Annotated in this window: 133 protein-coding genes and 2 pseudogenes (1 of these 135 only partly in view); 77 read left to right on the top strand and 58 right to left on the bottom strand. The window is 41.7% G+C overall.

Annotated elements, in window-relative coordinates; all coding sequences use genetic code 11:
• Positions 1-312, bottom strand: the 5' portion of a protein-coding gene (locus METLIM_RS11565) for a hypothetical protein (RefSeq protein WP_004078635.1). The gene continues 192 nt to the left of window position 1, outside the view; the window shows 312 of its 504 coding nt (coding positions 1-312); its start codon is at positions 310-312; its stop codon lies beyond the left edge, outside the window.
• 460 nt (positions 313-772) lie between these two features.
• On the opposite strand from METLIM_RS11565, the gene METLIM_RS17440 reads away from it, so the two are divergent.
• From METLIM_RS17440 to METLIM_RS11540, 5 genes are all read left to right on the top strand, one after another.
• Positions 773-1105: a hypothetical protein gene (locus METLIM_RS17440; RefSeq protein WP_245543530.1), complete on the top strand. Its 333-nt coding sequence runs from the start codon at positions 773-775 to the stop codon at positions 1103-1105.
• Positions 1106-1299: 194 nt separating this feature from the next.
• Positions 1300-2019, top strand: a complete 720-nt coding sequence (locus METLIM_RS15775; RefSeq protein ID WP_004078632.1) for a hypothetical protein — start codon at positions 1300-1302, stop codon at positions 2017-2019.
• A gap of 91 nt (positions 2020-2110) precedes the next feature.
• The gene (locus METLIM_RS11550) at positions 2111-2320 is read left to right on the top strand and encodes a hypothetical protein (RefSeq protein WP_048145963.1); all 210 of its coding nucleotides are present in this window, start codon (positions 2111-2113) and stop codon (positions 2318-2320) included.
• Between the two features lie 36 nt (positions 2321-2356).
• Positions 2357-2587 (top strand): antitoxin VapB family protein, encoded by a 231-nt coding sequence (locus tag METLIM_RS11545; protein ID WP_004078630.1) that lies wholly within the window; start codon positions 2357-2359, stop codon positions 2585-2587.
• Positions 2584-2955 carry a type II toxin-antitoxin system VapC family toxin gene (locus METLIM_RS11540; RefSeq protein ID WP_004078629.1) on the top strand — a complete coding sequence of 124 codons (372 nt, stop codon included), beginning with the start codon at positions 2584-2586 and terminating at the stop codon, positions 2953-2955. The genes METLIM_RS11545 and METLIM_RS11540 overlap by 4 nt, the downstream gene beginning before the upstream one ends.
• Before the next feature lie 237 nt (positions 2956-3192).
• On the opposite strand, the gene METLIM_RS17595 is transcribed toward METLIM_RS11540, so the two are convergent.
• Both METLIM_RS17595 and METLIM_RS17590 read right to left on the bottom strand, forming a co-directional pair.
• On the bottom strand, positions 3193-3534 hold the full coding sequence (locus METLIM_RS17595) for a hypothetical protein (protein ID WP_342633019.1): 342 nt from the start codon (positions 3532-3534) through the stop codon (positions 3193-3195).
• Positions 3535-3620: 86 nt separating this feature from the next.
• Positions 3621-4538 carry an IS4 family transposase gene (locus METLIM_RS17590; protein ID WP_048145960.1) on the bottom strand — a complete coding sequence of 306 codons (918 nt, stop codon included), beginning with the start codon at positions 4536-4538 and terminating at the stop codon, positions 3621-3623.
• Between the two features lie 358 nt (positions 4539-4896).
• On the opposite strand from METLIM_RS17590, the gene METLIM_RS11525 reads away from it, so the two are divergent.
• Entirely contained in the window at positions 4897-5520 is a 624-nt protein-coding gene (locus tag METLIM_RS11525; protein ID WP_004078627.1) for a LysE family transporter, read from the top strand.
• Between the two features lie 29 nt (positions 5521-5549).
• Here the strand turns inward: METLIM_RS11525 and METLIM_RS11520 are convergent, their stop codons facing one another.
• Positions 5550-5960: a type II toxin-antitoxin system VapC family toxin gene (locus METLIM_RS11520; RefSeq protein ID WP_004078626.1), complete on the bottom strand. Its 411-nt coding sequence runs from the start codon at positions 5958-5960 to the stop codon at positions 5550-5552.
• Entirely contained in the window at positions 5957-6163 is a 207-nt protein-coding gene (locus tag METLIM_RS11515) for an antitoxin VapB family protein (RefSeq protein WP_004078625.1), read from the bottom strand. The genes METLIM_RS11520 and METLIM_RS11515 overlap by 4 nt, the downstream gene beginning before the upstream one ends.
• A 92-nt stretch (positions 6164-6255) precedes the next feature.
• Between METLIM_RS11515 and METLIM_RS11510 the strand changes: the two are divergent.
• Together METLIM_RS11510 and METLIM_RS16975 are read left to right on the top strand one after the other, a co-directional pair.
• Positions 6256-6552, top strand: a pseudogene (locus tag METLIM_RS11510) (LysE family transporter); the annotation flags it as partial.
• Positions 6553-6693: 141 nt separating this feature from the next.
• Positions 6694-6870, top strand: coding sequence for a hypothetical protein (locus METLIM_RS16975; protein ID WP_004078624.1), 177 nt, complete (start codon positions 6694-6696; stop codon positions 6868-6870).
• 321 nt (positions 6871-7191) lie between these two features.
• On the opposite strand, the gene METLIM_RS11505 is transcribed toward METLIM_RS16975, so the two are convergent.
• The gene (locus METLIM_RS11505; protein WP_004078623.1) at positions 7192-8202 is read right to left on the bottom strand and encodes a hypothetical protein; all 1011 of its coding nucleotides are present in this window, start codon (positions 8200-8202) and stop codon (positions 7192-7194) included.
• Positions 8203-8532: 330 nt separating this feature from the next.
• On the opposite strand from METLIM_RS11505, the gene METLIM_RS11500 reads away from it, so the two are divergent.
• A complete protein-coding gene (locus tag METLIM_RS11500) occupies positions 8533-9660 on the top strand; it encodes an ABC transporter substrate-binding protein (RefSeq protein ID WP_245543528.1) in 1128 nt (375 codons plus the stop codon).
• 162 nt (positions 9661-9822) lie between these two features.
• On the opposite strand, the gene METLIM_RS11495 is transcribed toward METLIM_RS11500, so the two are convergent.
• Together METLIM_RS11495 and METLIM_RS11490 are read right to left on the bottom strand one after the other, a co-directional pair.
• Positions 9823-10284 (bottom strand): putative zinc-binding protein, encoded by a 462-nt coding sequence (locus METLIM_RS11495; protein ID WP_004078621.1) that lies wholly within the window; start codon positions 10282-10284, stop codon positions 9823-9825.
• 3 nt (positions 10285-10287) lie between these two features.
• Positions 10288-10524, bottom strand: a complete 237-nt coding sequence (locus tag METLIM_RS11490; protein WP_004078620.1) for a thioredoxin family protein — start codon at positions 10522-10524, stop codon at positions 10288-10290.
• Positions 10525-10626: 102 nt separating this feature from the next.
• On the opposite strand from METLIM_RS11490, the gene METLIM_RS11485 reads away from it, so the two are divergent.
• On the top strand, positions 10627-12261 hold the full coding sequence (locus tag METLIM_RS11485) for an IS1634 family transposase (RefSeq protein WP_004078619.1): 1635 nt from the start codon (positions 10627-10629) through the stop codon (positions 12259-12261).
• A gap of 86 nt (positions 12262-12347) precedes the next feature.
• Here the strand turns inward: METLIM_RS11485 and METLIM_RS11480 are convergent, their stop codons facing one another.
• From METLIM_RS11480 to METLIM_RS16705, 8 genes are all read right to left on the bottom strand, one after another.
• Positions 12348-13115, bottom strand: a complete 768-nt coding sequence (locus METLIM_RS11480) for a DUF169 domain-containing protein (RefSeq protein WP_004078618.1) — start codon at positions 13113-13115, stop codon at positions 12348-12350.
• Between the two features lie 223 nt (positions 13116-13338).
• The gene (locus METLIM_RS11475; protein WP_004078617.1) at positions 13339-13809 is read right to left on the bottom strand and encodes a putative zinc-binding protein; all 471 of its coding nucleotides are present in this window, start codon (positions 13807-13809) and stop codon (positions 13339-13341) included.
• A complete protein-coding gene (locus METLIM_RS11470; RefSeq protein WP_004078616.1) occupies positions 13810-14046 on the bottom strand; it encodes a thioredoxin family protein in 237 nt (78 codons plus the stop codon).
• A 16-nt stretch (positions 14047-14062) separates the two neighbouring features.
• Complete coding sequence (locus METLIM_RS11465) at positions 14063-14317, bottom strand: hypothetical protein (protein WP_004078615.1); 255 nt, start codon at positions 14315-14317, stop codon at positions 14063-14065.
• Between the two features lie 14 nt (positions 14318-14331).
• Entirely contained in the window at positions 14332-15405 is a 1074-nt protein-coding gene (locus METLIM_RS11460) for a permease (protein WP_004078614.1), read from the bottom strand.
• A gap of 63 nt (positions 15406-15468) precedes the next feature.
• The gene (locus tag METLIM_RS11455; protein ID WP_004078613.1) at positions 15469-16383 is read right to left on the bottom strand and encodes a permease; all 915 of its coding nucleotides are present in this window, start codon (positions 16381-16383) and stop codon (positions 15469-15471) included.
• A gap of 36 nt (positions 16384-16419) precedes the next feature.
• Positions 16420-16713 carry a ferredoxin-thioredoxin reductase catalytic domain-containing protein gene (locus tag METLIM_RS11450; RefSeq protein WP_004078612.1) on the bottom strand — a complete coding sequence of 98 codons (294 nt, stop codon included), beginning with the start codon at positions 16711-16713 and terminating at the stop codon, positions 16420-16422.
• A gap of 4 nt (positions 16714-16717) precedes the next feature.
• Positions 16718-16879 (bottom strand): hypothetical protein, encoded by a 162-nt coding sequence (locus tag METLIM_RS16705; protein WP_004078611.1) that lies wholly within the window; start codon positions 16877-16879, stop codon positions 16718-16720.
• A 286-nt stretch (positions 16880-17165) separates the two neighbouring features.
• On the opposite strand from METLIM_RS16705, the gene METLIM_RS11445 reads away from it, so the two are divergent.
• The 16 genes from METLIM_RS11445 to METLIM_RS11380 all read left to right on the top strand — a co-directional run bounded on the left by METLIM_RS11445 (position 17166) and on the right by METLIM_RS11380 (position 26838).
• Positions 17166-17525, top strand: a complete 360-nt coding sequence (locus METLIM_RS11445; RefSeq protein WP_004078610.1) for an ArsR/SmtB family transcription factor — start codon at positions 17166-17168, stop codon at positions 17523-17525.
• Positions 17526-17705: 180 nt separating this feature from the next.
• Complete coding sequence (locus tag METLIM_RS11440) at positions 17706-18536, top strand: sulfite exporter TauE/SafE family protein (protein WP_004078609.1); 831 nt, start codon at positions 17706-17708, stop codon at positions 18534-18536.
• A 282-nt stretch (positions 18537-18818) separates the two neighbouring features.
• On the top strand, positions 18819-19703 hold the full coding sequence (locus tag METLIM_RS11435) for a universal stress protein (protein ID WP_004078608.1): 885 nt from the start codon (positions 18819-18821) through the stop codon (positions 19701-19703).
• 52 nt (positions 19704-19755) lie between these two features.
• Complete coding sequence (locus METLIM_RS16700; RefSeq protein WP_245543527.1) at positions 19756-19872, top strand: MoaD/ThiS family protein; 117 nt, start codon at positions 19756-19758, stop codon at positions 19870-19872.
• Positions 19873-19906: 34 nt separating this feature from the next.
• Positions 19907-20830, top strand: a complete 924-nt coding sequence (locus METLIM_RS11430) for a cation diffusion facilitator family transporter (protein WP_004078606.1) — start codon at positions 19907-19909, stop codon at positions 20828-20830.
• A gap of 91 nt (positions 20831-20921) precedes the next feature.
• A complete protein-coding gene (locus METLIM_RS11425) occupies positions 20922-21311 on the top strand; it encodes an ArsR/SmtB family transcription factor (RefSeq protein WP_004078605.1) in 390 nt (129 codons plus the stop codon).
• Positions 21312-21418: 107 nt separating this feature from the next.
• A complete protein-coding gene (gene arsB / locus METLIM_RS11420) occupies positions 21419-22522 on the top strand; it encodes an ACR3 family arsenite efflux transporter (protein ID WP_004078604.1) in 1104 nt (367 codons plus the stop codon).
• Between the two features lie 97 nt (positions 22523-22619).
• Positions 22620-23036, top strand: a complete 417-nt coding sequence (locus METLIM_RS11415; RefSeq protein ID WP_157202303.1) for a nitrophenyl compound nitroreductase subunit ArsF family protein — start codon at positions 22620-22622, stop codon at positions 23034-23036.
• Positions 23033-23755, top strand: coding sequence for an aromatic aminobenezylarsenical efflux permease ArsG family transporter (locus METLIM_RS11410; protein WP_004078602.1), 723 nt, complete (start codon positions 23033-23035; stop codon positions 23753-23755). The genes METLIM_RS11415 and METLIM_RS11410 overlap by 4 nt, the downstream gene beginning before the upstream one ends.
• 87 nt (positions 23756-23842) lie before the next feature.
• Positions 23843-24259 carry an arsenate reductase ArsC gene (locus METLIM_RS11405; protein ID WP_004078601.1) on the top strand — a complete coding sequence of 139 codons (417 nt, stop codon included), beginning with the start codon at positions 23843-23845 and terminating at the stop codon, positions 24257-24259.
• Between the two features lie 56 nt (positions 24260-24315).
• On the top strand, positions 24316-24672 hold the full coding sequence (locus METLIM_RS11400) for a putative zinc-binding protein (RefSeq protein ID WP_048146366.1): 357 nt from the start codon (positions 24316-24318) through the stop codon (positions 24670-24672).
• Positions 24659-24817 (top strand): STAS domain-containing protein, encoded by a 159-nt coding sequence (locus METLIM_RS16695; protein ID WP_245543526.1) that lies wholly within the window; start codon positions 24659-24661, stop codon positions 24815-24817. The genes METLIM_RS11400 and METLIM_RS16695 overlap by 14 nt, the downstream gene beginning before the upstream one ends.
• 224 nt (positions 24818-25041) lie before the next feature.
• Positions 25042-25374 carry a transcriptional regulator gene (locus METLIM_RS11395; RefSeq protein WP_048145956.1) on the top strand — a complete coding sequence of 111 codons (333 nt, stop codon included), beginning with the start codon at positions 25042-25044 and terminating at the stop codon, positions 25372-25374.
• Positions 25375-25376: 2 nt separating this feature from the next.
• Complete coding sequence (locus METLIM_RS11390; protein ID WP_004078598.1) at positions 25377-25907, top strand: hypothetical protein; 531 nt, start codon at positions 25377-25379, stop codon at positions 25905-25907.
• A gap of 235 nt (positions 25908-26142) precedes the next feature.
• Positions 26143-26409, top strand: coding sequence for a hypothetical protein (locus METLIM_RS11385; protein WP_004078597.1), 267 nt, complete (start codon positions 26143-26145; stop codon positions 26407-26409).
• A gap of 48 nt (positions 26410-26457) precedes the next feature.
• Positions 26458-26838 carry a DUF2283 domain-containing protein gene (locus tag METLIM_RS11380; protein WP_004078596.1) on the top strand — a complete coding sequence of 127 codons (381 nt, stop codon included), beginning with the start codon at positions 26458-26460 and terminating at the stop codon, positions 26836-26838.
• A gap of 363 nt (positions 26839-27201) precedes the next feature.
• Here the strand turns inward: METLIM_RS11380 and METLIM_RS11375 are convergent, their stop codons facing one another.
• Both METLIM_RS11375 and METLIM_RS11370 read right to left on the bottom strand, forming a co-directional pair.
• A complete protein-coding gene (locus METLIM_RS11375; protein ID WP_004078595.1) occupies positions 27202-27585 on the bottom strand; it encodes a DUF3467 domain-containing protein in 384 nt (127 codons plus the stop codon).
• A 2-nt stretch (positions 27586-27587) separates the two neighbouring features.
• Positions 27588-28076, bottom strand: a complete 489-nt coding sequence (locus METLIM_RS11370) for a hypothetical protein (protein ID WP_004078594.1) — start codon at positions 28074-28076, stop codon at positions 27588-27590.
• A 172-nt stretch (positions 28077-28248) separates the two neighbouring features.
• Between METLIM_RS11370 and metX the strand changes: the two genes are divergently transcribed.
• On the top strand, positions 28249-29379 hold the full coding sequence (gene metX, locus METLIM_RS11365; protein ID WP_245543638.1) for a homoserine O-acetyltransferase MetX: 1131 nt from the start codon (positions 28249-28251) through the stop codon (positions 29377-29379).
• Between the two features lie 274 nt (positions 29380-29653).
• Here metX and METLIM_RS11360 read toward each other — a convergent pair whose 3' ends face one another.
• Positions 29654-30745, bottom strand: coding sequence for a permease (locus METLIM_RS11360; protein ID WP_004078592.1), 1092 nt, complete (start codon positions 30743-30745; stop codon positions 29654-29656).
• 141 nt (positions 30746-30886) lie between these two features.
• Here METLIM_RS11360 and METLIM_RS11355 point away from each other — a divergent pair, with 141 nt between their 5' ends.
• Together METLIM_RS11355 and METLIM_RS16690 are read left to right on the top strand one after the other, a co-directional pair.
• Entirely contained in the window at positions 30887-31258 is a 372-nt protein-coding gene (locus METLIM_RS11355) for a winged helix-turn-helix transcriptional regulator (protein WP_004078591.1), read from the top strand.
• A gap of 116 nt (positions 31259-31374) precedes the next feature.
• The gene (locus METLIM_RS16690) at positions 31375-31527 is read left to right on the top strand and encodes a hypothetical protein (protein WP_157202302.1); all 153 of its coding nucleotides are present in this window, start codon (positions 31375-31377) and stop codon (positions 31525-31527) included.
• 159 nt (positions 31528-31686) lie between these two features.
• Here the strand turns inward: METLIM_RS16690 and arsB (METLIM_RS11350) are convergent, their stop codons facing one another.
• From arsB (METLIM_RS11350) to METLIM_RS16970, 8 genes are read right to left on the bottom strand one after another with little or no spacing between them, the layout of a single operon-like run.
• Positions 31687-32763, bottom strand: coding sequence for an ACR3 family arsenite efflux transporter (arsB, locus tag METLIM_RS11350; protein WP_004078590.1), 1077 nt, complete (start codon positions 32761-32763; stop codon positions 31687-31689).
• Positions 32764-32783: 20 nt separating this feature from the next.
• Positions 32784-32984 (bottom strand): hypothetical protein, encoded by a 201-nt coding sequence (locus METLIM_RS11345; protein ID WP_004078589.1) that lies wholly within the window; start codon positions 32982-32984, stop codon positions 32784-32786.
• Position 32985: 1 nt separating this feature from the next.
• Positions 32986-33354, bottom strand: coding sequence for a YlbF family regulator (locus tag METLIM_RS11340; RefSeq protein ID WP_004078588.1), 369 nt, complete (start codon positions 33352-33354; stop codon positions 32986-32988).
• Positions 33355-33391: 37 nt separating this feature from the next.
• Positions 33392-35224 (bottom strand): arsenical pump-driving ATPase, encoded by a 1833-nt coding sequence (gene arsA / locus METLIM_RS11335; protein WP_004078587.1) that lies wholly within the window; start codon positions 35222-35224, stop codon positions 33392-33394.
• Positions 35224-35586: a carboxymuconolactone decarboxylase family protein gene (locus tag METLIM_RS15770; protein WP_004078586.1), complete on the bottom strand. Its 363-nt coding sequence runs from the start codon at positions 35584-35586 to the stop codon at positions 35224-35226. Before METLIM_RS15770 ends, arsA begins: the two co-directional genes overlap by 1 nt.
• Before the next feature lie 8 nt (positions 35587-35594).
• Entirely contained in the window at positions 35595-35912 is a 318-nt protein-coding gene (arsD, locus tag METLIM_RS11325; protein ID WP_004078585.1) for an arsenite efflux transporter metallochaperone ArsD, read from the bottom strand.
• Positions 35902-36291, bottom strand: coding sequence for an ArsR/SmtB family transcription factor (locus METLIM_RS11320; protein WP_083824962.1), 390 nt, complete (start codon positions 36289-36291; stop codon positions 35902-35904). The genes arsD and METLIM_RS11320 overlap by 11 nt, the downstream gene beginning before the upstream one ends.
• Positions 36288-36761, bottom strand: coding sequence for a hypothetical protein (locus METLIM_RS16970; protein ID WP_217178034.1), 474 nt, complete (start codon positions 36759-36761; stop codon positions 36288-36290). Before METLIM_RS16970 ends, METLIM_RS11320 begins: the two co-directional genes overlap by 4 nt.
• On the opposite strand from METLIM_RS16970, the gene METLIM_RS15760 reads away from it, so the two are divergent.
• Positions 36718-37125 carry a V-type ATP synthase subunit D gene (locus tag METLIM_RS15760; RefSeq protein WP_083824961.1) on the top strand — a complete coding sequence of 136 codons (408 nt, stop codon included), beginning with the start codon at positions 36718-36720 and terminating at the stop codon, positions 37123-37125. The two genes, METLIM_RS16970 and METLIM_RS15760, sit on opposite strands and share 44 nt — an antisense overlap.
• 415 nt (positions 37126-37540) lie before the next feature.
• Here the strand turns inward: METLIM_RS15760 and METLIM_RS11310 are convergent, their stop codons facing one another.
• Together METLIM_RS11310 and METLIM_RS11305 are read right to left on the bottom strand one after the other, a co-directional pair.
• Positions 37541-37960 carry a hypothetical protein gene (locus tag METLIM_RS11310; protein WP_004078582.1) on the bottom strand — a complete coding sequence of 140 codons (420 nt, stop codon included), beginning with the start codon at positions 37958-37960 and terminating at the stop codon, positions 37541-37543.
• Positions 37961-37986: 26 nt separating this feature from the next.
• Positions 37987-39078: a permease gene (locus METLIM_RS11305; protein ID WP_004078581.1), complete on the bottom strand. Its 1092-nt coding sequence runs from the start codon at positions 39076-39078 to the stop codon at positions 37987-37989.
• 141 nt (positions 39079-39219) lie between these two features.
• Here METLIM_RS11305 and METLIM_RS11300 point away from each other — a divergent pair, with 141 nt between their 5' ends.
• The 11 genes from METLIM_RS11300 (at position 39220) to METLIM_RS15755 (ending at position 47227) form a co-directional block, all read left to right on the top strand.
• On the top strand, positions 39220-39591 hold the full coding sequence (locus METLIM_RS11300) for a winged helix-turn-helix transcriptional regulator (protein ID WP_004078580.1): 372 nt from the start codon (positions 39220-39222) through the stop codon (positions 39589-39591).
• 116 nt (positions 39592-39707) lie between these two features.
• Complete coding sequence (locus METLIM_RS11295; protein ID WP_281034199.1) at positions 39708-41513, top strand: aldehyde ferredoxin oxidoreductase family protein; 1806 nt, start codon at positions 39708-39710, stop codon at positions 41511-41513.
• 181 nt (positions 41514-41694) lie between these two features.
• Complete coding sequence (locus METLIM_RS11290) at positions 41695-41973, top strand: ubiquitin-like small modifier protein 1 (RefSeq protein ID WP_004078578.1); 279 nt, start codon at positions 41695-41697, stop codon at positions 41971-41973.
• A gap of 303 nt (positions 41974-42276) precedes the next feature.
• The gene (arsB, locus tag METLIM_RS11285) at positions 42277-43374 is read left to right on the top strand and encodes an ACR3 family arsenite efflux transporter (protein WP_004078577.1); all 1098 of its coding nucleotides are present in this window, start codon (positions 42277-42279) and stop codon (positions 43372-43374) included.
• A gap of 70 nt (positions 43375-43444) precedes the next feature.
• Positions 43445-43906 carry a nitrophenyl compound nitroreductase subunit ArsF family protein gene (locus tag METLIM_RS11280; protein WP_004078576.1) on the top strand — a complete coding sequence of 154 codons (462 nt, stop codon included), beginning with the start codon at positions 43445-43447 and terminating at the stop codon, positions 43904-43906.
• An 8-nt stretch (positions 43907-43914) separates the two neighbouring features.
• Complete coding sequence (locus tag METLIM_RS11275) at positions 43915-44625, top strand: aromatic aminobenezylarsenical efflux permease ArsG family transporter (protein ID WP_004078575.1); 711 nt, start codon at positions 43915-43917, stop codon at positions 44623-44625.
• An 82-nt stretch (positions 44626-44707) separates the two neighbouring features.
• Positions 44708-45127, top strand: coding sequence for an arsenate reductase ArsC (locus METLIM_RS11270; RefSeq protein WP_004078574.1), 420 nt, complete (start codon positions 44708-44710; stop codon positions 45125-45127).
• Positions 45124-45465, top strand: coding sequence for a putative zinc-binding protein (locus METLIM_RS11265; RefSeq protein WP_004078573.1), 342 nt, complete (start codon positions 45124-45126; stop codon positions 45463-45465). The genes METLIM_RS11270 and METLIM_RS11265 overlap by 4 nt, the downstream gene beginning before the upstream one ends.
• 76 nt (positions 45466-45541) lie before the next feature.
• Positions 45542-46192, top strand: a complete 651-nt coding sequence (locus METLIM_RS11260) for a hypothetical protein (RefSeq protein ID WP_004078572.1) — start codon at positions 45542-45544, stop codon at positions 46190-46192.
• A gap of 112 nt (positions 46193-46304) precedes the next feature.
• Positions 46305-46604, top strand: a complete 300-nt coding sequence (locus METLIM_RS17205) for a hypothetical protein (protein WP_004078571.1) — start codon at positions 46305-46307, stop codon at positions 46602-46604.
• Between the two features lie 119 nt (positions 46605-46723).
• The gene (locus METLIM_RS15755) at positions 46724-47227 is read left to right on the top strand and encodes a winged helix-turn-helix domain-containing protein (protein ID WP_004078570.1); all 504 of its coding nucleotides are present in this window, start codon (positions 46724-46726) and stop codon (positions 47225-47227) included.
• 183 nt (positions 47228-47410) lie between these two features.
• On the opposite strand, the gene METLIM_RS11245 is transcribed toward METLIM_RS15755, so the two are convergent.
• Entirely contained in the window at positions 47411-48724 is a 1314-nt protein-coding gene (locus tag METLIM_RS11245) for an ATP-binding protein (RefSeq protein ID WP_004078569.1), read from the bottom strand.
• A gap of 311 nt (positions 48725-49035) precedes the next feature.
• Here METLIM_RS11245 and METLIM_RS11240 point away from each other — a divergent pair, with 311 nt between their 5' ends.
• Positions 49036-49467 carry a nucleotidyltransferase family protein gene (locus METLIM_RS11240; protein ID WP_004078568.1) on the top strand — a complete coding sequence of 144 codons (432 nt, stop codon included), beginning with the start codon at positions 49036-49038 and terminating at the stop codon, positions 49465-49467.
• Positions 49468-49570: 103 nt separating this feature from the next.
• On the opposite strand, the gene METLIM_RS11235 is transcribed toward METLIM_RS11240, so the two are convergent.
• The 4 genes from METLIM_RS11235 to METLIM_RS11225 all read right to left on the bottom strand — a co-directional run bounded on the left by METLIM_RS11235 (position 49571) and on the right by METLIM_RS11225 (position 55862).
• Positions 49571-49891, bottom strand: coding sequence for a hypothetical protein (locus METLIM_RS11235; protein WP_004078566.1), 321 nt, complete (start codon positions 49889-49891; stop codon positions 49571-49573).
• 6 nt (positions 49892-49897) lie between these two features.
• On the bottom strand, positions 49898-51808 hold the full coding sequence (locus tag METLIM_RS11230) for an AAA family ATPase (protein WP_004078565.1): 1911 nt from the start codon (positions 51806-51808) through the stop codon (positions 49898-49900).
• A gap of 32 nt (positions 51809-51840) precedes the next feature.
• Positions 51841-52134, bottom strand: coding sequence for a WYL domain-containing protein (locus METLIM_RS16685; protein WP_004078564.1), 294 nt, complete (start codon positions 52132-52134; stop codon positions 51841-51843).
• Between the two features lie 563 nt (positions 52135-52697).
• Positions 52698-55862, bottom strand: coding sequence for a DUF3427 domain-containing protein (locus METLIM_RS11225; RefSeq protein ID WP_004078563.1), 3165 nt, complete (start codon positions 55860-55862; stop codon positions 52698-52700).
• 147 nt (positions 55863-56009) lie between these two features.
• Between METLIM_RS11225 and METLIM_RS11220 the strand changes: the two genes are divergently transcribed.
• Complete coding sequence (locus METLIM_RS11220) at positions 56010-56360, top strand: hypothetical protein (protein WP_004078562.1); 351 nt, start codon at positions 56010-56012, stop codon at positions 56358-56360.
• Positions 56361-56697: 337 nt separating this feature from the next.
• Here the strand turns inward: METLIM_RS11220 and METLIM_RS15750 are convergent, their stop codons facing one another.
• Positions 56698-57516 (bottom strand): EFR1 family ferrodoxin, encoded by an 819-nt coding sequence (locus tag METLIM_RS15750; RefSeq protein WP_004078561.1) that lies wholly within the window; start codon positions 57514-57516, stop codon positions 56698-56700.
• A gap of 512 nt (positions 57517-58028) precedes the next feature.
• On the opposite strand from METLIM_RS15750, the gene METLIM_RS11210 reads away from it, so the two are divergent.
• Both METLIM_RS11210 and METLIM_RS17200 read left to right on the top strand, forming a co-directional pair.
• Positions 58029-58235 (top strand): hypothetical protein, encoded by a 207-nt coding sequence (locus METLIM_RS11210; RefSeq protein WP_004078560.1) that lies wholly within the window; start codon positions 58029-58031, stop codon positions 58233-58235.
• Between the two features lie 114 nt (positions 58236-58349).
• Positions 58350-58634 carry a type II toxin-antitoxin system VapC family toxin gene (locus METLIM_RS17200; RefSeq protein WP_004078559.1) on the top strand — a complete coding sequence of 95 codons (285 nt, stop codon included), beginning with the start codon at positions 58350-58352 and terminating at the stop codon, positions 58632-58634.
• A 105-nt stretch (positions 58635-58739) separates the two neighbouring features.
• On the opposite strand, the gene METLIM_RS11200 is transcribed toward METLIM_RS17200, so the two are convergent.
• A complete protein-coding gene (locus METLIM_RS11200) occupies positions 58740-59519 on the bottom strand; it encodes a hypothetical protein (protein ID WP_004078558.1) in 780 nt (259 codons plus the stop codon).
• Positions 59520-59704: 185 nt separating this feature from the next.
• Here METLIM_RS11200 and METLIM_RS11195 point away from each other — a divergent pair, with 185 nt between their 5' ends.
• On the top strand, positions 59705-61039 hold the full coding sequence (locus METLIM_RS11195) for an ATP-binding protein (RefSeq protein ID WP_004078557.1): 1335 nt from the start codon (positions 59705-59707) through the stop codon (positions 61037-61039).
• Between the two features lie 430 nt (positions 61040-61469).
• Here METLIM_RS11195 and METLIM_RS11190 read toward each other — a convergent pair whose 3' ends face one another.
• The 5 genes from METLIM_RS11190 to METLIM_RS11175 all read right to left on the bottom strand — a co-directional run bounded on the left by METLIM_RS11190 (position 61470) and on the right by METLIM_RS11175 (position 64115).
• Positions 61470-61814 carry a hypothetical protein gene (locus METLIM_RS11190; protein ID WP_048145950.1) on the bottom strand — a complete coding sequence of 115 codons (345 nt, stop codon included), beginning with the start codon at positions 61812-61814 and terminating at the stop codon, positions 61470-61472.
• A 12-nt stretch (positions 61815-61826) separates the two neighbouring features.
• Positions 61827-62240, bottom strand: coding sequence for a hypothetical protein (locus tag METLIM_RS11185; RefSeq protein WP_048145949.1), 414 nt, complete (start codon positions 62238-62240; stop codon positions 61827-61829).
• Between the two features lie 131 nt (positions 62241-62371).
• The gene (locus METLIM_RS15745; protein WP_157202300.1) at positions 62372-62827 is read right to left on the bottom strand and encodes a DUF3226 domain-containing protein; all 456 of its coding nucleotides are present in this window, start codon (positions 62825-62827) and stop codon (positions 62372-62374) included.
• On the bottom strand, positions 62775-63020 hold the full coding sequence (locus METLIM_RS15740) for a hypothetical protein (RefSeq protein WP_052300915.1): 246 nt from the start codon (positions 63018-63020) through the stop codon (positions 62775-62777). The genes METLIM_RS15745 and METLIM_RS15740 overlap by 53 nt, the downstream gene beginning before the upstream one ends.
• A gap of 3 nt (positions 63021-63023) precedes the next feature.
• Positions 63024-64115: an AAA family ATPase gene (locus tag METLIM_RS11175; RefSeq protein ID WP_004078556.1), complete on the bottom strand. Its 1092-nt coding sequence runs from the start codon at positions 64113-64115 to the stop codon at positions 63024-63026.
• Positions 64116-64330: 215 nt separating this feature from the next.
• Here METLIM_RS11175 and METLIM_RS11170 point away from each other — a divergent pair, with 215 nt between their 5' ends.
• The 3 genes from METLIM_RS11170 to METLIM_RS11160 all read left to right on the top strand — a co-directional run bounded on the left by METLIM_RS11170 (position 64331) and on the right by METLIM_RS11160 (position 66585).
• The gene (locus METLIM_RS11170) at positions 64331-65590 is read left to right on the top strand and encodes an AAA family ATPase (protein ID WP_004078555.1); all 1260 of its coding nucleotides are present in this window, start codon (positions 64331-64333) and stop codon (positions 65588-65590) included.
• A gap of 2 nt (positions 65591-65592) precedes the next feature.
• Positions 65593-66204 carry an RloB family protein gene (locus METLIM_RS11165; protein ID WP_004078554.1) on the top strand — a complete coding sequence of 204 codons (612 nt, stop codon included), beginning with the start codon at positions 65593-65595 and terminating at the stop codon, positions 66202-66204.
• A gap of 165 nt (positions 66205-66369) precedes the next feature.
• Positions 66370-66585 (top strand): hypothetical protein, encoded by a 216-nt coding sequence (locus tag METLIM_RS11160; RefSeq protein ID WP_004078553.1) that lies wholly within the window; start codon positions 66370-66372, stop codon positions 66583-66585.
• A gap of 74 nt (positions 66586-66659) precedes the next feature.
• On the opposite strand, the gene METLIM_RS17195 is transcribed toward METLIM_RS11160, so the two are convergent.
• Together METLIM_RS17195 and METLIM_RS17190 are read right to left on the bottom strand one after the other, a co-directional pair.
• Positions 66660-67541 carry a YecA family protein gene (locus METLIM_RS17195; RefSeq protein WP_004078552.1) on the bottom strand — a complete coding sequence of 294 codons (882 nt, stop codon included), beginning with the start codon at positions 67539-67541 and terminating at the stop codon, positions 66660-66662.
• An 18-nt stretch (positions 67542-67559) separates the two neighbouring features.
• Positions 67560-68375 (bottom strand): YecA family protein, encoded by an 816-nt coding sequence (locus METLIM_RS17190; RefSeq protein ID WP_004078551.1) that lies wholly within the window; start codon positions 68373-68375, stop codon positions 67560-67562.
• 299 nt (positions 68376-68674) lie between these two features.
• Between METLIM_RS17190 and METLIM_RS11145 the strand changes: the two genes are divergently transcribed.
• The 5 genes from METLIM_RS11145 to METLIM_RS11125 all read left to right on the top strand — a co-directional run bounded on the left by METLIM_RS11145 (position 68675) and on the right by METLIM_RS11125 (position 73535).
• Positions 68675-70606, top strand: coding sequence for an ATP-binding response regulator (locus METLIM_RS11145; protein ID WP_004078550.1), 1932 nt, complete (start codon positions 68675-68677; stop codon positions 70604-70606).
• Positions 70603-70962, top strand: a complete 360-nt coding sequence (locus tag METLIM_RS11140) for a response regulator (RefSeq protein WP_004078549.1) — start codon at positions 70603-70605, stop codon at positions 70960-70962. Before METLIM_RS11145 ends, METLIM_RS11140 begins: the two co-directional genes overlap by 4 nt.
• An 11-nt stretch (positions 70963-70973) precedes the next feature.
• Positions 70974-72128 (top strand): ATP-binding response regulator, encoded by a 1155-nt coding sequence (locus tag METLIM_RS11135; RefSeq protein WP_004078548.1) that lies wholly within the window; start codon positions 70974-70976, stop codon positions 72126-72128.
• Positions 72125-72802, top strand: coding sequence for a response regulator (locus tag METLIM_RS11130; protein WP_004078547.1), 678 nt, complete (start codon positions 72125-72127; stop codon positions 72800-72802). Before METLIM_RS11135 ends, METLIM_RS11130 begins: the two co-directional genes overlap by 4 nt.
• A 151-nt stretch (positions 72803-72953) precedes the next feature.
• Complete coding sequence (locus METLIM_RS11125; protein WP_004078546.1) at positions 72954-73535, top strand: hypothetical protein; 582 nt, start codon at positions 72954-72956, stop codon at positions 73533-73535.
• A 225-nt stretch (positions 73536-73760) separates the two neighbouring features.
• On the opposite strand, the gene METLIM_RS11120 is transcribed toward METLIM_RS11125, so the two are convergent.
• The gene (locus METLIM_RS11120) at positions 73761-74516 is read right to left on the bottom strand and encodes a hypothetical protein (protein ID WP_004078545.1); all 756 of its coding nucleotides are present in this window, start codon (positions 74514-74516) and stop codon (positions 73761-73763) included.
• Positions 74503-75597 carry an endonuclease NucS domain-containing protein gene (locus tag METLIM_RS11115; RefSeq protein WP_004078544.1) on the bottom strand — a complete coding sequence of 365 codons (1095 nt, stop codon included), beginning with the start codon at positions 75595-75597 and terminating at the stop codon, positions 74503-74505. Before METLIM_RS11115 ends, METLIM_RS11120 begins: the two co-directional genes overlap by 14 nt.
• Positions 75598-75976: 379 nt before the next feature.
• Between METLIM_RS11115 and METLIM_RS11110 the strand changes: the two genes are divergently transcribed.
• The 4 genes from METLIM_RS11110 (at position 75977) to METLIM_RS11095 (ending at position 78607) form a co-directional block, all read left to right on the top strand.
• The gene (locus tag METLIM_RS11110) at positions 75977-76954 is read left to right on the top strand and encodes a type II toxin-antitoxin system antitoxin SocA domain-containing protein (RefSeq protein ID WP_004078543.1); all 978 of its coding nucleotides are present in this window, start codon (positions 75977-75979) and stop codon (positions 76952-76954) included.
• A gap of 181 nt (positions 76955-77135) precedes the next feature.
• Complete coding sequence (locus METLIM_RS11105) at positions 77136-77906, top strand: hypothetical protein (RefSeq protein ID WP_004078542.1); 771 nt, start codon at positions 77136-77138, stop codon at positions 77904-77906.
• A gap of 243 nt (positions 77907-78149) precedes the next feature.
• On the top strand, positions 78150-78449 hold the full coding sequence (locus tag METLIM_RS11100; RefSeq protein WP_004078541.1) for a 30S ribosomal protein S24e: 300 nt from the start codon (positions 78150-78152) through the stop codon (positions 78447-78449).
• A gap of 5 nt (positions 78450-78454) precedes the next feature.
• Entirely contained in the window at positions 78455-78607 is a 153-nt protein-coding gene (locus tag METLIM_RS11095; RefSeq protein ID WP_004078540.1) for a 30S ribosomal protein S27ae, read from the top strand.
• Positions 78608-78842: 235 nt separating this feature from the next.
• Here METLIM_RS11095 and METLIM_RS11090 read toward each other — a convergent pair whose 3' ends face one another.
• Complete coding sequence (locus METLIM_RS11090; protein ID WP_004078539.1) at positions 78843-80036, bottom strand: DNA adenine methylase; 1194 nt, start codon at positions 80034-80036, stop codon at positions 78843-78845.
• A gap of 233 nt (positions 80037-80269) precedes the next feature.
• Between METLIM_RS11090 and METLIM_RS11085 the strand changes: the two genes are divergently transcribed.
• From METLIM_RS11085 to METLIM_RS17185, 3 genes are all read left to right on the top strand, one after another.
• The gene (locus METLIM_RS11085; protein WP_004078538.1) at positions 80270-80887 is read left to right on the top strand and encodes a hypothetical protein; all 618 of its coding nucleotides are present in this window, start codon (positions 80270-80272) and stop codon (positions 80885-80887) included.
• A 152-nt stretch (positions 80888-81039) separates the two neighbouring features.
• On the top strand, positions 81040-81900 hold the full coding sequence (locus METLIM_RS11080; protein WP_004078537.1) for a potassium channel family protein: 861 nt from the start codon (positions 81040-81042) through the stop codon (positions 81898-81900).
• 110 nt (positions 81901-82010) lie between these two features.
• On the top strand, positions 82011-83252 hold the full coding sequence (locus tag METLIM_RS17185) for a hypothetical protein (RefSeq protein ID WP_217177976.1): 1242 nt from the start codon (positions 82011-82013) through the stop codon (positions 83250-83252).
• Between the two features lie 15 nt (positions 83253-83267).
• Here the strand turns inward: METLIM_RS17185 and METLIM_RS11070 are convergent, their stop codons facing one another.
• Both METLIM_RS11070 and rsgA read right to left on the bottom strand, forming a co-directional pair.
• The gene (locus tag METLIM_RS11070) at positions 83268-83954 is read right to left on the bottom strand and encodes a GNAT family N-acetyltransferase (protein ID WP_004078535.1); all 687 of its coding nucleotides are present in this window, start codon (positions 83952-83954) and stop codon (positions 83268-83270) included.
• Positions 83929-85032, bottom strand: coding sequence for a ribosome small subunit-dependent GTPase A (rsgA, locus tag METLIM_RS11065; protein WP_004078534.1), 1104 nt, complete (start codon positions 85030-85032; stop codon positions 83929-83931). The genes METLIM_RS11070 and rsgA overlap by 26 nt, the downstream gene beginning before the upstream one ends.
• A 563-nt stretch (positions 85033-85595) precedes the next feature.
• Here rsgA and METLIM_RS17585 point away from each other — a divergent pair.
• The 7 genes and pseudogenes from METLIM_RS17585 to METLIM_RS16240 all read left to right on the top strand — a co-directional run.
• A pseudogene (locus METLIM_RS17585) lies at positions 85596-85883 on the top strand (ATP-binding protein); the annotation flags it as partial.
• A 12-nt stretch (positions 85884-85895) separates the two neighbouring features.
• On the top strand, positions 85896-86282 hold the full coding sequence (locus METLIM_RS17580; protein ID WP_342633018.1) for a winged helix-turn-helix domain-containing protein: 387 nt from the start codon (positions 85896-85898) through the stop codon (positions 86280-86282).
• A 575-nt stretch (positions 86283-86857) separates the two neighbouring features.
• Positions 86858-88360: a type I restriction-modification system subunit M gene (locus METLIM_RS11055; protein WP_004078533.1), complete on the top strand. Its 1503-nt coding sequence runs from the start codon at positions 86858-86860 to the stop codon at positions 88358-88360.
• Between the two features lie 3 nt (positions 88361-88363).
• Positions 88364-89512: a PDDEXK nuclease domain-containing protein gene (locus METLIM_RS11050; RefSeq protein ID WP_004078532.1), complete on the top strand. Its 1149-nt coding sequence runs from the start codon at positions 88364-88366 to the stop codon at positions 89510-89512.
• A 100-nt stretch (positions 89513-89612) separates the two neighbouring features.
• Positions 89613-89990, top strand: a complete 378-nt coding sequence (locus METLIM_RS11045; protein ID WP_004078531.1) for a DUF1016 N-terminal domain-containing protein — start codon at positions 89613-89615, stop codon at positions 89988-89990.
• A 105-nt stretch (positions 89991-90095) separates the two neighbouring features.
• The gene (locus tag METLIM_RS11040) at positions 90096-90494 is read left to right on the top strand and encodes a hypothetical protein (RefSeq protein WP_048145936.1); all 399 of its coding nucleotides are present in this window, start codon (positions 90096-90098) and stop codon (positions 90492-90494) included.
• 43 nt (positions 90495-90537) lie between these two features.
• Complete coding sequence (locus METLIM_RS16240) at positions 90538-91770, top strand: restriction endonuclease subunit S (RefSeq protein ID WP_004078529.1); 1233 nt, start codon at positions 90538-90540, stop codon at positions 91768-91770.
• A gap of 27 nt (positions 91771-91797) precedes the next feature.
• On the opposite strand, the gene METLIM_RS11030 is transcribed toward METLIM_RS16240, so the two are convergent.
• Positions 91798-92199: an ASCH domain-containing protein gene (locus METLIM_RS11030; protein ID WP_004078528.1), complete on the bottom strand. Its 402-nt coding sequence runs from the start codon at positions 92197-92199 to the stop codon at positions 91798-91800.
• Between the two features lie 205 nt (positions 92200-92404).
• Between METLIM_RS11030 and METLIM_RS11025 the strand changes: the two genes are divergently transcribed.
• Together METLIM_RS11025 and METLIM_RS11020 are read left to right on the top strand one after the other, a co-directional pair.
• Positions 92405-92983, top strand: a complete 579-nt coding sequence (locus METLIM_RS11025; protein ID WP_004078527.1) for a Fic family protein — start codon at positions 92405-92407, stop codon at positions 92981-92983.
• On the top strand, positions 92980-96048 hold the full coding sequence (locus METLIM_RS11020) for a type I restriction endonuclease subunit R (RefSeq protein ID WP_004078526.1): 3069 nt from the start codon (positions 92980-92982) through the stop codon (positions 96046-96048). The genes METLIM_RS11025 and METLIM_RS11020 overlap by 4 nt, the downstream gene beginning before the upstream one ends.
• Positions 96049-96271: 223 nt before the next feature.
• Here METLIM_RS11020 and METLIM_RS11015 read toward each other — a convergent pair whose 3' ends face one another.
• Positions 96272-97255: a hypothetical protein gene (locus tag METLIM_RS11015; RefSeq protein WP_004078525.1), complete on the bottom strand. Its 984-nt coding sequence runs from the start codon at positions 97253-97255 to the stop codon at positions 96272-96274.
• Between the two features lie 214 nt (positions 97256-97469).
• Here METLIM_RS11015 and METLIM_RS11010 point away from each other — a divergent pair, with 214 nt between their 5' ends.
• Both METLIM_RS11010 and METLIM_RS11005 read left to right on the top strand, forming a co-directional pair.
• The gene (locus METLIM_RS11010) at positions 97470-98300 is read left to right on the top strand and encodes an acyltransferase (RefSeq protein ID WP_157202298.1); all 831 of its coding nucleotides are present in this window, start codon (positions 97470-97472) and stop codon (positions 98298-98300) included.
• Positions 98301-98776: 476 nt separating this feature from the next.
• Entirely contained in the window at positions 98777-99427 is a 651-nt protein-coding gene (locus tag METLIM_RS11005) for an Rpn family recombination-promoting nuclease/putative transposase (protein ID WP_245543524.1), read from the top strand.
• A gap of 76 nt (positions 99428-99503) precedes the next feature.
• Here the strand turns inward: METLIM_RS11005 and METLIM_RS11000 are convergent, their stop codons facing one another.
• The 3 genes from METLIM_RS11000 to METLIM_RS10985 all read right to left on the bottom strand — a co-directional run bounded on the left by METLIM_RS11000 (position 99504) and on the right by METLIM_RS10985 (position 103645).
• Positions 99504-100454, bottom strand: coding sequence for a LamG-like jellyroll fold domain-containing protein (locus METLIM_RS11000; RefSeq protein WP_004078522.1), 951 nt, complete (start codon positions 100452-100454; stop codon positions 99504-99506).
• Positions 100455-100908: 454 nt separating this feature from the next.
• The gene (locus METLIM_RS10990; protein ID WP_004078521.1) at positions 100909-101907 is read right to left on the bottom strand and encodes a hypothetical protein; all 999 of its coding nucleotides are present in this window, start codon (positions 101905-101907) and stop codon (positions 100909-100911) included.
• A gap of 421 nt (positions 101908-102328) precedes the next feature.
• Positions 102329-103645 (bottom strand): ATP-binding protein, encoded by a 1317-nt coding sequence (locus tag METLIM_RS10985; RefSeq protein WP_048145926.1) that lies wholly within the window; start codon positions 103643-103645, stop codon positions 102329-102331.
• Between the two features lie 264 nt (positions 103646-103909).
• Between METLIM_RS10985 and METLIM_RS10980 the strand changes: the two genes are divergently transcribed.
• Positions 103910-104878, top strand: a complete 969-nt coding sequence (locus METLIM_RS10980; RefSeq protein WP_004078518.1) for an Rpn family recombination-promoting nuclease/putative transposase — start codon at positions 103910-103912, stop codon at positions 104876-104878.
• Between the two features lie 149 nt (positions 104879-105027).
• On the top strand, positions 105028-105405 hold the full coding sequence (locus METLIM_RS10975; protein ID WP_004078516.1) for a hypothetical protein: 378 nt from the start codon (positions 105028-105030) through the stop codon (positions 105403-105405).
• Positions 105406-105515: 110 nt separating this feature from the next.
• Here METLIM_RS10975 and METLIM_RS10970 read toward each other — a convergent pair whose 3' ends face one another.
• The 5 genes from METLIM_RS10970 to METLIM_RS10955 all read right to left on the bottom strand — a co-directional run bounded on the left by METLIM_RS10970 (position 105516) and on the right by METLIM_RS10955 (position 108337).
• A complete protein-coding gene (locus METLIM_RS10970; protein WP_004078513.1) occupies positions 105516-106496 on the bottom strand; it encodes a hypothetical protein in 981 nt (326 codons plus the stop codon).
• A gap of 222 nt (positions 106497-106718) precedes the next feature.
• Positions 106719-106853, bottom strand: a complete 135-nt coding sequence (locus METLIM_RS17725; RefSeq protein WP_394295896.1) for a hypothetical protein — start codon at positions 106851-106853, stop codon at positions 106719-106721.
• Between the two features lie 28 nt (positions 106854-106881).
• Positions 106882-107157: a HEPN domain-containing protein gene (locus METLIM_RS15730; RefSeq protein WP_052300913.1), complete on the bottom strand. Its 276-nt coding sequence runs from the start codon at positions 107155-107157 to the stop codon at positions 106882-106884.
• On the bottom strand, positions 107144-107716 hold the full coding sequence (locus METLIM_RS10960) for a nucleotidyltransferase domain-containing protein (RefSeq protein WP_004078511.1): 573 nt from the start codon (positions 107714-107716) through the stop codon (positions 107144-107146). The genes METLIM_RS15730 and METLIM_RS10960 overlap by 14 nt, the downstream gene beginning before the upstream one ends.
• 384 nt (positions 107717-108100) lie before the next feature.
• Positions 108101-108337, bottom strand: a complete 237-nt coding sequence (locus METLIM_RS10955) for a hypothetical protein (protein ID WP_048145924.1) — start codon at positions 108335-108337, stop codon at positions 108101-108103.
• Positions 108338-108562: 225 nt separating this feature from the next.
• Between METLIM_RS10955 and METLIM_RS15725 the strand changes: the two genes are divergently transcribed.
• The 3 genes from METLIM_RS15725 to METLIM_RS10940 form a co-directional block, all read left to right on the top strand.
• Positions 108563-110359: a PAS domain-containing sensor histidine kinase gene (locus METLIM_RS15725; RefSeq protein ID WP_004078510.1), complete on the top strand. Its 1797-nt coding sequence runs from the start codon at positions 108563-108565 to the stop codon at positions 110357-110359.
• Between the two features lie 148 nt (positions 110360-110507).
• Entirely contained in the window at positions 110508-111476 is a 969-nt protein-coding gene (locus tag METLIM_RS10945; protein WP_004078509.1) for an Rpn family recombination-promoting nuclease/putative transposase, read from the top strand.
• A gap of 319 nt (positions 111477-111795) precedes the next feature.
• On the top strand, positions 111796-112549 hold a 754-nt coding region (locus METLIM_RS10940; RefSeq protein ID WP_004078508.1), incomplete at its 3' end, for an Rpn family recombination-promoting nuclease/putative transposase.

Genomic DNA, 112549 nt, shown 5'->3' with positions numbered 1-112549 from the left:
TGCTGCAAGGTCGGTGTCGGCAAGTACTGCTGTCACGGCAGCGTTGTATGCTGCAACTGTCGGGCACTTTACTGATAATGTGCCGACCGTCTTTGCGTCATTGTCCTCAAAGATGAATTTCGCATTGTAATACTCCTTTGATTTTTCAATGCCGTCAGTTTCCACACCGGACTGGTAATAACTGGTGCACTCAAAGGGGTTGTCAGCGATGAGGCTTGTTATTACAGACTGAAAGACCGTGAGATCATTTATACTGTCTGTGAATTCTCTTGTCGATGCCTTTGTGTTGCTTGTCTCGATAAAATCTGCCATTTGTCTGATTCTCCTGACTTTATCGCCTGCAAAAGCACCAAAACCCGCCCGCTGAATTTAACCGGTGATCAGGCCGGCTTACAATCAGCCCGGGTTTTAGTGCCGGCAGAGACCTTTGCAGGTCTGTGCCTGATCTGTCCGGACATCTTACAGACAATACATTGTGGCACTTATGCACTGATAAATCTGGCTTTACTTTGGGGTTATTTTCCGAAAATGCGCTGGATATGCCGGTGTGGTGTTAGGTAACAGCTATATAATTCCGGGCGTGAAAGTTCAGGGTGGCGCCTTTTTGCATGGTAATCTGCACAGACCTGTGCGGCCCGGAGAAAGTGTTCAGGTCTTATGTTTACAGCCGGAATTCTGTAATGGAGCCGCTTTCCGTCGAGATTTCCGGCTGTAAAGCTAAGCATATATCACTCCCCGGCTATACAATACTAAACAGGCTGTTCTGTAATATATGAGTAAATCAATGAGAACCGGCAGGATTGTGACTGAAATGAGATATAATGAGAGATTTCCGGAGAGCAGAAGCAGAGATGATAACCGGAATTTTAATGGAAATGCCGCTGAGACCCTTTATGAAACTTCACGTGATGTCAAGTGGATATGTGAGGCACTGCGCCGGATGGAGAGGAGGGATGAGGATTTTGAGAAGAGGCTCCGGAGGCTTGAGAGCTTTAAGTCGGAAAATGCCGGGATGGATAAGAAGGATAGGCAGATTTCCGCCGGAATCGGGGCCGGTGCAGGCAGTCTTGCGGCAGTTCTTCTGAAGGTTATAGGCGGGGGTTGACTCTGCCGGCAGTGCCTTTTTTCTCAGGCTGAAACGGAACGGGTGCCCACTCCCTTCTTGTGAAATCCTGTTTTCCGGAAATGAATAAGTCTCATATCCTGCCTTTTTTTGCGGTTTAATTCTCTCAATGCTGTTTCTGATCAGGTATATATACTGTCATCCCTGATTATACAGAATAAGGAGACAGTAACAGAATGGAAATGAAGTGGTTTGTATTTATTGCGCTAATTATGGCTCTGATGATCACGGTATGTCCTGCATGTGCACAGCCGGACGGCAAAGGCGGCAGTCCGGAGAAGTTCAAAGCAGGTGCAGATGATACAGGCTCTGATAATTCCAAAGGACCAAAACCGTCTGAAACCGGATTTGATCCGGAAAGCAGCTCCGGAAAATACGATACTCCGGGCAATGTGAGCAGACCTTCTGAAGCACCGGGTGCCGGTAAACAGGTGAATAATTCCGCCGGGAAGTCCAATGCAGTGAACGCCCCGGCTCTGAAAGCTGAAAATCGCGAGAGGAATGAGTATACTGTCAGGGCCGCAGTTCATAACCTTCTCGCATATGGTAATGTATCAGGCGGAATCGGCAGTCAGATATCTGAGGTAGCATCCGGATTCAACAATTCTGTAAATGCTGCATATATGGCCGAAGAGAAGATCAGGAACAGAAATCAGCTTGTCAGGTTCCTATTTGGTGGCGATAAAACGGCCGCTGAAGCTATAAACCGGCAGGTTGAGGAGAACAGGGTACGGATAGAACAGCTTGAGGGCGAAATATCGTCATGCAACTGCAGCGAGGATACAAAGACAATGCTCAGTCAACAGGTAAGAATCCTTAACGAAGAGAATGCCAGACTGAACGCGACTGCCGGGCAGGAACTCTCGGATAAAGGTCTGTTTGGATTTATTTTATAATTTTTTTTTCAGACCGGACAGCAGAAGTACAGGTGGTAACCGGAATTTTAACGAAAGAGCAGTTGAGGTCCTTTATTAGACTTCAGGTGATGTGAAGTGGATATGTGAGGCTCTTCGCCGGATGGAGAGGAAGGATGAAGATTTTGAGAAGAGGCTTAGAAAACCTGAGACTTTCCGGTCGGAAACTACCGGCATGGATGAGAAGGAGAGGCAGATCTCAGCCGGAATCGCGGCCGGTGCAGGCAGCTTTGCTGCCATTCTTCTGAGGGTTATTGGTGGGGGTAATGCCTGTATGAAATAGCCAAATCTTCCGGCACAGAAATATTTATCAGATTATATGTACATAAACAGGTACATGAGAAGCATAAGCATATCTGATTCCACTTATGATGATCTCAAAAAGCTGAAGAAACCGGATATGAGTTTTTCAGATGCAATTGATATTCTCCTTGAAAAACAGAAGACAGGAACAGATCGGTTTTTTGGAGTGCTTGCCGGGAGTCCGGTACTTGATGAGATCCAGAAATTAACTGAGGAAAACCGGCACAATGCAAAATTTCGTATATGATATTACTGGATACATCCTGTCTTATTGATTTTTTCCGTGGTAGTCCGGAAGCATATTCCTGCATCAAAGGAAGAAGTTATGCAGTTACAGCAATTTCCTGCCATGAGATACTTGCAGGAGTAAAGAGAACAAAAGCTAAAAGGGAAGAAGAATTCTTCAGGGACTTTTTTAAAGAAGTAATTGTTCTTGAATATACTATTGAAGCAGCTGAAGAATCAAGTTCTGTCTCAGCGAGCCTTGCAGCTTTAGGTAAACCTGTAAATGCTTTGGATATACTAATTGCCGGAACAGCTATATCAGAGGGTATAAGAGATATTCATATAAGTCAGTTTAAGGGATCTGGACTGAAAAATTGCATACATTTTTGAGTGTACGTATTAATTAGTAATATTTTCCGATTAAATTAACAGGATTTAGAAATTCTAAAAGAAGATACTTCGCGCAGATTAGGAAATAAGAGGTAAAATGTTGCTATCTCAAGCCATTTTCTAAGCTGTATTATGTCAAATGTAAAATAATGGCATATTAAACGTATTTTTAGAATTTTTGAATACAGCTATCGCTAAGGCTAACGACTCAAATATTGTTGGATTGACTTCTACTCTTTAAAAGCCAACATATTTGAGTGAAATTCGGTCGTATCCTTTATGTCGGCTACATGCAAGTCGCCGCAATGAATCTTCCAATTTTTTCCATCTTTCACCAACACTCTCTTTTCCAAAGATACTCTGATCAATGATACTCAGGAACTCGTGAGCTTTCTCTGCAAAAACTTTAGACCATAACAATGGACCATAACGAGGTTTTTCATCTTCATCAAGTGATGCTACCATTTTTTTGTACAGATTTCTGCTCAAAACAAGCCTTATTAACATAGAATAGACATGGATCAGAGCAAGCGGTTCCCTGGCTAAAAGAAATTTCCCAAGATCATAGTCACTTTTCATCTCCTTGAATAACAGCTCAATTATCCATCGATACCGATATAGCTGATAAATCTCGTCCTTTTTGTAAGCATCACCAGGTAAGTTTGTTACATAATTATGCCAAATCTTGTCATTTTCATCCCAGAAACAGACGACTCTGAAATCTGCATTAATCTTTTTTTGCCCCATGGTTTTTCTTTATCTCTTCCAGTAAAGGTGCATATTAGCTCAATTTCATCGCTTTTTGGAACTTTCTCAAGAAAGTCTCCTAAATTCATTCCTTTTTCAAAAATACTATCAAAAATCTTAGATTCTGATACAATTTCTTTTAATTTTGGTTTGGCTGAATTCTTGACCCGACTAACAAAAAATCCTCCTCTTTCATTGATGTTTGCCAAAACATAATGCGAATAATAGCCTAAATCAAAAAGGAAAAGAACGTCTTTTATGTTCCCATCAATCCTGATTTTCTTGTAGTCATGCGTTTTTTCATCAGTAATTTCAAATGATTTAAGTGAATGTGATACAGCACTATATACTGCATGAATTTTCAATCCCGCAGCTTCACTACGTGATCTTGCCGGTGGAAATTCCTCTGCAAGTTTTTTGCTCAATCGAACGATGCTGCTGTCCTGTATCAAGATATCTTTCAGGATCCCAACCGGACCCTTTAATCTTGCAGGTGAATCTGCAAAGGTTATATTGATATAGTGATCCAGCATCGCTCGTAAGAAAAGAGCCATATTACTGTCAAAACGATTGTGAAAACTCTGATATCTAATCTCTTTTGTCCCTGCAGATTTCCCACCCAGGTCTTGATAGTCACGATGAATTTCTTCAAGTGTAGGTTTACAGTGACTACTGATTCCAAAAATAAGGACGTATAAGAGATATGTCGGATCTAATTTCCTCATTCTCTTAATAAATCCATTACTGCGTGCCTTTTCCATAATAACTTCAGGAGGGAGTAATTTCTCCTGCCAATTCCTCAGGGAATTGTTATCATCTTTTTGCTGATGATTCATATTTCCAGGTTCCGCGAAGCGGCGCGCGAAAGTATATAAAGGTTCCGATCTGTTGTGGGGTGTGGGATTATTGGGGAGTAATACTCAAAAATGAAATATTGATGACTTCACGCTAAAAGTGACTTATATGAAGAGATATTGCAACACGGGATTCTGATTTTTTGGTAATTGGGAAAGTTACAGATCTTAATATCTGTATTTACTGAATTTAAATTTCAGAATATTTTGTCTGATTGCCTGATTTATGGCATATATTCAGGTCCATAGTTTTTTGATTTTTATGAAAAAAAGATCACCATTAACCGGATGAAGCTTTAAACTCATAATCAGATTTTTTTAAATTTTACGGTAATATTTTATGGCACCCGGAATTACAGAGATGCTTATAGTCGGATTTGCAATAGGCCTTACAGGAGCACTCGCACCCGGTCCGACACTTGTTGCAGCTATTAATTCAACTCTTAAATCCGGGTGGAGAGCAGGGCCGCTTGTCACACTGGGACATGCAATAGCTGAAATCTTTATGATCGTTTTTGTCCTCACCGGCCTTTATGTATTTCTGGACGAGTACTCTTTATTAATTGTCCTTACAGGTGGAATTGCCCTGATTGTTTTTGGTGTTCTGACTGTAATGGATTCAAAAAATGTATCGGTTAACCTCTCAGGCAGTTCTGAAACGGCCAAAAATCCGGTCACTGCCGGAATTGTAACCTCTGCTTCAAACCCTTACTTCTGGATATGGTGGTTTACAGTCGGAAGTGCACTTCTGCTGACAGCAGTTTCCGGAGGGGTTATTGTATTTCTGGCGTTTATTATCGGGCACTGGGCAGCGGATCTGGGCTGGTTTACCCTTGTATCCACCGGAGTTCACAGGGGACGGTTCTTACTTAAGCAAAGGGAATACCGGATTCTGCTTACAGCCTGCGGGATTTTTCTGATTGGTTTTGGAATATATTTCCTGATTTCCGGAATGAATCTGTGATTTCAAAAAAGTTATAGTTCCGGATTATTTTAATGGTTGATTACTTCAATACCCGGAACCCTTGAAAAATCACGGGTATTATTGGTGACAACTCCTGCATTATGATATATTGCTATGGCTGCTATCAGCTCATCGAATTTGCCAATCGGAGTGCCTTTTTTTTCAAGAGCAGCAGAGATCTTACCATATGAATCATAATAATCTCTGTTAAATTCAAGAACTGGAATTAATTTTAAAATATAATCTATCTTTTCTATTGACCTGTGAGGATTATCACTTTTATGTGCACCCTTGTATAGCTCAAAAACATTTGCAAAAGTTGTTGCAAATGTTTCATCACTGTCTGTAACTTCTCTTAGATAAGAGATGGCTCTTTTGTAACCGGAATTATTGTAGCTTCTCATCAGGTCAACCAGAAAAGTGGTGTCAAAGATTATCATTCAATGTCCTTTAACATTTTATCGGCTTCTTCATCTGTCAGAAATATTTCTGATTCTCTTAATATTTCATCAATCTCTTCAGCAGTCCTGTTTTTTGGGAGAACTCTCAGTATCACATTTGAAAGGCTTTCTTCTTCTGTCTTTTTCCATTTATTTAATCTCTCAAAAGCTTCTTCTGAAAGGTTTACTGTTACTGTAGTCATAATGACAGTATACACACATTAGCATAAAAAAGTTTTGTGATTATGAATAACAGAGATCTGTTACATTCTCAGGCAGCCCAAAAAATGCAAAAAATCCGGTCACTGCCGGAATTGTGACCTCGGTATCAAACCCTTACTTCTGGATATGGTGGTTTACAGTCGGAAGTGCACTTCTGCTGACAGCAGTTTCCGGAGGGGTTATTGTATTTCTGGCGTTTATTGCCGGACACTGGGCAGCGGATTTGGGCTGGTTTACCCTTGTATCCACCGGAGTTCACAGGGGCCGGTTCTTACTTAAACAGAGGGAATACCGGATTCTGATGACTGCCTGCGGAGTTTTTCTGATTGGATTTGGGTTGTATTTCCTCTTCTCCGGGATGAATATGTGATTTTATATTGTTGATGCCTTCAGAATCGCGATAATTTAACATTGATCTACCCTTTTGCTCTGAGCAAAGGTGGAGTGTACAGGCAGGGTGCACCCGTTCATGGAAAAATAATTAAATAATTCCGGTTCTAAATATTTTTCAATGACAATTCCGGAAAATGAGTCCAGATGCGAATTTTGTGGTAAGGATGCAATAGGGATTCAGATCCTTGGCTGCTGCAAACAGGTTGTCTGTGAGGAGCATGCCGAAAAGATCCTGAAAGAGATGAAACCCGGCGAGAGAAAAGAGTGGGGAGCCTGTTATTATGTACGGTACTGACCGGGTATCCCCGGTGTTTACCGGAGATATATGAAAATCGTAATCATATCTGACTTCATTTTATGATTATCTAAAAAAGGTAAAAACCTGATCTGAGTTTTTCAGATGTAATTGATCTTTTTCTTAATGAACAGAAAAACAGGTCTTATTTTAACAATGGATACAGAAGAAGAGATAATTCCGGATGAGAACAGGAAAATAATGATAATTCCTGTATGGAAATGGATGATGGAATATTTCCGGCTTTAACCAGTACCGTACATAGAGCTATTAATAATATGTATGGCCATCAGATCTGTTGATCGGAAAGACTGCTGTTTATTATCTTCTTCTGCTGCTCTTCTCTGAAGCCGGCACCATTCTGTTGTTTTTTGTGGATATAAGTCCTGCACGTTTGAGTTCAGCAGTAAATTTATCCAGGAGTACTGCACTTATATTTATCTTTGATTTTAACCCGTCTTCTTCAGTCTGAGTCTCCCAGAAATTTTCAAATGTATCTTTTAGCTCTTCATTTCTGACTGATCCGGACTTCTCTACCAGCTTTAGCAGTAGTGTGAGAATATTTCTTTTAATGGTGTAATTATTCAGATATTGTCTGATGTCATCGGGGGAAATTCCCAGTTCTAAAAGGACATCCCCAAGCATCTGTGGATCTACATTTAGATATACCGGCATTGAGAAAGAAACTTCATACTGCATTTCGGGAAGGAACCCTGGTATAATCTCAATTCCCGGGTATTTGGGGATTGGTTTATCCGCAATCATATTAACTCCGGTCTTTGTTATCATATCACCGGGTTTTTTATCTGTTGCAAGAATATAACCCTCCTCATTCTCTTTTACATAACCCTCATCTTCGATGATAGCATGGATTACAGTGAGTTCGAATTCCCGAAATATCTCCTGTTTAAATATGTCGGATGAGTATTGTGGAATCCGAATGTTTCCTTCAATATCAGGCAGGCCATAATATCTGGCCAATACACTTGATCTTGAGGCTTTCAGATCATCATGAGTATATAGCAGGCCGTAAGTATTTCTATTTTCGATGATCATTGTTATGACATCAATATAATTCTGGTTATTTTCTTTTATTAACTGATAGATCTCTTTTTTCTCTTCGTCCTGCCCGGACATATACTCACACCAGTTATCAATGGTGTCAAATGTCCCTTTTGCAAGAACTTCTAATGAGGAACTGAAAACTTCACTTACTCTGGATTTGCATCCTTCATCCTTCAGCCAGTCTGCAAATTCATCCGCCTGCTCTCTGGTTCTGAAAGTAACCCGCTCTTTAAGTATCATAGTAATTACTGGGGGTGGAACAGTCATAATATAATTCCCTTTGGCGGTCACGGCACTGTCTGAAAATCCATTGGTGGCTGACCATTCATAATGACCAGTTCCCTTTCAAATTGATTTAAACCGGAAGAATCGTTTCATATTTATGTATCACTGAAAAATCCGACTGTGCCGAATCTTCAGGATCACAGCTTAAAGACTTTTCTCTTCTTTTTTTCAATTTATTCAGCCTTTACTCCCGGAGGATTTATCTGAATATTTGTTAATATGAATAAATTATCTCATTCATTTCAATTTTATTTGAAACAGAATGCATAAATATGCTGTGGTAATATTAATATTATGTTGGGTATTAAAAAGTTGACATCAATTTTATTTTTGTGTGTGGTTGCTGCTACATTAATCTGTGGATGTACCTCTGATGCCTCTGGCAGTCCGGGCGCTACTGATGATGAAACGGCGACTGTCCAAAGTACAGTCATTATTACTGATATGATCGGGCGTGAGGTTGAAATACCTGCTTCTGTAAATTCTGTAATCCCAATCGCCCAGGGGACAACAAGGGTATTCTCCTATCTTGGTGCAACAGATGTTATCAGCGGAATCAGTGAGACTGAGAATAAATCATTTTCAAAATATCCCTATCTAGCTGCCCATCCTGAACTTAAAAAACTTCCAATAGTTGATGCAGGCGGAGCAGGCGATCCATATTTTGAGGAGATTGTAAAAGTTTCTCCTGATCTTATAGTTGCGTCCTATATTGATACTGAAAATGCCAATCATATCCAGGAAAAAACCGGAATTCCGGTCATTGTAATAAAGCCGGGAGTAGGCAGAATCGGATTTATGGATTATACCGATGATAACAATGATCTATTTACCTCACTTGATCTGATTGCCTCTGTGATTGGAGAGGAAGAGAGATCTGAAGAACTTAAATTGTATATTAAAAGCCTTGTTAATGATTTAGAAGGGCGAACATCAGATGTCGCTGAAGATAAAAAAGTTTCTGTTTATGTGGGTGGATTATCAAAGCAGGGAGCTTTCGGGCTTGCCTCAACACAGGTGAAGTACCCTCCGTTTATCTGGGTAAATGCAGACAATGTTGCATCCGGAGTTAAATCTGCCTCAAATACCATTGAGATCAGTAAAGAACAGATAATCGGCTGGAATCCGGCTATAATATTTGCAGATATGTCTAATATCGGACTTATTAAAGATGAACTCAGGAGTGGATTGTATGATGATATTGATGCCGTAAAAGATGACAGAATATATGGCGTACTGCCTTATCCGGGCTACGGACTGAATCACGAACTGGTTCTTTCTGACAGTTATTATGTTGGTTCTGTATTATACCCTGAACGTTTTGTAGATATTGATGTAGTCTCAAAGACAGATGAAATTATTAAGCAGTTCAACGGAAAAGAGTCATACTCTGCAATTACAAAAAAGACAGGTGGTTTTGGGAGGATAGAGGAATTCTGAATCATAATTTAAAATCGCTTTTTTTTGCAATATCTTCCTCAGAAGTAATCCTGAAAGGCTGTATTCTGTTTGCCAGGTTAATCTTTTCTAAGATATAAAGAGGTCGGGGTCTGACCAGAAGGAGTAATATGGTTTTGATCCAGGTCTGTTCCGGAGGAAAAGTTATCTGCATCCTCCGCCGCATCCGCATCTGGAGTTATCGCTCTTATTGTCCTCATTTTCCCGGCAGATACACTTCCCTTCCCATGCAGCAGAGACGACACTCTCAAGATCATCCTCAACAATATCCATATCACCTGTCTTTTTAATTCCAAGTTTAGTGATGATGATATACTGATCCACATCCACACCTGCATTCTCTGCAATCTGTCCGGCGCACCCGACCTGGCATCCGTCTATTACAACAATTTCATCAGCATCCTCTGTCTTCTTCATAACGGAAGGAGTTTTAATCGCAAGTGAGGCTGTACAGGCTTTGTTGCCAAAGCCTTCCTTTGTAAGCGTTACAGCGGCAGCATTGGAGAGTTCCCCGACATTTGAAGCTCCTGAACAGGCGAAGATTATCTTTTTCTTCCCTCCTGCTGCATCCCCGCAGCTGCATGTGCATTGTGGAATATCAGTCATCTTTCAGTTGCCTCCGATAAGCTCTTTTATCTCGGCAACATCCGCAACCCTTCCGGAGACCTTCAGTTCACCGTCAATCATCAGAGCCGGAGTGAGCATGACGTCCCTCTCCATGATTTCCACTATATCCTCGACCTTTACAATCTCTGCATCAACACCTGATTCCGAGACTGCTTTTTCGACATTCTTCATAAGCCTCTTGCATTTTAAGCATCCCGTTCCAAGTACTTCAATCTTCATGATAATTCAACCTAATATCTTACAATCCGCAGGTAAAGATTAATTTCAAAATATAAAATAGAAAGATCTATATATTATGATCCAAATATACTATTGTCATCTATGGAAATCTTAGATAGTTATGTTGATGGTTCAATTGAGTCAATATATCACCTTGGCCTGGTAGCAGGAATATTTGATTCTCTTCATATTGGGATAATTACAGACAATTCTCTCCCAAAAAAGCGCCAGTATAATCTGTCCCATGGACAGGTTCTTAAGGCAATGGTTTTGAATGGTCTTGGTTTTACAGAACGCCGACTTTACCTCTTTCCTAAATTCTTCAATGATCTTGCCGTTGAAAATTTACTTGGCGAGGGTGTTAGGCTTGAGCATCTAAATGACGACGTTATTGGCCGTACTCTTGATGCAGTTTATGAATATGGTGCGACCAGATTATTCAATGAAATTGTAGTTCAATCTTTAATCAATGATGAATTTGCAGCCAAACTAATCCATGTTGATACTACCAATTTCAGTGTTTATGGCAAATATAATCGGAATTCTGACAATACTATCAATATCACAAAGGGTTATCCAAAAGACGGAAGGTGGGATCTTAATCGTTTTGTGCTTGGAATTGCGACAAATCAAGTGGGAATACCATTATTTGTGGAGGCATTTTCAGGCAATAAACAAGATAGCGAAAGCATTATTGAAATGATCCAAAACTTCCAGAAATCACTCATATTTGACGAAAAAGTCTATTATATCGCTGATGCTGCGTTTTATTCAGAAGATAACATAAAACAGATAAGTGAGACTACATTCTGGATTTCCAGAGCTAAAGGAACAATAAGTGAAGTGGTCAACCTGACAAAATCTGATGTCGAAATGATTGATTGTGGAGATGAAAGGTATTCCTGCTTTGAAACAATGTCTGGCTATGGTAATGTTGAGCAGAAATGGGTGATGTATGAAGCAAAAGAAAGGGTAAAAAGCGATCTTAAAAAAATTGAAGAAAAACTTGAAAAGAAGACAATAAAGGCTAAAAATGAGATTTCCAGACTGATGAATCAGGAATTCAGTTGCCAGGAAGATGCAGAAAAAGCAATAAAAAAGTGGATTGTAAAAAATCCAATGTTTGGATCTACCACATACTCCATTATCAGCAAAAACAAAAGGGAAAATGGTAAGAAAGGGAGACCCAGAGCTGATGAGATACTCAAAAAGGTATTCTTTATTAGAGCAAAACCGAACGAGGATTCTGAGATTATTAAGGGGGAAAAACTCAGAGCAGGAAGATTTGTCCTTGCAACAAATGACCTTGAACTGACAGCGGATGAACTTCTCAGCAATTATAAAAATCAAAATACGGTCGAAAGGGGATTCAGATTTGTAAAAGACAAACAATTCCTGGTTTCTGAGGTATTTCTAAAGAAAGAAGAAAGGATTGAAGCACTGGCAGCATTAATGGCGATATGCTTATTTGTATATGCTGTTGCTGAATTCAGAATACGAAAAGTGTTGTTAGAGTCTGGAGAGTCCGTCCCAGACCAGAAAGACAAACCAACGAATAAACCGACACTCAAGTGGGTATTCTTCCTGTTCAGAAGAGTTAGGGAAGTTACCATCATTTGTGATGGAAACCTTACAGTGAAAATACAAAATTATAGCTTGGATAACCAAAAAATCGTTAAATTGCTTGGTTCTTATTGTGAAAAATATTATCGTGACCGCTCAACCTGCGGAATGTGAGAATATAAACTCTTCACTTTAATTTTTTGACGTATAAATTCATATAATACAATAATCGTGTTTGCAATAATAAAAAAGATTAAGATTTAAGATTCAGAACAGGAACCTTCCCCTGTCTTCATTTCGCCCTTTAAAGATGCATATGCATGTTTGCCCCGTGAATGAGGCAGAGCTTTTTTATCAAGATATGTAAGATGCTCAACAATTGCGGACAATTCTTTCACCGGAAATCCGAGTATTGCCTCACCGGATGCCATATCGGTTGCATCGCGGCATCCATAGCAGCCAAGACCATAGTTTAAGCGTTTTTCCAGGAACGGAATAATGGTTGAGTCAACACATGTTGCCTGAAGAACAGCAGTTGAACCTTTAACACGTTCTCCGCCATGAGAATGCATGTATGAAAGAGTAATCCACATGAGTTTCTCAGTCTCATCCTCGACAACGATTATATCAGGAAGAGATTCTGCTTTTTCAAGAGGGAACAGCTCTATCTGTTTAATCTCATCCATCTCAAAAACTGTCATGCCTTCAAACATCATCTTTCCGACAGTCTCTTCAGAGGTAATGCCAAATCCGACAAGGCCCTTTCCGCTCTTTAATGGTTCAGGCAATGGTTTAAACCCGAAAGCCCGTGCAGCCGCCGGACATGCTATCGTCTCTTTGTTTACGATTACATGTTCACCGTGTCTTGCCCACATAAGTGCCTGACAATAACGGTTGCCTCCGGCCATAACTGCACCAGCTACAGGTTTATCGTCTTTCAAAAGTCTCACACCGACAGGTGAACCGCGAAGTCCGAGGATACTCTTCATTGCTTCACCTGCTTTTTTAATTTCACTAATTTCTGTCATTTTAAATTCATCCTGTTAATTATGATTATAGTTCAGTCAGCTTCTTCGAATCTTAAAGAGGTTACGCTGCCCTTATTTCCAAAAAAATAATATTTTGATATTTCCTGTGGTCGTGGATGGTATTTTCACGACATTTTTTAGATTATAAATTATGTTGGAGGTTTTTCATGGATCTTTTTCTGGTAAGCAATATCTTATCGAAGATAATCGGTTTTAATAATTCTCACCTGCATCCGCCGCCGCAGCCGCAGACGGGTGCTTTTTTGTCGGACTCTTTTTCTTCTTTAGCATCCTGGCAGACACATTTTCCCTCCCAGGCAGCCGAAACAACGGTTTCAAGGTCATCCTCAACTATGTCCATATCACCGATCTTTTTTATTCCGAGTTTTGTGACGATGAGATACTGATCTATCTTCACACCGGCATTTTCCGCAATATGTCTGGCGCACCCGACCGGGCATCCGTCAATTACAACAATCAAATCTGCATCCTCAGCTTTTTTCATAACAGACGGGGTTTCTATCGCAAGTGATGCCGTACATGCCTTATTTCCAAAACCCTCCTTTGTCAGCAGAACAGCCGCAGCGTTTGAGAGTTCACCGACATTTGAGGCGCCGGAGCATGAAAAGATAATCTTCTTCTTATCGCCGGGGGCATCAGGCCCGCCACAGGTGCATTTAGGAATATCCCCCATTTAGTTACCTCCGATTAACTCTTTAATCTCAGAAACGTCTGCAACCCTTCCGGAGACTTTTACCTCGCCGTCGATTGCAAGAGCCGGTGTAAACATAACATCCCTCTCCATTATCGCAGTTATATCTTCGATCTTTACAATCTCAGCATCAACACCCGATTCAGAGACTGCTTTTTCGACATTCTTCATGAGCCTCTTGCATTTTAAGCATCCCGTTCCAAGTACTTCAATCTTCATTTTAATCATTCTCCGTTTATTTCATCATCTCATATTCCTTTAATACTGCATCACGGTATTTGCCGTATGCCGATTCCGGGATATAATTGTAAATTTTAACTTGTTTCATCAGTTCATCGGCGATTTTTTCTCTGCCGGAGATATTCATATCCCGCACATCATAGCATATGTCCTCAAGCATGGCAAGCCCTACGACAATACCACCTACATCCACCTTTTTTATCCGCCGCATCGCCTCAGCAGCACAGCAAGGTTTATCTCTCTTTGACATCTGCTCATTTCACCTTACAGGAAGAACATACCATACACAAATCCCGCAACCGCTGAAAAGACAATCACAAGACCGGCATAGACTATGGTCTTTTTCGGGCCCATTATCCTTGAAATCACAAGTAGCGACGGAAGACTCACGCTCGGCCCTGAAAGAAGCAGTGCCAGTGCAGGCCCTCCGGCCATAACACCTGATGTGTAGCCGAATGTCGTCCCGATAACCGGCACCTCAAGCAGTGTCGGCATATAAAGGATTGTTCCGACTATTGACGCCAGGAATGTCGACTCTATCGAATTCGTTCCAAAGAACGGCCTGAATACCTCCGGCGGCAGGAAGAACGAGAGCATACCAAGGGCAAATGTTCCGATAATCAGTATGGGAAAGATCTTCTTTGTAAGATCCCACGTCTCAAGTCCCCACTCTGAAACTTCGTCACGCTCAAAGTAGTATATCAGCAGAAACGCCGTCCCTAAAGTGAGCAGGTAAATTATCGGGAACTTTATCATCCAGTCAGCCTGTGCCGTTCCGGCTATTAAAATTCCGACAAGGAAGACAAAGAATAGAGGCACAACCCATTTCGGTTTCTCTGCATCACCGACTACAGGGGTAGACGGCATCGCGGCATTCTTCTTCTTTGTATCGGCATCATGTGACCTGAAGAGAAATGCCATGATAAGCCCGATTATTATCGCCATAACTACTGCAAAGGCCGCCCTTGCAACACCAAGGTCAAAGCCCAATACTTTTGCAGTGTAGACAATCGCTAAGATGTTAATTGCCGGTCCTGCATAGAGAAATGTCGTTGCAGGCCCGATTCCGCTCCCACGCTTAAAAAGCCCGGCAAACATCGGCAGGATTGTGCATGAGCAGACTGCAAGCACTGTTCCTGAAACAGATGCAAGCCCGTATGCAGTGCTCTTCTTCGCATCCGGGCTGAAGTATTTCATTATCGCGTCTTTTTTTACAAGTGCGGCTATTGCTCCGGCTATGAAGAATGCAGGGATTAAGCATGTCAGTACATGCTCAGCAAGATATCCTGCAAGTGTATCCCAGCCTGTAACAAGTGAGCCGATAATTAAATCAATCATTTTGTTTCACCCTGAATTTCCGGTTGTAATGGTTCATTTTGTATCCTGATATCATTTAAAGTTTCACACGACTCCTGCAAGCAACTGGAATATGATTCCGGCGGATATCGCAACACCAAGAACTGAGATTACAAACGCTGCAACAAGCCGCTTTTTAAAGATTGATGCAAGCAGTGTGATCTCCGGAATACTTGCTCCTGCTCCTCCGATAATTAAAGCAACAACAGCACCGATACCCATTCCTTTTGAGAGCAGAACCGCACTTATCGGAATTATCGTCTCAGCCCGGATATACATGGGAATTCCGATTACGGCTGCAACCAGTATTGCAAACGGGTTGTCAGGACCTGCGACTGCTGTTATCAGATCTGCCGGAATAAACCCGTAGATGAACGCTCCGATTCCTGCACCGAGGATTAGATAGAAGAAAACCTGCCGGAAGAGTGATATTGCAAAGTCATATGCCTGTTTTAGCCGGGGTTTGTGCCGCCCGGAAAAACTGTCACTTGTACATTCACACACAGGCTTTGCCTTTAACCCTTCAACTGTTACTTCTCTTACATACTGCTCATATCCAAGCCTGCCAAGCATAGTTGCAATAACAATAATTGCTACAAAGGTGACAGCAACATAAAGGATAGTCATCGCAGGACCTATTAGTGCAAGCAGAAGGAAGATTATTACAGGATTTAACAGGGGCGATGCCAGCAGAAATGCCATTGAGGCAGTGAACGGAACTCCGGCATTCAACAACCCCACAAGAATGGGAATTGTTGAGCATGAGCAGAAAGGAGTCAGTGCTCCGAATATCCCGCCCAAAAAGGTACTGCTCACATTTCTCTTTCCCGAAAGCGTCTTTTTAATCTTTTCTTCCGGAACGTATGCATGAAGAAGCCCGACAAGGAAACTTACCGCAATAAAGAGGAGCACAAGCTCAAGTGTTATTATTACGAAGAATTCTCCTGCCGTTATAAGCATTTCAGCAACCGGATTTAAAGTCGTCTCAATCACACCTTACTTTTTAAAGAAGACCATGCAGTGGCAGTGTCCGTCTCTTTCGATCTCGTCTTCGTGATAGATGCACGGGCAGATTATCTCTCTGTCCTTCTTTTTGTCACCGGTTCTGAGGCGGCAGGGGCAGTACTGTTTTTTGGAATTTATTTTATTCCGTGAAAGTCCGGATATGACATCCGCAAGTTCCTTCCTGTCCGGATTGAGGATGAAGCCCTTCTTTTCTGCATACCTCTCTGCAAAGGCAAGTATTTTTTCTTCAGTCTCTTTTTGCAGGACTGAATCCGAATCTGTCATTTTTTCAGGATTCCTCTTCCTTTACAGAGTCTTCCTTTTCAGTGCTGCTCTCTTTTGGCACAATCTTAATGCCGCCGCAGCAGCCGCAGCCGCATTCGTTCCCCTCTCCTTTCATAAATCTGGAGAAAAACCCTTTCTTTTCATTAGTTTCTTTTTCATCAGACATTTTCATCAATTCCTGTTTCAAATTTATTTGAATCATATGTTATCATCAGACATATTTATAATTTATTATTTCAACTAAATTTGAAATGGTTGGGCACGTTATTATATCAGTTTCTGATAAATTACAGTAAGTTTACATCATAAAGTTCTTTATTCAGGTCATAACTCCTCATATTGGGAGAATCTGTACAGGGTTCATCCAGTCTTTGGGAGCCCGACTTTGAGTATCGGAATTCATATATATCAAAATATTTCATATTTAGTTGAAATATCCGGGATACCAAATTATGACAGATAAGATAAGAGGAGATGCCAAAAGTTACGGACTGCCTCCGGAGATAGAGAGTTCGCTTCAGAAATCCGGCGGGATTGACGGAATTGTAAGCAAAATGCCGGATGAAGATACTATCGGGCAGATCTGCACCCTGCATCATGTTCTTAGCGATCAGAACAGAATGAAAATTCTCCTGATGCTCTCAAAGCAGCAGCTCTGTGTATGTGTAATCCGGACAGTTCTGGATATTGCCGACTCAAAACTGTCCTATCATCTCTCGGTTTTAAAGGAGAATGGTCTGATTTTTGGAGAACAGCAGGGCAACTGGATAATATACAGTCTGACTGATAAGGGAAGGGCACTGCTGCCATAAACCGATTCTGGCGAATTTGATTAAACGGCATCCGGTCATATTTAATTAAAATATTTGGTTTTTCATTTATCTATCATAAAACATTGATTTCATGAACTTTTTTTCATGGTAAATTAAATAACTTTAAGCTTGTTTAAAGGGTACTATTTCAATGTAAATTGAAATGCGTGGAGATAAATTATGGAATTGGAATTAATATACATACTTGCACTTCTCCTCACCGGAATTGTTGTAGGTTTTGGTTGCGGACTTTTGGGCGTTGGCGGATGCTTCATAATGATCCCGGTCCAGTACTGGGTTTTAACATCAATGGGTTATGATCCTCATATATCTATTCTTGTTGCATTCGGTACAAATCTTGCAGTAGTACTTCCAACTGCTCTTTCCGGAACATATGGCCACAACAAAAAAGGCGCAGTCATGTGGAATGCCGCTGTTACGATGGGTCTTGCCGGATTTTTTGGCGCATTTATTGGTGCATACCTCGCGACTTTAATCCCTGGTGAATACCTGAAAATTATTTTCGGTGTTGTAATTCTCCTGAGTGCCGTAAGAATGCTCACCGCCAAACCGCCGAAAGTGGAAGAAAATCCGGTAAACAACGTCATCATCTTCCTTTTATGGGGTATTCCGATTGGTATTCTATCCGGAATTATCGGTATTGGCGGCGGTGTCGTTCTAATCCCCATAATGGTGCTTGCACTTCACTTTAAGATGCATGAAGCAGTAGGAACATCAACTGCACTGATGGCGTTTACTGCTCTTGGCGGGACAATTGCATATATAATAAACGGACTTTCGGTTACCGGACTCCCTGAATATTCACTGGGTTATTTAAATTTACTTCAATGGGTGCTTCTTGCAGTGCCGGGTGTAATCATGGCCAGGGCCGGGGTTTGTGTGGCACACAAAATGCCCGCAAAACAGCTTAAGTATGTTTTCATTGCTGTTATGATCTATATGGGGCTTAAGATGACAGGATTTTTTTCATTCCTGGGGCTTCCTCTGTAAATCTTTTTTTACCTCAGGTGCGCTTCGCAGATTCTGATACATCACACTCTTTGTGGATCTGCTGCTACACTGCTGAATAATCAGGAGTGTGTTTTCATCTGCACAGATTATGCCTTAAACAATTACTATTTTATACTAAAACGTCATAAGGACATTTCAAACAGATTTGAAATTCTCTGACACACGGCACTTCACAGAATCAGGCAGGTATTAAAAACGAATTTAAGAGATGTCTTTTTCGATCTGTATCTAAACGCCGGAATTGTATATAGGTGAAGTTGTATGAAAATGAAATCGGTTTTAATCCCATTGGAAGTATACGGCACAGCAGGCAGGATGCTCCCTGCCGTTGCAGAGATTGCCCGTCTTGGTATTGAAGAGGCTGAACTTTTGCATGTGGAGACTGAACTTATGCATGTGATCAATGTCCCTGAGACGGCAGATGACTCCGACATCTATGAATCTGATGATCAGGTCCTAAAGGGGTGGAAGAGCAATATAGAAGACTGTGGCGTATCAAAAGTGGAATATGAGGTTTTAAAAGGCATTCCATGGATAGAGATCCTGGAAAAGGCAGAAAATAATCCTCCCTCACTCATTGTAATGGGTTCGCACGGGAAAACGCTTATCCCCCGGATGCTGCTTGGAAGCCAGACAGAAAATGTCCTGCACCATACAGATGTTCCCCTGCTCATCCTCAGGTTATCTGTTATGAAAAAGGGAGACCCTGAATCATGCACTATTAATTCTGATCTCTTCCGCCGCGTCCTTTATCTTACTGATTTCTCTGAAGAGGCAAAAAGGTGCATTCCGTTTATAGAGTGGATGGCCAGTGCAAAACCAGATCAGCTTGTGATCCTGCATGTTCAGGACACAAGGCGTCTCTGGCCTGCAACGCAGGAACAGATAAATGAGTTCAACGAAAAAGACACAAGGCGTCTTGCAGAATTAAAGGAGCAAATGAATAATTATGGCATATCTCAAATCGTTACCGAACTGGTAACCGGAAATGCTATTGATGAGATATTAGGTGTTGCAGATTCTTTCAAACCTACAATCATTGTAATGGGAGCAAAAGGAAGAACCGGCGCTTTAAAAGCTCTTCTTGGCGGAGTAGCCGAGGCCGTTGTTCATAGGGCTGATGCTCATGTGCTGGTGGTTCGTTGACATGGCAGGTCATGTCTTACTCTTTTGAATGATCAAAAGTGGTTTTTCATATATGAAATGCGGGACAGCCGGATATGATAGCAGGAATATTGAATTTATAGCAGGACTTGATACCCTTCTGGCTGACGGGGATCTGATTGCCCTCTTTCCTCCGGCGGCAGGTGGGTAGAAAGCACATCCAATATGCACATTCAGGAGACGAGATGACAAACGATAATTTTCGGGACTACCGGAAACCGATTAAGATTGCACTTTTCATCACATTTTTTTTCTTTCTCGTAGAGGTTGCCGGAGGGCTGCTCTCCGGGTCGCTCGCACTCATCAGTGATGCGGGACACATGTTCAGTGATCTCTTCTCGCTCCTTCTCTCTCTTGGGGCAATGACCCTTGCTCTCCAGCTTCCCACAAAGCAGCGAACTTATGGTTACCACCGGGTGGAAATTCTCGCAGCGTTCATCAACTCCATCCTTTTGCTCCTTGTAAGCACCTTCATACTCTGGGAAGCATACCAGCGGCTTCTCAACCCCACCCCGGTACAGGGCGGGCTGATGTTAATCGTGGCCTGCATCGGTCTTGCAGTGAACCTGGGAGTTATGTTTCTCCTCCACGGGAGCCATAACCTGAATGTCCGGAGTGCATTCCTGCATGTGATGGGAGATACAATCTCGTCGGTTGCGGTGATTGCTTCTGCCGTGTGGATTTCTTTCACCGGGCAGGTAATCGCTGATCCCATTCTCTCCGGCTTCATAGCAGTTCTGATTGTGATCTCAGCTGTCAGAATACTACGTGAAACACTCATAATATTTCTTCAGTTCACGCCACAATCGGTGGATTTCGATATGGTTGTTGCTGATATGACTTCAGTGAAAGGAGTGGAAGGGGTACATCATGTCCATCTCTGGAGTCTCTGTTCCGATATCAACGTAATCGATGCGCATGTGTACTCCTCCGTGCGGGATTTTGAAAAAACTGAACAGATGAAACAGGAGATCAAGACCCGGCTAAAAAATTACAAAATTCTCCACTCCACGCTGGAGTTTGAATACAAAGAATGCAAAGACTGTGCTCTTGTGGAACGCTTCCAGATGCTCCCAGATCAATTATCCGGGGAAACGAAAGAGAGATGACAGGCGGCAGGTGTATGTTCTATGAGTAAATCCGGCATCAGTATAAATTGAAGTATCTTCATAATTAAATAAAACAGACCGGAAATTGCTGATGTCAGAGAAAAACAGAACCGAAAAAATATATGCGGAAATAAAAGGGCAATCAGGAAAATTACTTTGTGATTGCGATGGAATTAATGAGATTGATCAAATAACAGACAGTATTCCATCTGAAGATAATATTAAAAATATTTGCATAATCTTTCGTGCACTTGCGGATGAAAAAAGAATCAAAATACTCTCAATGCTTGAGATAGAGCCGCTTTGCGTCTGCATAATAAAATCAATTCTTGAAATTTCCGATTCCCGCCTTTCATATCACCTGTCAATTTTAAAAAAAGCCGGGCTTATTTCCGGTGAGCAGAAAGGAACCTGGATAACATACAGCCTGACACAAAAAGGGAAAAAGTGGCTTTTATCCGGTAAAAACAACGTGCAATAAATTTTTTTAGTATTCATTTAAATCTCTGCTGAAAAGAAGTGAAAAATATTATATCTTATAAGGCATCATAGTTATTTTAAATTAATTTGAAATAAGGGGTGCGTAATTTGGAAATCCAAAATAAAAAAAGAGACCTAGGAATATTTGAGAAATATCTTACCATATGGGTTGCTCTGTGTATAGCGGGCGGTATTCTTCTTGGAAGATTTTTCCCGCAGGCCGCGGTTACACTGGATAGTTATTCTGTCTATGAGGTCTCAATTCCAATTGCAATCGCTCTTTTTTTCATGATGTATCCAATAATGGTAAAGATAGACTTTGGAGAGGTTTTAAGAGCGGCACAGACGCCAAAGCCCGTTCTGCTGACGCTTATTATAAACTGGGCGATTAAGCCGTTTACAATGTTTCTGATTGCATACTTCTTCCTTGGATATGTCTTTGTCGACTTTATTCCCGGAACAGAAATTCTGGCAAACGGGACTGAGGTTGAACTCTGGAGAAGTTATGTATCAGGGTGTATCCTTCTTGGAATTGCTCCATGCACTGCAATGGTTCTTATGTGGAGTTACCTTGCACGCGGAAACGACGGCTTAACTCTGATTATGGTTGCAATAAACTCGCTTACAATGCTCATTTTGTATGCACCACTTGGAGGATTTCTGCTCGGGGTTAATTCAATGCCGATCCCATGGCAGACGATTCTGCTCTCGGTTGCAGTATATGTCGGGCTTCCTCTTGTCCTTGGCTATCTGACAAGGAGATGGATAATCTCAAAGAAGGGCATGGCCTGGTTTGAGGGGAAATTCCTGCATATTTTAACTCCGGTGAGCATTATCGCACTTCTTGGAACACTTGTTTTACTCTTCAGTTTCAAGGGTGATGTAATAGTTCAAAATCCGCTAACAATACTCTGGATTGCAGTTCCGCTCTTCATTCAGACAATGCTGATATTCACTCTTGGCTACTTTGTCCTGGCACGACGCTTCAGACTGCCTTACCGTGATGCAGCACCTGTCGGGATGATTGGGGCATCGAATCATTTTGAGGTTGCCATTGCAACCGCTGCGATTCTCTTTGGGCTTTCATCCGGAGCTGCGCTTGCAACGGTTGTCGGTGTATTAATTGAGGTGCCGGTTATGCTGATGCTTGTTAAAATTTGTCTTAGGACACAGAATCTGTTTGAGAAAAGTGCCATTGAAAATGAGGCTTAACTGACCGAAATTTAAATTTTTATGAATCGAAAGGACGTGAATTATGAATAAAAAATTATTATTGCTGGTTTTATCTGTATTCCTGACAGGAATTATTTTGTCAGCAGGATGTATGGGTGCATCATCAGACGGGAATGAAGATAAAATCTCCCAATTTGAAGATAAATATGGTGCTCAAAAGGTAGAACTCTATCATTTCCATACGAATAACCAGTGCTACTCCTGTGTATTACTTGGAGAGCTTGCAAATGAGACCGTCCATACCTTTTATCAGGATTCTCTCGATTCAGGCAAACTTGTATTTGACCACATAAATATTGATGATGAAAATAACTCTCAGGTTGTCAATAAATACGAAGCGGCAGGTTCGTCTCTGATAATCGGTGTTTACGGCAAAAACGGTGAATTTTATAAGGAAAACCTTGCAGGTGCACTGTACCGGATAAATTCTCCAAATTCTTTTGCAGATTATATGAAGACCATTCTTAGTCCTCTTTTGGGTGGCAGTATTTGACAGGCTTTCTTGAATCCATGGGAATGAGCAGCATCCCCGTAGTTGCAGCGTTTTTCATAGGGCTGATGACAGCTTTTAGTCCATGTCCGCTTGCAACAAATATTGCCGCAATTGCATATATCTCCGGAAAGGGTGAGAAGTTTGTGAGGACTTTGTCAGCCGGAATTCTGTATGCAGGCGGGAGGGCTTTTGGATACATTCTTGTTGCAGCGGCTGTTTTGTGGCTCGGACTGGGTGTTGCACCTGTCTCTGCATTTCTCAGGAATTACGGTGAGATGCTTCTTGGGCCTTTTTTGCTGATTATAGGAATTATTATCCTAAAGGAGATATCATTTGATTCTTTTAATTTTTTGAGGAGTGATTATTCCGGCAGGCTTAAAATGTGGCTTTTTAATCAGGGCCTTTTAGGCAGTTTCGGGCTGGGGTTTGTATTTGCTCTTGCATTCTGCCCTTTTAGTGCGGCACTTTTCTTTGGAATGCTTATTCCAATTGCGGTCAGTAACTCCGATCCTCTGATAATTCCGGCATCATTTGCTCTTGCAACGGCATTCCCGGTAATTCTTGTCTCTCTTCTTATTGGAGGAGGAATTACAGGCGCTGCCAGGTTTATGGGCAGAGTGAATAAAGCTGATTCGTATATCAGGACTGCTGCGGCTTATGTCTTCATTGCCGGTGGAATTTACTATATTGTAATCTGGATTAAAAGTATGATATTATGATGATCTGAAAGAAAATTTAAGTATTTCGATAATAAATTTGAAAATTTGATTATTCCCTCTGAGGGAAGTATGACGGAGATCTATTAAATGACTAAAAAGAAGGTTCTGTTTATATGCACTCATAACAGTGCAAGATCACAGATGGGAGAGGGATATCTGAATGCCCGGTATGGAGATAAATATGAGGCGTTTTCTGCCGGAACCGAGGTTACGTCTGTAAACCCGTATGCCATCAAAGTTATGGGTGAGATTGGAGTTGATATCTCAGGCCACAGATCTAAAAAGATTGATGAATTCTTTGGAGTTGAGATGGATATTCTTGTAACTGTCTGTGACAGTGCAAAGGGAGCATGCCCGATGTTTCCCTGGGCGAAGGAAAAAATTCATGCAGGATTTATTGACCCGTCATCTGCTAAAGGCAGTGAGGAAGAGATTTTGTCTTTTTTCAGAAATATCAGAGATGAGATTACAGAGTTTATTGATGTAAAATTTGGCCGGGAATGATTGATGAGAAAAGAGATGAAAAATTTAAGAATTTGGAAACTCTCAGGTGTTATTTTATGACCGGGAAAATTCTTGTTACCTGCTCTGGTATTTCAAGCACGGGAAAACTTACTCTTCAGGCGGCAAACTCATTTATTCTCCGAAACCCGGGTATTTTTGAGAGGCATTTATCAGCAACTGCAATTGATGATAAAAAATCAGAGATGCTAAAGGACAATGCCTTTTTAGTTGTTCTGGATGGCTGTTCTGACTGCTGTTCGTGCAAAAAAATACAAAAGGCTGGTATTGAGCCGGACATTCATATAATTGCAACAGAACTTGGAATTGAAAAACGAGGAGCAGAAGACCCGTTCTTTTCAGAGATTGATGTAGTTAGCAGGGAACTGAAACGGCAGGTAAATGACCAGGATTGATTTTCAGAATTCGCATATATGGGATCAGTCAGCCGTTGAGGCAATTGCCAGAGTTATTGATAAATATCAGCGTGAAGGAAGTTCAGTATATGTAACCGGCCTTAATGTAGAGAGCCAGATGACGCTTGATAAGGGTTTTTCATAAATTGATGCAGTACATTTTTCTGTCGTTATAAAAAGAGATTTTTTTTAAGTTTTGTGACTTTTGATTTATAAGGGAAGAAACAAAAGAAAATTTTTTTTTGAACTTTACATCTTATTAAAGATGCCTCAATAATAATATCAAACATTGTCTCCAGTAATTAATTTAAACTTCAAGTCATAATTATAACTAACAAACTAATATTTGCTGAAGTAATGTGTGGGAAAATGAAGGAAAAATTTTTGGAAATTGTTAATGAGTCCGGAAATTTGAACTCTAAGTTATTTTCACTTAACCGGATAAAAATTCTGTGGGCTTTATCAGAACTTGGTGAAGATGGAGCAACAGCAAGGCAAATAAAAAACGGCCTTAATATTGGAAGTGACGGTTCAACATATTCAAATTTAAAACCACTTGTAGAAATGGGATATCTGCGGATGGAAAAGGTCAAATTTGAATCAAAGGAAAATCTCGAATTATATGTAATTACTCCGGATGGACTTGAAGAGTGGAACAAAATAAAAAACTGGCTTAATATGCTCATTTGTGAGGAGGAATAAAAATGGGAGACTGGAATAAAGCAGTTGCAGTATTTGATGAGATGAAATTTCCCTTAGACTGCAATGAATTTGAGGACAAATTAATAGCACAAAAGACGATATGTCTTCTCCAGCTAAAGGGCATGGAATTTAATTATCCATTCGGGATGTATGTTCGCGGCTCTTATTCCCCGGCTTTCACCAAGGATTATTATGAGCATCAGCAGGAGTTTAAAAACCTAAGTTGTGGTGTTTCATTATCAGATGAAGAGAAAGCGGTGGTAAAAAATCTCGATGCTCTTTTCCAGAAGAACGCTCCTCTCCTGGAGATTGGTGCGACATATGCATTTATTGTCGAAAAAACGAACAGGTCGCCGACAGAAGCATTTAGGATTATAAAAGAGACAAAGGGATTTTATCGCGACACCCAGATTGCGAAGGGCATTTCAAAGGTAAAGGAATTTTTGTTTGAACCGACAAAAAAAGATCTTGAATGGCTTAAAAACGAGACCGGGCCGATGCAGCGGACATCTGTTAATTCTCTGAGGCATTAGGAATGGATATCCTGCACTCCTGTCACCGTTCTATGAAAAAGTTCATTAAAATCAGGTCTGATTTTCATAGCAAATCAGACTTTGGAATAATATATTATGGAAAGATTTTGTAGTAAATGGAGGGCTCAAAAGCAAATAATGAGTTAAATCTGAGTCCAAAATTATTTTCTTAATTTAAATAATGAAAGCCGTTCCAACAACTTATTAACGAGTATATGAAAAAAGGATATGACAAATGAATATAATAAATTTTTTGCAGTCACTTTCCAATTTGAAAACTGAGAATATTCATAGTTCCGGACACTTTATAACTCGTTTTGAAGAAAGGAAAGATGATTCAATGCCTGATATTAAAGGTAATAAAAAATTGCTTATCTGTGGTGAGCCTGTTGCTTCATCAAAACAGGATGAGGATAAATTTGAAGTTATATTCAATTTAAATGAGAATTATGATCTGGCTTTGGTGGTTTCAGTAAAGAATACAAATCCTGAAATAATATAAATTTAATTACGTGTTATAAGAAAGAGATAAACAGGAGGGTGAAATAAAATGGGTGCAAATCTGATTCATACGGATGCAGATAAAATAGACTATGATTATGAAAATGACAGTTTATTTATATATGTCAAAGGGGCAGCATATAAGCATTCATTGAATTTAAACAATATAATAATCGATTTTGCTGAAGGAGAATTCATAAAAGGAGTTGAGATCCAAAACGCCTCTAAAAAATTCAATGTCTCAAAATATGCCCTGCAAAAACTTCATCAGGTTGATGTTAAGCTTTTCATCTCAAATGAAAAAATAGAACTTAAAATAGAACTATCTATTGAAATAAGAAACAAATGTGTCCCTAAAGCCATAAATGCAGCAGATATAAATGAATTCAATATCCCCTCCGGAACAATGGCCATGTCATGTGGAATTTGATGAAAATTTAAATTCCTGTTTTTTCACTTTTTTAATTGTAGAATATCTTTTTAACTATTCAAAATCGCAATAATTCCTTTTGCTTTAATTTGCAATATGGCTCTCCTGATCACCCCCTTATCTCCACATAACTCATCCTCCCGTAAACCCCGTCCTTCACGCTGCCGCTGCCTGGCGTTATATGTGCAGCGGACTTTGAGAAGGTGAGTGTTGAGCTTGGAAGATGTGGTCTTTGTGATGAGGGGAAGGCGGTGTTTAGATCTGAAGGGTTGAAGCTGGCGATCTGTGAGAAGTGTTACGGGAGGCTTATGCGGGAGGAGAATAAGGGAAAGGGGGTTGTTTAGAAAAAAAAAGAATAAATTTTTAAAGTTTATTTCTGGTAGTTGCCTGCTGCACTTTTGTTGATATCTTAGGTTCCGTTTTATCCTCAGGCGTATAAAATTCCATTCCACCATCTGAATGGACCGTCTTTAATATTCCGTCAAGGGCTTTAGAAAGTTTTTGGGCCGCAGAATGAGACATATAAATTCTTGTACCTTTTATGTGCATCTTTCCATCCTCTCTTTTTATTCCAGGCATCTCAAGAAAATCAATATACAGATCTCGATGAGTTGCCTGTACATATGCAAGATTAGAATAAGCACTGGAAGAAATATCGGTCATTAGATCTTCTTTTTTGTACTTGTACATTTCACCGACATCTATTGTCATAGATTCGGTATCTGCGGTTTTAGTATTCTTTGTCATATTTATGCACTCGCTGCAAATTTCTTGAAATTATTGTTATCTTCACTCATAATTCCCGGAATGGATTTCCAAGTCTCAACATTTGCGATTGCCTTTGGTTCATATTTTTCTCTGAGCACTGAATTGTAATAACCGTTGACTGCCATGTTCATGCAGTGTGTCCCGTCACGATCATCCAGCATTGCATATGCCAGAAATGAGAGTGCTGCAAATTTTTTGGACTCGACTCTGACTCTGTACACGGGGTGTTTTTCATCACCTTTTTTCTCTATAAGGCCAAGGAGTAATAATTTTTTAAGAGCATTATAGATAGATCTTTCAGATTTTCCAGTAATGTCCTCCAGATATTTTGGGCGATAATCCATCGTAGGGTCTGCAACAAGTTCTTCAACAACTTTTGCAATGACTGTATCGCCAAACAAACCGCCGTATGGCTCATCAAGGTACATCTCTTCTTCTGAACATAATATTGGCAAGTCCTCTTTTGTCATCTTCCATCTCCTGCACTTATTGTATATGGTAGAGATATATTAAATAATTGCTGATATCCCTTAATTTTTTACAATGTTTTCCAATGTCTGTGGTGAGGAACTTCAAGATCATAATGTGTCATCCATTGGCCCTTCATCGGAAAATCCGGCAACCGGCAGACCTTTTGGTGCGATGTTTCCGGTTATCACGATCCGGGACATGATCAATGCCCAGAAACTCCTCACTGACTACCTCGGCATCCAACAGCTCTACGCGGTTGCCGGTGGATCAATGGGTGGCATGCAGGTACTCCAGTGGACGGTCAGCTACCCGGATAGTGTGAAGAAGGCGATTGTAATAGCTGCAACGGGGTACTCGACCCCTCAGCAGATCGCATTCAATGAAGTCGGTCGGAAGGCGATTATCTCGGATCCCGAATGGAACGGCGGGAATTACTATGATACGAAATCGTATGACACACCAGGTCCGGTCAAGGGACTTGCGCTTGCACGCATGGTCGGGCACATCACGTATCTCTCGGACGAGTCGATGCATGCAAAGTTCGGGCGCTCGCTTCAGGCAAAAGACCGGATCGGGTTTGACTTCTCGACTGATTTTGCTGTCGAGAGTTATCTCCACCACCAGGGTGATACGTTTACCCAGCGGTTCGATGCCAACTCATACCTCTACATAAAAAAGGCGATTGATTACTTCGACCTGACCAAAGACGGTTCGCTCGCAAAAGGACTTGAGGGAGCGCATGCAGGATTTCTCGTGATTTCGGTCTCTTCCGATTGGCTGTATCCACCTTACCAGTCACAGGAGATCGTCCAGGCACTGACGGCAAATGAATGCGAGGTGCGGTACAGCGAGATACGATCCAACTACGGGCATGATGCATTCCTGCTGGAATCCGGCCAGATCAATTACCTGATCTCCCAGTTCCTCTCAAGAACTGTTGTCGGGGATGTCATGATTCACGATGTTCCGACCATTGAGGAGGGCGCAACAACAGCGGTGACGGCACGGCGATTGATCAACCTCGAGGTCAATCACCTGCCGGTATTATCGGCAAGCGGACAGCTCGTTGGTATTGTCACTTCGTGGGATATTGCAAAAGCGGTTGCTAAAAATTTCCTCTGGCTTGATGAGATCATGTCAAAAAATGTCGTCACTACAGTGCCGGATGAACCCATCGAGTCGGCAGCAAAAAAAATGGAGGAGCACTCCATATCAGCCTTGCCGGTAATCGATGAGAACCAGAAGATCGGGCAGAATACACCGATGAGCATGATACCATACCCGACTTTTACCTTTCCCTGAAGATAGCGTTCACGGTTGGTGAGCGGTTCGTAGGGTGTGCGCGTCTCACCCCCCAGGAACCCCGGAATCTTTTTCCCGAGCATGGTATAGGGGCAGCAGGAGATCAGGTAACCGGCAACACCGCGTATGCCCGGTTTGTGTGCCGGTAACGGGTTTAAGGCCGAACAGAGGATCCCGGCAATATCCCCGTCAGGATCCTCCTCAATTCGCTGTTCGTCCATCACTCACATCCTTACCTGTTCACGTTATCTTATCTGTCACGAAGCCTCACGAATCACCCGATAAACAGAACATAGAAAACAAACCCGCCCAGTGTTGCCGTGACGAACACCCAGAGGACGTATGCTGCGATGGCTTTGGGTCTGAGCATAGAACTCAGGATTGCAATCTCCGGCAGGCTCGCGCCGGTCCCCCCGATAAGAAGGGCCATTGCCGCACCGAGGCTCATACCTTTTGTAAGAAGAACCGAGAGCAGAGGGATCGCCATCTCGATTCTCAGGTAGAGCGGGACCCCGATTACTGCTGCGATCGGGATTGCGAGGAGGTTTGAGTTCCCCACGTAGGTCTCGACAATTGATGCAGGAACGAACGCCGCGATGATGCCGCTGATCGCTGCACCGACGAGCACGTAAGGAATTATCTTTACAAAGAGTGCCCGGGCAAACGGCATGCTTCGGACGATACGGGGGCGGTTGCGTTCCCAGAAACTTCCACCCTCATATTCAGCGGCGGGTGATGTCGAGCCGCAGCACGCGGACGATGGAACCACGGGTTCAAAGCAGCATGTCGAAACCGGTTTTGTAACCGGTGCTGAACACCCACATCCCGAAGCGAGCGGTGCCGGAGATGCACTGGACAGTGGAACGCCGCATGCGGGTGCTGATGCCGGAGCAGATGCGGAGCAGTATGATTCGCCTGCGACCCCCACTTCCTTGACCTCATGCTTCAGCCGGGTGCTGCCGAGGAACGTTCCGCCGATTATCGCCATGACGAGGGTCACGACAAAATATACAAGAGCGATCTGCCAGCCGAAGACCCCGAAGATGATTCCCACGACCATGAAATTGCAGACCGGGGCAGAGAATAAAAATGCCAGCACAGTCGGGAAGGGTACTTTTGACTCTATCATTCCCATCGAGACCGGTATCATCGATGCGCTGCAAAACGGGGTGAGTATCCCAAGGAGCGCCCCGATGATCGGCCCTTTTCTCCCGAGGCCGCTCCCGAGGCGTTTCTGGATCTTTTCCTGGGGAACATATTCACGCACGATACCCGTGAGAATCGCGATAACAGCGATAATGATCACGAGCACTACGGCGACGTGGACGAATTCATTGAATGCGATGGTCAGTTGTTCTTCAAACACGGTTTCACCATTATTGTGATTTATAAGGATTCCCGGCGCTATGCATGCCAGTGGAATCTCCTATTGATCTCTGCAGCCACTAAATTTATATGGGATACTAACTCTGATTAAATATACTATACAAAAACATAGTGAAAGCGTATGATGAAAGATCCCTCCTGTTATTTCTGCCCGGTGGAAGGCACGCTCGATGTTATCGGCGGCAAATGGAAGCCGCTGATCATCTGGTACTTACGAAAACGTGTGCTGCGGTTCAGCGAAATCAGGCGGGCAATCCCCGGTATTACGGATGTGATGCTGACAAAACAGTTGCGGGAGCTGGAACAGGACGGGATTATCAAAAGAAAAGTATACACCCAGGTCCCGCCCAAGGTCGAGTATTCGCTCACGCCGCTGGGGAACACGATCATCCCGCTCCTTGATGCTCTCTGCGACTGGGCGATCGAACATATGAAGATCCCGATGATTGACGATGATAAGATTGTCGTCTGCGGAACAAAGAAGAAAAAGTGAAGAATCTCATATCTTTCGTAATAATCATACGGCAACAAATTTTTGAATCCATTGAAATTTATTAACAATCCCTGCCTGTTAACGTTTCAACTTTTTTTGAATAAGGTTTAATAACTTTGACCCTCAAGTCACTTTTGGTAATCATCATGGACGGATACGCAGGAAAAATGGTCTATGCCGATCTCTCGGCAGGGACGGTTGCAATCCTTCCGGAACACAAGAGGGAATGTATGAGCGGGCGGGGATCCCGTCAGGGGGCAATCCCCTAGTGGTCGTTGATGAGGCTACGTGCCTCATATTCGGAATTGAACATCCTCTCTTCAGGATGGCTTCATCAACCAAAACATCTCTCAGTCATCGGGAAGCGGGAGGTGTTGTGGGTGCAGACAAAAAAGGATTTTCTTCTCCCAACAACCACCCCCCGTCGCTCACCGCAACGACGTGCTGCACGTTCCGTCATTCTTCCCGCCATACCATTTTTCCCGGAGCCAGAGCGAGACATTCACGAGCCCGATCAGCACCGGCACTTCCACGAGCGGTCCAATGACCGTGGCAAAAGCCGCCGGTGATGCGATGCCAAAGACCGCGATGGCAACCGCAATCGCGAGCTCGAAGTTGTTGGATGCAGCGGTGAATGAGAGCGAAGCGGACTTTGCGTAATCGACACCGAGACGGTGAGACATCCAGAAACTCACAAAGAACATGATGACGAAGTAGAAGAGCAACGGGATTGCGACCCTGACCACATCAAACGGCACGTTGACGATATACTCGCCCTTGAGGGAGAACATCACAATGATGGTGAAGAGCAGTGCGATGAGGGTAATCGGCGAGATCTTCGGGATGAAGACCTGCTCGTACCAGGCCTTCGACTTCACGCGGAGCAGGGCATACCGGGTGATCATGCCGGCGATGAACGGAATACCGAGATAGATGAAGACGCTCTCGGCAATCTGGACTATCGTGATCGAGACGGCAGACCCGGTCCCAAGTCCGAGCAGCGGGGGCAGGTACGTGATGAAGAACCACGCGTAGACCGAGTAGAAAAATACCTGGAAGAGCGAGTTCATCCCCACGATGGCAGCACAGTACTCACAGTCACCTTCAGCGAGATCGTTCCAGACGATCACCATCGCGATGCATCTTGCAATGCCAACGAGGATGAGCCCGTACATGAAGAGCGGCTGGTCCCGCAGGAAAATAACCGCAAGGGCGAACATCAGTACCGGACCGACAATCCAGTTCTGGACAAGCGAGAGGCCGAGCACCTTCGTGTTCCTGAACACCTTCGGGAGTTCTTCATACTTAACCTTCGCGAGCGGCGGGTACATCATCAGGATGAGCCCGATCGCGATCGGGATCGAGGTGGTGCCAACCGAGAGCCCGGTGATTACAGACGGTACTGATGGCGCGAAGTAGCCGATGCCTATACCGACGGCCATGGCAAGGAAGATCCAGAGGGTCAGGTACCGGTCAAGAAAAGAGAGTTGTTTTGTATTAGTCATGCATGATCACCAGGTAATGATCAGCACTTACCGCCGCAGTCACAGCCGCCGGCAGGTGCGCATACCCTCCCGTAATCGATGCGGGTAATCTGCCGGATCATCGCATTGCATTCGCCCAGAAGGCGGATAAATTCGCCGGGATCCGTTGTATCATTTACCTGTTGCAAGGCCTCTCCAAGTATCTCTGCTCTTGCCAATACCTCGTGTTCTTCGACGGTCATGTTAACAGCACCCCCCCTGACGGTTCTGGGCAAACGTCTGCCCGATCTTTTCACTTATCCGATCATTTGAACGTTTGAGAAGGTCGACAAGTGCTTCCTGCGAACTGAAAAACTTCGTCAACGTTTCATCATTCTTTACCCGCATCTGCAGATCTTTCAATTCATCAAGAGTGGTTGCATCATATCCGCTCCATTGCAGTTCGGTCTGTTTTCGCTGATATTGAATTAACAGATTCTTTGCTTCCTGATTTCTCTCCAGATCTTCGTTGCATTGCATGAAGGTGCGATACTCCTCGCATTCGAGAATCGCATGAGCGAATGCTTTTACGAGGGACTTCAGGTCATTCTGGCTTGTGGATTGGTTTTCCATATTCATCCTCCTGGTGACTTCGGTTGTCTGTTCTGGTTTACTCTCCATAGATAGCGCTGCTCATTCTTTTGAGCGACTCGATGCCGTTGAGTTCCTCTACGAAAAGAGGCACACCCAACAGGGGCACCGGGAATCTTTCGCGTATCAGGTGCACATATTTTTCCTGTTGCTTTCTTCTGTCGGCAAAGTAACTGTTGTTCCCATAATTCTCGGGGAGCAGGTAGTTGATTGCCACCATGCCCAATTCAATACCGACCTGATTTTTCAGATCTTCAGCTGCTCTCCAGGCTTCTATGATGGGCGTGTATTCAGGATACATCACAAAGACAAAGGTGCTGGTCTCCCGGTCTCTCATCGTGTCGATCACATGAGCGTACTTGTCTCTGGTAACGTCCGATGTCTTTTTGGTCAGTGTTCCCAGGTCGATGAAGCCTTTCCAGTCTGACGGCATCTCCAGCAGCCGTAACGTGTGTCCTGTCGGTGCGGTATCGAAGATGACGACGTCAAATCCCTCTACCCCGAAATAGCTCATGAATTTTTCAAACGCAGCCATCTCCTCCGCACAGGGCGAGTTCAGATCCTCTTCCACTGCCTTCTTCGTCTCCTCCCCCTCATCCTTTACAGCATCAAGAATTCTCGCTTTATACTCTTCCCACGCATTTCTCTGGTCGATCTGTGTTGCGTAGAGGTTCTCGACACCGTTGATCTTTGTAGGCTCATTGCCGAGTGGTTGACCAAAGATCACCTGCAGGTGTGAAGCCGGGTCGGTGGTGAGGATCAGGGTGCGGTATCCCCGTTCTGCCAGATAGACCGACGTCGCACTGGCAATGGTGCTCTTTCCTACCCCTCCTTTTCCCGTAAAGAAGAGGTATCTCGTACCTTTTTTCGGGGAGAGAAGGGCATCAATCACCGGTTTGTCATACACAACCGGAGATGTGACCTCCGCCTCCTCCAGGATAACGGCCGTCTGGATCTCTTCTTCCTTCCCTTCGTACAGGAACTCTCCCACAGCTTCAAGCAGGGATATTCCGGAGACTTCAGTGTTTCTGAGCGGGTACAGAATTTTTTCCATCAAAAATTCACGGTTGATCTCCTCCACGATCTCCTGCTCCTGGTCCCATCTCATCCTGAAGAATTCGTCTGTGACCACTTCTTCCGGTAATACCCCATTGATCACAAGGAAACTTGTTTTGATGCCCAGTTGCTCGAGTTCCTTAACGCTTCGTTTTGTTTCGAAGATGGACAACCGCTCCGGCTTGAGGACAAAGACAAACGAGGTCTTTGCTTCATCCTGAAGAGCAGCAATCGCCTTCTCGTACTTGACTTTCGCCGACTGCAACGATGCGCTGGGCCCGATGCAGGTTGCACCGCCTTTTTCAAGCTCGCTACTCCAGCCACTCGGAAGTTCTAACAGTCGCAGGGTATGCCCGGTCGGTGCGGTATCGAAGACGACCACATCGTACTCCGGTTTGTCCATGAATTCGATGAACTTGTCAAATGCAGCGACTTCCTCGATACAGGGGCTCTTGAGCTGTTCCTGTATGCCCTTCACATTCTGTTCGTCCAGTAGTCCTTTGAGGGGGGCTATAATCCGGTCCCGGTACTCCTGCGAAGCGGCATCAGGATTTATCTCTATTGCCGAAAGGTTTTCTACGCCATTGATCTCCGTTATCCGGTGACCGATCTTCTGACCGAATATATCAGATAAATTCGGCGCTGGATCTGTGGTGACAAGTAACGTCCTGTACCCGTTCCTGGCGAGCCATACGGCTGTTGCGCAGCTCATGGTACTTTTACCGACACCGCCCTTTCCACTAAAGAAAATAAACCGGGAAGTACCCGGCCGTGGAGTTACAAAATCCCTGATCATTATTCGCCCTGTTTTTTTGTTTCCCGATTGGCGGTCGGTGTATCGCGACTTAGCAGTGAATTATCGGCCAGACCGGAGATGGACAATGCCGCATGCGCGATCAGGCGGTCCCTGACAAGATCGGATAGCGCCTTAGACGGCTTCTCTTTGATTGTTTTTCCAAGCGTTGCTGCCTGTAACATGTCTTCATGGGAGACCCCTAATTTTTTAGCCTTCTCATAATGATATGTAAAACACTTTTCACAATTACCAGCAACTGCTGCACCGATAGCGACCAGTTCCTTGACTTCATCGGTGAACAGGCTCACTGATGCGGTGTCATTAGCAACGTCCATTGCTTTTTCAGGTTCAGTTTTCGTCATCCTTGATTTCACCCCCTGCGGATAAGATCCTGGAACTCTTCGTAGTTCGGATATTTTTTCTGGGCTACCATCTTCCCGTTGAACGTGGTGATGGGAAGAATCTCGGGTCCATGCGTCTTTACCAACTGGAGGATCTCATCATTCTCCAGAAACATATCGATGTTGAAAGTAAGGCTCGCCCTCATGATTTCCAGATCTGGATAATCTCTTTTTAATTTCTTCAGGGTCTCATTAAATTCAATGAGTTCTTTGTCCGGTTCGGGGCCGCAGACCCCGGTTGAGCAGCACAGTGCTCCTTCGTATATTATCACGGTATCACTTGTCATGTTCACATTCCTCACAGGTTACCTCTGTCTCGATTTTCTGAATGCCAAGAATTTCCATAATCTGGATCGTCTGTTTCGACCTGATTTTATACCAGATGTTAACACCTGCCCTCCTTGACTCCAGAACCCCAGCTTCCTCTAAAATTCTGAGGTGCCGCGACACTGTTGGCTGCGCTTTCCCAACGGCCGGGACGATGGCACATGCACATCGTTCGCCATCCATCAGGCACTGTACGATCTTTATCCGCGTCTCATCGGCGAGAGCTTTTAACAGTTTAATCCGCCCTTGCACAACAAAATATTTGTATATCTGCATATATAAATATGTGCCCTCTGGTAGAAAGCTACCGGTGCCTGAACAGATCCGGAGGTACCTCATCCTATGAACCAGATGGCCGCTGATTGGACTCTGCGCACCTGTTCTTTCCGGTACCGGGAGTCATTTGGGAGGTCAGGGACATGACAGTATCCGGACGGCCGGTGCTTCCGACTCGTGCCGAGCTGCTCGCAGTCCGGCGTAAGATCAGTCTTATAGAGCGGGCGCACCGGCTGCTGAAAATCAGGCGGGATGCCCTGCTTGAACTGGTGAAACGAGTCAAAACGCTCAAACCCCGCTATGACCAGATGGAGGCGCAATACCGGTAAGCCGGGGAAGAACTGACGGCCGCGCTGATCATGGCAGGGACGGCCGGTGTCACGCTCGCAGCGTTTTCCGTTGAGGAGCACCCGTCCGTTATTGTGGAATATCAGAATGTTGTCAGGCTTGCTCTCCCGCAATTCCATCCGGTCAAGGTAACGAAGAGCCTTGACGAACGGGGGGTACGGTTTGCTCGGCACATCCAGCGTCATCGACGATGCTGCCGATGCCTGCGAGGAGATGGTTGACGAGATCATTAAAATGGCCGGGGTGCGTATGCAGGCGCTCCTCCTGCTGATGCATGAGATCGCGACCCTGATATGGAGGGTGAATGCTCTGGAGAAGATGCTGTTACCGGAACTTAGAACACGCGAAAGAACTACCGAATCGATGCGTGACGAACGGGAGGAGTTCAAGTGGCTGTTCCTGATCAAAAAGAAGAAAAACCGTATGGACTTAAGTGCAAATCTGCCGGTTCCTGCAAATACCTCGCGCTTTCGGATCAACTTTCGGATCAATTGTGAAGAAAATATCCTCAGGGACTCTGATGGTTTATCGGAGCTCCGAGTTGCTTGATATCATACCATCCCTTCCCCACGAGGATTGATCCTATAACGATGAAGCAGAGAGAATGGAGGCCGTACACCCACGTCTCGTGGGGAGAGCTTCCCCAGAACAGACTTATCCAGAAGAACGGACAGACCAATCCGAAAAGAGCAAGGCCGGCACCGATCTTCATCAGGCTTTTTGCCTGTCGTTCGTCAGATCTCATTTTGCTTTCTTGTATTGGATTTTTTACCATAGGCCACGCAACGAAATGTTTACCGGTTTCTCTTATCGTTCATGACAATGACTCCCGCTGTGATGCAACCGATACCAGCGATAACGACAGTCGGCAGCAACCAGCCGCTACCTGATACGACCGCGTTGACAATGAAGAGGAACGCCGCCCCGGCAATACAGGGAGCAAATACCTTCAGGACCGGTGGCATCATCGGTTTGTACCCCCGAATTCCCTTCCCAGCTGGATCCGGTGTGCGATCATGAACCCAAGGCCGAACAGGAAAACAAGAACCGAGTGGATCGCATTGAACATGAGTTCGTCCCCTCTTGCACCGGCCAGCAGGGATAACCAGAAGATAGGGCAGAAGATCCCGACAAGCATGATACCGTACCCGATTCTGATATTGCTTTTCAGGTGGATCTCCCGGTTCGTGAGCTGATCCGGGAGTGTTCCGGTCTCACCCCGCAGCAACCGCAGGACCTTCTTCGCAAGCATCGTGTAGGGACAGCAGGAGATCGCGGTACGGGCGAATCCGCGTATTCCCCCATCTGTTACAAGGCTGGAAGCCGGGCACCGGGACTCTCCGCGCTCATTGGATCTGTCCTGCCCTTTTTTCTGTCCGGTCATTTTCTCGTCACCCCGTTACCACATAATCATCCGACAAACAATGCATAGAAAACAAACCCGCCCAGTGTTGCCGTGACGAACACCCAGAGGACGTATGCTGCGATGGCTTTGGGTCTGAGCATAGAACTCAGGATTGCAATCTCCGGCAGGCTCGCGCCGGTCCCCCCGATGAGAAGGGCCATTGCCGCACCGAGGCTCATACCTTTTGTAAGAAGAACCGAGAGCAGAGGGATCGCCATCTCGATTCTCAGGTAGAGCGGGACCCCGATTACTGCTGCGATCGGGATTGCGAGGAGGTTTGAGTTCCCCACGTAGGTCTCGACAATTGATGCAGGAACGAACGCCGCGATGATGCCGCTGATCGCTGCACCGACGAGCACGTAAGGAATTATCTTTACAAAGAGTGCCCGGGCAAACGGCATGCTTCGGACGATACGGGGGCGGTTGCGTTCCCAGAAACTTCCACCCTCATATTCAGCGGCGGGTGATGTCGAGCCGCAGCACGCGGACGATGGAACCACGGGTTCAAAGCAGCATGTCGAAACCGGTTTTGTAACCGGTGCTGAACACCCACATCCCGAAGCGAGCGGTGCCGGAGATGCACTGGACAGTGGAACGCCGCATGCGGGTGCTGATGCCGGAGCAGATGCGGAGCAGTATGATTCGCCTGCGACCCCCACTTCCTTGACCTCATGCTTCAGCCGGGTGCTGCCGAGGAACGTTCCGCCGATTATCGCCATGACGAGGGTCACGACAAAATATACAAGAGCGATCTGCCAGCCGAAGACCCCGAAGATGATTCCCACGACCATGAAATTGCAGACCGGGGCAGAGAATAAAAATGCCAGCACAGTCGGGAAGGGTACTTTTGACTCTATCATTCCCATTGAGACCGGTATCATCGATGCGCTGCAAAACGGGGTGAGTATCCCAAGGAGCGCCCCGATGATCGGCCCTTTTCTCCCGAGGCCGCTCCCGAGGCGTTTCTGGATCTTTTCCTGGGGAACATATTCACGCACGATACCCGTGAGAATCGCGATAACAGCGATAATGATCACGAGCACTACGGCGACGTGGACGAATTCATTGAATGCGATGGTCAGTTGTTCTTCAAACACGGTTTCACCATTATTGTGATTTATACGGATTCCCGGCGCTATGCATGCCAGTGGAATCTCCTATTGATCTCTGCAGCCACTAAATTTATATGGGATACTAACTCTGATTAAATATACTATACAAAAACATAGTGAAAGTGTATGATGAAAGATCCCTCCTGTTATTTCTGCCCGGTGGAAGGCACGCTCGATGTTATCGGCGGCAAATGGAAGCCGCTGATCATCTGGTACTTACGAAAACGCGTGCTGCGGTTCAGCGAAATCAGGCGGGCAATCCCCGGTATTACGGATGTGATGCTGACAAAACAGTTGCGGGAGCTGGAACAGGACGGGATTATCAAAAGAAAAGTATACACCCAGGTCCCGCCCAAGGTCGAGTATTCGCTCACGCCGCTGGGGAACACGATCATCCCGCTCCTTGATGCTCTCTGCGACTGGGCGATCGAACATATGAAGATCCCGATGATTGACGATGATAAGATTGTCGTCTGCGGACCGAAGAAAAGAAAGTGAAGAATCTCATATCTTTCGTAATAATCATACGGCAACAAATTTTTGAATCCATTGAAATTTATTAACAATCCCTGCCTGTTAACGTTTCAACTTTTTTTGAATAAGGTTTAATAACTTTGACCCTCAAGTCACTTTTGGTAATCATCATGGACGGATACGCAGGAAAAATGGTCTATGCCGATCTCTCGGCAGGGACGGTTACGATAAAGCCCACGCCACCGGAACTCAAGCAACAGTACATCGGCGGTCGGGGGTTTGGCATCCGGCTCCTGACCGACATGGTCGATCCGAAGATCGATCCGCTGAGCGAGGAGAATGTCCTCGTATTTGCAGCCGGGCCGCTGACCGGCACCGGCATCCCGTTGGGGAGCCGGTACGAGGTCTCGACAATCTCGCCACTCACGGGAACCGCGATGAGTGCCAACAGCGGCGGTGTCTTTGGCTGGAAGATGAAGAAAGCAGGGTTTGATGCGGTTGTCGTGAGCGGGAAAGCGAAAAAGCCCGTATACCTCCTGCTTGATAACGGGGAGGCTGTACTCCGGGATGCCGCTCATCTCTGGGGTAAAACCACCGGGCAGACCACCGATGCAATTGTGGACGAACTCGAGGACAAGAGCGTCCGTGTATCCTGCATCGGACCGGCCGGGGAAAAGCTGGCACTCATTGCCTGTATCATCAATGAAAAGGCACGGGCTGCCGGAAGAGGGGGCGCCGGCGCTGTCATGGGCTCAAAGAATCTCAAAGCGATCGCCGCACGGGGAGACCTGCCCATAAAGCCGGCAGATGAAGCGCAGCTCAACATCGTCAAGGAGCGCGTACGCAAGAAGATCGAGGAGAACGGGATCGAGAAGGCGCTGCATGATTACGGTACCGCTGTGCTCATCAACATCCTCAACGAGAACTATCTCCTTCCGACCCGAAACTTCCAGACCGCACATTTCCCGGACGCGGAGAAGATCTCCGGCGAGACGATGGCAAAGACTATCCTCAAGAAACCCAAGGGATGCTATGCCTGCATCGTGCAGTGCGGCCGGGTCACCGAAGTCGACGGCGAACACGGGGAAGGGCCGGAGTATGAGCCTGACTGGGCGTTCGGAGCCGATTGCGGGATTAGCGATCTTAAGGCGATAGCCCGGGCAAACAACATCTGCAACGAGTACGGGCTCGACGCAATCGGAACACCGACAACCATCGCCTGCCTGATGGAGATGGCAGAGAAAGGGTACGTGAAGCACCCGATCCGGTTCGGTGACGCGGAAGGGATGTTAAAACTGTTGGAACAGATTGCAAAGCGCGAGGATATCGGGGATGAACTCGCCGAGGGCTCCTTCCGGTTTGCCACGAAATACGGTTATCCCGAATTGTCCATGAGCTCCAAGAAGCAGGAACTGCCGGCCTATGACCCCCGGGGGATTCAGGGATATGCGCTTGCAACCGCCACATCAAACCGGGGCGGTGACCATGTGTACGGGTACATGATCTCGCCCGAGATTCTTGGTGCGCCGGAGAAACTGGACCCTTACGTGGTCACGGGAAAACCGCAGTGGGTCAGGACGTTTCAGGACCTGACAGCATCCATTGATGCCTCGGGGATGTGTCTCTTCACTTCATTTGCCCTGGGAGCAGAGGATTATGCGAATCTTCTCACTGCTACAACCGGTATGGAGATCGATGCCGCTGAACTGATGAAGATTGGCGAACGGATATGGAACCTCCAGAAACTCTACAATATAAAACGCGGATTTTCTCGCAGGGATGATAATCTGCCGGACCGGCTGCTGAACGAACCGCTGAAGGAGGGTGCACCAGCGGGGCAGGTTGCCCGGATTTCTGAGATGCTTGATGAATATTACACTCTGCGGGGATGGGACAGTGAAGGGATACCATCTGAGGAGAAGATAAAGGAACTGGGACTTGTATAATCCGGCAGAAGAGGTGGTAAAAACACCGTTGTTACGGCACGGGATGGTTCACAGCGGGATCCGGGCGGCATCCGTATATTTACGGGAATGAATGTGCCGGCTGCGGTCCGGTTGTGAAACCGTCTGAATTTTTTGCGAGTGGCTCTTCTGCGGGAGAACAGGATGTAAGGAGATTTTGTATATGAAAATTAAGGTGAAGGCGTTTGCTACATTAAGGGAAGTGATGGATATGCAGGTGGACCTTGATATTATGGAAGGTGCAACTGTTGGAACACTCCTTTCCGAGCTTACCGGACGGTATGCCGGGCTTGGTGTTCTCATCTTTGATGGCCCGGATTCCCTCCGGAAATTTGTCAATATCCTCAGGAATGGTAGGAATATTGAATTTCTGGCAGGTCTTGATACAGCTCTGGCTGACGGGGATCTGATTGCCCTCTTTCCTCCGGCGGCAGGTGGATAGGGTATGCCGGTTGTGCACCGGTCATGAATAACGGTTCACAGATGGTGATCGTGCTCATCATTTCCCTTATTTTTGTTTTAAGATGTATTTGTGCCATAAATCAGTCTGAATGTGTAATCTTCCGGCACATTTGCCTGTATTTTTTGCGTGATTATTGTTCTTCACACTGTTTCAAAACAATCTGAAACAATTAGATATATATGGGGTTATGATCAATTATTGTTTCAAACAAATTTGAAATACTCATTTATATCAGCATTCAGATAACTGGCTGCTCTGTGTAAATGAGACCGGAGCTGAGATATGTCTGACCATAAAAATATCAAAAGACTGAACACATTTGAGAAATATCTTACCATATGGGTTGCTCTGTGTATAGCGGGCGGTATTCTTCTTGGAAGATTTTTCCCGCAGGCCGCGGTTACACTGGATAGTTATTCTGTCTATGAGGTCTCAATTCCAATTGCAATCGCTCTTTTTTTCATGATGTATCCAATAATGGTAAAGATAGACTTTGGAGAGGTTTTAAGAGCGGCACAGACGCCAAAGCCCGTTCTGCTGACGCTTATTATAAACTGGGCGATTAAGCCGTTTACAATGTTTCTGATTGCATACTTCTTCCTTGGATATGTCTTTGTCGACTTTATTCCCGGAACAGAAATTCTGGCAAACGGGACTGAGGTTGAACTCTGGAGAAGTTATGTATCAGGGTGTATCCTTCTTGGAATTGCTCCATGCACTGCAATGGTTCTTATGTGGAGTTACCTTGCACGCGGAAACGACGGCTTAACTCTGATTATGGTTGCAATAAACTCGCTTACAATGCTCATTTTGTATGCACCACTTGGAGGATTTCTGCTCGGGGTTAATTCAATGCCGATTCCGTGGCAGACTATTTTGCTCTCGGTTGCAGTATATGTCGGGCTTCCTCTTGTCCTTGGCTATCTGACAAGGAGATGGATAATCTCAAAGAAGGGCATGGCCTGGTTTGAGGAGAAATTCCTGCATATTTTAACTCCGGTGAGCATTATCGCACTTCTTGGAACACTTGTTTTACTCTTCAGTTTCAAGGGTGATGTAATAGTTCAAAATCCGCTAACAATACTCTGGATTGCAGTTCCGCTCTTCATTCAGACAATGCTGATATTCACTCTTGGCTACTTTGTCCTGGCACGACGCTTCAGACTGCCTTACCGTGATGCAGCTCCTGTCGGGATGATTGGGGCATCGAATCATTTTGAGGTTGCCATTGCAACAGCAGCGATTCTCTTTGGGCTTTCATCCGGAGCAGCACTTGCAACGGTTGTCGGTGTGCTCATTGAGGTGCCGGTTATGCTTATGCTTGTAAAAATATGTCTTGGGACAGAGGGAATGTTTAAAGGAAATGAGTCCGATGGATGATTATTCATATCCACTGTATTTTCCGGATGAGTATGTATCTTTAAAAAAACAGTTTGAGGAATGATTTGAGATGAAAACGGCATTAAAGGCGGGCGTTGTGCTTGCATTGTTATCATTGTTTATTATTGCGGGGTGCACAGAGAATACAGATGAGGGTATACCGGATTCTGTAAATTCAGATAAATTCGGGGCTTTGAAGGCTGAACTGTACCATTTCCACACAAACAGTCAGTGCTATTCATGTGTTATTCTTGGTGAGCTTGCTAATGAGACGGTTCAGACCTATTATAAGCCTCAGCTTGAATCAGGAAAACTGATCTTTGAGCATGTAAACATTGATGAAGAGGAGAATAAGGAGCTGGCTGAGAAGTACGGGGCCGGCGGTTCGTCCCTGATGATAGGGGTTTACGGCAAAGACGGAGAGTTTTACCATGAAAACCTTGTCGGTGCTCTGTACCGTTTAAATGATCCTGAATCCTTTGCAGAATATCTGAAAAATATCTTAGACCCACTCATAGGGGGTAGTTCTTGACCGGATTTATGGAAACTATGGGAATGAGCGGCATTCCCGTTATTGCAGCCTTTTTTATAGGGCTGATGACTGCATTCAGTCCGTGCCCGCTTGCGACAAATATGGCGGCCATTGCATATATCTCCGGGAAGGGTGAGAAATTTGTGAGGACTTTGTCAGCCGGAATTCTGTACGCGGGCGGCAGGGCTTTGGGCTATATCCTTGTTGCAGCGGCTGTTTTGTGGCTGGAACTTGGTGTTGCTCCTGTATCTGCATTTCTCAGGAATTACGGTGAGATGCTTCTTGGGCCGTTTTTGCTGATTATAGGAATTATTATCCTAAAGGAGATCTCTTTTGATTCTTTCGGGTTTTTGAATGGTGATTATTCCGGCAGGCTTAAAATGTGGCTCTTTGATCGGGGTCTTTTTGGAAGTTTTGGGCTGGGGTTTGTATTTGCTGTTGCATTCTGCCCTTTCAGTGCGGCACTTTTCTTTGGGATGTTAATTCCGTTAGCGGCCAATAACTCCGATCCTCTGATAATTCCGGCATCTTTTGCTCTTGCAACGGCATTTCCTGTAATTCTTGTCTCTCTGCTTATTGCGGGAGGGATGAAAGGGGCTGTCAGGTTTATGAACCGGGTGAATAAGGCTGATTCATATATCAGGACTGCTGCGGCTTATGTCTTCATTGCCGGCGGAATTTTCTATACCGGAATCTGGATTAAAGGTCTGGTTTTATGACAGCTCTGGAATTTATGCTCTCTTTGGAGGGGATATGTCGGTTATATCTCTCTGCTGAGTGTTTTTAATGGATATATATTAAATGGCTAAGAAGAAGGTTTTGTTTGTGTGCACTCATAACAGTGCAAGGTCGCAGATGGCTGAAGGGTATCTGAATGCCCGTTTTGGGGAGATATTTGAGGCTTTTTCAGCCGGAACTGAGGTTACGTCTGTTAATCCTTATGCGATAAGGGCTATGGATGAGATCGGTATTGATATCTCCAGGCAGTGGTCCAAAAAGCTTGATGAGTTTTTTGGTGTTGAGATGGACCTCCTGGTAACTGTATGTGACAGTGCAAAAGGTGCCTGTCCTATGTTTCCCTGGGCGAAGGAGAAGATTCATGCCGGTTTTTCCGATCCGTCCGCTGCATCCGGCAGTGATGCAGAGGTTATGGAGGTTTTCAGGGGGATAAGGGATGAGGTCACCGGTTTTATTGATGAAAAATTTGGTGACAGGATATGAGTGAGTTAATCGTTGTAACCTGCAGCGGGATCTCAAATACCGGCAGGCTTACGGGTCAGGCGGTGAATGCTTTTATGCAGAGGCATCCCGGGGTTTTTGAGAGGCATATCCCCGCAGCAGATATCTCTGATGGGTTATCTTCAGATTCAGAGGTTGTTGTCATTGAGGGATGTCCGGACTGCTGTTCATGTAAGAAATTAAATGCACTCGGTGTTTTGCCTGTTCTGCATATTACGGCAACAGATCTTGGGATTGAGAAGAGGGGTGTGGATGAGCCTGCTTTTGCTGAGATTGAGATTCTCTCATCTGAGCTTAGAAAAGCTCTTAAAAGACTTTGAATTTTTTATTCGGTCTCCTAAAATATATATCTCCTCCGGGATCTCTTTTTAAAGGTGCAGTTTCATATACTCTGAGATGAGCGGGACTGTATGGGGTTTTAGTGTCAGAAAAGCTGGTTTAATATTTATTATCTCTCTGTTTTTAACCGGAATTCCGGTGCAGGGTGTCTGTGCATTTACTGACGGAAGTGATTGTACAGCCTTTGACAGATGCAGTTTTAATTCTGTCTCCGGGACGTATGCAGAGAGGCAGGTTAAGGAGATGGATTTTCTGCTCTCGCCAAACGGAGATCCGGCAGCGATAATGTTTGCAGGACCTGCCGCTGATTTAAACGGATCACAGTCTCCGGCATCCACAAAAGATATGATGTTTCATGCCAGCCTTGTGGATTATGGGGATATTCAGTATTTCATTGAAGAGCACTCCGATAAAAACAGCCTCTATTCCTATACGGTGGATGCAGAGGCGATCTGTGACCGTTCCCTGCCGGAGATTGAAAAGGAGGGTCTGATGTACCCAAAAGGCCCTGTTATCTCATTTGGATATGACCTTAAGATGAGGGTTTTTGCCGGCATTGACTACAGGTATAAGGAATCCGGCAGCGGGGAGGATATGGGTATATTGAGGGTCTATGAGATTATCAATGAAAATGCAGGTGAACTGGACCCGTTATATGAATTTCCGCCGGTGATATTTTCCAGAGCACATATGCCATACCTGGACTGACGAAAAAAGTTACTGCTTTTTCCGGGTTATTTCGTAATCGTTCTGCGAAATCTTTAACGGACCGGAATTGTAAAAGTTATGATTAAAGGTGATTTGTATATTAATTGCTGAGATGATTTATATTCTCAATGTATTATACAAGGGCAGGTGCTTCAGATCAGATCGTGGTTATAATTCTAAAAAGTTGAACAAATTGTATTTAAAAAAATATCCTGGTAAAGATTATTTAAAATTTGATGATGCTGTCTCTTATCTGCTTAATGGGAGTTATATAAGCGAGGTGAAGAAAAAAGATATCAAATATTATATAATTGATATTAAAAAGGTATCTTCAGCACTTGATTCTCATGGAATAAGCATTGCTATGAAGTGCCTTAAGTATGAGGACATATGTCCCAAATGTAAATTATAATATTTTAATATTACAATATCATGGCTCTGCAAAATATTTTTATCACTTGTGATTATATATATGATCATCCTGAAACTCTGAAAGTAAAATGAATAATATCTGAAAAATACTGGTGGAATATGAATCGTCCTTTTGAAGGAATATTTGGCAATACCTGTGAGCTGAGAATACTTGAATTTCTCCTGCCGCTTAGGGAGATTAAATTCAATGTTACAGAACTGGCTGAAGAGGCTAAAATTTCACGGGTTACTGCCGGCAGGGTTATAAAAAAATTTGCTGAATGGAATATACTTAATGTTCATGATCGTGGTGTTACTGAATATTCGATAAATCCGGATTCTCCAATTGTAAAGAGTGTAGACGCACTAAACAATGCAATTATTGGAGAGATGCTTGGCGAAGAGAAATTAAATGAAATTTCAGAGTACATCTCTGAAAGGCAAAATGTTCAGAATTCAAAGAGCACGGCATTCTCATCCGGAATAAATGGTAGCAGCAATACTGACAATAGTGACAGCAATAGCGGTTACAATACCGGTGGGGATGATGGTAATAATCCGGTGCCCGGATACTGCGGAGAGGAGCATAAATATGTCTGTCACGGTCATAAAGGGGAAAGGTAATTCTGACAATTTTAAAGGTCTGAATTTCCCCGGAATCAGATATATACTACTGCATTAGCCGGAATTTTCTGACCGCCGGAAAAGTGCCGGTAGAAATTTCCTTTCAGCTTTTTAGCAATAATTACATTTTGCAGCAAAAAAGTGTATTTGATTATTCCCGTCAGAAGGGATATGATATTTTTATCAGCTAACCGGGATTTTTAACAGAAACGCTGTTATAGGGATTAGTTCTATCTTTATTTCATCTTCATAAAATGCTTCGGAATAGCTCTCGGTTATGATAAAGCCCGTTTTCAGCCCGAATTTCCTGCAGGCCATGAGGAGTCCTTCAGTCTCTCTTTTTTTGTTATATTCGTTAAGTTTGTAGCAGACCTGAAAGCATTCTGTTATTTTATCACCGGATTTAACAATGAAGTCACATTCATGGCCATTCGCGTTCAGGAAAAATATCTCCCCACCTCTTCGCTTTAGTTCGTTGAAGACGATATTTTCAAACAGTCTGCCCATATTTCCTGAGAATGAGAACGAAAGAGTGTTTACAAAACCCGTATCTGTTGTATAGTATTTGGTATCAGATGCTATCTGTTTTTTAAGGGAGTAATTGTAATTTCTGATTTCAAATAGCATATAGACCTGTTTTAGGTAGTCAATGTAATCTCCGGTTGTGTTATACCCGTATTTTAGTGCTTTTCCTATGCTGCTTATGCTGTTTTGTTTTGTGTCGTTTGAGAGTATGTATTCGGCAAGTGTTTTTAGTTTGTCGTAGTTTTTAAGCCCGTATCGGGCCATTATGTCTTTTAACAGTATTGTATTGAAATATGAGATCAGTTCCTCTTTTTTTAAGTCTTCTTCTACGGTTGCAATCCTTGGGAATCCTCCGTATCTAAGATATTCAGTGAAGAAGCGGTTTATATCAGTTTTTCTCGCAGTGTATTCCATGAGGTCTGTGCATTTTATTCCCTTAAAGATGAGGTATTCCCGGAAGGTTAAGGGATAGACGTCAATGTTCAGGTACCTGCCACCAATTGACGTTGCAATTTCTCCTGAGAGAAGTTTTGATGATGACCCGGTTACGTAGATTTTTGCTTTTTTTAATTCATAGGCAGTTCTGACCCATTTTTCCCATCCGGAAACGTTCTGGATTTCATCGAGGAAGAGGAAGATTTCACCTTTTGGGTTTATGTTCTCTCTGTACACTTCAAGGATTAGGTCAAGTGTTTTTGTGTTCAGGTTGTCTGATAGTCTTGGGTCTTCGAAATAGATATAGAGCAGTTCTTTTTTGCTTTTTTCCTCTGCTAAAGACTGCATTTCAAGTTTTAGGAGAGTTGATTTTCCACTCCTCCGAATCCCGGTCAGGACAATTATTTCTCCTGATTTCCTGAAGAGTTTTATCCTGTCAAGGTATTCCTGTCTTGGGATGTATTCTTCAAAGTCCCTGTTCCAGTAATTCCAGTCATTCAGGATCTCCAGGATCTCAAGTTTTGTGAGTTCCTGCATGATTAGTTATTGCCGTGACAGGATATAATGTTTTAGTGTATGTTATATTTTTATGAATTTTTGTTAATTCTTACATTATCTTTTGTTCATTATTAGTTAATACTTGCATTATAATATGTCCCATTTTAGTTAATTTTCACTGTATGTATTGTTGGACATTAGTTAATCTTAAATCAGAATTATCCGGAGATATGGATAATAGTTAATGACAGATTTCTGTATGATCGGTGACCTGGTAATTTCTTACAGGCAGAAAATCCCGGGTAAGCAGCAGTTATTTATTATCTAAGAACATATGTCCGGTACAGAAAATGAATACATCATATAATTCAAAATCAACAGAAAAAACTGGCTCATTAGATAACCTGAAAACATCAGAGAATAATGGTAATAATGATAACCCACTGAATGCTACAACTATACCACACACCATGTCATCTGCACTGTCACACATAACATCACCAATTAACCTCCTGATAAAATATGAGGCTGAAATATTTCAAAAATTCGGGGTATTAAGGATTGGCATATTCGGCTCATGTGCCAGGGGAACAGATACCCCAAAGAGTGATGTTGATGTATTTGTTGAATTCAGGGAAGGAGAAAAGACTTTTGACAATTATATGGAACTTAAATTCTATCCTGAATCCATCTTTGAGAGAAGTGTTGACCTTGTCACATATGACGGTTTAAACCCACATATCCGTGACGATGTGATGAGTGAGGTCGTCTATGTCGCGTGAGGTCGATCTCTCTCTTGCGGATATTCTCGATGTAATAAATAATATTTGTAATTATGACTTTGCCATAATAATACACACATCATTAAATTTCATAGTTTAAAATCTATTTCTGATTATTTGTAAGTATAAATCTTCGGTTTTCTGAAGGCTCCAGCTTAAATTTAGGAGTCTTATATTTCGGCCATGGTGCATGATTATTATCAAGCATCCACCTGCCGATCTCCTTACTTTTTAGTTCAATACAAGTATTCCAAAAAGATTTTGAGATCGAAACTTCAATAAACTTTTCACTATCGATTATAACCTCAACAGAGTTCCATTCTTTCTGGAAAAATAGATCACGATCCTTTGATTTGATTCTGATTCCATATCCTGAACCAGTTTTGATGTCAGGAGAACCATTTGAACAGCCTGTTACATCCATAATTTTCTACAAAAATTCTACACCTGAAATATCTCTGGCTTTACTAAAAAGATCTTTTACAGTCTGTGGAATATCTTCCTTTTCAATTAAAGAAGCAAGAAAAGTTCCAAGTTCAGGTTTATTAAGATAGTTTGGTTTACATTCTTTTGCTACACATGAAATTATTTCATCTGAAAATTTGTTCTTCTCTCGCATCTTCCGTATATCTTCATCAATCCACAATTTTTCATCCTTTTTTGGCCTATATCTGTTTAAAACGCTTAATATTACTTCATTGGAAAATGTATCCTCAAATTCCTTCTCTCCAATATAAATTAACCTCTCCTTAAAAAAATTATCGACAGACATCCTGTAATCGCTTTCTGTCATTCCTGAAGAAGAAATCATATCATCAGTGAGCAATTTCTCCCTTCTGATTCTTTTAGTATCGTTGTCAAGGAATAGGATTATTAGGTCACTCTTATTTTTCATTAGAAGTTTTAAGAAATTCAGAGCGGCTCCGTTTCCACCAAGTTCAATAAGTGTAATTCCATCTTCTGCCATAGAAGAATTATATAGTTTTCTGTATGCCTGAGGAATAAAATTTGATTCAGTAGGTCCTTCAATAATAATGAAGCACTTCTCAAAGAAGAGATGGCTATTTGAAAGTCCCATTTCCCTACACATCAGAGAAATAAACTCCTGAATTGTAGGGTCATCATCTGATTTTAAATAATCTATTTCAGTACTTCCATGGCAATTCCTCAGTAGGTTTATTGAGGAAGAGGATACAGAATCTATCATAAAGAGTGAATGGGTACATAGGATTACCTGATTTTTCCCTTTGGAATCATCAACTACTGATCTAAGGGTCCTGAATAAGCTTCTCTGAGCTTCAATATGTAGATTATTGTCGGGTTCATCATAACACCGTATTGCATAATCCTGATCAATCCCTGAGAGAACTTCCTTATTCCATTCAAATATTGCAAGATACATCCTTCTTTTAGTTCCGTAACCTTTGTTATTCAGATATTGATAAGGTTCGTATTTTTCTTTGATTTTTACAGGAGTCTGTTTCAGACCGGAAGTAAGATCAATCTCAGGCTCAATGCTGATTGAATCGATCCTCCGATTAAATTTCTGGAGATGTTTTAGGAATTGCCCGGACTCTTCGTTTAACCTCTCTTTTGCACGATCCATTGCATCCTGAATTTTTTGATCTCTCAGCTTTTTAATTCCATTTTGGTCTTTACAATAAAGTTCATCCTCAAAGGATTCTTTCAGCACTTTGAAGATAAGATTTTCGGGATTGTTGTAATCATCTACATTATAGCGAATAAGCTTTGGAAGGAAATTTTGAATATCCTTGAAATTTATTTCATGCCAATCCAAGCTAGAAGGAATTTCTTGGGACTTGATTTGAATGTAATCTTTTACTGCGGTTTTTCTCTCATCCTGATTGTTAAACTTGGTTCCTTCTTTTGGAGATAATCTTAACTCTTCAACAAAAACCCCAAGATCATTGGCATTCATCTTTTTGTAATTGTAAAACCGTTCATCTGAATATCTCTGAGTGTATAGATATGTATGATTATCTTCAGAAGTAAATTCTTTTTTCAGCCTGAAACAGCCGTTTTCATCTAGATAATCTGGAATGTCCATAATTTCATCTTCATCAACGATGAAGATGACCTCACCTGAAATGTCTTCCGCTGTAACTTCATGATCATGTCCACTTTGTGGATCTAGAGCAAGATATCTATAATAGTCCTCAAATTTTGGAATTGCGTTTGTAAGCATTATTTCCAGGAAATCAATGATTGCAGTTTTTCCTGAATCATTCTCACCTATTAATGTTGTAAATTCATGAAATGGTAGATTTTCTATTATGCGATGACATTTATAATTGCAAACGGAAATTGATTTGATCTTCATAAAAATGGTTTGAATAAGTATTGTCTGGTTAACTATACTCTACATATGATTGATGACATATGACTGTCATTTGGATTATAACCTTGATTAATTTCAAAAGAATTATCTAAATGAGAAACACTGCTGATTTTGTCAATAGAATACATTCTCCAGTCTGGTATTTTTCCTGAATTGCTGTGTCCACCAACTTGATATGCTCTTAATGTCTTTTTTCCAGATTTATGATGTATTCCAATTAAATGTGGATTAATAATCCTTGTTTGTCCATCATAAATAATTTTTATCTGATTTTTGGTTTTTATTGCGTCACATATTTTTGAATGCATGAATTTATTTCATCTCCCCAGATCATTGTAATCCCCTTGTTTTAATCACAATTTGTTGTATTTGATGTAAGTCTGTATTAAGTTTCAATCTCGTGATTGGTGGTATTATATAATTGCAGATATATGCAGTTATGTGGGTTAGTTATTTTAGTATCTCAAGTCTAATTTTCTGATATTTTTTGCTGGATTTTTTCCTAATTGTAATTTAAAATGATCTGAACATCTTATAGATCAGAATTCAATTGCTATATATTTATCCCTAAAATGATAGGAATAATGCAAAAATAGAAATTAATTAGAGATTATAATGTTGATTGATAGGATATTGATTTAATCATCATAACATTATCTTATGTTCTCAAAACTCCCTAATTTTTGATGAAAGGTTGGGGCATCTAACGTCATTCAAACTTTTATTCCCTTTAATCTGCATTCCCAGTGGCATATATTTATGAGAATAATTTGGCGTACTATTCGTTAAATTGCAACTAGGCTGATATATTGTCAGTTTTCTGAAAACGCTCATTCTCGTTATGAATTTAGAAGAATATAGGTATTTATTCTCACGTCATCTTCATGGCAACCTTTAAAAATCCTGCCGGCATCTCCTCATCAAGTCTCCAGATTATATTCATTGGCCGGCTGCCGGTGTGACTTACATATTCTGCCGTTCCAAGGCATAGGTATGGTCTTGTTCTGCCCTGAATTTTTTTGGACTCCCTTGCGAAAAGGAGGACCTTGCCGGAATTTTCTTTTTGGTTCATGTATCTCTTTCCGGTTTTGGAATTCTCTGAAGTCGTGCTCTGGGACTGCCAGTGAAAGAGCCTCTCATTAACAGCATAATCTTCATACATGGTCGATGGAGAGAAATATTTCTCAGTCTTATTGAGAGTTATAAAGAATACATCCAGATTTTTCTCCCTGAAATGCACAACGCCCTCACGTGATCCTCTGGGTGGTTTTTCATTTGGAGTATAATATCCAAGTCCGGCGAAAATCTGATCCCTTGAATATGTGCAGTGAAGCTTAAGTGGGGTATTAAATCCCAAATCAAGCGGTTTTTCTATGAAATTTATCTTTCCTGTAACATATTCAAGGGCACTGATAATTTCATCTCTAATCCATTCATTATCAAAAATTCCGGAAAAGATTCTCTCAGAATCAGGTTCATCCAAGACCGGAGCATTATATGCCGAATAATAAAGAACTGAGATGACTTTCCTGCCATAGGAGGACCTGGTAAATTCAGGCAGCTCATCCGGATTTTTGAGAAGCCTGATGATCTCTCCAATTAAACTGACTGAATTAACGGTTATCAACCTGTAAACAGCATCTTTCAGGAGTTTATTATGCACTGTAAATTCGTCATCTTTAGTAATGGCACAATGGGTTAAAAATCCGGCATTTTTGCATAGTTCAGTAAAAGTGGCGGCTGAATAGAGATCCGCCGGATTTATGGCATGATAATCAAGGAAATTTTTAAGATTAAGCGTCAGTCCTGAATCAGATTCAAAATTTCTAATAAGGTTTGTCAGATTTCTCTTATTATTGAGATTGGCTCTTATATTTTCAAGTATCTTATCCATTGCAACTTTTTCAAGATGTATATGGCAACCTCTCGGAAGCATGAAATTTCCGGTCTTGATTTGATTCATTACAGAACAAGCTGACACTTCAAGAATTGATGAAAGTTTATCCCCAAACCGATAGTGCTCATTCTGCCGGCCAACAAAATCAAGCACTGTTAAACACTCCTTATCCTCATGCAGCCTGAGCCCCCTTCCAAGCTGCTGAAGAAATACTGTAATACTCTCAGTCGGCCGTAAAAAGAGGACGGTATCAATTTCAGGGATATCAACACCCTCATTATAGAGATCAATGACAAAGATGAAGTTTATCTCTCTTTTTGTAAGCTTTCCCTGAATTAAATCTCTCTCTTCCCTGCTGCTCTTTGAATGAAGGGCTGCTGATCTAATCCCCAGCTTATTAAATGTCTCAGCCATGAATATTGCATGCTCAATACTCACACAAAATCCAAGTCCGGCAACACCGGAAATCTCGGTAACATATTTTTGAATAGAATCTGCAATATGATACGCCCTCTCTGTATTTCCTGTATAAACCTTTGAGAGCTCATTTCTGTCATAACCTCCACGACTCCATTTAACAGAATCGGGATCGACAATATCTGTCACTCCGAAATAGTGGAAGGGAGAGAGTAATTTTCTGTCGATTGCTTCAGCAAGTCTTATTTCGGCAGCAATCTTCCCGTCAAAATACTCCAGAATATCTAAGTTATCCATTCTCTCAGGAGTTGCCGTAAGGCCTACCAGAATTTTAGGATTATAGTATGAGAGCAGTTTATTGTATGACGGTGCAGCGGCATGATGAAACTCATCAACAATGATCATATCATAATAATCCGGCTTCGTATATTCCCATAAATTCCGGCTGTTAAAACTCTGAACAGAAATGAACAGATGATCCAGTGAGTCCGGCTCATGGCTGCCTACAAGAAGATTTCCGAAATTCTGATCCCTTAAAATCCCCCTGAATGTGTAAAGGCTCTGTTTAAGTATCTCTTCTCTGTGTGCAACAAATAAGAGTTTGGGGTAATTCCCGGTGTTGAACTTCGATTTATAAAAATCCTTATAGTCAAAAGCAGATATGACCGTCTTTCCTGTACCTGTTGCTGCAACGATGAGGTTTTTGAAACTTTTGTGAATTTCTCTTTCGGATTTAAGCTTCTCTAAGATCTCCTTCTGGTAATAATAAGGTTTAATCTCAAAGGCACAGAGAGTTTTGTCACCCGGAATTTCACCCTTCTCAAGTTTTAGGGCTTCTTTTAAGATGACAGAATCTTCCGGCCTGAAAGTTATAAACTCAGAGTCATTCCAATATGTCTCAAAAGTTGCCTTAACTTTCTCTAAAAGGTCAAAATTATCTTTCTCTGTAATCTTCACATTCCATTCAAGTCCGCTTGTAATTGCCGGGTTTGAGAGATTGGATGAACCGATATAGCTTGTTGAAAAACCATTGTCCCTGTAAAAAGTATATGATTTTGCATGCAGTCTTGTTCTTTTTGTATCATATGAGATTTTGACCTCACAGTTTGCAAGACCTTCTAAAAATTCAACCGCCTTGTAATCTGTTGCACCCATGTACGAAGTGGTAATTATCCGGATTTTTTTGCCGGAATTTGAAAATTCCTGCAATTCATCTGCAATTATACGGATGCCACCCCATTTAATAAAAGAGACCAGAATCTCAATTCTGTCAGATGAGAGGATCTCTTTTTTTAGTTCTCCTGCCATACTCGGCTCTATCGCAGCACCTGTAAAAAGGCTGCTCTGGGCAATTGAGGTCTCCGGCCGGATAATTGATCTGGATGTAATCTCCGGAAAATTTACTTTGTCATATAAGGAGAGGAGTATCTCAGCTTCTTCTCCAATATGGCATTCATTTATAGATCCCTCACCGGAAATTTCGGAGAGGTAATGTATTATGTGGTTGCATGCGGCGATCTGATCTTCAATACTCCGGTTTTTTTCTTTAATATGGCCAAGTGCTCTTCTGATTATTAATGATAGATAATTCGCAAGAATTGCCTTTGAATCTTCGATGTCAATCTTATCTTTCTCTGGCTTCCATGATTCATCAAGTAATTTTAGTTTGCCGGAGATATACTCATTAATTACTTGTTCATAGATTCCATTTGAGAGCTGCATATTGTATTACTCTATAAATTAAAATCAAATAATATTTTTGAAATGAATTTGGTGATAAATTCCGGATATCACACAAATCTCCGGCATGAAAAGAAGTATATATTATTAAAGACAATATCCCGCAATCCCGGATAGGGGGTATTTATCATGGCAGAAACAGATAAGGGACATAAATTAAGTGAATCTCAGCGACAATTCCTTGATCAGGCAATCGCACGTGTTAAAGATGTTAACGGTATGGAAAAGGACATCAAAACGAGAATGAAAGATGTCTCTGAAGATGTATGCAAAGAGCTTGAGTCATGGTTTGTTAATCTTGAAAGTCTGAAAAGCCAGGCATGTGTCGAGATTGACATGATCGAACACTCCTCAGTGAACGAGTGGGCAGAGAGACGCCAGAGGGTTGATCAGTATCTCGGAGATGTCGAGCGTGAATTTGAGTCCGGATATGAGATACTTGAACGTCCGGTAAGCAGCAGGGATAAGTGGGAGAAATAACTCAGTTCACCTCCGTCTTTTTTTTATTTTCAGACTTTATCTTTCTCTTTTTTGCGGTCCGATAATATCCGGGGCCATTTACCCGTTTCATCCCGTAATATTTGCAGAGATCTGCCCGTTCACTTCGCTGATGCCTCCTATAAAAGGTAATCAACGTCTCATTTAATTATCTGACTTCGCTGACTATTCCGACAAAATAACTTGAGGTCATCGAAAACAGGATATGTATCATTAATTATCTGACTTCGCTGACTATTCCGACAAAATAACTTGAGGTCATCGAAAACAGAATATGTATCATTAATTATCTGACTTCGCTGACTATTCCGGCATTCAATCAACGTCTCATCAATTCGCTGATTTTTATCTCCGGATTTTTGTATCTTGGCTTCTTCTTTGTGGAATTTTTGTATTGTATGGCCTTCTTCGGGCAGAGGTGCAGGCAGGCAAAGCAGAACTCACAGTTATGGTGCCAGGCTGGTCTTTGGTTCTCTATTGTGATATTTCCGACCGGACAGACCTTTTCGCATGTCCCGCAGCCATTGCATGAATCATCTGCATGAAATTTTTTGTCCTTAGCATGCCCTTTTCTTCTGAGATCGCCGTACATGAATTTTGTAATCAGGTCTGCAAAAATTCCGGACTTCGGGATTTTCTTCTTCCTTGCGGCAATATCTGCGGCAACCGCTTCAAGTTCAGCTTCAGCGGATTTCATGAGCGAATCAAGTTTCTCGCCGGAAGGCGGTGTAAATAACGGCAGGTAATTATCTGCCATCTTAATCTTATTTACATAATCCGGTGCCCTTCCGGACTCTTTCATCTGATCATATGCAATATCTTCAGCAGATGCAGTATGTGACCCATATGTCAGGATTATGAAGATATAATCCGGAAGTTTAAAGTCGGCTTTCTCTATGAATTCAGATACTATGAGAGGAATTCCACACTGGTACACCGGGCAGACTATGCCCACAGCACCTTTTGGGCATTTCACCGGATTTTTGTTTCTCATCACTTTTGCTATTGGGATTAACTCTGTTTCGCCCCGGCAGAAATCAGTGCTCATACCTGTCTTCTCCGAGAGCCTCTCTGCAAGGCCCTTTGAAACCCACAGGCTGTTTCCGGTTCCTGTGAAGTAATATACCGTTGTTTTCATATTTTATAGTCCTGAGATCTCTTATCAGATACGGGCAACATCCCCGAAATCTCTCAATATTACTTTGCCCGCCCTTTGTCAGGGGTTTTTGCGGTTAAAATGTATCTGATGTATCTGTGATACTGTCTTATTTATAGTTATTCTCAAATTCTCCTTTCAGGCTGAATTATTGTAATGAGGAATTTACATTTACAGTCTGACATTCACTTTTATGAATAACTCTTACCGCCGTCCCCGTATGGAATTACATAAAATCTCTCTGCATCTTTTACAATATCGGGTATAAATCCGGCAGGTGAGACTGTGGTCGTTTCTATGTATGTATATCCGGAATTTGTGTATTCCGGTTTTCTGATTCAGGTATAAGTCTGGCAGGTCCTGAGATGGCACAGGAAAAGTCCGGTCCCTTTCAATGTCATTGGATCAAAAAACATTATTTATGATAAAAACAGCATATGATCAGATAAAAGATAAATTGTCTTTAGAATAAATATTAGCCGGAATGTGATATTATGGCAACTCTTCAGTATGTTTACGATTCAAAAGGAAACAAAACGGGAGTTATTATCCCGATAGAGATCTGGGATGAAGAAGAGATGAAAATAAGGGACGATATTGAATTCAGGCCGCAGGATTTCAGAGGAATTTACAAAAACATTGATCTGGATCTGGATGAAGATATCCGGAATTTACGGGATGAATGGGTAAGAGAATGCTAAAATATCTCTTTGATACAAACATCTTAATATATTATTTTGCAGACCGGATACCTTCAGAATCTCTATTTAATGTTGAAAAAATCCTGAAAAAATCCTGAAAAAATCCTGAAAAATTTGTTTAATACTTCAATAATCACAAATATTGAGTTTCTGGGGTGGTCCGGCCATACAGAAACAGGTTACAGGAAAGCTGTTGAATTCATGAGTTATTCCAGAATATTTTCCTTAAATAAAGAAATTTCTGAGATTACAATTGACTTAAGAAGAAAATACAAAATTAAACTGCCTGATGCCGTTATTGCAGCAACAGCTATAAATTATGACTTAAATCTCATCACCAGAAATGAAGGTGATTTTAATAATATTCATGGACTTGAAATTTATAATCCATTTATATGAATAATTTTGAATTATAATTTGACATCATGTTTTTTTCATGTGGCTGAATTGATGATGCCTTCTGAAGTTATACCATTTAGCCGATAATACATTATTTTTGGGGTTTTAATTATCCGTTAAATAACTCTTACCACCGTCCCCGTAATGAATAACCAAAAATCTCTCTGCATCTTTTACAATATCGGGTATAAATCCGGCAGGTGAGACTGTGGTTGTTTCGATGTATATATAGCCGGAATTTTTGTATTCGGGACCATCTGAAGCAACCCCGACTGCTGTATGCCGGACTTTTGGAAACATCAGCATGGAAACATTATACCCTTCATGTGCAAGCATTCCGATTAAAAGGGAACTCTTGCTGTCACAGTCGCCGCCGTAAGCGAGGGTTTCAGCCGGAAATCTGCCCCCTCTGTCAGTTGCATTTCCCCGGTACGGAATAGCCCGGACAAACGAAGCCATCAGATCGACATATTCTGAGTCTGAAAGATTTTCAGCGGCTTTTATCTCATTTAAGGCCGAAGAAAGTTCGTCATACATGCCGTCCTGTGCCGGGTCGAATATGAAGGCCGCATAATATTCTCTGAGAGTATCGGTTATCTCAGTTCTCTTAAAGATCTGTGCCTCCTTTCGTGCATTCACTGCACCTGTAAGGACATCATTTCCAACCGGAACTGTTACTGAAAATATTTTCCCCCTGAATATGAAACTGTTTGTAATATTTACCGGAGTGTCATCGCCTTCAGGAGTTATGGAAGGATAGATATTATCCCTAAGTGAAATTCCGGACGCTGAAGAGAAGATAAGAAGAAGAGCGACTGCTACAGATATTATCAGTAAAAGGAGAAACCCGGGACGGACCGCTTTTTTTCTCTTTCCGGCAGTCATGACTGTTCACATATGGTGGCTATGTTTATACTCTCCTTCAGGTTTATTAATTCTGATGCCGGAAAATAAGGGCGGGAATATTAATTATGCAGATATTGAATGATTGCATATTTATTAATATCCTCACAGAGAGATTATAATTATCTAAATTACATTGTCAGGAATTATGGAGATCTAATATCTAAATGAGAGTTGAAGAAATTTTATTGGGTACTGAGAACCAGCAGATTGAATTCAAAGAATCGGTTGTGAAGGGAATGTACAAAACATTATGTGCATTTTCAAATACGGATGGAGGATCTGTTCTTGTTGGTGTAGCAGATGATAAAAATGTTATTGGTTTTGATTGTTCCAATGATAACCTTAAGCAGATAAGTGACAATATCGTCAATAAATTGTTAATTCATCCGGTAATAGAATCGTTTTCAGTTAATGGCAAGGAAGTTCTCAAAATTAAAGTGGCCAAAAGTTCATGCCCTGTTTCTTTTGAAGGTAGATATTATAAAAGAATTGGAAACACTACACGCGAAATGCAATCTGAAGATCTGAGAAATTATTTTTTGAATTCAAGTCAGTGGGACTGTATTGCCGGAGATTACGACATTGATGAAATTGATCCTGGATCTGTGGGTGATTTTGTAAAAATGTCTGTTAAATCCGGGAGAATGCCCGAATCTGCATTTAAAGAAAATATTTATGATATACTCAGTCATTTAGGTCTAATCTGTAATGGAAAACTTACAAATGGCGCAATAATTCTCTTTGGTAAAAATCCCAGGAAATATTTTATAAATGCTATTGTCAGAGTTGGTCACTTTAAAGATGAAAATATAATTATTGGAGATAAAGTCGTAAACGGGAATCTTTTCAGGCAGATTGAAGGTGCTGAAGAGGCAATATTGTCTTTTATTAACATTCGATATAATATTACCGGAGATTCATTTAAGCGGGAAGAAATTTGGGATTATCCAATTGATGCAATAAGGGAAGCACTTTTAAATGCTCTGGTTCACCGGGATTATTTTATGTCTAACCGGCAGACACAAATTAAGATTTTTGATGATTTCATCTGGTTTCATAATCCCGGAGGACTTCCTGATGGAATTAGTATTGACGATTTGAAAAGGTTACATTCATCTGTTCAAAGAAACCCACTAATTGCAGATGTTATATACAGATCTGGTTTTATTGAGGTGTGGGGATCAGGTATAAATAGAATTTGTAAAGCTATTTTTGAATCAGGTCTACCTGAACCTGAATTTAAAGAAGAATTTGGCGGTTTTTCAGCTTATTTCAGAAAGTCTGTCAATCTTGATAGCCTCATAAAAAATAGAGATTTAAACGCCCGTCAGCTCCGGGCTGTAGAATATGTTATTGAAAATGGGGATATCAGCAATAGAATATATCAGGAAATAAATTCAGTATCCACTACTATTGCAAAAAAAGAGCTTAGAGAACTTGTTTCAATTGAGTTATTTAAGAAGTGTGGAAAAGGAAGAGGTACAAATTATAAAATTTGATACTATTCTGAACTTTCAAAAAAATCAAAACATATCCAGAACAATAATTTTCAGGTTTAAAAGCGTTGTATTGCCTGATTTTTGAACAATTCCGGCCTTTCACCCATAATAGTTTTTTACAACCATTACCCGATTAGTACCCGATTAGTACCCGATTAGTACCCGATTAGTACCCGATTAGTACCCGATTAGTACCCGATTATTATTCTGTTTATGATCTTTCTCTCTGATCTTTCTCTCTCTTCCCTGATACGGCAGCGTTCCTGAAATCTCTCAATATTACTCTACCCGTTCTTTGTCAGGGAGTTTTTGCGGCCGGAATCTCTCTGACTTATCTGCGATATTGATTTATTTATAGTTATTCTCAGATGTTTTTCTCTTTCGGAATCATCACAGCGGACGAATTCTATTGAATTCAATATGTTTTGTTTTACGGGTACCTCCTGTCACCGTCCCCGTAATGAATAACCAAAAATCTCTCCGCATCTTTTACAATATCGGGTATAAATCCGGCAGGTGAGACTGTGGTTGTTTCGATGTATATATAGCCGGAATTTTTGTATTCGGGACCATCTGAAGCAACCCCGACTGCTGTATGCCGGACTTTTGGAAACATCAGCATGGAAACATTATACCCTTCATGTGCAAGCATTCCGATTAAAAGGGAACTCTTGCTGTCACAGTCGCCGCCGTAAGCGAGGGTTTCAGCCGGAAATCTGCCCCCTCTGTCAGTTGCATTTCCCCGGTACGGAATAGCCCGGACAAACGAAGCCATCAGATCGACATATTAGGAATCTGAGAGGTTTTCGGCGGCTTTTATCTCATTTAAGGCCGAAGAAAGTTCGTCATACATGCAGTCCTGTGCCGGGTCGAATATGAAGGCCGCATAATATTTCTTCAGAGTATCGGTTATCTCAGATCTCTTAAAGATCTGTGCCTCCTTTCGTGCATTCACTGCACCTGTAAGGACATCATTTCCAACCGGAACTGTTACTGAAAAGATTTTCCCCCTGAATATGAAACTGTTTGTAATATTTACCGGAGTGTCATCGCCTTCAGGAGTTATGGAGGGATAGATATTATCCCTAAGTGAAATTCCGGACGCTGAAGAGAAGATAAGAAGAAGAGCGACTGCTACAGATATTATCAGTAAAAGGAGAAACCCGGGACGGACCGCTTTTTTTCTCTTTCCGGCAGTCATGATCTACCTTAAATTATTCTCTTCACCTGATATATTTATTCTCTTAGCAGCAATGAGATTATCTGGCCCATGCTGAATAAACTCCTGTGATACAGTGCACTGTTTCATATATTATCTGTGAACCGGCTGGTTCATGGGTTACTTTTTTGGTCCGTAAGAATTTTAATCAGGGTCCTGAAATTCCCAAAAGCTTCATGATCGAAATCAAGTATCCTCTCTTTGGCAGCAACTCCGATGTCTTTTATATATTTATTGTTTGACGAAAAATATGTCTGCAAATAGGCTTTGGAATAATTTTTAGGCTTATATTTTCCATTATTACCAACACATTCATGAAATGAGTCAACACATTTCATTGCATGATCTCCGGAAAAACTCTCAACTATTAAATCTTCGAGCATACCCGGTTTATCCATAGGATTTATAATAATTATCCAGGATGGATCTCCTCCGGATAATGACATCTGTTTTTTTGGCGGGGTAAATTTTAGCTCTTTTAATGTTTCAGCTATCTGATTAAATGCAAGTTTGGGATCATTGTCGGCATCCTGCAGGATACCTATTTTTTTCAACGGATTTAAATTCACTTGTCATTGAAAGGGCCTTTAATTCCTTCTTCAGTTTGTCTTTACCATGCAGGGGGATTATCTGTATATCATCCGGAACTATGCCGTCACTCTTTCCTGAATCTGTAATATGTCTGAAAAATTCATTAAAAAAGTGGTTCTCATCGCACCCTTCAACAATGAGAATGATCTTCTTTGTTATCCGGTTAGTCATGAATTACCTGACCTCAAATTCATTCTCAATTGAGATGTCAAGTGATTCACAATCATAGTATGTCGGAATGATTGAATCATCGGTTTTATCAAGTCTGATTAAAGAAAAATCATAATCACTGCTGCTCAGTGTTTCATGTGCAGCCTTAATGCACTCCAGGCTGTGTGTAGTTGCAAAAACCTGTACATTATATTTTTTTGAAACACTGTCAATGACTTCCCAAATCTTATTCATTATTGAGTAATGGAATCGATTTTCAATTTCGTCAATAAAAATACAGGAATTTTCAGCATTAATTATCCTGATTATTATGGCCATTAATTTATTAATTCCTTCGCCAAGAAGAGATACCGGAATCAGTTTCCCGATACCAATATTGGCATGAATTACTGAAGTGTTACCCATTGGAATGGTATTGAGAGCAATAAGTTTTGGTTCAATAATCTGCATTATTGGTATTATCTCTTCACTTTTAAGATTAATTTCAAGTTCTCCCAATAATTCAGCATTTTCTTTGGGATTTGTTACTCTTCCTGAAGAGAGGAAATAACTAACATTTGTGGGTTTATAAGACTGCTTTATACTTATGCCACCCGGCCATATCACAATATCATTTGATAATTCCTTTTTTTTGGGTTCAGTACTTTTTAATTCGAGTGCAGGATAATACTGATCCATTATATTTGATGAATTGGTATGAATCTGATTGTATGAGTTATTCTCTTCTTTAATTGAAGCAGGGATGTTTATTCTTCTGCTGGATTTGATTGAAATTTCCAGCATTCTTCGATGGTTGTCTGAATAAGTTCCGGAAAGTTCTATTTTGTTGGATGTATTGTAGTTATAAAATATCGAATCCCAGGTAGTTTCAGTTGATGAAACTCTGTTCTTCAGTTTAATAATGTCATATCCTCTAATTGCATTTACAACAGGTACCAACTCAGGATTCAGCACGCCACAGTGTATGAATAAGGCTTCAAGTACAGCAGTTTTTCCAACATTATTCTTCCCTGCAATCAGATTTAAGCGTTTTAAGTCCTCTATTTTTAATTCTTTAAAGCCTCTGAAATTTTTAATCCCGAATGATTTGTACATCTTTCTGCCCCTTATTTATTTTACAGATTTCCTGCCGATATTTGGCTGTACACAGACTGAATAGTATATTTATCTGTGTGCTATTGTAATACAAATGTGCTGTGAATGATATTGATTTATATACGATTAATAATTATGCTCATTTGGATCGTTAGATTCTACGATTTTTTCGTAGAATGATAAATTATATTATCTCTCAGGGCACTATAATATTCATGCTGATTGAGTACAGTGTCGAAAATTTCCGTTCCATTTCAGAGAAAACGACACTTTCTATGCTGACTTCAAAAGAGATAAAGAAAAAGCATAATTTAATCAAAATAAAAGGCATTCCCGGCATTACAAAATTACTGAAAAGTTCAGTTATTTACGGTGCCAACGCATCCGGAAAGACGAACCAGATTCGTGCACTTGATCTCATCAAATTTATTGTTTTAATGTCTAAAAATCTCAATAAAGGGGATAAACTGCCATATTTTCCGTTCATGCTTAGCAGTGGGTATGATGAGGAGCCTACATATTTTGAGATAGATTTTATCAGCGGAAAAAAGGAGTATAAATATTCATTCTCATACAATGCAGATGAGATTATCTCTGAGGAACTGAGTTATTTCAAAAATAAAAATGAAATCAGGGTTTATTGCCGGAAAAGAGATCAGATTGAGGTGTCTGTGGATGAAGATGAATTAAGGGGGCTATTTAAGCATACCGGAGACAATGTACTCTTTTTGTCAAAGGCAAATAATGAATACAAACCGTTTGGTGAGGTTTTTGAGTGGTTTAATGTCAGTCTTCAGTACATCGGACAGACTGCTGCAATCAGGGATGATCTCATCATTGACTACATGAATAAATCAAAAGAAAATAAGAAGAGAGTTTTAAATATTCTTAAAAATGCAGATTTTGACATTGAAGATGTATCCGGTGAAAAGATTAAAATGGATAGATCAGAAATTCCGGATTTCATATTAAATATCATTGAAAAAGAAACAAACAAGCCTTTGAAAGATGAAGAATTTTCAAAAACCGAACTTAAAAGTATTCACAGGCGAGATGATGGCAGTGAATTCATTTCGGAATTTGAAGAATTTGAATCCGCAGGAACCATTGTCTTCTTTAAAATGCTTGGAGTATTTCTTGATGCCCTTGAAGGTCACCAGAGAATTCTTGTGATGGATGAGTTTGATACAAGGCTTCATCCTGATCTTATCATGTATCTGCTCAGAATATTTCATGATGAGGAATATAATAAGGCAAACTCACAGCTGATCGTCACAACCCATAATACAAGGATACTCTCACAGGATTTCTTCAGAAGAGAACAGATCTGGTTTACAGAGAAGAACAAAGAGAAAAGGAACACTGAATTATACTCCCTTTTTGACTATGAAGACCGGGTTGATCGTTCGGTAGAGAAAGCATATCTCTCAGGACGCTATGGAGGATTGCCGGATATCTTTTACGGGAGTATTTAGGGATGACAAGAACTCGAAAATCCCAAAAACGGCAGATAAACCCTTTAATACTGATCTTTTCAAGCGGAGAAACGGAAATTAATTACTTCAGGCTCAAAAAAGGTGATCTCAGGGGTAACCGGAATATCAGAATTGAGGCAGTACATTCTAACAGAAAAACTGCGGTAGATCTTGTCAGTTATGCGAAGCAGAATATAAAGGCAGGGGACTATAACAGGAACAAAAATGATAAAGTATTCCTGGTTATGGATCTGGATGATGCCAGAGACGGGGATATTAAATCGGCAATGAAGAAAATGCCTGAAAACATGAATCTCATCATCTCAAACCCGGACTTTGAATTCTGGTTTCTCCTGCATTACCGGTATTATCAGGATAATCTTGCCTGCCGGGAGCCTATCGAAAAACTAAGACAATATGAAAGAAATTATGATAAACCGGATGTTGATAATATCTATAACTCTCTGAGGCTGAAAGAGAAAGACGCGATAAAAAATGCAGAAAGGCTCAGAAAATTTCATGAAACTGAGAATCAGTGCCCGGATCTCCATTCTGTTTCAGTAAATCCATACACAAATGTGGATGAGCTGATCTCATTTCTGAATTCTTTGTAAACTACAGGTCATCATCAGAAATAATCCGGGATTATATCTGTTCCTATCCACATTTTTAAGGTATATCGAAAAGATAAATATATACACAAATTATCAGCCAGGGACAATTTTACAGAAACTTAAATCTAAAACCCAGAATAACTTAAAGAAGGAAGCACCCGATATATGACACGATTCATAATGACACCATCCGACATTGAGCAGTTTATGACCTTCTCCGGCCTCACAAAAGAAGAAACCGGCGGTAAATTCACAGACGAAGAGATTGCCGCAATGAACAGAAAAATTACCGATGCAGTCATAGCAGAAGAGCCGACCGATGTGAAGATAATTCCGTCAATAAAGCGCAACAAAGAGCTTATTTTAAAAAACACTGCCTGATGTGGCAATATGATAAAAACAATTATTTGAGGACCTCTTCTTACCGGCCATGAAAAAAAGTATGGCTGAAATAATCATAACTCCGGCAATTCCGGAGTATAAGCCATTACAAACTCCTTATTGTTCTCAATAGCCCAGATATGCTGAATAGCAATTAAAGGCCCTTCAAAGAGAAGTGTATCCGGATAATGCTCCTTAAACAGATTATAACAATTCCATAACACCTGATAATCATCCGGATTGTTATACCTAAAGAGCATCAGAGACAGGATTGAGAGAGTAAACGGTTCTTTGACCGGTTTATTTATCAGTTCAAGAATATCCTCTCTGAAATCACACGGACTGAAATGAATCATATCGGCATAGCAAACCATAATTTCGGAATCATAACTCCCATTCATCCTCTCTAATAAATATGGCCCGGCAGAACACCCATACTTCATTGACATCCTGATCATCAGGGATTCACTGATCTTCTCACAATTATCGTCAATATAACTGAAGAACCCGTTCAGGTCATTACAATCCCCGAACATTTCAGTAAACTCCTCATCAAGAGAACCTTTGATTATTACATAATCATCCCTCCTCTCAAGATAATCAATCCCGCGTGTGGCATCGCTGTAAAATTCTCTGATACCCGTATTCCATTTGGTTCTTAGAGGTTCAAAGAGATCTTCATCCAGTTCCGGAGTGCCATAATCAGGAATCTCTTCAACATCCAGCGGTTTTAAACTGAATTCCGGAGCTTCGCACTCGCTCCCGGCAAACATCGCATTATAAAGGTCCTCAATGCCGCCGGATACATAAGACTCCTCACTTTCTCTATCATATGTTTCAATGCAGAATTTCTTATCTTCCTTACTCTTTTCCTCATCCTTCTTCATACAACATTTCTTGTATTTCTTCCCGCTTCCGCAGGGGCACGGGTCATTTCTTCCTGTTTTTTTAGCCATGATAATACCTGAGTTTATTTACCGGAGCGATTCCATCCGGGTAAGTGCAATAACCGGCCCGTCAGAGAGGCTGGTATCCGGATAATACTCCATAAAGAAATTATAGCAGTTCCATATCATATTAGCGTCCTCCCGTATATTATAATATGACAGCTCAATGCAGAGAATCGAGAGTACATAAGGACTTTTCGGCGGAGCATTCATAACTGCCAGAATATCCTGCCTGAAATCACACGGGCTGAAATGGAGCATCTTAACGAACATCTCTGCCAGATGCTCAGATTCTGTCTCAATCAAACGTTCAGAGATAAAATGCCCTGCATCCTGACCAAACTCCGCTGCCTTTTTCATCGCTGATGCATAGTGTCCTATACAGGTCAGCTCATCAAAACTCCCGAAAAACACTTTTGGATCATCAGAATATTCAGTTTTTTTCCCGATTTCCCTCCCTGGCATTTTAACCTCACAGGCAAGCGTATCAAGCTCCTCCTGATGCTCCATACCACAGCTCAGCTCGTCATAAAAAAGCTCCGGAGGACTCATTTTAAAATTATTCAGTTCATTTTGATCAAAGAGAATGTGTCCGTGCGGGAAAGGCCCGTAATCAGGAATCCTGTCAACCTCAATCGGGGCAAAAACCTCATATTCCTCCTCCTCAGAAAAGAGATCAGCTTCATTATGGTTCGCAATATATTTCCGGAACTCCTCTGCAAAACGGCTCTCATCCTCCTTATCTTTTTGTGCCTCCAGCCGGTCTTTATTCATGCAGCATTTCTTGTATTTCTTCCCGCTCCCGCATGGACAGGGATCGTTTCTGCCGGTTTTTTCGCTCATAATTCACATCTTCAGCTTTCTGGAAAATAATACATAAATTTATTATTTCGTGTTTAAATAAACTGCTGTTATAGATATACTGCCCCATGTACCATGGAGGGATGACTGCCGGAATCGGAGCATATCAAAACAGTGCAGAAGAGACACATCATATCTACTGATAATACATCCATAATAGATCAGATCGCTCTGCAATGTCATTAATATTGTGACCTTTTGGGGCATAAAATTTCACCCAAAGATTTCTCCGGAAATAAAGCCGGGATATGTATATATACTAATAAAGAATATTTTCAGACATGAAACTCCAGACAAGAGTAGTTCTGATATTTGTCATAATTTTCTTTCTGGTAACTGCACTTGTCGGAGTAATACTGCCCTCAGCCATCCATGAACAGACCCTGAAATCAGCAACAGAAAGCTCATCTCTTCAGATCTCCCTCATTGACCACTCCATATCAGCGTTTATATCCTCGGCAAAAAGCCATGTCCTTGAACTCTCGCAAAACCCGGCAGTCCGTGACAGAGACGACAGCGGGTTTACAAATTATCTCAACGCCGATGAAGAGACCTTTATTTTAAGCCCGGATGAACAGGAGCAGGGGATAATAACAATCCTGAACAACTACCGGACAACAAACCCGTATGTGAATTCCGTTTATATGGGGCGGGAAAATGGCGCATTTGTGAGATCACATCCCCGTGGGAACAACACTGCATATGACCCAAGGGACCGGCCATGGTACATACTTGCAGAAGAGAACCCCGACTCAGTCGTTATCACCGGGACGTACCGTTCTGTCACAACTCCGGATATGAACATCGGCGTTGTAAAGGCCCTTGTTGACGAAAACGGCACATTTTACGGGGTTGTAGGGGCTGACATAACCCTGGAGGGCATATCAGATTTCATATCCGGAATCGACCCTGAAGGCAGCAGCCAGTTGATAATTTCGGATGAAAACGGCATAGTTCTCACTTCATCAGATGAATCCCAGAACTATAACGACATAAGGCGGTTCTTAAAGGACGGGACCTTCAGTTTCCTCACTGAAGAGAGCGGCATAATCCGGACGGATAAAGGCTATCTTGTACACAGCATATCGTCTGAAACCGGTTGGAAGATAGGCATACTGATCCCGTTTTCCGACATCGAAACCGAGACCAACGAGGTAATTTTTATGGTCCTTGGCTATCTGATAGCCGGACTTATACTGCTCTCTGTGATCTCAGTCTTTGCCCTGAACCGTGAGATTATAAGACCACTTGAAGAACTGACCGGGGTCAGCAGAAAGATTGTCGAGACCGGAAACCCTGACCAGAAGATAACCGTTAAGTCCTCGGGTGAAATCGGCATTCTTGAAGCTGCCTTTAAGGAGATGCTTGAGAAGATAAAGACAGAAGAGAGAGAGATTAAAGAGGCACTGGGAGGTGAGAGGCAGGCAAAAGCGGAACTTAAGAGAGCCAGGGACGGACTTGAAGAAGAGGTTAAGGCGAGAACGGCCGAACTTGCGGAGGCGAACGAGCACCTAAAGGACCTTGACAGGCTCAAGTCAATGTTCATCGCCTCAATGAGCCATGAACTGAGAACACCTCTAAACTCCATAATCGGTTTTACCGGGATACTTCTGAAAGGCTGGAGCGGGGAGATCAATGACGAACAGGAGACACAGCTTAAAATTATACAGAGCAGCTCAAAGCACCTGTTAAGCCTGATAAATGATGTAATTGACATAAGCAAAATAGAGGCCGGAACCGTTGAACTTTCATACTCATCCTTTGACCTTGTTTTTGTTCTGAAAGAGGTCATGGACTCATTTAAGGAACAGGCAGAAGAACAGGGCATCTCCCTTAAATCCGACCTTCCCGGAATGATTAATATCTACGGTGATGAAAGAAGAACAAAGCAGATAGTGCTCAATCTGGTGAGCAATGCCATTAAATTCACTGATGAAGGTACAGTGACATTAAAGGCAGAGGCCGTGGATGACTCCGCCGTAATTTCGGTGGCTGACACAGGGATTGGAATTCCGGAAGAGAAGATCTCCGGACTTTTCATGCCGTTTTTCAGGGTGCATACAAAGGGCAGACTTACCGAAGGTACAGGACTTGGCCTGTACCTCTCAGAAAAGATAGCCCGTGCACTTGGGGGTGGAATTACGTTTAAGAGTATTTTAGGGCAGGGCAGTGAATTCGCCCTGACAATACCGCTTAGGTGCACAGAAGAATGACGACAGTACTTGTAATTGAGGACAATCCAAATAACCTCTACCTGATACGGTTTATACTTAAAAAGCACGGGTTTGAGGTTACTGAGGCAGACACAGGAAAGAAGGGAGTTGAAAAGGCCATTGAAGAGAAGCCGGACATCATACTGATGGACATCCAGCTTCCGGACATTGACGGATTTGAGGCGACAGGGAGAATCCGTCAGTCAGAGGAGGCAGCCGATATTCCTATAATCGCCCTTACCTCCTATGCAATGACAGGCGATCGTGAGAAGGCACTCTCGCTTGGCTGCACAGGTTATATCGAAAAACCGATAGATCCCGATAAGATTATTGCCCAGATAAAAGAATATCTTTAGGTGAGCCGGTTATGAAAATTCTTGTAGCAGATGATCTGAAGGCCAACAGATATCTCCTTGAATCTGCCCTTAAAAGTGCCGGCTATCAGGTAATATCTGCAAATAACGGTCTTGATGCCTTAAACATCCTGCGTAAATCTCCGGTTGACATGATAATTACCGATGTCCTTATGCCGAAGATGGACGGCTTTCAGCTCTGCCGTGAAGTGAAGGCAGATGAAAACCTGAAAAATATCCCTTTTGTCTTTTATACTGCCTCATATACAACTCCTGAAGATCAGAAATTCGGGCTTGACCTCGGTGCTGACCGTTATATTATAAAGCCGGTTGATCCGGACGAGTTCCTCTCCGTTATCCGGGATATTCTCTCTGAAGCCAACTCGATTGTCCCTTCAGAACCGGAGACCGGAGTCGTGCCGGAGGACAGTTTTCTTCAGGATTACAACCGCAGAATTTTTGCCCAGCTTGAGAAGAAGATAGAGGAGCTTGAAGAGAAGAACCTTGAGCTTGTTGAGTCACGCAGGGCACTTGCGGAGAGTGAGAGGAGGTACAGGGAACTTTTTGAGAATATCAGTGAGTCTGTTTTTCTCCATAAATGTCTCTTTGAAAGTCCGCAGGGGGTCATTGTTGAGGCAAATGAGACTGCATGCAGAAATCTTGGCTATTCCCATGACGAGCTTTTGGATAAGATGATCGGTGAGATCGCTCTTACCCCTGCCGGTAAAGAGGCAGGTGCAGGATATGACCGGATTGCCCTTATGGGTAGGGTCTCATTTGAGGCCGAGTTTAAAAGAAGGGACGGTTCGTTATTTCCTGTCCATGTGAAGGCAAAGTTAATTGAATTTGGCGGGGATAAATATATACTGTCACTTGTGCGTGATCTGACTGCCGAGAAGGCGGGTCTGAAGCGTGAATCTGAGGCACTGGAGAAGATTGAGGAGAATCTCATTCAGCTTTCGATCTTAAATGATGAAATTAGAAATCCTCTTGCTGTCATTTCCGGAATCGTCAGCATTGATGAGGGTGAGAGTTCAGAAGAAATTCTTAATCAGGTTGAGATAATAAACAGTATTGTATCAAGGCTTGACAGGGGCTGGCTTGAGTCCACAAAGATCCGTAATTATCTGATAAAACATCACGGTTTTAGTGAGGATGGGGTAAAATGATGAAGTTATTAATTGTTGATGATAATAAAATGCTGGTTGAGATCTATACTACCGGACTTTCGGAGAGGGGCTTTGAAGTCCTGCATTCTATGTCCGGTGCTGAGTGTCTGGATCTCCTGAAGAATGAAGTGCCTGATGTTATACTGATGGATATTATGATGCCCGGTATGGATGGCTGGGAGACTCTGATGCAGATCCGCTCAAATCCGAAGACGAAGAAAATTCCGGTTCTGATGCTCACAGCAAAGGCTCTGACTATTGAGGATATTAATCTTTATGGCGGGTATATTGACGGGTTTTTGATTAAGCCTTTTACTCTTAATGCACTTTCTGACCGTATTAACGATTTCTTTAAAATCAGAGAGGAGTACCGGGATATTGTTCATAATGCTCATCAGAGGTGTTCAGATTCTGCCAAGGTTGATGAGTGGGCGGAGTCTGGCCGGCAGTTTTATGTCCTTAAGAAACTTGTAAAGGTTTTTGAGGATGAATATGGTGGGATATTGAAGGAAGGGGCGATTAAGACCGGAATGCCGGATACACTGGATCAGATTATGGAGAAGTGCCGGCTCAGGAGTAAGAGGTTTTATGACCTTACTGATGAACTCGGGCTGTCAGATCTGCTGCCAGATGATTTGATGGATGATGATGTCTGTAGGGTGAGGCCCTCTTAGGAGGTCTCCGGATTTGGGTCAGGTCTGTTTTTTGCGGGCATTTCTGCTGACTCGCTGTTATTGTCCGGCAGATATGGCGGCGGAATTTAATATAATTTTTCCGTGGGGTAAAATAAGTGCCAAACGGGCCTGATAATGTACAGAAAATATTTTGAGCATTCAGGATATATTATCATTATCCGGGGTGTATGGCATATCTTCTGTTGATTATGAAGCTGAAAGTTCATGGCGGGTAAAACTGCATGAGCATTTATCATGGATATTCAGCAGAAATAATTTTGACTGCAGTGAATCCATATCGTCCGGGATTAGTCCTGAAGAGTCCGGCTATGGCAGCAGAATTTTCCGGATTTCAACCGAATTGTCATTAACAATACTTGCTAAATGTTATGGCATTAAAATCCCGGACATTGCCGGGGTAAAGGATTATATGGACAGGCATCCGGAAATTGGCGATGTTGTACTCTATGCCGGAATTCTGACCGCTGAGGAATTTTCAGAGGTTTTTAAGGATACAAAATCTCCCGAGAAGGCAGTTTCTGAGATATCCCTGGAGTTATACAGAGATCCTGCCGGTTTTGACAGCTACCTGATACTGTATCTCCGGCAGGATAATTATGACGATGATGTTACAGACCGGCTGGATAAGATATTTGACAAATATGAGCCGGCCCTGAGGAATGTTTCCGGCTGGCTGCATCTTACAGCTGATTTCAGATCATCAAAAGGTTAGTTTTGCCGGTGCGTTTTTTGACTGTAAGTTAATGTTGTCACCGCCGTGTTAAAAATAATCGTTTGTGCCGGTTTTACAAAATCTAAGTGCCATTATATCTCCTATGAAACAGTGCACTGTTTCATTCATTATTTGTTAACCAGCTGGTACATGAATGACTTTATTAAGTGCTGTCTCCTGTTGGGTCCGGATTATGTCTGAAGAGCGGCAATATTTAAAGGGTTTTTATCTGAAATAATTATCCAGATGATCAAATATGTGCTTTATTTCAGGTTTTTCAAGTCTTCCGTATCTTTCCAGAGCTTCACGGCTATACTGTATTTTAAAAAGAGTCTGGAGCAGAAAAGGATATTTATCAAATAAATCACCCAGTTTATCCAGATTCGTTTCGTAACCACTGGATTTAGGGTCAAGTAATGCCAGAATATCTGCATAATCCTTTATGAGTTTACTTCTGTCCCAGTCTGGATCATTGCTTGAATTATTCTCCACCCTGAAGTTTCTGTCCCACGCTGCCTTTAATTTTAAAAATATCAGAATTGTCCGTGTAGGTATATACATACTGCAAGTATTGCGGATAGATTTTAATGTGACATTTCCTTCAGTTATTGAAAAGTGAAAAGGGATGTCCTGACCTTCAAATGGCTGATTTAGTCCTTTTGGAATAAAATCAATTATTATTTTTCCGTAATCTGTATTTTTCTCAATTCCTGAAGGCATCTGAAGTTCTCTTCTGCTCTCAAGATAACCATGTTTTTTTCTCAGGTAGTATTTAAGATCGTTTCGTATGTCGCTTGTAGTTATGATATCGATATCTACAGAACCATACCATGAATTGTATGCATCAACAGCCCATCCGCCGATAAGAATTATCTGTGGATTTTCCGGATTAATACCTATATTTTTAATCCAGGACTGAATAATCTTTAATTCATTCAGGGATTCTCTGATAATTCCGGGATTTATTTTATATTCCGGCATAAATCTTTAAAAGCTCTGTTGTATGGTCACGCTCACCAAAGCCCATTCCTGCAAGATCCAGAAGGGCAACTGCGGGTGATACTATTCTGACAGATTCTATTATTTTGGTTTCTTTGAATACATCTCTGTCAGGAATGTAGATACATAATTTTACAGTAGGATTTCCTGAGTTTTCATCCGTAAAATATGAATATTCAAAATTATCAGTGAATGTTTTTATATCATTTTTGTTTAGGTATATATCTGCTGTATCATGACGGAATGCATATCCGGTATAAAGACTTCCGGCAGTTCTTCCTGTAAAGGCATGGGGTATTCCGGCTGAATCAAGATTTTGGGTTATTGATACTGCTGCCTGAAAGGAATTATCAAATTCCACGAATATTTCTTTGTGAAGGAGATTCTTCATTGGCCTCTCCCATGCTATTCCGTTGAGGATCTTCTTTGTGTCTGTTATTCTGGTGGAAAAATCTTCTTTTTCTGCAATATTTTGATCGATCAGCGAATTTATTGTTTTATGTGCCCAGCCATATGATACTCCCTCCTTTTTTGAGATCTGCCTTATTGATGATTGCCCTTTTAGGAGGCGGGAGACGACTTTCCATGATTTATCAGATGTAATTTTAACTCTGGATGTTGCAGGGAATTTTACATCCTGATTTTTTATAACTAAGTCCCAGGGGAGTTTTATTGTTGTTATTCCTGCTTCTTCTGCAAGTTTACTGTTTTGTGTGTCAATTGTTTTTGAAGCAAGAACCGGAACAATTTTTATCCTGTCTGTGTTACTTTTGTTCTTTTTTGCTGCCAGATAGCAGTAGAAGTTAAGGTGTGCTATTGCATCCAGTGAGGCCCTGTTTTTTATTTCTATGTAATAGATTGTATTTCTATCTTTGATTATTAAATCCGGCTGGAAATAGTCACTGATTATTTCAGGTTCATATGGTTTGGTGTCGGTCTTTTCCTCTGATTCTGATGTTGTTTCTGAAATGCCCGGCGTTGTGTATTTCGGATTATCTCCATCTTTTAATCTAAGATAAGAACGGATATATTTTTCAGTATCTTTCAGGTTCATCTGTTCCATGTTAATGTATCCTTGTTTTGTGATAACTATTTAATGTTATCACTGATATGTTATACTAAATTGTGATAACTATTTAATGTTATCACTGATATGTTATACTAAACTGTGATAACTATTTAATGTTATCACTGATATGTTATACTAAATTGTGATAACTATTTAATGTTATCACTGATATGTTATACTAAATTGTGATAACTATTTATTGTTACCACTGATATTTATATTCTGAGACTAATAATTGTCTGGGCATGATGGTGACAGATGCGGTGTATAGGTGTGAAAATAGGGTTGGTATTTATATAAATCCGAAATAAGAAGCATGCTGATATGCAAAGGAAAGTTTTTTTAAGTTATTGGGATATATTATTGATATCCTATGTCCTGCGCGAAGTCTTTGAATGCGATATTTTACGCTTTGGAGAGATACCCTGATGCAGGGTCAAATAAAATAATATATATCCCTTTTATCGTTGACCTCATCTCTTATAACCAGATTGGCACAACAATTCTGGATGACACATATCTCCGGATGCCATACGGCCCTGTGTCTGCATATGCCTATGACAGAAGTGAGGAGTATTTTTCCGTAGATCTGTCTGAGTCTGAGAGTGCCGGAAAGGATGCTCTGGATGTCACTTCTCTTCTTAAAAAAAAGCCCGATCTCAGTAAATTCAGCATATATGAGTATTACCTCCTGCTTAAGGTATTGAGAAAGGCCATGGATATGGAGAACGGGGAACTCTCAGGCTATGTCAGCAGATTTAAACTCTGCTCCGGGGCTGACGAAAGTGGAACAATTCCGCTGAAGAAGTTTTATCTTGATCCGGACGATGCGGGAAAACTCAGCTGCTTTGGTTTTTCACATATCAGTGAGGAGCAGGAGTTTACACGGAGTATCAATCTCTTCTCAAGGGAAGTCTCCCGTATGGGCAGACCTGACCCGGTTCTTGTAAACTGGAAATTGGGTGAGATCAGGGAAAAATTTCCGGAATCTTTTGGTGACCTCTTTTATGAAACCTATCTTGTCTGGGATGAGGCCTTCAGGCTGCTTGTTAAGGACTATCACATTTTTGCCGATCTGTTAGGGCGGCAGTTCTGCGAAAACTATTGCATAGCTACAAATGAATGCGGTTCTACTCAATACAGCAGTCTTGTAAAATGTGCATATGACGATTACAGTGTAAAGATACAGAATATCCGTGATTTCCTGCTTGACGGGGATAAGTTCTCCGGAAAATCTCCTCAAAAAACATCAGATAAGGCCTTCATTGAACTGATGAAGTCGTGCAGTAACTCCCTGCATATTAAAAAACACAAGGTAGATGCACTTTCGGACGGCAGTATGCAAATCTGAGAGCCGGAAAATCTGTGAGTTCTCTTTTTCGCGCCATTCAGGCGTATTTTTTTTCTGACCGGAAAGTTAATCTGAGATTTTCAGGCGTTTTCCTGCCCGGAAAAATCCGGAAAGCCTGCCCTGTCTGTGCACCGTAAACCGGTGAAAACTGATTTTTTTGAGGGAAAAGAGGAAGAATAATATGAATTATGATGAAATAAATGATAATATGGCTGACGAGGACATGACTGACAATACGGATATCAATAACAATACCTCCGGTGAGGATATGACTGACAATACAGGCAGCAGAGAGATTAATAATGATCCTTCCGGTGAGGATATGACTGACAATACAGGCAGCAGAGAGATTAATAATGATCCTTCCGGTGATGAAAAGAGCGGTGACCTGAAATTTGCGCTTGAGAATTCAGTTCTGCTCGTTTTGGGGGCAAATAAAAAGAAGATCTCCCTGCTCCTCCTGGAGAAGATATTTTTTGTCCTAAAGCTCAAGGAAGTCTCCGGCTACACGGAGTTTGAATTCCATCCGCATGTGATGGGTGAATATTCTGTTCAGCTTGAAGATGCGGTGATAAACCCAGAATATCTGAAAGGTGCATGGAAATACACCCTCCCGGATTCAGACGATCATTACAGCGGCGGGCATATCGTCCTGACAGAATCGGGCAGGGACATGTACAGGAAGAGTATTCACAGGCCTGGCGCTGATGAGGACTTTAAAGGCTATCTGAAGAATATCCGTGCTGTCAGAAAAGCTTACAACGAATATTCTGATGCCGGAATGCTCATGCTCTCCTACAATACCTTCCCAAAATATGCAGAGAGGTCTGACCTATATGAAGAAATATATGCCCAAAGGGAAGCTATAGCCAATAAACTGCTGAAAAAAGGCAGGATTGACAAAGATAGATACAGAGAGCTTGCGGTTGATGAATGGCACAGATGGCAGTGATCCCACCTGACTCCTATGAAACAATAACTGTTTCATTCATCATCTGTGAACCCGCAGTCTCATGGGTGACTTTTTTTTTGACCGGAAATCCGGCTTAGGGCCGGCGGGAAATTTCTCCCTGTAAATATCGGCGTATCTCTGCTCTCATCTGATGACTTATACCAACCCGGCAGAGGCTGCCCGGATCAGATGTGACTATTTGATAGTTTTAAATAAATCTGCATACAATATCTATAGATATTCATGGAATTTGTATTCAATAAGGAAGGGGAAAACAAGCTTCTGAACCGCACAGAGCTTGAATTCGTAATTAATTACGAGGGTGCGACACCTTCGAGAAAAGAGATACTCGGTAAACTCTGTGCAATGCGCAATGTTCCGACAGAAAACTGCGTCATTGATTCACTCAAAAGCGAATTTGGTAAGCAGGAAATCATCGCAAAGGCACGCATCTACGCAGATGCAGAGGTGCTGAAATCTACTGAGCTTGACTATCTTGTACAGCGCAACTCAGCTGAAGTTAAGGCAGAAGAGGAGGCCTGATTCCGGTGGTCAGCCGCTACAAGTATTACAATGTTGAGGGCGATAAGGCAGTAACAGATAAGAAGAACTGCCCACGCTGCGGAGCCGGTGTCTATATGGCTCAGCACAAGGACCGTGTCTCCTGCGGTAAGTGCGGATACACCGAATTCAACAACTGAAAAATAATAATTCAGGGTTTAGCCCGAAAGTTCAGTGATAAATCCTGTTAAATTAAAAAGTCTGTTATAATTTCAGTCACCGTAAGAGAGATACTATTGATCTCTTATGCCTCATTCCGGAAGATTTTCCGGTGAGGAAATATTTTTTTAAATCCCCGTATGTGTGATAATTCACAACAAACGGTTTTTGCTCTGTTTACAGGGGCAGGTTATACATAACTTTGCAGGGTCAGAATCATTCAGCGATAAAGAGGACTTCAGAGGTCTTTTTGCTGGAAAGGGCGTATCTGTAATCCGTATTTTTAACCTCACAGACATTTCCTTTATATTTATTCAGCATTTCTCTTATTTCATCCTCTGACGGTATGCCGTCACTTCTGTATGAGATGACAAGCACTGAATCTTTGTATTTCCGGATCAATTCCTCAAATGCTCCGTGGATCTTCATTTTATCAGACCAGACATTTTCGCCCCTGCCTGCTATCGGCCGGTGCTTATATCTGTCCAGTATTTTTCTGTCCCAGTTTTCGTAGTCTGTCATGCCTTCGAGAAAATGATAGAAGTCTATATAGTCAACGCCCACACCTCGGCCGGATATATATGGTGTGTCGATATATACGAGATCGTAATGGCTTTCCGGAATTTTCAGTGCGTCATAGTTTATGGACCTGCATTTTTTTCCGCCGGAAAATAGAGCGTTATTTGCCTCTGTTATGAATTTTATGAAGAGTTCCTCAAACGGCTTATCCCATGTTGTTTTGTTGCCAAAACTCCGTTTTACATCAGATGTCCTGATATAGAGGTTTGCCCGGTGAAAGAGGTTGTATGGTCTTTTAATAATGCATGACTGAAATAGGGCAAACCAGGCGACAGCCTGTTTGTATCCGTCATCAAGGAGGTTTATATTTGTTATGACCATATCCAGCCAGGCGTTCTCCTCATCGAGGTAAAAAATATCCCTGAAACTGTCCTGAATAAAGGCCGGATATTCTATGTTCTCATCCTTTCTGAGCAGAAATTCGGTATCAGAAGCTGTCAGCTCTACATAATCATTTTCAATCAGTGCCTTCCCGATTATATGATTGAACTTCAGGATGTCGTTGTATGTTACTGTCTTTCCTTCTCTCTTCAGCATATGGGACATGCAGCCTGTGCCGCCGAATGCGTCAAGGACGGTTTCAAATTCTATATCTTTTATGCTCTCCCATATCCACTCAGTAATCTTGGCCTTTGACCCCTGGTAGCGGGTTTTTGGGAAGGGGTGGCTGTTATTGCGGTTATCATTCCCTGAAGCATTGTTCTTATTATGCAAGTTTCTCTTTTCCTCTCCGGAATTTTTTAAATCTGCCGGAATTCCTGAATATCTGGATTCTGCCAGGTAATGCACCTCTCTGGCATCTCTTCCGCTATGCTGTTTGAAGGGTGACATATCAGTCAGAACTGCCGGTAATGTCTGTATCAGAACATCTTATCTTTATTTATTTTCAGGCATAACTGCCTGATTTGTAGATATTATCAGATATGCTATCTCCTGTCGGCACATCTGTCTTATTTATTTTTCCGGAAGTTTACCCGAATTTATCCATTATCGGGACTTAAGATATATTATTCTTAAGAACCAACGGTATAATGGATTACTGAGAGTTAAGTGGTTGTTATAGTATGTTTTTTGACGATGATAACGAATTTGAGGCGGAAGGCAGGCTTGAGAGCTTAATTCTGGTCATGCTTGGGATAAGTGATGAGGGAATGTCATATACAGTCTTTGAAAAGATGCTCTTTAACGCTTATAACAACGGCCTTTCAGCATATTTCGAGCGGAGATTTACCCCTTCTGAACTTGGTGCATCCTCCGTGGATGTCAGAGAGGCGGTTGAATCTCCGATCTTCAACGATGAAGAGTTTATGTACACAGAGCCTGATGAAGGTGACAGACTTAGCGGCGGTTACGTCGGACTTACAGAATATGGCAGAAATATAGCAGGACAGATCATCATAAAAATGAAGCTTGATCCGGAGACAATAAACCGGTATATTGTGATGAAGAGGCTTGTGAATGAACAGAGCATTTTTTCAGATGAAGAGGTTTTGCTCTTAAATTTCCGGAAATTCCCAAAGATGGCTGTAAGGTCTGAAATTTATGATGATATATATGACCGGAGAGAGGAGATCGCAGACGGGATGCTGAAGAAAGGTTTCATCTCAAGGGGTACTTACAACACACTCACAAAAAAGAAATGGCATATGGACAAGACGTATGGTAAGGGTAAGAAGAGGTAAATCCTCGTTTTCTGGCCACTATAAGTTACTGTATGATCCTGATTCACCATAATGGCTGAAATTATAACCGATTGCTAAAGCCCGGAAAAAGTCTGCATCTGTGGTTTATAATAGAAATTATATCTCAGTGAAATTAAGATTATTCTCAGGATATGTTGAAAAAACAGATTTATGATGCCCTTGAACTGAATGAGAATTCAGGCAGACTGGCAGTTGTTCTGAATATATTAATTATTGTTCTGATTATCGCAAGCGTAGCGTCAGTCATTATTGAAAGCATCACTAATTTTGCCACTATTGAAATATTTCTGGTAATTGAATTATTTTCAGTAATTGTATTTACAATAGAATATATCCTTAGATTATGGTCATGTACTGAAGACAAAAATTTCAGCAGACCTGTAATTGGAAGGATTAAATATGCACTGTCACCACTTGCCATTATTGACCTGCTGGCAATTCTTCCGTTTTATCTGCCGTACCTGGTTAATGTGGATCTAAGGGTATTAAGACTTCTGAGACTTTTAAGGCTTTTTAGGTTGTTTAAACTTACGAGATACACCCGTTCCTTTAATCTTTTAAAAAGGGTCTTGATTCGTGAAAAAGAAGCATTAATAATAACTTTTTTTATCCTGCTTCTGGTTGTAATTATTTCCTCGTCACTGATGTACTTTGCAGAGAAAGATGTTCAGCCGGATGCCTTTGTATCCATTCCGCATTCCATGTGGTGGGCAGTTGCCTCTCTGACAACTGTGGGATATGGGGATATTTACCCTATATCACCTATAGGAAAATTAATGGCAAGTGTAATAGCTATCCTGGGAATTGGTTTTGTTGCATTGCCAACCGGGATCCTGTCCTCCGGATATATTGAGGAGTTAAAAAATGACAGGTGTCAGTCCGGTGATGATATCGGGGATCTCGAAAGGTTAGTGAAATTAAAGAAAGACGGCCATATAACAGATGACGAATTTGAAATATTGAAAAAAAATATAATGGATGAGATCAATTAAAAATCATTATCAAATAGTTTTATTTATTAATTTATAGAATATCTCTTATGAAATGTTCCAATTGCGGGTCTGATGATGAGGGGAATTTCTGCTCAAAATGTGGAAACCGGTTGCAGCAGGATAATGCTGAAGAATTTCCGGAAGATTTTTCAGCCGGAAATCCGGCAGAATGGACTGGTTTATGTCCGGTCTGCAAAAAAGCATCCCTGCAATATAATATAAAGAAGGTATTTTTGGGTCTTAAATCAAGAGAATCATACGACTGCCCGAAATGCAGATCAGTCTTTCTGAAAGAAGATGATAAATATAAACTTATATCTGTATCTGACAAAGGTAATGAAATCTGGGTGGAATATGGGGAAAAACCACTATCGCCGGAAGAATGGGTGAGAATTTCACATGGCGGGATTTCTGATGAGAAGCAGAGAACTGTCGATCTTGAGCATTACTACTCTGAACTGAGCCTTGGAAATATTGACCCCGGAAAAAGTCCGGACTGTCCTGTAATACTGAAGATAAATGAGGAGCATATCGTAACCTTTCCGGGCATTACATTAAAAGAGCCAAGAGCGGTCAGAAAAACCACAGGCGGTTATGCAGGGCCAAGATTCCGGGTTGCAAAAGGAGTATCTTTCAGTCTTGGTGCGTTTGGTGCATCCAGTGAATCTCATGATGAAATCCGGGATATTGACCGTGGTCTTTTTACAATTACAACAAAAAGGCTCATATTTTCCGGGAATAAAAAGACAACCGCTATCAGTCTCAGTAAGATAATCTCAATAAATCCATATTCTGACGGTATCGGAGTTAACCGGGAGAACAGGGAGAAGATGCAGTACTTTGTCGGAATTCCGGAGGTGGAGGTGGATATTAATGTTGATGGCAGGGTATACAGAGAAAACTTCTCCGGCCTGATGCTCATGTCAATTATTGAGGGCCTGATAAACAGAATGAATAACCCTTCAGTCTCTGCTGAGAGCAGTTCCGGCAGTTCCGGAAATTCTGAATCTGCTGAAGAGAGGCGGTTTAAGATCCAGGTTGAGAGAAATCTGAAAGGCAGGGAACTTGAAAAGAATGGAGATGCTGAAGGGGCGGTTTTGTTATATGAAGAGAATATCGCAGAGGGTTTTGAAGGAAATTTCCCGTATGAGCGCCTTGCGATAATCTACCGGAAGAAAAAAGAGTATTCTGAAGAGATTAGAGTCCTTAAAAGGGCCATATTTGTATTTGAAAATTATGCTTCTAAGGAGCGTTCTGATCTCATCCCAAAACTTGAAAAATTTAAGGAGAGGCTTGTTAAAGCAGAAGTTCTGGAGGAAAAAGCACCTGCAAAGGCGAATGACGGGAGGTAGCGGCTTATGGCTTTTTCAGGCTATCTCTTTGAATTCAACAGGTTTATGGGCCGGAATTATCATGTAAACCCAGGTGTCAATTCCGAAGATGAACTTTGTAATCAGGCTTTTGTATGAACTCTGCACCTCAAACCCAAGCCTCCCGTAGAGTTTTTGTGCCGGATTTCCGGATGCGACATACAGTGTAAACTCCTCAAAGCCGCACTTTTCTGCAAACTCTCCGGCATGCCTGATAAGGGCCGTTGCAATTCCTTTCCCCCGGAATTTCTTATCTGTGGCGAGTAATTCTATGTAGCATTCCTCCGGCCTTACGCTCTCAACCAGCACTGAAAATCCGTACAGCAGTTTCAGGGTTTTAAAGATGCCGTGTTTTTTCGCAACCGGAAATATGCCTATCTTCTCTTTTGGTCTGTTCTGTCCTGTAAACTTCAGCAGGATTGCACCGGCGATCTCTCCCATGTATTCGGCAACGAAATATCCGTCAATCGGCCTGTCCGGGAATATCTTTGCGTCTTCTGCAAGAAGGACTGCTTTCTCCTCAGAAAGGCCGGTCAGTGAATGAATTTTGCTGTAAAAAGACTGTGCAAGTATTCTGTTCACTGCCGGAGAGTCACTCTCTTCAAACGGGCGGATCGTTATTGGGCTACTGTTAATAATCATCTGTTTCTGCTGTTCTTCATCTGCATCTTTCTTTGTCTTCATGGATCCGTTTTGCAGCTTTTCCTATCCATTTATATTTCTTCTTCTCAATTCTTTTAAGCCCTATCTCTTCCTTTTCAGCCTGAAATTCACTCTCCTTCATAAGCCGATGATATGACTCAAGCCTCTCTTTTGGGATAAATCCGGCATTTACTGCCTCAATAACGGCACATCCGGGCTCGTCAGTGTGCCGGCAGTTGCGGTACCGGCATTCGGGTGCAAATTCAGCAATTTCAGGGAATGTCTCGTCAATTCCGGCAGCAGCTGAACCGATCTGAATTTCACGCACTCCGGGGTTGTCAATAATTACCGCACCGCCGGGAAGGGTGAAGAGCTGCCTGACTGTTGTTGTGTGCCGGCCTTTTTCGTCATATTTCCGGGTGTCAAATGTATCCTGCACCTCTTCACTGAGTAGTGCATTGATGATGGTGGATTTGCCGACACCTGACGATCCAACGAGTGCGACTGTTTTTTCTGGCATGAGATAATTTTCAAGTTCTTCAAGGCCGTTTTTCTTAAGGGCACTTATTGTTACTACCGGAACTTTGCCTGCAATTTTTACTGCTTCTGCGGCGATCTTCTCTGCATCTTCTGCCAGATCAGATTTGTTTATGACGATGACAGGTTTAGCGCCGGAGGCATGCACGATTGTCAGATAGCGCTCAAGCCGCCGGGGGTTAAAGTCGCTCCCTGCTGCTGTCACTATGAATACTATATCGAGGTTGGCAGCAATTACCTGTTCAGTATTTCCCTCGCCTGCTGCTCCCCTGGTTAATATGCTCCTTCTTGGCAGTATGTCAACGATCATCCGTGTTCCTGTTTCAGGCTGGTTGAGGATGACTACGAAGTCTCCAACTGCCGGAATTTTTCCGATCTTAAGGAGTGCACCGGAGGTTTTTACCCGGAATTTTCTGTTCTCTGTGATGACGTCAAATGCAGTCCGGTGTCTGGCTGCAACTCTTCCGGCGATATACGGGCCAGTGTACCGTGAGAATGTCTCTGTCTGGATACTGTCCATGCTCAGTTCCTGGTGTGCCCGTAACTCATCGGTTTCAGAAGAATGTACAGTTTTTTCTGTCATTTTAATCCTTAATTTAATATTTGGCCGTTTAATGTTAATATTCTGGCGGTGGGGTGAAGGGCCGGAAGTTGGCTTTAAGTTGTGGACGGTGCTTTATGATTTTAATCCGGGATAACTGCTCAGGAGATCTGCCTGATTTGTTACATTATGCTGTGAGCTGTCACATGACCATCACATAAGATTTGATTTTTAAAAAATGGTGTTTTGGGCGTATTATCTGAATCAAATGCCAATGGTAATTATCTGGTTTGTGTCATATAATTTAGTATCCTTTTTTTGGAATTTACCTGTCACATAAGAAATTTGTGTGGTTTTTTTCACACCGGAAATAAATGTAAATTACATATTTATTCCTGCAATGTTTTTTTTGTTAACAAACGATATTGAAAAAAGGTCCGGAGGAGAATACTATTCAGGTTTTTTCGATTGATTTATGCATATCTAATCAAAATAAACAGTTACTATTATAATTGCCAGTTGCCTGAGAGATTTTGAAATAAATGGCAGATAAAAATACCGCAGATATAGGGTTTGAACAGGAGATATGAGGAGCGGCATGTGTTCTTCGGGTAAATATGGATGCTTCGGAGTACAGGCATGTCGTTTTAGGTCTGATTTTTTTAAAATACATCTCCGACAGGCTTGAAGTCTGGAATCCCGGAGCACTTCCGCCTTCCCTTACCCTTGAAAAACTTCGGGTTGCACATGGCTCAGTTCCGGGAAATCCACTCCTTGCAGAACCAATGTACCTTACTAAGTACATTGAGCGGATGGGTACAGGAACTGGTGATATGATAAGGCGTTGCAGTGAAGCCGGTCTGCCTGAACCGGAGTTTACCGTAACTGATGGTTTCCGGACAGTTATCCATCTGGTCAAAGCAGAGGAAAAACCTTCGGATAAAACTGAAATTACCAGGAATAAAACTGAAATTACCAGGGATAAAACTGAAAGTACTAGGGATAAAACTGAAATTACTAGGGATAAAACCGAAATTACCAGGGATAAAACCGAAAGTACTAGGGAAGAAACCGAAAGTACCAGGGATAAAACTGAAGAAACCCGCGAAAAAATTATCGCTCTGATTTCAGAAAACCCGTTTGTCACCATGGACGAGATGGCACAAAAGACGGGCATATCATCCAAAGGAATAGAATGGCAGATAAAAAAGTTGAAAATTTCCGGGCGGATAAAACGGTCCGGGCCAAGAAAAGGCGGTCACTGGGAGATTGCCGGAGATGGTAATGACTGATATGGATATGAAATATGACTGACTGGGTGTTTTAGGAAATGACAGATATAGGGGTGGCGATTCTTAGGGTATCATTTAAATTGCGTTATATCAATTGCAAAATTATACTCCTGGCCTTTTTTAAGTATTCCTTTTCCCGCTTCTAAAAACATTTTTGGAGCATTTAAAAAGTTATGCAGAAATACCCTAAGCTAAAAACAGGATTTTTCAGGAAATGTTTAAAGTACTGAAATTGTCACATGACCATCACATAAGATTTGATTGTTTAAAAACAGGAATTTAGGCGTATTATCTGAATCAAATGGCAATGGTAATTATCTGGTTTTTGTCATATAATTCAGTATCCTTTTTTTGGAATTTACCTGTCACATAAGAAATTTGTGTGGTTTTTTCATACCTAATGTGGAGTGTAAATTATATATTTATTACTGCAATGGTTTTTTTGTTAACAAACGATATTGAAAAAAGGTCCGGAGGAGAATACTATTCAGGTTATTTCGATTGATTTATGAATATCTAATTAAAATAAACAGTTACTATTATAATTGTCAGTTGCCTGGGAGATTTTGAAATAAATGGCAGATAAAAATACCGCAGATATAGGGTTTGAACAGGAGATATGGGGAGCGGCATGTGTTCTTCGGGGAAATATGGATGCTTCGGAGTACAAGCATGTCGTTTTAGGTCTGATTTTTCTAAAATATATCTCCGATAAGTTTGAGCAGAAGTATGATGCTCTCAAAGCAGAGGGTGACGGGTTTGAGGAGGACCGCGATGAGTACCTTGCAGAGGGTGTTTTTTATGTCCCTCCTGAGGGACGGTGGGGTGCGATTGCTAAAAGAGCACATACGGCAGAGATTGGAACGGCTATTGACGATGCAATGCGGGCAATTGAGAAGGAGAACCGGCGCCTTAAGGATATTCTGCCCAAGACTTTTTCCCGGCCCGAACTTGACAAACGCCGGCTTGGTGAGGTTGTTGACCTCTTTACAAATATCCGGATGGCAGATCAAGGCGACAGTAAGGATATTCTCGGAAGGGCGTATGAGTACTGTCTGGCGAAATTTGCCGAGCAGGAGGGTAAACTTGCCGGCGAGTTCTATACTCCGGCCTGTGTTGTAAAGACGCTCGTTGAGGTCTTGCAGCCATGTCAGGGAAGGGTTTATGATCCCTGCTGCGGGAGCGGCGGGATGTTTGTTCAGTCAGTGCATTTCATAGAGAACCACCGGGGCAATATAAATAATATCTCTGTTTATGGTCAGGATTCTAACCCGACCACATGGAAGATGGCACAGATGAATCTGGCAATCCGTGGTATTGAGGCAGACCTTGGAAAGTTCAGTGCGGATACGTTTTACAATGATCTTCATCCGACGCTGAAGGCCGATTTTATTATGGCAAATCCGCCTTTCAATCTCTCAAACTGGGGAGCTGACAAGCTTGGTGATGACGTACGCTGGAAGTATGGAATTCCGCCTGCCGGAAATGCCAACTTTGCCTGGATGCAGCATATGATTCACCACTTGTCCACCAAAGGACGGTTAGGGCTGGTACTGGCAAACGGTTCTTTATCCTCACAGTCCGGAGGTGAGGGTGAGATCAGAAAAAAGATCGTTGAGGCTGATCTTGTGGAGTGTATTGTTGCAATGCCTCCGCAGCTCTTCTATACAACGCAGATTCCGGTCTCCCTCTGGTTTATCAGCAGGGAGAAGAAGCAGAAGAGAAAGACTCTGTTTATTGATGCCCGGAATATGGGGACGATGCGGTCAAGAAAACTTCGTGAACTGACTCAGGAGGAGATTGAGCTTATAGGTAAGACTGTCTCGGATTTCGAGGCCGGAACTCCTGAAGAGGTCAAAGGATTTTGTGCTGTTGTTTCAACGGATGAGATTGCAAAGCATGATTATATCCTGACACCCGGAAGATATGTCGGAATTGCGGATGTCGAGGACGATGGTGAGCCTTTTGAGGATAAGATGGAGCGGCTGACGGGGGAGCTTTCAGATCTGTTCAGGAAGAGCCGTGATGCTGAAGAGGAGATCCGCCGGCAGCTTAAGAGTGTCGGGTTTGAGGTATGAGGGATGGGGGATTTTTCATTTGATGTACTTGTAGGTTCTATTCGTGAGATGGACTCCGGGTTTGTCTCATCTGCTGTTAAGGCAGTGAATGTGAATCTTACTCTGCGGAACTGGTGCATTGGTGCGTATATTTCCGAATTTGAACTTCATGGCTCAAACCGTGCCGGTTACGGGGATAAACTGCTTTTAAATCTCTCTAAAGAGTTAAAGTCCGCAGGTCTTAAAAGATGCAATCAAAGAGATCTTCAGCGTTATATCTTACTTTACAGGTGCTATCCGGATATTGGTTCTCTTCTCCCTGAGGCTGTTAAAGATCAGTATCTGTCAGTATGCTCTCCGGCAGATGCTGATGACAATCATTATATAGGAGGAATTTGGGAGACAGTGTCTCCCAAATTCAGAACACCACCTGAAAAACTAATAACCTCCTTGGCATATTCCCATATTTCAGAGATTATGGAGATTGATGACCCGTTAAAACGTCTTTTTTATGAGATTGAATGCATCAAAGGCTGCTGGTCGGTTCGTGAGTTAAAACGGCAGATAGGTTCACTTTATTATGAGCGGTCCGGTCTATCAGAGAACAAAGAGGCTTTAAGCCGTATTGCAAACGAAGGAGCAGAGATCTCATCACCTTTAATGGCTATCCGTGACCCTTACGTCTTTGAATTTTTAGGTCTTAAACCGGCTGAGGTGATGGATGAGTCGGAATTTGAGTCTGCTATTCTTGATAAACTTGAGACATTTCTGCTTGAACTTGGACGGGGTTTTTGTTTTGAGGCACGCCAGAAACGTATCCTGATTGGAGATGAGTATTTTTTTGTTGACCTTCTTTTTTATCACCGGATACTGAAGTGTCATATTCTGGTTGAGCTTAAAACAGAGAAGATGAGCCATGAGGCAGTCGGTCAGCTCAATACATACCTTAACTGGTTTAAAGCAAATGAACTCTGTGAGGGCGACAACCCACCGGTTGGAATCCTTCTCTGCACTGAGAAGAATGACGAGCTTGTACGTTACGCAACGGCAGGTATGGCCAACGATCTCTTTGTATCGAAGTATGAGGTTGTTCTTCCTTCAACTATCGAAATCGAGAATTTCATCGAGGAAGAAATGAAACTGCTAAAGGGTCAGGGTGGTGAGCAGAGATGATTGTTCAGATATTGTCATCTGACCGGGGAGTTTTCCGGTCTTTTTGCAAAGAGCAGGAAGGCAGAGGAAGAAATAAGGAAGAACCTGCGGAGTCTTGGTTATGAGTGATCGCAGGAATCTGCCGGATGATTATTCCGGATTTTTATCAGATCTGAAGAGACGCATCCGTGAGGCACGGGTAAAGGCCGCCCTTTCTGTTAACCGTGAGCTCATTCTTCTGTACTGGAGTATCGGGAGTGATATTCTAAGGCGGCAGGAAGAGGAAGGCTGGGGTGCGAAGGTGATCGACCGCCTTTCTGCCGATCTTAAGAAGGAATTTCCGGATATGAAAGGACTTTCTCCCCGGAATCTGAAGTATATGCGTTCTTTTGCCAGGGCATGGCCTGAAGAGAATTTCGTGCAGCAGGCCGCTGCACAAATTACATGGTACCATAATGTAACACTGCCTGGTAAATGCGGCGGGATTAAGGGGGATTGAGTAATATGTTTGATATGATTTTGGCTGTTGGTATTGCAAAGAGCTGTGAGGCCGAAGATGAGATCCGCCGGCAGCTTAAGAGTGTCGGGTTTGAGGTTTAGAAAGATGGACTCGCAATTAGTTTCATCTCCTGCATCTCCTGTTAATGAGCAACATAATTTCATAGGAGGTATTGAGGGTACACTGTCCCCTCAATTCAGAACTTCGCCTGAAAAAATGATTGTCCCAATGTCAAACCCCCCAAAGGCCGTTAAGGGCCATTATCTTACAATACACTCTTCAGCAGATAATGATGACAACCAATATATAGAAGGAATTTGGGAGACAGTGTCTCCTAAATTCAGAACACCACCTGAGAATAATGATAAACTTGTACGCTATGCAACGGCAGGGATGGCCGACGATCTTTTTGTATTCAAATATGAGGTGTTTCTCACTTCAGCCCTCGAACTCGATAATTTCATTGAGGACGATGTCAGGGTGTTTCCGAGAACAGAGTGTTGAATGCAAATATGACAGCTGGGATAGTGAATAAGAGAGAAATAAAATGGGACAAAAAAAAATTGTTAGATTAAATAATCTGACATCTAAGATTGGAAGTGGTGCAACTCCAAAAGGAGGAAACTCATCTTATATAAATTCAGGAATATCATTAATAAGAAGTCAAAATGTATTGGATTATGAATTTTCAATTGATAATCTTGCATTTATTGATGATGTGCAAGCAGATAGATTAAAAAATGTCATAGTTAAAGAAAATGATATTTTACTTAATATTACAGGTGATTCTGTTGCAAGAGTTTGTATAGTTCCTAAGGATGTCCTTCCTGCAAGAGTTAATCAGCATGTATCAATAGTTAGGACAAATGAGTTAGCTAATTTTCATTATGTATTTTATTATTTGCAATTCATAAAGCCGCAGTTATTACAACTTGCAAGTAGCGGTGCAACTCGGAATGCACTAACTAAAAATATGTTAGAAGAATTGGAAATATATCTCCCCCCACTCCCCACCCAAAAAAAAATCGCAGCAATCCTCTCCTCCCTCGATGACAAGATCGAACTAAACACCCGCATGAACAAAGTGCTTGAAGAGACTGCCCGTGCCCTCTTTCACCGGTGGTTTGTGGAGTTTGAGTTTCCGGACGAAAAAGGCAGGCCGTATAAATCATCCGGCGGGAAGATGGTTGAGTCTGAGATGGGGCCTGTGCCGGAGGGGTGGGAAGTTGGAACTTTGGGGGATATTTGCTATAGAAAAAGAAATCTTGTTGAACCAATTTCACTCAGTGATAATTATCCATATGTGGGGTTGGAACATATGCCACAACATCATATGGTCTTAGATAAATGGGGTTGCTCTGGAGAGATAAAGAGTACAAAAACAGCATTTATTGAAAATGATATCTTATTTGGCACATTGCGACCATATTTCCATAAAGTTGGATTATCTCCAATTAACGGCATTTGTTCAACTGACATTCTTGTAATTTCGCCGATAGATACAGAATACCTCTCGTTAGTCCTTTGCTACGTATCTTCCGATAAATTTGTTGCATATGCCAATTCAGCATCAGAAGGTACCAGAATGCCGCGTGCAAAATGGAGCCATATGAAAATATATCCTGTTGTTATTCCTTCCAAAAAAGTAATAATTCAGTTCAATATGGTTGTTCATTCAATTTTGCTTCAGATTAAAGAAGATATACAAATGAATTGTCATTTAAAGGATATTCAAAAAAATATTTTACCAAAACTAATGAACGGGGAGATTGAGGTATAAAAATTTTTTTGTAATTACTGAATCCGGTTAATACTCACAAAACTCCTCAATCTCATTATTGATATAGCAAAATGACTGGGGAGGAGTGAAATTCTCATAGTGAAGTCTTGGATCAACCGGATTTTTGAAGTGTGTGAACTCATCAATCTCTATTGCAAATCCTTTTGTTTTTCCTTTGAAATAATTGAAAAAATCTGATTCGATAAGTCCTGACTGTTCTTTAACAGTATCCCACAGATTATCCGGATGATCTTCTAAGATGTCGCAAATTGTGAATTTGCCAATTATCTTTTTTACAGGATGGCTTGAATAAATATAAACCGAATCTACGGACTTATTTTTAAAAATTGATTTGCGGAATTCATACTTCTTCGTCCCTTCAACTATTTTTGATGTATATTTTGGTTTAATGGACAGCAAAACATTCATATTTTTAATCAGACCCTTTGAAAAAATTAAATTTCTTATTGTGAATAAATTTTTTTGCGACAATCTGGTATGCTTTTTTCAAATAATGAAACTTCTCAGAAATACCAAAAACAAAAACACACACCATTTATATTAATCAAAAACACACACCATATATATTAATCAAAAACATTCTATAATATAATAAAGCGTGGGAATTTTAGAAATGTCAGCGGATTTACAGAGTAATCATCTAAAAAATATAAGCGAAGCAAAACTCTGTGAATACATGGGGACTGACAAACTCATAGAAAAAGTAACCTTTGAAGCTGACTCCTTAGAAGTGAAGCCCGGGACTCTTAAACATGAAGCTTCTATCACTAAACATGAAGCTGACCCCTTAAAGGGGAAGTCTGGGACTCTTAAACATGAAGTTTCCATCACTAAACATGAAGCTGACTCTTTAGAAGTGAAGCCTGATGCTCTTAGAAGTGAAGCTTTAACTGAACGAGACTTGTTATTATCATCATTATCTGAAGAAACCAAAATGGCACTTTTAAAATTGGGAAAACGAACCCGGCCGGAGATAATGAAAGATTTAATTCGTGAAATCTGTTCACAGGCGGAATTTACAATTGATGAACTGTGTATTATTTTAGAGAAAAAAAGCCGCTCCACTTTCTATTATAAATATATCTCTGGACTGTTAAACGAAAAAAAGCTGATTAAAACAAACCCTGATAAACCAACATCCCCTAATCAGAAATATAAAACATTCCTCTCCCAAAAGGAGAAATCCCAATGACCTTCACGGAAGCAAATTTTGAGAAAGCAATAATTGAAATCTTTTCGGACAACCTCGGCTATACATACGAATACGGCCCTTACATAGTCCGGGACTATCACAGCCCGCTGTATGAAGAAGTGCTCCTATCCTCCCTCAGAAGAATAAACCCAAAACTTCCGGAAGCCGCCATTGAAGAAGCGGTTTACAAGCTCAGAAATATCGGGACCGGAACCCTGATACAGAAGAATTTCATCTTTACAGAATATCTCCAGAACGGAATTCCGGTGAAATACTACGACGGAAAAGAAGAACGCTCAACCCTCGTCTATCTCATAGACTTTGGCGATGGGAATTTTGGATATGATGGAAATGCCGATTGTGCCGGAAATAACACCTTTCATGTCATAAACCAGTGGACAGTCATCGACGAAGCAGAAAAACGGCCCGACATTGTCATCTTTGTAAACGGACTTCCGCTTGTGGTAATTGAACTAAAATCGCCATCCAGAGAAGAAACAGACGTATCGGAAGCATATAGACAGCTTAGAAACTATCTCTATGACATCCCCAGTCTTTTTGTCTATAATGCATTCTGTGTAATGAGCGACCAGGCGACATCAAAGGCCGGGACAATCACAGCTGATGAAGACCGGTACATGGAATGGAAGACCGTTGACGGCAGCTATGAAAATACCCAGTACGCCGCGTTTGACGTCCTCTTTGAAGGAATATTTGATAAAAACAGATTCCTTGACCTCCTTAAAAACTTCATCTGCTTCTCAAAGGAAATCCCGGATGACAAAAAGATACTTTCAGCATATCACCAGTATTTTGCAGTAAAAAAGGCCCTTCTATCGACAAAAGAGGCAACCTTAACCGATGGAAAAGGAGGAGTATTCTGGCACACACAGGGAAGCGGAAAATCTCTTTCAATGGTCTTTTATGCAAAACAGCTCCGGGAAGTACTTGACAGCCCGACAATAATCGTAATAACCGACAGAAACGACCTTGACGGACAGCTGTTCAGCCAGTTTGCAGCATGCAGAGACTTTCTGAGACAGACCCCCGTTCAGGCTGAAAGCCGGGCCGATCTAAAAAAACTCATACTGAACAGGGAGGTAAACGGCATAATATTTACAACAATGCAGAAGTTTGAAGAGTATGACGCCCCCCTCTCCAAACGGAGAAACATTGTCGTAATCGCAGACGAAGCCCACCGGAGCCAGTACGGCCTTGAGGAAAAATTTGATGCAAAGACCGGAAAAATCCGGACAGGATCAGCCAGAAAAGTCAGAAACAGCCTTCCAAATGCGACATACATAGGATTTACCGGAACGCCCGTCTCCCTTGCTGACAGAAATACAGAGGAGATATTCGGCAACTGCATCGACATCTACGACATGACACAGTCTGTCGAAGACAACGCAACCGTTCCCATATTTTATGAAAGCCGGGTAGTTGCTCTAAGACTGGACGGAAAAATCCTTCAGGAGATAGACGAAGAGTACGACCGCGTCTCAGAAGAGGCAGAAGAGTACGTTGTCGAAAAAAGCAAACATCAACTCGGACAGCTTGAAAGCATACTCGGAGCACCTGAAACAATCACAACGCTCTGCGAAGATATCGTCAGACATTACGGGACATACAGGCAGTTTGAGCAGACCGGAAAAGCGATGATAGTTGCCTACTCAAGACCAATCGCCATGAAAATATACCGTGAGATCCTGAAAATGCGCCCGGAATGGACGGAAAAAATCGGTGTTGTCATGACCTCTGACAACAACGACCCTGAAGACTGGCGTGAAGTCATCGGTAATAAAAAGCATAAGGAGATCATGAGGACGAAATTTAAGGACAATAACGACCCCTTAAAGATCGCAATCGTTGTTGATATGTGGCTTACAGGTTTTGATGTCCCGTCACTCTGCACCATGTATGTCTATAAACCAATGACCGGTCATAACCTGATGCAGGCAATAGCCCGTGTAAACCGCGTTTATATGGACAAACAGGGCGGACTCATTGTCGATTATGTCGGAATCGCCGGTGCACTCAGAAAAGCGATGAAGGATTATACCGGACGTGACCGGAAAAACTACGGCAATCCCGACATAGCAAAAACTGCCTTTCCAAAATTCCTTGAAAAACTGGAAGTCTGCCGGGATTTATTCCACGGCTATGACTATTCCGGATTTGAAACCGGCACAGACTTAAAGAGGGCAAAACTCATCAAAGGCGGAGTCAATTTCCTCTCACAACCTTCAAAAGACGAGATTAAGAAGAGATATATCAAAGAATCCCTTCTTCTTCACCATGCATTATCTCTCTGCCGGAGTCTTCTTTCAAAGAGCCAGAGATTTGAAGCCGCCTACTTTGAAGCCGTCAGAACCCTTCTGACACGGATTGAAGGAAAAGGGAAAATCTCATTAAAAGATATAAACAGCCGCATAAACGAACTGTTAAAGCAGAGCATCCAGAGCGATGGAGTAATTAATCTCTTCTCTGATGTCGGGGATAAATATTCACTCTTTGATTCAGCATTCCTCCTGGAAATCTCCCGGATGAAAGAGAAGAACCTTGCAGTCGAACTGCTTAAAAAACTGCTGTCAGAACAGATCAGGGTTTATTCAGGGACTAATGTAGTAAAATCTGCCAGATTTTCTGAGCTTTTGTCAGAAGCAATGAACAGGTACATAAACGGCCTTCTGACAAATGAACAGGTCATCGAAGAACTGCTTAAAATGGCAGAGGAAATGGCAGAAGCTCAAAAAGAAGGTGAAAAGCTTGGCCTTACACCTGAAGAGATGGCCTTTTATGACGCTCTTACAAAACCCGAAGCAGTAAAAGATTTCTACGAAAATGAAGAACTTGTCGCCATCACCAAAGAACTGACAGAACTTCTGCAAAAAAACAGGACAATCGACTGGCAGAAGAAAGAGACGGCGAGAGCCGGCATGAGGCGGCTTGTCAAGCGGCTGCTAAAGCAGCATAAATATCCTCCTGAGGGTATGGAAGATGCATTAAGCACAGTTATTGCCCAGTGTGAGATGTGGACTGACAATTTTAATGAAGATACAATCTGAAATTATAATTTCACATTCTAAAGATACCATCCGGAGATATACAGGAATGCCGGAGATTCCGGGATATAACGGCCACTTTCCACAGATTTATAAAATGCCGGCATAAAGAAATATCCCGGCCGGAAATCTGCTGTCAGTGACTGTTATGTGGTTATTGCACTATTATTTATGTGGTTATTGCACTATTATTAATGTTCTGCCGCATCCACCCGTTTCTTCGCTCTTATCTCCTCTTTTTACTGCTTTTAGCTGAGACAGGCTTAAGATGATTGAGATTTCCGGATAAAAGACCTGCACGTTTAAGCTCTGCAACAAAAGCCGGTATGATTTCCGGGTCTAAATCAAGTCTGGATTCCAAATCCCCCATATAGGATACAGAGCTCCATTCATCCATAATATCGGCAGACAACTGTTCAGCTGATATTCCTCTGTTTTCATCAACTCCCGTTAAGATCAGCTCTATAATAGTCTTCTTAAATAGATAATCTAAGGCCAGATCAGCCGTATAATCAGGCTCCATTCCACATCCCATCATAATAATGCCTATGTCATCCATATCAAGGTCAATGATGTCCATAATGTTGATTGTGACCTCGTATTTTATAACCGGTTTAAATATGGTAATACATTTTAACCCGGAAAATGCCGGCCCTGTACAATATTCAGCTTCCATAGCCGGCACCTGATAAATTATATCTCCTCCGCTTATTTTTTCCTTAAGCCAAAATCCCTCCTCAGTCTCCTCAAGAATGCCCTGATCTTCCAGAACCCTGTTAATTATACTTAATGGTGAACTCTCGATAAATGTGGATATTAAGTCAATTAGATCTTGAGGATTGTCCCGGTCTTTTCCGTGCATCTGCTCCTCCATATTTTCACTTACCTCCATAACATCTTCTGCAAGTTCATCATGGGTGTACAGGAAGTCACCTTTGGATTTGTCTTTTAGATATTGATCAATTGTATCTTTTATTATCACATTTTTCTCATGTATTGCAAAAATAATATTTTTAATATCGCTATTGTTGTCATCTGCAACTGAAAGGAGCCACCTGTTTATGTCATCCAGTTTCCCGGTGACAATCTCTTCCTGTTCGTTATAGATATCTTCATTTATACGACTTTTAGCACCGAACTTTTTCAGAACCAATTGTAAATTTTTGGCAGACTGCTGGTCATAGAAGACAAATTTCTCATCAAATATCATTAAAATACATTAAACCGGAGTGCAGATATATCATTCTGATGGGTTAAATCAACATCTCACCAGGTGTATGGGAATACAGTAATTATTTCCTGAAATCCCGGAACAGGGAAATGAAATCTGATTGTTTGTGAGTTTTTATTTAATAGTTTTGGTTGAAAAAAAAGCAGCAGTCATTATAATATACTCTTCCGGCGTAAAGAGATAAAACCAGGATATGCCAGATATAATGACCTATGAAGGCAGCAGAATAGATGAAATTCTTTCAAAAATAGAATTCATCCTTGATGACAGCACCAATCACGAGGCGGTGCGTGCAGTTATGCAGACCATCGGCATAGCATGCTGCTCGGATATGATCTCTGAACTTAGAATATACAGTGAATATCTCCCTATGGCAGAAGAGATTGGCTTTACAGAGAAGGAGAGAAATCTCCAGTTCCTCTGGGAAGCTATCGACAGATATCCGATCTCCCTTGCAGTGAATTTTGCATATTTATACCGCCGTTTAATTGCGAAAAGGGCCTTTTTATCATGCGGCAGAAATCTTATCTGTGAATCTGATGTCAGGTTTAATTTCGGGAGGAAATTATCCATAGATGACGATGTCTTCATCTCAAGAGGAGCATTTCTGGATACAAAAGGCGGCATAAAGATAGGCAGCTCGGTTGAGATCGGGGAATATGTCCGGATTCTTACACATTCTCACTGTGAGTCTGACCAGACTGAAAGATCATACAGTCCGGTGACGGTGGAACCCTATTCAAAAATACTCGCAGGTGCACTTGTCCTGCCCGGAATTACCGTCGGTGAGGGTGCAATTGTGAGGGAAGGTTCGGTTGTGACAGAGGATGTCCATGCCTGGTCGGTCGTATCCGGAAATCCGGCTAAATTTATCCGTGAAAGGAAACACGAAGGAAAATTGGGTGCTGAACTGAAGCATACCTGGTTTAACAGGGGAGCATTTCAGAACGAGGAGAAAATTCCGGATAAAAAAAGCCCCTTTGCCGGGATAATTCCGGATTTGAAATCCGAAGGCGAAATCTGAAAAGGATGCTTAGCAGATAAGTTTTAACCGGGGAGGCTTTATGCTCTGTACAAATAGTTTTGTCAGTCATAAAAATCCGTACAACTTCATTTGTCCGTAATGAAACCCCGATCTGTTACGTACAAATGGTTTTGTCAGTCACAGAATACGTACAACTTCATTTGTCCGTAATGATACCCCGATCTGTTACGTACAAATGGTTTTGTCCGTAACCAAATAGTATTCTGTTCCGTACAAACTGAATTGTCAGTCGCAAAAATCTATAAGTTTGTCACAATCTGATAGATTATGATAATCTGTAATCAGCATCAGTACATAGTCTCTTTCATCCGGTCCGGAATAAATATATTCGGATTTCTAAATAAATGAAGGAGTTAATATATAATATACAAACAGATATTGTTATATTTGAGTTGATATCTATGTCTGAACAAAACTTTCCACCCAAAATTACCACTTCTGATGGTTCATTTATTATGTCTCCGAAGAATGACTATGCCTTTCGGCTGCTATTTGGGGATGAGAAGAACAAGGAGGTCACAATATCTTTCCTGAGTGCATTGCTCAATATTCCGGTTGAGGACATCAATATAAAAGATCCTTCTGTTCTAAAGCAGGCTTTTGCAGATAAAAGCAGAATATTTGAAATCCGCATGTTTCTGGCTTCAGGAGGGCAGGCAGATGTTGAGGTCTGGCTGGGCAATGATCCGGCAATAAAGGAAAGAGTAGTCCCTTCCCTCTATAATATGACCTTCTCACAGTTCTTCTCCGGAGAACGGTCCGGTTCAGTTAAAAAGAGCCTCTCACTGGTTATTCTTGACTGCAATGCCTCCCAGGCTGAAGAGATGCATACTACTTACAGGCTTTATGATTGTGAGAATGATATTGAATTATCAGATTCTATGGAAGTGCACCTCTTTGAACTGCCAAAACTGAAATCTGATGGAGAACAGAATAAGAAAAGTCCGGAAGTTTTGTGGCTGATGTTTCTTAATGCAGCAACAGAGGAGGAGTTAAGGATGGCTGCGGAAGCTGAACCCAAAGTCGCGAAGGCGTATGACCTTTTACTTGAGATGAGCGATGACGGGGAGAACAGACGGTTATATGAGGAGAGCATAAGCCCGTAACCGGTGTTCAGCTACTTACACAGGCTTACGAATATCCGGCGGCCGGCAGGACAGAAAAGACAAAAAATCTCTTTTTTCATCCCCGTCCGGCATCATACCGGGCTTTAATCTCCTCAGGCGAGAATGCCTCCCCATATGTGTTAAGCCCGGAAATTTCACCGTTAAATTTCCTCTGGCCGGTGCTGCTGTGCCAGAGTATTCCGGACGGGCCGCCGACCTGATACATATTTGGGGAGTCCCTCAGTCCTGAAGTGTCATATGACCTTGAAGAATCGGGATTTCCGTTTACATACAAAAAGACCTTCCCGTCTGTCCTGTTATAGACTCCGGTAAGGTAATACCATTCACCCGTCACGGGAGATGTGGATGAGAAGAGCGGCACTCCACTGCGGTCTCCGCTCTCTGTTGCAACCGCAAATTCAAACTTTGAATTGTCACTGTTATGCTGAAGCTGGTATCTCCTGTTTCTGTCGGTATTTCCGTCAACAACAATTGTCGCCCACTTCCGTGACGAATCCCCGCCGGGATTTGGATTTACATTCCACTTAATCCATGCTTCGGCAGTAAATCCCGGATAACGGACGTAATCATCCTGAGTAGTGTTGGAATCACCTGCACTCACATAGTCATAATGTTTCCTTGCCAGAATGACAGGACTTTTATCTCCGTCAAATACCAAGACAACATCCCGAACAGAACCGGTATCAGAATGATTAATGTACAGGTTCTCACCCGGGGACCACGGATAAGAACCGTCCTGAAGGGTGATGCTGTCCTTTGGGATTATCTCCCCGTCAACTGACACATAATAATCATCAGATGGAAGTTCATCACCGCCGAGATGCTCAATTACAATTTTTGTACTGTCCTTTTCTATTTTAGCTGCCACAACAGGCACCTTTTCAGGGACAGGCACTTCATCAGAGAAGATCACAATGACTATTCCGAATACAAGAATTACAAGAAAAATCATCAGGATTTCAGCAATTATTGGTGAAATCCCACCATCGCGATCACCCTGAGTCATATATTAATGATCTCTGTCAGCCAATATTATTAATAACTTTCTTAAATATAGAGATGATAATTTATCAGTCCTTTTTATTACCGGGCAATTTTTCTCTTCAGCAGGTGTTGAAGTGTAAAAAAATTTATTCTGATGGTGTTGTGAATGCCTCTTCTTCAGGCTGAAATTTCTGAACAATATATTACGTTATGGATGATATCGGCCCATATCTGCACCTTAAGGTGCTATATCCGGCAGACAGTTCCGCCCCTGCTTTTACCGGATATGATTTCTGCCGGCTTTCAATATTTCTTCTGTTTTTTTCTCCGGTGCTTCAGCCTTTCGGAGAAATATACTGTCATATTATACAATAATGACAGATATCTTCAGCTGAAATATCTGCGTGCCGGAACTGTTGTGGCCTATCTCCTATGAAATAATAACTGTTTCATTCATCATCTGTGAACCGGCTGGCTTATGGGTGACTTTTTTGATTGAGCCTTTCTTTCCATAAGGGCGAAGCAGCAACAACGTTGCCTTCTTTGGTTAAAATACCATCATGTTCAAGCTCCCTGGTTATTGACTCCATAAGTCCGGATGTGACAGCTATCTTTGAGTAGCTGCCGGTTTTAACACCTGATTCTTTCCATAACTTTTCGATATTTCTTTTCAGGTCGTCAACCGTAATTTCACCGTATTTTTCAACTATACCCAGTATATATGCCAGAATGGTTTTTTTAAGCCGGAAGTTGTTTACAATATCCATAACTTCATCCTCATCAAGTCCAAGATCAACCAGAACTTCACTGAGTTCATCGGCTTCTATGACAAGGTACTCCGGCATCCGGAATATAACCTCAAAGCTCTCATCTGCAATGAAAGCAGAGACATAAACAATTCCGGGAGAATTCTCCAGGGTCGGCAGTTCAAAAGAGGTAACATCAGTCTCCGTTATCATCTCACCCGGTTCTTTATCTGTAGAGAGAATAAAGCCTCTCTCAGACTCTTTAATATAACTCTCTTCTTCAAGATTTGTATGGATTATTGAGAGCGGAACCTGACTGAATATCTCATCTTCAAGTGTCTCCGATGAATAACCGGGAAGCTCAATATCGTCTTTCAGTTCTAAATCCGGGCAGACGCTTGTGAGAAGTTTAACGGTTGAGACCTCAAAGTCCTCATGGGTATATAGCAGATCTCCGGGTTTTTTCCCGTCAATAAGCAGAGATAATGCTTCTTTATAGTCCTCATTAAACTCCTGCAGGACAGAAAATTCCTCCCACTGCTCTTCATCCTCCTCAGTCATATCTTCGCACCAGTCGATTATGTCATCTAAGGTCCCTCTTGCAAGCACATTCAGGGTTGTGTCTAAATGTTTTTTCACTTCCGGGTGGCAGTTTTTTTCTATCAGCCATTCTGTAAACTTCTCAGCCGCTTCATCTGTTAAAAATGTGACCTGCTCTTCAAGTATCATACAGATTATTAAGTGCAGGGAATAGAAAAAAGTGACTGGTTAAAAGACGGCCTGGGATTTTTGGGATTTTTTTGATTTTTGGGATTTTTGGGATTTTAGTCCGCATTATCTTCTTCTTTTTCTTTTTCTTCTTCTTAACGGCCCTTCCGGGCAATAGTCTGATACGAAACATTCCGGAAAGTTTGTTTAAGACTTATGTAGTGCGATTAGAATGCACGCTTTGGTATGGTCTCTAAAAACCGGGGGATTGCTAAAGTATTCAGTAGCTATAATCTGATTATAAAATATAAGATGATTTAATCATTATCTGTCATTATCTATCATATTATCACAAACTGATAGATGATGATAATCCGTGATGGGTCTGTGCAGATGGAATATCTGTTATTCATCCGGAAATCATCCGGAAATCATCCGGAAATCAGGCGGATATGTTTTCTGATTCATTTTCAGTCTCCTTTTCAAGATCATAAGCCGGAATGATATAGATCTTTTTGTTATCCGTTATTATCACATCTTTTTCACTCTCTGTTATGATATATCCCTTTGAAAGACTGTAACTGTCCATAGCTTCTTTAAGTCCGCGAATTTCTCTTTTTTTTGTGTCCGGATCTTTAAGCGACAGAGTTACCTGCATTGCAAGGGCGATTTTATCTTTGGATTTTACAACAAAGTCACATTCGTATCTTTCCTTATGGTAATAAATCCCGTCAAAGTTCCGGTTAAGACAGTTAAAAACATAATTTTCAAGAATTCTACCTTTATTCTCAGAGAATGAAAAAGATACGGCATTGATAAGTCCGGTGTCAAGTGCATATATCTTCTTTGGGTTGGCAATCTGTTTTTTTACTGAGTAGCTGAACTTCATGAGAGTGTACAGCAGATAGCAGTTCTGCGCATATTCAATGTATTCCTTCACTGTTTCAGGAGATACATGCTGGATTTCTGCTATTTTATTATATGAACAGAGGTTTGCCGGATTTGATATCAGATAGTAGAGGAGGTTTATAAGGTCTGAACTGTTCCGGAGATTATTGGGGAGTATTATGTCTTTTAGATAGATTGTTTCATAATAGTTCTTCAGGATCTTTTGTCTGAGATCCCTGTCCTCTTCAAGGACAATACGGGGGTAGCCTCCAAACTTCAGGTATTCCTCAAAGAACTGTGTTTTTTCAATGAGTGGCGGGTTTTTATCTCCTTTAAATGTCAGGAATTCCTGAAAAGACAACGGATAAATGGTGCATGTGAGATATCTTCCGGATAATCTCATAGCTGCATCATTTTTGAGGGTTGATGATGTTGAACCGGAAAGGATGCATTTTATATCCTCTTTAGTGTCGTAAAAAGTCTTTACAGCATATGCCCAGTATCTGTAATTCTGAATTTCATCTATGCAGAGATACAGTATCCCGTCTTTTGCCCTGCTGCTTTTGTACTCTTCGATAATCCTTCCGAGAAGCTGTGGGTCATCTGCCATTGACATAAAAAGTGGTTCGTCAAGGTTGACATACAGAATATTCTCCTTATTTGTCCCTGATTTTAGCAGATGGTCAATGATCTGATAGACAATGGTTGATTTGCCGGTCCTTCTTGCTCCGGTCAGGATGAGGACCTCTTTGGCTTTTAAATACTGCATTATCTCCGGGAACATCTGCAGGCGGTCAATTCCGGTATTGAAAGTCTTTGAAAACCACCAGGGGTTCTGGCTTTCAAGTGCCATCTGCATATTTGGGTCCATATAACAGGTTATGGTCTCTGATAAATAATCAAACTGTCGGTTATAATCTATGATTTTCTGTTTAATTGTTGGTTACAGTCTATATTTTAGCAAAAATCTGACCATTTACACTTTCAAAAAATTTTTCCTGCATAGTGATTATGTAATCTGTGATTGTCAATGGAGGTTTAATCTTCCCCGGTTTAATTACTTCAGGTTTCCGGAAAAAAACAGGAGCAAATATATAATCAATGGTCATATATTTTTATTCCCGGGTTTACTGTTATGTTAAGACGCAATTTTCCCCCTGAAATTACAACGCCTGACGGTTCTTTCATCATGTCTCCAAAGAACGACTTTGCCTTTCGGCTGCTCTTTGGCGATGAGAAGAATAAAGATATCACAATAGCCTTTCTAAGGGCAATGCTTCATATTCCGGTCAAAGACATAAAGATTAAAGACCCCTTCCTCTTAAAGCAGGTTTCCGGAGATAAGACCGGGATACTGGATATCCGGATTGTTCTTGATTCCGGAGTTCAGGTTGATGTTGAAATCCAGCTGACTGACCATCCGGCAATCCGGGAGAGAGTCTTATATTATCTCTCAAGACTGTATTCATCACAGATCTCAGCCGGAGATGGTTATCACCTGCTTAAGAAGACTATCTCCCTGGTTATTCTCGATTACAACCTGTTTGAGATTGAACCTATGCATACTATGTTCAGGCTTTATGACCGGAAGAATGAGATAGAATTAACTGATGTTTTGGAAGTTCACATTGTTGAACTGCCAAAACTTAAGTATGATGGTAGACAACATAAGAACGATCCGGAAATACCGTGGCTGATGTTTCTTAATGCAGCAACAAAGGAGGAATTAATAATGGCCGCAGAAGCTGAACCCAAAGTCGCGAAGGCATATGACCGCTTACGTGATATGAGTGAAGATGAAGAGAGCAGAAGGGCATATGAAGAGAGAATAACCGAGATAATCGAGGTCGATCTCAGGATGCATGCAGCTGAGGAGAGAGGAGAAAAGAGGGGAAGAGAAGAGGGAAGAGAAGAGGGAAGAGAAGAAGGAATAGAGGTAGGAGAGGAAATAGGAGAGATAAAGAAAGGTATTAGTGCCGCCAAAAAAATGATCTCACTTGGAATGGATGACGAGACCATAATTAAAGTGACCGAACTTCCGGCAGAAAAAATAGCTCAGCTCAGATCTGAAGCTGAATCTGAACCCAAAAACGAATCTGAGTGAGAACCGGGAATTAACCTTAACCCTGAGTTTTCGCCGGGAATCAATATTTTTTAAAACATCTCTTCTCCCCCAATACTAGCAATACCCCACCCGGCCCTCAGATTTTTCAGAAAGCATAACATAAGATTAATCCGGAAATACCGTGGCTGATGTTTCTTAATGCAGCAACAAAGGAGGAATTAATAATGGCCGCAGAAGCTGAACCCAAAGTCGCGAAGGCGTATGAACGCTTACGTGATATGAGTGAAGATGAAGAGAGCAGAAGGGCATATGAAGAGAGAATAACCGAGATAATTGAGGTTGATCTCAGGATGCATGCAGCTGAGGAGAGAGGAAGAGAAGAGGGAAGAGAAGAGGGAAGAGAAGAAGGAATAGAGGTAGGAGAGGAAATAGGAGAGATAAAGAAAGGTATTAGTGCCGCCAAAAAAATGATCTCACTTGGAATGGATGACGAGACCATAATTAAAGTGACCGAACTTCCGGCAGAGAAGATAGCCCAGCTCAGATCTGAAGCTGAATCAGAATGAGAATCGGATACCGCGAATCATTTATGGCTGCCTGCTAAAAAATTATTTGATGGAGAAAAGTCCGGACTCTGCTGAAATTATACGGGTTTTTCAGGCCGGTTCCCTCTAAATTATCTCTTCTTTTTACGGCTTTTAACCGGAGCAATCCTGAGACTGTTAACATTTCCTGCAATTATACCTGCCTTTTTTAGTTCTGATATGAATGCAGTTACGATCTCTTCTCTTAGCTTAAGTTCTGTCTTTCTATTGTCAAAGGTTTTTAGAGAGTTCCATTTATCCATAATATATAATGACAACTCTTCAGCAGATATTCCATTGTTTTCATCAACTCCTTTTAGGATCAGTCCGATAATACTTTTCTTAAATAGATGATCTGTAGCCATATTGACCGCATCATCGGATTTCATTTCACATGCAAGCATGATTAATTTTAGTTCCTCCAGATCAATGTCGATAATATCTATAATACTGACATTAACTTCGTATCTGATAGTTGGTTCAAATATAGTTAAAAGTTTTAATCCGGAAAATGCCGGCCCTTCACAGAACCTAAGATCCATCGCCGGGGCTTTATAAATAATGTCTGCTCCGGTTATGTCATCTTTAAGTATGTACCCCTCTTCACATTCCTCAAGAATGCCCTGTTCTTTAAGCAATCTGTGAATTATACTTAATGATGAAGTATCAAGTAGCTCAGGTAATAAGCCATTTGCGCTCTTAAAATCGTCCGGGTCGCTATTTTTAATCTCTTCCTGCAATCTGGTATATGCCCTGACTGTATCCCGTTTCAGTTCATCATGGGTGTAGAGGAAGTCCCCTTTGGATTTATCTTTAAGGTAATTATCAATTCTGTCTTTTAGTTCCAGGTTTTTCTTATGCATTAAATGAATAACATCTTTTAAATCCTCTCTTTCCTCCAAGAGTGCCAGCAGCCACCTGTTTATGTCCTCCATTTTTCCGGTGACATAATCCCTTGGCAGGTTACTAATAGTTTCATTTATCCGGGTTTTAACTCCGCCCTCTTTTAACACGGAGAGAAAACTTTTGGCACATTCGTGACTTTTAAAAATGAATGTCTCATCAAAAAGCATTAGTTATTATTTGTCGGGTTATGGATATAAATTCCTGAATGAGCAGGAGGTAATTATTGGTTGTGGTTTTGTGTTGGGTTGGTTTTCGCTCCGGAAACAAAAAGTTTCTGATATGAAAAACATATATCCATGTAGAGTTATGATTGGTTTTTGGTGACTGGAATATGTTCGGGTTCTGATCTTTTCGTAAGGAATATTTCATTGTTGCTGCAATCTGCGAGATTATTTTTCAGTCTCTGACAGGAGCCTTTTTATTCGTTCAATGAATTTTTCAGCTCCGTTAATTGATGCATTAATTTCCTCTTCATCCGGTTGTGGTGCAAAAGAATATTGGCTGTCATGGCGCTTTGATCTGATTCGGTTAAGCGTTAAAATCCATTCTTCTTCAGGATAACCTGATTTGACATAGGTTTTCAGGATACAGTTCTATACAGTAATGGCTTTTCTCCCGGATGCCATCTCTGAATAATACAGCACGTGATGAGTGAAACCAACCCATATATGCACCTGAAATTGCCATTCTTTTTGCTCCGGCTGATAGTGCCTGTTCTGCTTCTTCAGGATGGGCCTCAGCAATTTTTAACGATTCTTCAGCTTTTTTCTTTGATGGTTCAACCTTTCGGAGGAGTTTCTTCCTGAAACATTCATCAATACTCCTCAATGTGAACACCCCTTAAAGTAACTGCAGTCCTGATAAGACTGTTGTAAAACGGCTGATCATTCTCCTGCATTTCCATTAGTTTATCCTCTGTCAGTATCAGAATGTTTGTTTCTGAACCGATAACTTTTTCAGTATTTCTCTCAATTTTTGCAGCTTTTATCTCCAGTTCGTAGGAATATTTTTCTACAAATACAAAGAGGTCAAGGTCACTGTCTGTATTATTGGTGCCTTTTACAAAACTGCCATAGCATCCGATTCCTTTTGCCCACTCCGGAAGTTTCAGAACTGACATCAGCAACTGTATATTTAAGTATCTTTTTAGTGACTGTGTTTCAGCATTATCAACCCAGAAATAATTTCTCCCCTGTGATGTGATATATCCGGCCTTTAACAGCAGATTGAGATAACGCGAAACAAAACCTTTGGTTTTACGGGTTGAAGCTACTACATCAGTTGCTGTAAAAGATGTATTCACCGAAGCATAACGCAGGACTGCAATTCTGTCTTCAGTTTTTAGGATTTCAGAAATCCCTTTGGCGTTTATCTGCTGAGATATCATTTTTTGTTTTCCTTCCTGGATATAAGTAGTATATCTCTGCTATGCTGACATAACTGATATGTCTGAAATATCCAATCTGTCGGACATACCTTATATTTAGTTTTCATTTTGTAAACAATAAGTTTTCGCTCCGGAAACAAAAAGTTTCCGTAATGAAAACTTATCTCTGAGTTAATTTATTGCTGGTTCTGAATTATATTCGTTTCATCTACGGATATCATATTCTCTCTTAAGAATGTTACACTAAGCGTTTTATGTACCCTGCCTGTTTTCTGCCCGGTTTCCGGATGTTTAGTCTGTAATGTTCTCTCTCAAATTTTGTTTCCGGATGCATAGTCCATTATATTCAATATCCTGATTCATTTCCGGATTTATACTCAAAAATTACATCCTCTCTTTGATGAAATTGTCAACAGTTGTCCGGTGAACACCAATTCCATCGTTTATTTTATGTGTTTTCCCAGTCTGCTCCAATCTCTCTTTACCTATGCTAAGCAGGTAATCTTTTACAGCCGGAAAATCATCAATATCATAATGTCTGCTTGGAAATGTAGCTATTAACCACAGATCAGCGAATTCATAGCTATATCTCTTGATGTCTCTGCATCTTAAAACGGTCATAAAGAGTTCTGTTCTCTTGATTGGTTATGAATGTTAAATCATTGGACATATCCTATTCTTACCCCAAATATAATATTATTTAGATTGCGTCTTGATATTTAAAAAACTGATCAAATTGTTTTTTCTTCTTAATTGAAAAAAGACGCTCTGCAAAAAATCTGAAAAGTTCGCTTAACCTGACAGATACCCATTCTCGGAAGAGATCTTAAAAGAGAAAGGATATATATGATATGCAAATACTATTTATCAGCGATGCAAAATCTAAAAGAATATTTCCGGTCAATATCCCTCCAGCTTATTATTTTAATTACAATCATCTGCTTATCTGTCTCCGCATACTGCTTATCAATAGGCGTAACAATCGTATTTACGCACCTTTTTTATATCCCGATAATTCTTGTATCGTACTACTACCCGAAATATGGCATTAAATTTGCCGGATTTGTCAGCATAGTTTATCTGTTAAGCATGGCGCTCCTTCCGGAGATAAACTCCGGCATCATAATTTCGGCACTGATTCGTGGATTAATGTTCATACTTGTCGGAATTGTGGTCTCCTACCTCTCTCAAATCCAGAAGAGTGCAAAAGAAGAGTCTGAAGTCAATAAAAATCTCTTCATGGAACTCTTCAACAATATCGGCAGCGGTATTGCAATAATCAGCAGAAAAGACGGTGGAGATGAATTCATCCTTAAAAGTCTCAATAAAAAAGGGATGCAGATAGACAGCAGAAGAGAAGAAGAGATCCACAAAACTGGACATGAAATAAACCTTAGAGAAGTAGAGAGGTTTAATATCTACAAAGAAATTATGAGAGTATCAGATACCGGCAGGGAAGAGCACTTTATCAGGGAGGATATAAATGAAGAAGGTATCCGTGAATGGAGGGAATTTTTCATCTATACAGTCCCGTCCGGAGAGATAATCGTAGTCTTTGACGATATTACCGGGAGGAAAAAGCAGGAAAAAGAGATTTTGGAGAACGGAGAAAGGCTTAAACTGGCCTTAAATGGTGCAAGGCTTACACTGTTTGATTACAATCTGACTGAAGATACAATCACAATTAATATGCAGGGCCGTGAAATTAACTCTCCCATTCCGGAGACACTACCTATAAATGAATTTTATAATTACATACACCCTGACGATCTTGAGAATTTCCAGGCAGGTATTACCAGAATAATGAACGGAGATCAAAAAAATATCTCTACTATAAGCAGAATTCAGTCACTGAACAAAGAATTCAGATGGTACATGCTATTAGGCGAAATTGCGGAATTTTCAGAATCCTACGGGCCAAAGCGGCTCATTGGTATATCACAGGATATAACGGACCTGAGAAAATACCAGGAGAGTGTTGAAGAGGCGAACAAAAAATTAAACCTCCTCTCAAGCATAACCCGCCATGACATCCTCAACCAGGTCTCAGCATTAATTCTTTATAACCGGCTTCTTGAGGGTAAAATTCCGCCTGAAGAAGAAGAGGCAAAGGATTACATCAATAAAATGGATTCAATATCAGCAACAATCCAGAAACAGATATCATTTACAAAAGAATACCACAACCTCGGCGTAAATGCCCCGTCATGGCAGAACTTAAACGATATAATCAGGCACGAAGAGCATATAGCATACTCCGGAGGTCTCACATTAAATGACCGTTCTGAAGATATAGAAATATTTGCCGACCAGATGATCAACAAAGTATTCTACAACCTCTTTGAAAATTCCGGAAAATACGCTGAAGGGGCAGAGGCAATCACAGTCGGTTTCAGAACCGGAGATGACGGTGAAGGTGTAATCACAGTTGAGGATGACGGATGCGGAATTCCGGACGACAAAAAAAAGAAGATCTTTGACCGTGGTTATGGCCGAAATACCGGATTTGGGCTGTTCCTTACAAAAGAGATTCTTGACATAACAAACATATCAATAGCAGAGAGAGGGGCCGGCGGGAAAGGTGCAAAGTTTGAGATAACTGTCCCGAAGAACAGGTGGAGATTCACAAATTCCGGTCAGTGACGTAACTGTTAAAGATTCAGTGCCTCCGGAGGCTTGATTTCCGGAGATATAACTGCCAGTAATCGGTAGTATGGAAAAAGACTCAATATAAAAACAGGAGCAAATATATAATCAATGGTCATATATTATTATTCCCGGGTTTACTGTCATGTTAAGACGCAATTTTCCCCCTGAAATTACAACGCCTGACGGTTCTTTCATTATGTCGCCGAAGAACGACTTTGCCTTTCGGCTGCTCTTTGGCGATGAGAAGAATAAAGAGATCACAATAGCCTTTCTAAGGGCCATGCTTCATATTCCGGTCAAGGACATAAAGATTAAAGACCCCTTCCTCTTAAAGCAGGTTTCCGGAGATAAGACCGGGATACTGGATATCCGGATTGTTCTTGATTCCGGAGTGCAGGTGGATGTGGAGATCCAGTTAACTGACCATCCGGCAATCCGGGAGAGAGTCTTATATTATCTCTCAAGACTGTATTCATCACAGATCTCAGCCGGAGATGGTTATCACCTGCTTAAGAAGACTATTTCCCTGGTTATTCTCGATTACAATCTCTTTGAGATTGAACCGATGCATACTATGTTCAGGCTTTATGACCGGAAGAATGAGATAGAATTAACTGATGTTTTGGAAGTTCACATTGTTGAACTGCCAAAACTTAAGTATGATGGTAGACAACATAAGAACGATCCGGAAATACCGTGGCTGATGTTTCTTAATGCAGCAACAAAGGAGGAATTAATAATGGCCGCAGAAGCTGAACCCAAAGTCGCGAAGGCGTATGAACGCTTACTTGATATGAGTGAAGATGAAGAGAGCAGAAGGGCATATGAAGAGAGAATAACCGAGATAATCGAGGTCGATCTCAGGATGCATGCAGCTGAGGAGAGAGGAGAAAAGAGAGGAAGAGAAGAAGGAATAGAGGTAGGAGAGGAGATCGGAGAGATAAAGAAAGGTATTAGTGCCGCCAAAAAAATGATCTCACTTGGAATGGATGACGAGACCATAATTAAAGTGACCGAACTTCCGGCAGAAAAAATAGCTCAGCTCAGATCTGAAGCTGAAGCTGAACCTGAACCTGAAACAGAATCGGAATCGGAATCAAAATCGAAATGAGAACCGGGAATTAATCTTTAATATCTCATGAAAAATCTTTACCTGGTATCATAATGTTTCATTTACCGTCTGTGTGCATGCAGAATCTACCGGCATATGAGTGACTCATTTTTCTATTTTTATATTGTATCCTCCCTTATTTTTTAGATTTATCAATCAGGCATCCAGACTTTGCAGTTAGTTTTTATTTTTGCAAGCAAAATTTTTCCGGATTAAAAACACCCACTCAATAAAATCAGTAATATGGAACTATTTTACATGTAAACAGGAGCAAATATATAATCAATGGTCATATATTTTTATTCCCGGGTTTACTGTTATGTTAAGACGCAATTTTCCCCCTGAAATTACAACGCCTGACGGTTCTTTCATCATGTCTCCAAAGAACGACTTTGCCTTTCGGCTGCTCTTTGGCGATGAGAAGAATAAAGATATCACAATAGCCTTTCTAAGGGCAATGCTTCATATTCCGGTCAAGGACATAAAGATTAAAGACCCCTTCCTCTTAAAGCAGGTTTCCGGAGATAAGACCGGGATACTTGACATCCGGATTGTTCTTGATTCCGGAGTTCAGGTTGATGTTGAAATCCAGTTAACTGACCATCCGGCAATCCGGGAGAGAGTCTTATATTATCTCTCAAGACTGTATTCATCACAGATCTCAGCCGGAGATGGTTATCACCTGCTTAAGAAGACTATCTCTCTGGTTATTCTCGATTACAACCTGTTTGAGATTGAACCTATGCATACTATGTTCAGGCTTTATGACCGGAAGAATGAGATAGAATTAACTGATGTTTTGGAAGTTCACATTGTTGAACTGCCAAAACTTAAGTATGATGGTAGACAACATAAGAACGATCCGGAAATACCGTGGCTGATGTTTCTTAATGCAGCAACAAAGGAGGAATTAATAATGGCCGCAGAAGCTGAACCCAAAGTCGCGAAGGCGTATGAACGCTTACGTGATATGAGTGAAGATGAAGAGAGCAGAAGGGCATATGAAGAGAGAATAACCGAGATAATCGAGGTCGATCTCAGGATGCATGCAGCTGAGGAGAGAGGAGAAAGAG

Origin of the sequence: Methanoplanus limicola DSM 2279 (assembly GCF_000243255.1) — an archaeon.
GTDB lineage: Archaea > Halobacteriota > Methanomicrobia > Methanomicrobiales > Methanomicrobiaceae > Methanoplanus > Methanoplanus limicola.
This window is presented reverse-complemented; position numbering and strand designations above follow the sequence as displayed.

What these genes read in the sequence shown, in the direction of transcription:
- METLIM_RS11230 (WP_004078565.1), bottom strand. Translation starts at nt 51,808, where the DNA reads ATGAAGATCAAATCAATTTCCGTTTGCAATTATAAATGTCATCGCATA.
- METLIM_RS11085 (WP_004078538.1), top strand. Translation starts at nt 80,270, where the DNA reads ATGTTTTTTGACGATGATAACGAATTTGAGGCGGAAGGCAGGCTTGAG.
- METLIM_RS11130 (WP_004078547.1), top strand. Translation starts at nt 72,125, where the DNA reads ATGATGAAGTTATTAATTGTTGATGATAATAAAATGCTGGTTGAGATC.
- METLIM_RS16705 (WP_004078611.1), bottom strand. Translation starts at nt 16,879, where the DNA reads ATGTCTGATGAAAAAGAAACTAATGAAAAGAAAGGGTTTTTCTCCAGA.
- METLIM_RS11435 (WP_004078608.1), top strand. Translation starts at nt 18,819, where the DNA reads ATGAAAATGAAATCGGTTTTAATCCCATTGGAAGTATACGGCACAGCA.
- METLIM_RS11465 (WP_004078615.1), bottom strand. Translation starts at nt 14,317, where the DNA reads ATGTCAAAGAGAGATAAACCTTGCTGTGCTGCTGAGGCGATGCGGCGG.
- METLIM_RS15770 (WP_004078586.1), bottom strand. Translation starts at nt 35,586, where the DNA reads ATGACGAAAACTGAACCTGAAAAAGCAATGGACGTTGCTAATGACACC.
- METLIM_RS16700 (WP_245543527.1), top strand. Translation starts at nt 19,756, where the DNA reads ATGAAATGCGGGACAGCCGGATATGATAGCAGGAATATTGAATTTATA.
- METLIM_RS11140 (WP_004078549.1), top strand. Translation starts at nt 70,603, where the DNA reads ATGACGACAGTACTTGTAATTGAGGACAATCCAAATAACCTCTACCTG.
- METLIM_RS11005 (WP_245543524.1), top strand. Translation starts at nt 98,777, where the DNA reads ATGTCTCCGAAGAATGACTATGCCTTTCGGCTGCTATTTGGGGATGAG.
- arsA (WP_004078587.1), bottom strand. Translation starts at nt 35,224, where the DNA reads ATGATCAGGGATTTTGTAACTCCACGGCCGGGTACTTCCCGGTTTATT.
- METLIM_RS11190 (WP_048145950.1), bottom strand. Translation starts at nt 61,814, where the DNA reads ATGGCTTCGTTTGTCCGGGCTATTCCGTACCGGGGAAATGCAACTGAC.
- METLIM_RS11290 (WP_004078578.1), top strand. Translation starts at nt 41,695, where the DNA reads ATGAAAATTAAGGTGAAGGCGTTTGCTACATTAAGGGAAGTGATGGAT.
- METLIM_RS16975 (WP_004078624.1), top strand. Translation starts at nt 6,694, where the DNA reads ATGACAATTCCGGAAAATGAGTCCAGATGCGAATTTTGTGGTAAGGAT.
- METLIM_RS11045 (WP_004078531.1), top strand. Translation starts at nt 89,613, where the DNA reads ATGAGTGATCGCAGGAATCTGCCGGATGATTATTCCGGATTTTTATCA.
- metX (WP_245543638.1), top strand. Translation starts at nt 28,249, where the DNA reads ATGTTTCCGGTTATCACGATCCGGGACATGATCAATGCCCAGAAACTC.
- METLIM_RS11000 (WP_004078522.1), bottom strand. Translation starts at nt 100,454, where the DNA reads ATGACTCAGGGTGATCGCGATGGTGGGATTTCACCAATAATTGCTGAA.
- METLIM_RS11220 (WP_004078562.1), top strand. Translation starts at nt 56,010, where the DNA reads ATGGCAGAAACAGATAAGGGACATAAATTAAGTGAATCTCAGCGACAA.
- METLIM_RS11490 (WP_004078620.1), bottom strand. Translation starts at nt 10,524, where the DNA reads ATGAAGATTGAAGTACTTGGAACGGGATGCTTAAAATGCAAGAGGCTT.
- METLIM_RS11460 (WP_004078614.1), bottom strand. Translation starts at nt 15,405, where the DNA reads ATGATTGATTTAATTATCGGCTCACTTGTTACAGGCTGGGATACACTT.
- METLIM_RS11030 (WP_004078528.1), bottom strand. Translation starts at nt 92,199, where the DNA reads ATGAATGTTTTGCTGTCCATTAAACCAAAATATACATCAAAAATAGTT.
- METLIM_RS11175 (WP_004078556.1), bottom strand. Translation starts at nt 64,115, where the DNA reads ATGTACAAATCATTCGGGATTAAAAATTTCAGAGGCTTTAAAGAATTA.
- arsB (WP_004078590.1), bottom strand. Translation starts at nt 32,763, where the DNA reads ATGACTAATACAAAACAACTCTCTTTTCTTGACCGGTACCTGACCCTC.
- METLIM_RS11455 (WP_004078613.1), bottom strand. Translation starts at nt 16,383, where the DNA reads ATGCTTATAACGGCAGGAGAATTCTTCGTAATAATAACACTTGAGCTT.
- METLIM_RS11115 (WP_004078544.1), bottom strand. Translation starts at nt 75,597, where the DNA reads ATGGAACAGATGAACCTGAAAGATACTGAAAAATATATCCGTTCTTAT.
- METLIM_RS11320 (WP_083824962.1), bottom strand. Translation starts at nt 36,291, where the DNA reads ATGAGGTACCTCCGGATCTGTTCAGGCACCGGTAGCTTTCTACCAGAG.
- METLIM_RS17205 (WP_004078571.1), top strand. Translation starts at nt 46,305, where the DNA reads ATGATTTATATTCTCAATGTATTATACAAGGGCAGGTGCTTCAGATCA.
- METLIM_RS11390 (WP_004078598.1), top strand. Translation starts at nt 25,377, where the DNA reads ATGGGAGACTGGAATAAAGCAGTTGCAGTATTTGATGAGATGAAATTT.
- METLIM_RS11425 (WP_004078605.1), top strand. Translation starts at nt 20,922, where the DNA reads ATGTCAGAGAAAAACAGAACCGAAAAAATATATGCGGAAATAAAAGGG.
- METLIM_RS10945 (WP_004078509.1), top strand. Translation starts at nt 110,508, where the DNA reads ATGTTAAGACGCAATTTTCCCCCTGAAATTACAACGCCTGACGGTTCT.
- METLIM_RS10985 (WP_048145926.1), bottom strand. Translation starts at nt 103,645, where the DNA reads ATGGACCCAAATATGCAGATGGCACTTGAAAGCCAGAACCCCTGGTGG.
- METLIM_RS11345 (WP_004078589.1), bottom strand. Translation starts at nt 32,984, where the DNA reads ATGACCGTCGAAGAACACGAGGTATTGGCAAGAGCAGAGATACTTGGA.
- METLIM_RS11300 (WP_004078580.1), top strand. Translation starts at nt 39,220, where the DNA reads ATGATGAAAGATCCCTCCTGTTATTTCTGCCCGGTGGAAGGCACGCTC.
- METLIM_RS11280 (WP_004078576.1), top strand. Translation starts at nt 43,445, where the DNA reads ATGAAAACGGCATTAAAGGCGGGCGTTGTGCTTGCATTGTTATCATTG.
- METLIM_RS11355 (WP_004078591.1), top strand. Translation starts at nt 30,887, where the DNA reads ATGATGAAAGATCCCTCCTGTTATTTCTGCCCGGTGGAAGGCACGCTC.
- METLIM_RS11480 (WP_004078618.1), bottom strand. Translation starts at nt 13,115, where the DNA reads ATGACAGAAATTAGTGAAATTAAAAAAGCAGGTGAAGCAATGAAGAGT.
- METLIM_RS10955 (WP_048145924.1), bottom strand. Translation starts at nt 108,337, where the DNA reads ATGACCGTTTTAAGATGCAGAGACATCAAGAGATATAGCTATGAATTC.
- METLIM_RS11120 (WP_004078545.1), bottom strand. Translation starts at nt 74,516, where the DNA reads ATGCCGGAATATAAAATAAATCCCGGAATTATCAGAGAATCCCTGAAT.
- arsD (WP_004078585.1), bottom strand. Translation starts at nt 35,912, where the DNA reads ATGACAAGTGATACCGTGATAATATACGAAGGAGCACTGTGCTGCTCA.
- METLIM_RS11170 (WP_004078555.1), top strand. Translation starts at nt 64,331, where the DNA reads ATGCTGATTGAGTACAGTGTCGAAAATTTCCGTTCCATTTCAGAGAAA.
- METLIM_RS17440 (WP_245543530.1), top strand. Translation starts at nt 773, where the DNA reads ATGAGTAAATCAATGAGAACCGGCAGGATTGTGACTGAAATGAGATAT.
- METLIM_RS15725 (WP_004078510.1), top strand. Translation starts at nt 108,563, where the DNA reads ATGATATGCAAATACTATTTATCAGCGATGCAAAATCTAAAAGAATAT.
- METLIM_RS10970 (WP_004078513.1), bottom strand. Translation starts at nt 106,496, where the DNA reads ATGCTTTTTGATGAGACATTCATTTTTAAAAGTCACGAATGTGCCAAA.
- METLIM_RS11265 (WP_004078573.1), top strand. Translation starts at nt 45,124, where the DNA reads ATGAGTGAGTTAATCGTTGTAACCTGCAGCGGGATCTCAAATACCGGC.
- METLIM_RS16970 (WP_217178034.1), bottom strand. Translation starts at nt 36,761, where the DNA reads ATGACGCTGGATGTGCCGAGCAAACCGTACCCCCCGTTCGTCAAGGCT.
- METLIM_RS11090 (WP_004078539.1), bottom strand. Translation starts at nt 80,036, where the DNA reads ATGTCACCCTTCAAACAGCATAGCGGAAGAGATGCCAGAGAGGTGCAT.
- METLIM_RS11160 (WP_004078553.1), top strand. Translation starts at nt 66,370, where the DNA reads ATGACACGATTCATAATGACACCATCCGACATTGAGCAGTTTATGACC.
- METLIM_RS16695 (WP_245543526.1), top strand. Translation starts at nt 24,659, where the DNA reads ATGACCAGGATTGATTTTCAGAATTCGCATATATGGGATCAGTCAGCC.
- METLIM_RS17190 (WP_004078551.1), bottom strand. Translation starts at nt 68,375, where the DNA reads ATGAGCGAAAAAACCGGCAGAAACGATCCCTGTCCATGCGGGAGCGGG.
- METLIM_RS11515 (WP_004078625.1), bottom strand. Translation starts at nt 6,163, where the DNA reads ATGACTACAGTAACAGTAAACCTTTCAGAAGAAGCTTTTGAGAGATTA.
- METLIM_RS15775 (WP_004078632.1), top strand. Translation starts at nt 1,300, where the DNA reads ATGGAAATGAAGTGGTTTGTATTTATTGCGCTAATTATGGCTCTGATG.
- METLIM_RS11370 (WP_004078594.1), bottom strand. Translation starts at nt 28,076, where the DNA reads ATGACAAAAGAGGACTTGCCAATATTATGTTCAGAAGAAGAGATGTAC.
- METLIM_RS11525 (WP_004078627.1), top strand. Translation starts at nt 4,897, where the DNA reads ATGGCACCCGGAATTACAGAGATGCTTATAGTCGGATTTGCAATAGGC.
- METLIM_RS17195 (WP_004078552.1), bottom strand. Translation starts at nt 67,541, where the DNA reads ATGGCTAAAAAAACAGGAAGAAATGACCCGTGCCCCTGCGGAAGCGGG.
- METLIM_RS11185 (WP_048145949.1), bottom strand. Translation starts at nt 62,240, where the DNA reads ATGACTGCCGGAAAGAGAAAAAAAGCGGTCCGTCCCGGGTTTCTCCTT.
- METLIM_RS11485 (WP_004078619.1), top strand. Translation starts at nt 10,627, where the DNA reads ATGGAAATCTTAGATAGTTATGTTGATGGTTCAATTGAGTCAATATAT.
- METLIM_RS11105 (WP_004078542.1), top strand. Translation starts at nt 77,136, where the DNA reads ATGAATTATGATGAAATAAATGATAATATGGCTGACGAGGACATGACT.
- METLIM_RS11245 (WP_004078569.1), bottom strand. Translation starts at nt 48,724, where the DNA reads ATGCAGGAACTCACAAAACTTGAGATCCTGGAGATCCTGAATGACTGG.
- METLIM_RS10980 (WP_004078518.1), top strand. Translation starts at nt 103,910, where the DNA reads ATGTTAAGACGCAATTTTCCCCCTGAAATTACAACGCCTGACGGTTCT.
- METLIM_RS11195 (WP_004078557.1), top strand. Translation starts at nt 59,705, where the DNA reads ATGAGAGTTGAAGAAATTTTATTGGGTACTGAGAACCAGCAGATTGAA.
- METLIM_RS11200 (WP_004078558.1), bottom strand. Translation starts at nt 59,519, where the DNA reads ATGACTGCCGGAAAGAGAAAAAAAGCGGTCCGTCCCGGGTTTCTCCTT.
- METLIM_RS11545 (WP_004078630.1), top strand. Translation starts at nt 2,357, where the DNA reads ATGTACATAAACAGGTACATGAGAAGCATAAGCATATCTGATTCCACT.
- METLIM_RS16240 (WP_004078529.1), top strand. Translation starts at nt 90,538, where the DNA reads ATGGGACAAAAAAAAATTGTTAGATTAAATAATCTGACATCTAAGATT.
- METLIM_RS11340 (WP_004078588.1), bottom strand. Translation starts at nt 33,354, where the DNA reads ATGGAAAACCAATCCACAAGCCAGAATGACCTGAAGTCCCTCGTAAAA.
- METLIM_RS11505 (WP_004078623.1), bottom strand. Translation starts at nt 8,202, where the DNA reads ATGACTGTTCCACCCCCAGTAATTACTATGATACTTAAAGAGCGGGTT.
- METLIM_RS11055 (WP_004078533.1), top strand. Translation starts at nt 86,858, where the DNA reads ATGGCAGATAAAAATACCGCAGATATAGGGTTTGAACAGGAGATATGG.
- METLIM_RS11400 (WP_048146366.1), top strand. Translation starts at nt 24,316, where the DNA reads ATGACCGGGAAAATTCTTGTTACCTGCTCTGGTATTTCAAGCACGGGA.
- METLIM_RS11100 (WP_004078541.1), top strand. Translation starts at nt 78,150, where the DNA reads ATGGAATTTGTATTCAATAAGGAAGGGGAAAACAAGCTTCTGAACCGC.
- METLIM_RS11270 (WP_004078574.1), top strand. Translation starts at nt 44,708, where the DNA reads ATGGCTAAGAAGAAGGTTTTGTTTGTGTGCACTCATAACAGTGCAAGG.
- METLIM_RS11080 (WP_004078537.1), top strand. Translation starts at nt 81,040, where the DNA reads ATGTTGAAAAAACAGATTTATGATGCCCTTGAACTGAATGAGAATTCA.
- METLIM_RS11385 (WP_004078597.1), top strand. Translation starts at nt 26,143, where the DNA reads ATGAATATAATAAATTTTTTGCAGTCACTTTCCAATTTGAAAACTGAG.
- METLIM_RS11015 (WP_004078525.1), bottom strand. Translation starts at nt 97,255, where the DNA reads ATGATATTTGATGAGAAATTTGTCTTCTATGACCAGCAGTCTGCCAAA.
- METLIM_RS11210 (WP_004078560.1), top strand. Translation starts at nt 58,029, where the DNA reads ATGGCAACTCTTCAGTATGTTTACGATTCAAAAGGAAACAAAACGGGA.
- METLIM_RS11050 (WP_004078532.1), top strand. Translation starts at nt 88,364, where the DNA reads ATGGGGGATTTTTCATTTGATGTACTTGTAGGTTCTATTCGTGAGATG.
- METLIM_RS11110 (WP_004078543.1), top strand. Translation starts at nt 75,977, where the DNA reads ATGTCCTGCGCGAAGTCTTTGAATGCGATATTTTACGCTTTGGAGAGA.
- METLIM_RS16685 (WP_004078564.1), bottom strand. Translation starts at nt 52,134, where the DNA reads ATGCATTCAAAAATATGTGACGCAATAAAAACCAAAAATCAGATAAAA.
- METLIM_RS11040 (WP_048145936.1), top strand. Translation starts at nt 90,096, where the DNA reads ATGGACTCGCAATTAGTTTCATCTCCTGCATCTCCTGTTAATGAGCAA.
- METLIM_RS11020 (WP_004078526.1), top strand. Translation starts at nt 92,980, where the DNA reads ATGACCTTCACGGAAGCAAATTTTGAGAAAGCAATAATTGAAATCTTT.
- METLIM_RS11540 (WP_004078629.1), top strand. Translation starts at nt 2,584, where the DNA reads ATGATATTACTGGATACATCCTGTCTTATTGATTTTTTCCGTGGTAGT.
- METLIM_RS15740 (WP_052300915.1), bottom strand. Translation starts at nt 63,020, where the DNA reads ATGACTAACCGGATAACAAAGAAGATCATTCTCATTGTTGAAGGGTGC.
- METLIM_RS11235 (WP_004078566.1), bottom strand. Translation starts at nt 49,891, where the DNA reads ATGGATGTAACAGGCTGTTCAAATGGTTCTCCTGACATCAAAACTGGT.
- METLIM_RS11475 (WP_004078617.1), bottom strand. Translation starts at nt 13,809, where the DNA reads ATGGGGGATATTCCTAAATGCACCTGTGGCGGGCCTGATGCCCCCGGC.
- METLIM_RS11405 (WP_004078601.1), top strand. Translation starts at nt 23,843, where the DNA reads ATGACTAAAAAGAAGGTTCTGTTTATATGCACTCATAACAGTGCAAGA.
- METLIM_RS11395 (WP_048145956.1), top strand. Translation starts at nt 25,042, where the DNA reads ATGAAGGAAAAATTTTTGGAAATTGTTAATGAGTCCGGAAATTTGAAC.
- METLIM_RS11450 (WP_004078612.1), bottom strand. Translation starts at nt 16,713, where the DNA reads ATGACAGATTCGGATTCAGTCCTGCAAAAAGAGACTGAAGAAAAAATA.
- METLIM_RS11275 (WP_004078575.1), top strand. Translation starts at nt 43,915, where the DNA reads ATGGAAACTATGGGAATGAGCGGCATTCCCGTTATTGCAGCCTTTTTT.
- METLIM_RS11470 (WP_004078616.1), bottom strand. Translation starts at nt 14,046, where the DNA reads ATGAAGATTGAAGTACTTGGAACGGGATGCTTAAAATGCAAGAGGCTC.
- METLIM_RS11445 (WP_004078610.1), top strand. Translation starts at nt 17,166, where the DNA reads ATGACAGATAAGATAAGAGGAGATGCCAAAAGTTACGGACTGCCTCCG.
- METLIM_RS15755 (WP_004078570.1), top strand. Translation starts at nt 46,724, where the DNA reads ATGAATCGTCCTTTTGAAGGAATATTTGGCAATACCTGTGAGCTGAGA.
- METLIM_RS11430 (WP_004078606.1), top strand. Translation starts at nt 19,907, where the DNA reads ATGACAAACGATAATTTTCGGGACTACCGGAAACCGATTAAGATTGCA.
- METLIM_RS11165 (WP_004078554.1), top strand. Translation starts at nt 65,593, where the DNA reads ATGACAAGAACTCGAAAATCCCAAAAACGGCAGATAAACCCTTTAATA.
- METLIM_RS11070 (WP_004078535.1), bottom strand. Translation starts at nt 83,954, where the DNA reads ATGAAGACAAAGAAAGATGCAGATGAAGAACAGCAGAAACAGATGATT.
- METLIM_RS11225 (WP_004078563.1), bottom strand. Translation starts at nt 55,862, where the DNA reads ATGCAGCTCTCAAATGGAATCTATGAACAAGTAATTAATGAGTATATC.
- METLIM_RS11380 (WP_004078596.1), top strand. Translation starts at nt 26,458, where the DNA reads ATGGGTGCAAATCTGATTCATACGGATGCAGATAAAATAGACTATGAT.
- METLIM_RS10990 (WP_004078521.1), bottom strand. Translation starts at nt 101,907, where the DNA reads ATGATACTTGAAGAGCAGGTCACATTTTTAACAGATGAAGCGGCTGAG.
- METLIM_RS11010 (WP_157202298.1), top strand. Translation starts at nt 97,470, where the DNA reads ATGCCAGATATAATGACCTATGAAGGCAGCAGAATAGATGAAATTCTT.
- METLIM_RS17595 (WP_342633019.1), bottom strand. Translation starts at nt 3,534, where the DNA reads ATGAAAAGTGACTATGATCTTGGGAAATTTCTTTTAGCCAGGGAACCG.
- rsgA (WP_004078534.1), bottom strand. Translation starts at nt 85,032, where the DNA reads ATGACAGAAAAAACTGTACATTCTTCTGAAACCGATGAGTTACGGGCA.
- METLIM_RS10960 (WP_004078511.1), bottom strand. Translation starts at nt 107,716, where the DNA reads ATGATATCTCAGCAGATAAACGCCAAAGGGATTTCTGAAATCCTAAAA.
- METLIM_RS10975 (WP_004078516.1), top strand. Translation starts at nt 105,028, where the DNA reads ATGTTTCTTAATGCAGCAACAAAGGAGGAATTAATAATGGCCGCAGAA.
- METLIM_RS15750 (WP_004078561.1), bottom strand. Translation starts at nt 57,516, where the DNA reads ATGAAAACAACGGTATATTACTTCACAGGAACCGGAAACAGCCTGTGG.
- METLIM_RS11145 (WP_004078550.1), top strand. Translation starts at nt 68,675, where the DNA reads ATGAAACTCCAGACAAGAGTAGTTCTGATATTTGTCATAATTTTCTTT.
- METLIM_RS11025 (WP_004078527.1), top strand. Translation starts at nt 92,405, where the DNA reads ATGTCAGCGGATTTACAGAGTAATCATCTAAAAAATATAAGCGAAGCA.
- arsB (WP_004078577.1), top strand. Translation starts at nt 42,277, where the DNA reads ATGTCTGACCATAAAAATATCAAAAGACTGAACACATTTGAGAAATAT.
- METLIM_RS11310 (WP_004078582.1), bottom strand. Translation starts at nt 37,960, where the DNA reads ATGACCGGACAGAAAAAAGGGCAGGACAGATCCAATGAGCGCGGAGAG.
- METLIM_RS11135 (WP_004078548.1), top strand. Translation starts at nt 70,974, where the DNA reads ATGAAAATTCTTGTAGCAGATGATCTGAAGGCCAACAGATATCTCCTT.
- METLIM_RS11520 (WP_004078626.1), bottom strand. Translation starts at nt 5,960, where the DNA reads ATGATAATCTTTGACACCACTTTTCTGGTTGACCTGATGAGAAGCTAC.
- METLIM_RS11260 (WP_004078572.1), top strand. Translation starts at nt 45,542, where the DNA reads ATGAGCGGGACTGTATGGGGTTTTAGTGTCAGAAAAGCTGGTTTAATA.
- METLIM_RS11440 (WP_004078609.1), top strand. Translation starts at nt 17,706, where the DNA reads ATGGAATTGGAATTAATATACATACTTGCACTTCTCCTCACCGGAATT.
- METLIM_RS11495 (WP_004078621.1), bottom strand. Translation starts at nt 10,284, where the DNA reads ATGACTGATATTCCACAATGCACATGCAGCTGCGGGGATGCAGCAGGA.
- METLIM_RS17590 (WP_048145960.1), bottom strand. Translation starts at nt 4,538, where the DNA reads ATGAATCATCAGCAAAAAGATGATAACAATTCCCTGAGGAATTGGCAG.
- METLIM_RS11375 (WP_004078595.1), bottom strand. Translation starts at nt 27,585, where the DNA reads ATGACAAAGAATACTAAAACCGCAGATACCGAATCTATGACAATAGAT.
- METLIM_RS11240 (WP_004078568.1), top strand. Translation starts at nt 49,036, where the DNA reads ATGAATACATCATATAATTCAAAATCAACAGAAAAAACTGGCTCATTA.